The sequence below is a fragment of the Corynebacterium kozikiae genome (assembly GCF_024580965.1).
Classification (GTDB): Bacteria; Actinomycetota; Actinomycetes; order Mycobacteriales; family Mycobacteriaceae; genus Corynebacterium; species Corynebacterium kozikiae.
Genome location: NZ_JANIKJ010000001.1, coordinates 287,525 through 402,481, shown reverse-complemented (window position 1 = coordinate 402,481; position 114,957 = coordinate 287,525). Strand labels below are relative to the sequence as shown.

At 60.6% G+C, this 114,957-nt stretch carries 107 protein-coding genes, 7 tRNA genes and 1 pseudogene (1 of these 115 running past the window's edge); 50 read left to right on the top strand and 65 right to left on the bottom strand.

What is annotated here, in order from left to right:
- Positions 1–18: 18 nt before the first annotated feature.
- From ruvA to NQ018_RS01825, 4 genes are all read right to left on the bottom strand, one after another.
- On the bottom strand, positions 19–642 hold the full coding sequence (gene ruvA, locus NQ018_RS01840; RefSeq protein WP_257057858.1) for a Holliday junction branch migration protein RuvA: 624 nt from the start codon (positions 640–642) through the stop codon (positions 19–21).
- Positions 643–688: 46 nt separating this feature from the next.
- Entirely contained in the window at positions 689–1,312 is a 624-nt protein-coding gene (gene ruvC, locus NQ018_RS01835) for a crossover junction endodeoxyribonuclease RuvC (protein ID WP_257038923.1), read from the bottom strand.
- 152 nt (positions 1,313–1,464) lie between these two features.
- On the bottom strand, positions 1,465–2,217 hold the full coding sequence (locus NQ018_RS01830) for a YebC/PmpR family DNA-binding transcriptional regulator (protein ID WP_257038922.1): 753 nt from the start codon (positions 2,215–2,217) through the stop codon (positions 1,465–1,467).
- A 108-nt stretch (positions 2,218–2,325) separates the two neighbouring features.
- The gene (locus NQ018_RS01825) at positions 2,326–3,222 is read right to left on the bottom strand and encodes an acyl-CoA thioesterase (protein WP_257057856.1); all 897 of its coding nucleotides are present in this window, start codon (positions 3,220–3,222) and stop codon (positions 2,326–2,328) included.
- Between the two features lie 91 nt (positions 3,223–3,313).
- Between NQ018_RS01825 and NQ018_RS01820 the strand changes: the two genes are divergently transcribed.
- Entirely contained in the window at positions 3,314–4,585 is a 1,272-nt protein-coding gene (locus tag NQ018_RS01820) for a glycosyltransferase family protein (protein ID WP_257057854.1), read from the top strand.
- Here NQ018_RS01820 and NQ018_RS01815 read toward each other — a convergent pair.
- From NQ018_RS01815 to NQ018_RS01770, 10 genes are all read right to left on the bottom strand, one after another.
- Complete coding sequence (locus tag NQ018_RS01815; protein WP_257057852.1) at positions 4,572–5,057, bottom strand: hypothetical protein; 486 nt, start codon at positions 5,055–5,057, stop codon at positions 4,572–4,574. The genes NQ018_RS01820 and NQ018_RS01815 overlap by 14 nt on opposite strands.
- Positions 5,058–6,185: a glycosyltransferase family 4 protein gene (locus tag NQ018_RS01810; protein WP_257057850.1), complete on the bottom strand. Its 1,128-nt coding sequence runs from the start codon at positions 6,183–6,185 to the stop codon at positions 5,058–5,060.
- A gap of 53 nt (positions 6,186–6,238) precedes the next feature.
- Positions 6,239–7,198 carry a phosphatidylinositol mannoside acyltransferase gene (locus tag NQ018_RS01805; protein ID WP_257057847.1) on the bottom strand — a complete coding sequence of 320 codons (960 nt, stop codon included), beginning with the start codon at positions 7,196–7,198 and terminating at the stop codon, positions 6,239–6,241.
- Between the two features lie 5 nt (positions 7,199–7,203).
- Positions 7,204–7,863, bottom strand: a complete 660-nt coding sequence (pgsA, locus tag NQ018_RS01800) for a phosphatidylinositol phosphate synthase (RefSeq protein ID WP_257057845.1) — start codon at positions 7,861–7,863, stop codon at positions 7,204–7,206.
- Complete coding sequence (locus tag NQ018_RS01795) at positions 7,856–8,503, bottom strand: HIT family protein (protein WP_257057843.1); 648 nt, start codon at positions 8,501–8,503, stop codon at positions 7,856–7,858. Before NQ018_RS01795 ends, pgsA (NQ018_RS01800) begins: the two co-directional genes overlap by 8 nt.
- A gap of 60 nt (positions 8,504–8,563) precedes the next feature.
- Complete coding sequence (gene thrS / locus NQ018_RS01790) at positions 8,564–10,627, bottom strand: threonine--tRNA ligase (RefSeq protein WP_257057839.1); 2,064 nt, start codon at positions 10,625–10,627, stop codon at positions 8,564–8,566.
- A 318-nt stretch (positions 10,628–10,945) separates the two neighbouring features.
- Positions 10,946–12,217: a Dyp-type peroxidase gene (locus NQ018_RS01785; protein WP_257057837.1), complete on the bottom strand. Its 1,272-nt coding sequence runs from the start codon at positions 12,215–12,217 to the stop codon at positions 10,946–10,948.
- A 36-nt stretch (positions 12,218–12,253) separates the two neighbouring features.
- Positions 12,254–12,838 carry a copper chaperone PCu(A)C gene (locus tag NQ018_RS01780; protein ID WP_257057834.1) on the bottom strand — a complete coding sequence of 195 codons (585 nt, stop codon included), beginning with the start codon at positions 12,836–12,838 and terminating at the stop codon, positions 12,254–12,256.
- A 35-nt stretch (positions 12,839–12,873) separates the two neighbouring features.
- On the bottom strand, positions 12,874–13,452 hold the full coding sequence (locus NQ018_RS01775; protein WP_257057832.1) for a copper resistance CopC family protein: 579 nt from the start codon (positions 13,450–13,452) through the stop codon (positions 12,874–12,876).
- Positions 13,453–13,974: 522 nt separating this feature from the next.
- A tRNA-Val gene (locus NQ018_RS01770) sits at positions 13,975–14,049 on the bottom strand.
- A 297-nt stretch (positions 14,050–14,346) separates the two neighbouring features.
- On the opposite strand from NQ018_RS01770, the gene NQ018_RS01765 reads away from it, so the two are divergent.
- From NQ018_RS01765 to msrB, 8 genes are all read left to right on the top strand, one after another.
- Positions 14,347–14,422 (top strand) — tRNA-Gly (locus NQ018_RS01765).
- 57 nt (positions 14,423–14,479) lie between these two features.
- Positions 14,480–14,551 (top strand) — tRNA-Val (locus tag NQ018_RS01760).
- A gap of 39 nt (positions 14,552–14,590) precedes the next feature.
- Positions 14,591–14,663: transfer RNA gene (locus NQ018_RS01755), tRNA-Gly, on the top strand.
- 42 nt (positions 14,664–14,705) lie between these two features.
- Positions 14,706–14,776 (top strand) — tRNA-Cys (locus tag NQ018_RS01750).
- 7 nt (positions 14,777–14,783) lie between these two features.
- Positions 14,784–14,855, top strand: a tRNA-Val gene (locus NQ018_RS01745).
- Positions 14,856–14,894: 39 nt separating this feature from the next.
- Positions 14,895–14,970 (top strand) — tRNA-Gly (locus NQ018_RS01740).
- A gap of 89 nt (positions 14,971–15,059) precedes the next feature.
- Entirely contained in the window at positions 15,060–15,773 is a 714-nt protein-coding gene (locus tag NQ018_RS01735) for a dihydrofolate reductase family protein (protein ID WP_257057830.1), read from the top strand.
- Positions 15,774–15,783: 10 nt separating this feature from the next.
- Positions 15,784–16,197: a peptide-methionine (R)-S-oxide reductase MsrB gene (gene msrB / locus NQ018_RS01730; RefSeq protein ID WP_257038908.1), complete on the top strand. Its 414-nt coding sequence runs from the start codon at positions 15,784–15,786 to the stop codon at positions 16,195–16,197.
- A gap of 45 nt (positions 16,198–16,242) precedes the next feature.
- Here the strand turns inward: msrB and hemQ are convergent, their stop codons facing one another.
- A complete protein-coding gene (hemQ, locus tag NQ018_RS01725; protein ID WP_257057828.1) occupies positions 16,243–16,947 on the bottom strand; it encodes a hydrogen peroxide-dependent heme synthase in 705 nt (234 codons plus the stop codon).
- A 200-nt stretch (positions 16,948–17,147) separates the two neighbouring features.
- On the opposite strand from hemQ, the gene NQ018_RS01720 reads away from it, so the two are divergent.
- Positions 17,148–17,780, top strand: a complete 633-nt coding sequence (locus tag NQ018_RS01720; RefSeq protein WP_373566874.1) for a DUF3000 domain-containing protein — start codon at positions 17,148–17,150, stop codon at positions 17,778–17,780.
- A gap of 45 nt (positions 17,781–17,825) precedes the next feature.
- A complete protein-coding gene (locus tag NQ018_RS11570; protein ID WP_257057825.1) occupies positions 17,826–19,067 on the top strand; it encodes an HRDC domain-containing protein in 1,242 nt (413 codons plus the stop codon).
- A gap of 23 nt (positions 19,068–19,090) precedes the next feature.
- Here NQ018_RS11570 and dxs read toward each other — a convergent pair whose 3' ends face one another.
- The 4 genes from dxs to dut all read right to left on the bottom strand — a co-directional run bounded on the left by dxs (position 19,091) and on the right by dut (position 24,031).
- Positions 19,091–21,013, bottom strand: coding sequence for a 1-deoxy-D-xylulose-5-phosphate synthase (gene dxs / locus NQ018_RS01710; RefSeq protein WP_257057823.1), 1,923 nt, complete (start codon positions 21,011–21,013; stop codon positions 19,091–19,093).
- Between the two features lie 299 nt (positions 21,014–21,312).
- The gene (locus NQ018_RS01705; RefSeq protein WP_257057821.1) at positions 21,313–22,623 is read right to left on the bottom strand and encodes a class I SAM-dependent RNA methyltransferase; all 1,311 of its coding nucleotides are present in this window, start codon (positions 22,621–22,623) and stop codon (positions 21,313–21,315) included.
- 86 nt (positions 22,624–22,709) lie between these two features.
- A complete protein-coding gene (locus NQ018_RS01700) occupies positions 22,710–23,519 on the bottom strand; it encodes a DUF3710 domain-containing protein (RefSeq protein WP_257057819.1) in 810 nt (269 codons plus the stop codon).
- A 74-nt stretch (positions 23,520–23,593) separates the two neighbouring features.
- A complete protein-coding gene (gene dut / locus NQ018_RS01695) occupies positions 23,594–24,031 on the bottom strand; it encodes a dUTP diphosphatase (protein WP_257057928.1) in 438 nt (145 codons plus the stop codon).
- A gap of 215 nt (positions 24,032–24,246) precedes the next feature.
- Here dut and NQ018_RS01690 point away from each other — a divergent pair, with 215 nt between their 5' ends.
- A complete protein-coding gene (locus NQ018_RS01690) occupies positions 24,247–24,768 on the top strand; it encodes a DUF3093 domain-containing protein (protein WP_373566873.1) in 522 nt (173 codons plus the stop codon).
- Positions 24,769–24,820: 52 nt separating this feature from the next.
- Here the strand turns inward: NQ018_RS01690 and NQ018_RS01685 are convergent, their stop codons facing one another.
- On the bottom strand, positions 24,821–25,117 hold the full coding sequence (locus tag NQ018_RS01685; RefSeq protein ID WP_257038901.1) for a DUF4193 domain-containing protein: 297 nt from the start codon (positions 25,115–25,117) through the stop codon (positions 24,821–24,823).
- 343 nt (positions 25,118–25,460) lie between these two features.
- Positions 25,461–26,378: an inositol monophosphatase family protein gene (locus NQ018_RS01680; protein WP_257057817.1), complete on the bottom strand. Its 918-nt coding sequence runs from the start codon at positions 26,376–26,378 to the stop codon at positions 25,461–25,463.
- Positions 26,379–26,448: 70 nt separating this feature from the next.
- On the opposite strand from NQ018_RS01680, the gene ppgK reads away from it, so the two are divergent.
- Positions 26,449–27,201 carry a polyphosphate--glucose phosphotransferase gene (ppgK, locus tag NQ018_RS01675; RefSeq protein WP_257057815.1) on the top strand — a complete coding sequence of 251 codons (753 nt, stop codon included), beginning with the start codon at positions 26,449–26,451 and terminating at the stop codon, positions 27,199–27,201.
- Between the two features lie 320 nt (positions 27,202–27,521).
- Positions 27,522–29,168: an RNA polymerase sigma factor gene (locus NQ018_RS01670; protein ID WP_257057812.1), complete on the top strand. Its 1,647-nt coding sequence runs from the start codon at positions 27,522–27,524 to the stop codon at positions 29,166–29,168.
- A 72-nt stretch (positions 29,169–29,240) separates the two neighbouring features.
- Here the strand turns inward: NQ018_RS01670 and NQ018_RS01665 are convergent, their stop codons facing one another.
- Positions 29,241–29,378 (bottom strand): hypothetical protein, encoded by a 138-nt coding sequence (locus NQ018_RS01665; protein ID WP_257057810.1) that lies wholly within the window; start codon positions 29,376–29,378, stop codon positions 29,241–29,243.
- A gap of 502 nt (positions 29,379–29,880) precedes the next feature.
- On the opposite strand from NQ018_RS01665, the gene NQ018_RS01660 reads away from it, so the two are divergent.
- Both NQ018_RS01660 and NQ018_RS01655 read left to right on the top strand, forming a co-directional pair.
- Complete coding sequence (locus NQ018_RS01660; protein ID WP_257057808.1) at positions 29,881–31,185, top strand: AbiH family protein; 1,305 nt, start codon at positions 29,881–29,883, stop codon at positions 31,183–31,185.
- 172 nt (positions 31,186–31,357) lie between these two features.
- Positions 31,358–31,489: an FAD-binding domain-containing protein gene (locus NQ018_RS01655; RefSeq protein WP_257057915.1), complete on the top strand. Its 132-nt coding sequence runs from the start codon at positions 31,358–31,360 to the stop codon at positions 31,487–31,489.
- A gap of 367 nt (positions 31,490–31,856) precedes the next feature.
- Here the strand turns inward: NQ018_RS01655 and NQ018_RS01650 are convergent, their stop codons facing one another.
- Positions 31,857–33,590 (bottom strand): DEAD/DEAH box helicase, encoded by a 1,734-nt coding sequence (locus NQ018_RS01650; RefSeq protein WP_257057806.1) that lies wholly within the window; start codon positions 33,588–33,590, stop codon positions 31,857–31,859.
- Positions 33,587–33,826, bottom strand: coding sequence for a DUF3039 domain-containing protein (locus NQ018_RS01645; RefSeq protein ID WP_257038894.1), 240 nt, complete (start codon positions 33,824–33,826; stop codon positions 33,587–33,589). The genes NQ018_RS01650 and NQ018_RS01645 overlap by 4 nt, the downstream gene beginning before the upstream one ends.
- A 59-nt stretch (positions 33,827–33,885) precedes the next feature.
- On the opposite strand from NQ018_RS01645, the gene NQ018_RS01640 reads away from it, so the two are divergent.
- The 6 genes from NQ018_RS01640 to galE all read left to right on the top strand — a co-directional run bounded on the left by NQ018_RS01640 (position 33,886) and on the right by galE (position 39,595).
- Positions 33,886–34,401: a DUF3099 domain-containing protein gene (locus NQ018_RS01640; protein ID WP_257057803.1), complete on the top strand. Its 516-nt coding sequence runs from the start codon at positions 33,886–33,888 to the stop codon at positions 34,399–34,401.
- A 53-nt stretch (positions 34,402–34,454) separates the two neighbouring features.
- Positions 34,455–36,005: a DUF7782 domain-containing protein gene (locus tag NQ018_RS01635; protein ID WP_257057801.1), complete on the top strand. Its 1,551-nt coding sequence runs from the start codon at positions 34,455–34,457 to the stop codon at positions 36,003–36,005.
- A 13-nt stretch (positions 36,006–36,018) separates the two neighbouring features.
- Positions 36,019–36,453: a D-aminoacyl-tRNA deacylase gene (gene dtd / locus NQ018_RS01630; RefSeq protein WP_257057799.1), complete on the top strand. Its 435-nt coding sequence runs from the start codon at positions 36,019–36,021 to the stop codon at positions 36,451–36,453.
- 248 nt (positions 36,454–36,701) lie between these two features.
- On the top strand, positions 36,702–37,691 hold the full coding sequence (locus NQ018_RS01625; RefSeq protein WP_306428371.1) for a sigma-70 family RNA polymerase sigma factor: 990 nt from the start codon (positions 36,702–36,704) through the stop codon (positions 37,689–37,691).
- A gap of 236 nt (positions 37,692–37,927) precedes the next feature.
- Positions 37,928–38,605: a metal-dependent transcriptional regulator gene (locus NQ018_RS01620; protein ID WP_257037176.1), complete on the top strand. Its 678-nt coding sequence runs from the start codon at positions 37,928–37,930 to the stop codon at positions 38,603–38,605.
- Positions 38,606–38,608: 3 nt separating this feature from the next.
- Positions 38,609–39,595: a UDP-glucose 4-epimerase GalE gene (galE, locus tag NQ018_RS01615; protein ID WP_257057796.1), complete on the top strand. Its 987-nt coding sequence runs from the start codon at positions 38,609–38,611 to the stop codon at positions 39,593–39,595.
- A 71-nt stretch (positions 39,596–39,666) separates the two neighbouring features.
- Here the strand turns inward: galE and NQ018_RS01610 are convergent, their stop codons facing one another.
- Positions 39,667–40,824, bottom strand: a complete 1,158-nt coding sequence (locus NQ018_RS01610; protein WP_257057793.1) for a DUF4192 domain-containing protein — start codon at positions 40,822–40,824, stop codon at positions 39,667–39,669.
- 374 nt (positions 40,825–41,198) lie between these two features.
- Here NQ018_RS01610 and NQ018_RS01605 point away from each other — a divergent pair, with 374 nt between their 5' ends.
- The 3 genes from NQ018_RS01605 (at position 41,199) to NQ018_RS01595 (ending at position 45,782) form a co-directional block, all read left to right on the top strand.
- Positions 41,199–42,161 (top strand): PAC2 family protein, encoded by a 963-nt coding sequence (locus NQ018_RS01605; protein ID WP_257057790.1) that lies wholly within the window; start codon positions 41,199–41,201, stop codon positions 42,159–42,161.
- A 33-nt stretch (positions 42,162–42,194) separates the two neighbouring features.
- Positions 42,195–44,732 (top strand): DEAD/DEAH box helicase, encoded by a 2,538-nt coding sequence (locus NQ018_RS01600; RefSeq protein WP_257057787.1) that lies wholly within the window; start codon positions 42,195–42,197, stop codon positions 44,730–44,732.
- Between the two features lie 81 nt (positions 44,733–44,813).
- Positions 44,814–45,782 carry a LysR substrate-binding domain-containing protein gene (locus NQ018_RS01595; RefSeq protein ID WP_257057785.1) on the top strand — a complete coding sequence of 323 codons (969 nt, stop codon included), beginning with the start codon at positions 44,814–44,816 and terminating at the stop codon, positions 45,780–45,782.
- Positions 45,783–45,829: 47 nt separating this feature from the next.
- Here the strand turns inward: NQ018_RS01595 and NQ018_RS01590 are convergent, their stop codons facing one another.
- A complete protein-coding gene (locus tag NQ018_RS01590; protein ID WP_257057783.1) occupies positions 45,830–46,816 on the bottom strand; it encodes a hypothetical protein in 987 nt (328 codons plus the stop codon).
- Between the two features lie 188 nt (positions 46,817–47,004).
- Here NQ018_RS01590 and hrpA point away from each other — a divergent pair, with 188 nt between their 5' ends.
- Positions 47,005–51,072 carry an ATP-dependent RNA helicase HrpA gene (hrpA, locus tag NQ018_RS01585; RefSeq protein WP_257057781.1) on the top strand — a complete coding sequence of 1,356 codons (4,068 nt, stop codon included), beginning with the start codon at positions 47,005–47,007 and terminating at the stop codon, positions 51,070–51,072.
- Positions 51,073–51,104: 32 nt separating this feature from the next.
- On the opposite strand, the gene nrdR is transcribed toward hrpA, so the two are convergent.
- A complete protein-coding gene (nrdR, locus tag NQ018_RS01580) occupies positions 51,105–51,575 on the bottom strand; it encodes a transcriptional regulator NrdR (RefSeq protein WP_257037184.1) in 471 nt (156 codons plus the stop codon).
- Between the two features lie 1,105 nt (positions 51,576–52,680).
- Between nrdR and lexA the strand changes: the two genes are divergently transcribed.
- Positions 52,681–53,394, top strand: coding sequence for a transcriptional repressor LexA (gene lexA, locus NQ018_RS01575; protein ID WP_257057778.1), 714 nt, complete (start codon positions 52,681–52,683; stop codon positions 53,392–53,394).
- Between the two features lie 425 nt (positions 53,395–53,819).
- On the top strand, positions 53,820–54,599 hold the full coding sequence (gene sugR / locus NQ018_RS01570; RefSeq protein WP_257037187.1) for a transcriptional regulator SugR: 780 nt from the start codon (positions 53,820–53,822) through the stop codon (positions 54,597–54,599).
- 187 nt (positions 54,600–54,786) lie between these two features.
- Here the strand turns inward: sugR and ptsP are convergent, their stop codons facing one another.
- Positions 54,787–56,490 carry a phosphoenolpyruvate--protein phosphotransferase gene (gene ptsP / locus NQ018_RS01565; RefSeq protein WP_257057775.1) on the bottom strand — a complete coding sequence of 568 codons (1,704 nt, stop codon included), beginning with the start codon at positions 56,488–56,490 and terminating at the stop codon, positions 54,787–54,789.
- Positions 56,491–57,052: 562 nt separating this feature from the next.
- On the opposite strand from ptsP, the gene NQ018_RS01560 reads away from it, so the two are divergent.
- From NQ018_RS01560 to NQ018_RS01535, 6 genes are all read left to right on the top strand, one after another.
- Positions 57,053–57,859 (top strand): DeoR/GlpR family DNA-binding transcription regulator, encoded by an 807-nt coding sequence (locus NQ018_RS01560; protein WP_257057773.1) that lies wholly within the window; start codon positions 57,053–57,055, stop codon positions 57,857–57,859.
- Entirely contained in the window at positions 57,856–58,851 is a 996-nt protein-coding gene (locus NQ018_RS01555) for a 1-phosphofructokinase family hexose kinase (protein ID WP_257057771.1), read from the top strand. The genes NQ018_RS01560 and NQ018_RS01555 overlap by 4 nt, the downstream gene beginning before the upstream one ends.
- Before the next feature lie 52 nt (positions 58,852–58,903).
- A complete protein-coding gene (locus NQ018_RS01550; protein WP_257057768.1) occupies positions 58,904–60,976 on the top strand; it encodes a PTS fructose transporter subunit IIABC in 2,073 nt (690 codons plus the stop codon).
- Between the two features lie 328 nt (positions 60,977–61,304).
- A complete protein-coding gene (locus NQ018_RS01545; RefSeq protein ID WP_257037192.1) occupies positions 61,305–61,571 on the top strand; it encodes an HPr family phosphocarrier protein in 267 nt (88 codons plus the stop codon).
- A gap of 301 nt (positions 61,572–61,872) precedes the next feature.
- A complete protein-coding gene (locus NQ018_RS01540; RefSeq protein ID WP_257057766.1) occupies positions 61,873–63,012 on the top strand; it encodes a CE1758 family FMN-dependent luciferase-like monooxygenase in 1,140 nt (379 codons plus the stop codon).
- Positions 63,013–63,070: 58 nt separating this feature from the next.
- Positions 63,071–63,721: an FMN reductase gene (locus tag NQ018_RS01535; RefSeq protein WP_257057763.1), complete on the top strand. Its 651-nt coding sequence runs from the start codon at positions 63,071–63,073 to the stop codon at positions 63,719–63,721.
- Between the two features lie 49 nt (positions 63,722–63,770).
- On the opposite strand, the gene NQ018_RS01530 is transcribed toward NQ018_RS01535, so the two are convergent.
- The 4 genes from NQ018_RS01530 to hflX form a co-directional block, all read right to left on the bottom strand.
- On the bottom strand, positions 63,771–65,069 hold the full coding sequence (locus NQ018_RS01530) for a uracil-xanthine permease family protein (protein WP_257057761.1): 1,299 nt from the start codon (positions 65,067–65,069) through the stop codon (positions 63,771–63,773).
- A gap of 78 nt (positions 65,070–65,147) precedes the next feature.
- Positions 65,148–65,534, bottom strand: a complete 387-nt coding sequence (locus tag NQ018_RS01525) for a GNAT family N-acetyltransferase (protein WP_257057759.1) — start codon at positions 65,532–65,534, stop codon at positions 65,148–65,150.
- Positions 65,535–65,562: 28 nt separating this feature from the next.
- Positions 65,563–66,891, bottom strand: a complete 1,329-nt coding sequence (locus NQ018_RS01520) for a hypothetical protein (protein ID WP_257057757.1) — start codon at positions 66,889–66,891, stop codon at positions 65,563–65,565.
- 111 nt (positions 66,892–67,002) lie between these two features.
- On the bottom strand, positions 67,003–68,655 hold the full coding sequence (gene hflX / locus NQ018_RS01515) for a GTPase HflX (RefSeq protein ID WP_306428840.1): 1,653 nt from the start codon (positions 68,653–68,655) through the stop codon (positions 67,003–67,005).
- 131 nt (positions 68,656–68,786) lie between these two features.
- On the opposite strand from hflX, the gene NQ018_RS01510 reads away from it, so the two are divergent.
- Both NQ018_RS01510 and NQ018_RS01505 read left to right on the top strand, forming a co-directional pair.
- Positions 68,787–69,566 carry a hypothetical protein gene (locus NQ018_RS01510; protein WP_257057755.1) on the top strand — a complete coding sequence of 260 codons (780 nt, stop codon included), beginning with the start codon at positions 68,787–68,789 and terminating at the stop codon, positions 69,564–69,566.
- Positions 69,567–69,569: 3 nt separating this feature from the next.
- Positions 69,570–70,103, top strand: coding sequence for a hypothetical protein (locus tag NQ018_RS01505; RefSeq protein WP_257057753.1), 534 nt, complete (start codon positions 69,570–69,572; stop codon positions 70,101–70,103).
- On the opposite strand, the gene dapF is transcribed toward NQ018_RS01505, so the two are convergent.
- The 3 genes from dapF to NQ018_RS01490 are packed head-to-tail and all read right to left on the bottom strand — an operon-like array spanning position 70,100 to position 72,611.
- Positions 70,100–71,002, bottom strand: coding sequence for a diaminopimelate epimerase (gene dapF / locus NQ018_RS01500; RefSeq protein ID WP_257057751.1), 903 nt, complete (start codon positions 71,000–71,002; stop codon positions 70,100–70,102). The two genes, NQ018_RS01505 and dapF, sit on opposite strands and share 4 nt — an antisense overlap.
- The gene (miaA, locus tag NQ018_RS01495) at positions 70,999–71,895 is read right to left on the bottom strand and encodes a tRNA (adenosine(37)-N6)-dimethylallyltransferase MiaA (protein ID WP_257057910.1); all 897 of its coding nucleotides are present in this window, start codon (positions 71,893–71,895) and stop codon (positions 70,999–71,001) included. Before miaA ends, dapF begins: the two co-directional genes overlap by 4 nt.
- Positions 71,896–71,921: 26 nt before the next feature.
- Positions 71,922–72,611, bottom strand: coding sequence for a hypothetical protein (locus tag NQ018_RS01490; RefSeq protein ID WP_257057748.1), 690 nt, complete (start codon positions 72,609–72,611; stop codon positions 71,922–71,924).
- Between the two features lie 128 nt (positions 72,612–72,739).
- On the opposite strand from NQ018_RS01490, the gene NQ018_RS01485 reads away from it, so the two are divergent.
- A complete protein-coding gene (locus tag NQ018_RS01485) occupies positions 72,740–74,083 on the top strand; it encodes a DUF349 domain-containing protein (RefSeq protein ID WP_257057745.1) in 1,344 nt (447 codons plus the stop codon).
- A complete protein-coding gene (locus NQ018_RS01480; protein ID WP_257057743.1) occupies positions 74,083–75,102 on the top strand; it encodes a GNAT family N-acetyltransferase in 1,020 nt (339 codons plus the stop codon). The genes NQ018_RS01485 and NQ018_RS01480 overlap by 1 nt, the downstream gene beginning before the upstream one ends.
- Before the next feature lies 1 nt (position 75,103).
- On the opposite strand, the gene NQ018_RS01475 is transcribed toward NQ018_RS01480, so the two are convergent.
- Positions 75,104–75,748, bottom strand: a complete 645-nt coding sequence (locus tag NQ018_RS01475) for an Rv2732c family membrane protein (RefSeq protein ID WP_257057741.1) — start codon at positions 75,746–75,748, stop codon at positions 75,104–75,106.
- 20 nt (positions 75,749–75,768) lie between these two features.
- Positions 75,769–77,292 (bottom strand): tRNA (N6-isopentenyl adenosine(37)-C2)-methylthiotransferase MiaB, encoded by a 1,524-nt coding sequence (miaB, locus tag NQ018_RS01470; protein WP_257057740.1) that lies wholly within the window; start codon positions 77,290–77,292, stop codon positions 75,769–75,771.
- 225 nt (positions 77,293–77,517) lie between these two features.
- On the opposite strand from miaB, the gene gluA reads away from it, so the two are divergent.
- The 4 genes from gluA to NQ018_RS01450 are packed head-to-tail and all read left to right on the top strand — an operon-like array spanning position 77,518 to position 80,810.
- Positions 77,518–78,246: a glutamate ABC transporter ATP-binding protein GluA gene (gluA, locus tag NQ018_RS01465; protein ID WP_257037355.1), complete on the top strand. Its 729-nt coding sequence runs from the start codon at positions 77,518–77,520 to the stop codon at positions 78,244–78,246.
- A 52-nt stretch (positions 78,247–78,298) separates the two neighbouring features.
- Complete coding sequence (locus NQ018_RS01460) at positions 78,299–79,177, top strand: glutamate ABC transporter substrate-binding protein (RefSeq protein ID WP_257057738.1); 879 nt, start codon at positions 78,299–78,301, stop codon at positions 79,175–79,177.
- An 11-nt stretch (positions 79,178–79,188) separates the two neighbouring features.
- Entirely contained in the window at positions 79,189–79,875 is a 687-nt protein-coding gene (locus NQ018_RS01455) for an amino acid ABC transporter permease (protein ID WP_257057736.1), read from the top strand.
- Positions 79,872–80,810, top strand: coding sequence for an amino acid ABC transporter permease (locus NQ018_RS01450; RefSeq protein WP_257057735.1), 939 nt, complete (start codon positions 79,872–79,874; stop codon positions 80,808–80,810). Before NQ018_RS01455 ends, NQ018_RS01450 begins: the two co-directional genes overlap by 4 nt.
- Here NQ018_RS01450 and NQ018_RS01445 read toward each other — a convergent pair.
- The 3 genes from NQ018_RS01445 to NQ018_RS01435 all read right to left on the bottom strand — a co-directional run bounded on the left by NQ018_RS01445 (position 80,791) and on the right by NQ018_RS01435 (position 82,832).
- Complete coding sequence (locus NQ018_RS01445) at positions 80,791–81,354, bottom strand: regulatory protein RecX (protein WP_257057734.1); 564 nt, start codon at positions 81,352–81,354, stop codon at positions 80,791–80,793. The two genes, NQ018_RS01450 and NQ018_RS01445, sit on opposite strands and share 20 nt — an antisense overlap.
- The gene (gene recA / locus NQ018_RS01440) at positions 81,338–82,438 is read right to left on the bottom strand and encodes a recombinase RecA (RefSeq protein WP_257037213.1); all 1,101 of its coding nucleotides are present in this window, start codon (positions 82,436–82,438) and stop codon (positions 81,338–81,340) included. The genes NQ018_RS01445 and recA overlap by 17 nt, the downstream gene beginning before the upstream one ends.
- Before the next feature lie 181 nt (positions 82,439–82,619).
- Complete coding sequence (locus NQ018_RS01435; RefSeq protein ID WP_257057733.1) at positions 82,620–82,832, bottom strand: DUF3046 domain-containing protein; 213 nt, start codon at positions 82,830–82,832, stop codon at positions 82,620–82,622.
- A gap of 65 nt (positions 82,833–82,897) precedes the next feature.
- Between NQ018_RS01435 and NQ018_RS01430 the strand changes: the two genes are divergently transcribed.
- From NQ018_RS01430 to NQ018_RS01420, 3 genes are read left to right on the top strand one after another with little or no spacing between them, the layout of a single operon-like run.
- Complete coding sequence (locus NQ018_RS01430; protein ID WP_257037215.1) at positions 82,898–83,458, top strand: biotin transporter BioY; 561 nt, start codon at positions 82,898–82,900, stop codon at positions 83,456–83,458.
- Positions 83,459–84,142 (top strand): energy-coupling factor ABC transporter ATP-binding protein, encoded by a 684-nt coding sequence (locus tag NQ018_RS01425; RefSeq protein ID WP_257057732.1) that lies wholly within the window; start codon positions 83,459–83,461, stop codon positions 84,140–84,142.
- Positions 84,139–84,729 (top strand): energy-coupling factor transporter transmembrane component T family protein, encoded by a 591-nt coding sequence (locus NQ018_RS01420; protein WP_257057731.1) that lies wholly within the window; start codon positions 84,139–84,141, stop codon positions 84,727–84,729. The genes NQ018_RS01425 and NQ018_RS01420 overlap by 4 nt, the downstream gene beginning before the upstream one ends.
- Here NQ018_RS01420 and NQ018_RS01415 read toward each other — a convergent pair.
- The 4 genes from NQ018_RS01415 to pgsA (NQ018_RS01400) are packed head-to-tail and all read right to left on the bottom strand — an operon-like array spanning position 84,726 to position 86,871.
- Positions 84,726–85,541 carry a PspA/IM30 family protein gene (locus NQ018_RS01415; RefSeq protein ID WP_257057730.1) on the bottom strand — a complete coding sequence of 272 codons (816 nt, stop codon included), beginning with the start codon at positions 85,539–85,541 and terminating at the stop codon, positions 84,726–84,728. The genes NQ018_RS01420 and NQ018_RS01415 overlap by 4 nt on opposite strands.
- Positions 85,542–85,562: 21 nt before the next feature.
- On the bottom strand, positions 85,563–85,874 hold the full coding sequence (locus tag NQ018_RS01410; protein WP_257037220.1) for a helix-turn-helix domain-containing protein: 312 nt from the start codon (positions 85,872–85,874) through the stop codon (positions 85,563–85,565).
- An 8-nt stretch (positions 85,875–85,882) separates the two neighbouring features.
- Positions 85,883–86,341 (bottom strand): CinA family protein, encoded by a 459-nt coding sequence (locus NQ018_RS01405; RefSeq protein ID WP_257057729.1) that lies wholly within the window; start codon positions 86,339–86,341, stop codon positions 85,883–85,885.
- A complete protein-coding gene (gene pgsA / locus NQ018_RS01400; protein WP_257057728.1) occupies positions 86,338–86,871 on the bottom strand; it encodes a CDP-diacylglycerol--glycerol-3-phosphate 3-phosphatidyltransferase in 534 nt (177 codons plus the stop codon). The genes NQ018_RS01405 and pgsA (NQ018_RS01400) overlap by 4 nt, the downstream gene beginning before the upstream one ends.
- Before the next feature lie 44 nt (positions 86,872–86,915).
- On the opposite strand from pgsA (NQ018_RS01400), the gene NQ018_RS01395 reads away from it, so the two are divergent.
- A complete protein-coding gene (locus tag NQ018_RS01395) occupies positions 86,916–87,209 on the top strand; it encodes a YciI family protein (RefSeq protein ID WP_257057727.1) in 294 nt (97 codons plus the stop codon).
- Here NQ018_RS01395 and NQ018_RS01390 read toward each other — a convergent pair.
- Positions 87,206–88,258: a TerC family protein gene (locus NQ018_RS01390; RefSeq protein WP_257057725.1), complete on the bottom strand. Its 1,053-nt coding sequence runs from the start codon at positions 88,256–88,258 to the stop codon at positions 87,206–87,208. The genes NQ018_RS01395 and NQ018_RS01390 overlap by 4 nt on opposite strands.
- Positions 88,259–88,577: 319 nt before the next feature.
- Here NQ018_RS01390 and NQ018_RS01385 point away from each other — a divergent pair, with 319 nt between their 5' ends.
- On the top strand, positions 88,578–89,693 hold the full coding sequence (locus NQ018_RS01385; protein WP_257057724.1) for an HNH endonuclease: 1,116 nt from the start codon (positions 88,578–88,580) through the stop codon (positions 89,691–89,693).
- 108 nt (positions 89,694–89,801) lie between these two features.
- Here the strand turns inward: NQ018_RS01385 and NQ018_RS01380 are convergent.
- From NQ018_RS01380 to dapB, 6 genes and pseudogenes are all read right to left on the bottom strand, one after another.
- A pseudogene (locus tag NQ018_RS01380) lies at positions 89,802–92,327 on the bottom strand (FtsK/SpoIIIE family DNA translocase); the annotation flags it as partial.
- 56 nt (positions 92,328–92,383) lie between these two features.
- On the bottom strand, positions 92,384–93,001 hold the full coding sequence (locus NQ018_RS01375; RefSeq protein ID WP_257057723.1) for a TIGR03085 family metal-binding protein: 618 nt from the start codon (positions 92,999–93,001) through the stop codon (positions 92,384–92,386).
- Positions 93,002–93,018: 17 nt separating this feature from the next.
- Positions 93,019–94,959: a ribonuclease J gene (locus NQ018_RS01370; RefSeq protein WP_257037229.1), complete on the bottom strand. Its 1,941-nt coding sequence runs from the start codon at positions 94,957–94,959 to the stop codon at positions 93,019–93,021.
- A gap of 1 nt (position 94,960) precedes the next feature.
- Complete coding sequence (dapA, locus tag NQ018_RS01365; protein WP_257037230.1) at positions 94,961–95,869, bottom strand: 4-hydroxy-tetrahydrodipicolinate synthase; 909 nt, start codon at positions 95,867–95,869, stop codon at positions 94,961–94,963.
- 57 nt (positions 95,870–95,926) lie between these two features.
- Positions 95,927–96,679, bottom strand: coding sequence for an FAD-dependent thymidylate synthase (gene thyX / locus NQ018_RS01360; RefSeq protein WP_257057721.1), 753 nt, complete (start codon positions 96,677–96,679; stop codon positions 95,927–95,929).
- A 1-nt stretch (position 96,680) separates the two neighbouring features.
- On the bottom strand, positions 96,681–97,424 hold the full coding sequence (dapB, locus tag NQ018_RS01355; RefSeq protein WP_257057719.1) for a 4-hydroxy-tetrahydrodipicolinate reductase: 744 nt from the start codon (positions 97,422–97,424) through the stop codon (positions 96,681–96,683).
- 105 nt (positions 97,425–97,529) lie between these two features.
- Here dapB and NQ018_RS01350 point away from each other — a divergent pair, with 105 nt between their 5' ends.
- On the top strand, positions 97,530–98,717 hold the full coding sequence (locus tag NQ018_RS01350) for an amidohydrolase (RefSeq protein WP_257057717.1): 1,188 nt from the start codon (positions 97,530–97,532) through the stop codon (positions 98,715–98,717).
- A 10-nt stretch (positions 98,718–98,727) separates the two neighbouring features.
- Here NQ018_RS01350 and NQ018_RS01345 read toward each other — a convergent pair whose 3' ends face one another.
- The 5 genes from NQ018_RS01345 to NQ018_RS01325 all read right to left on the bottom strand — a co-directional run bounded on the left by NQ018_RS01345 (position 98,728) and on the right by NQ018_RS01325 (position 103,696).
- Complete coding sequence (locus NQ018_RS01345) at positions 98,728–101,052, bottom strand: polyribonucleotide nucleotidyltransferase (RefSeq protein WP_257057714.1); 2,325 nt, start codon at positions 101,050–101,052, stop codon at positions 98,728–98,730.
- The gene (locus NQ018_RS01340; protein WP_257057711.1) at positions 101,045–101,206 is read right to left on the bottom strand and encodes a hypothetical protein; all 162 of its coding nucleotides are present in this window, start codon (positions 101,204–101,206) and stop codon (positions 101,045–101,047) included. The genes NQ018_RS01345 and NQ018_RS01340 overlap by 8 nt, the downstream gene beginning before the upstream one ends.
- A gap of 110 nt (positions 101,207–101,316) precedes the next feature.
- On the bottom strand, positions 101,317–101,586 hold the full coding sequence (gene rpsO, locus NQ018_RS01335; protein ID WP_257037235.1) for a 30S ribosomal protein S15: 270 nt from the start codon (positions 101,584–101,586) through the stop codon (positions 101,317–101,319).
- Between the two features lie 118 nt (positions 101,587–101,704).
- On the bottom strand, positions 101,705–102,676 hold the full coding sequence (locus NQ018_RS01330; protein WP_257057709.1) for a nucleoside hydrolase: 972 nt from the start codon (positions 102,674–102,676) through the stop codon (positions 101,705–101,707).
- 12 nt (positions 102,677–102,688) lie between these two features.
- Positions 102,689–103,696, bottom strand: coding sequence for a bifunctional riboflavin kinase/FAD synthetase (locus tag NQ018_RS01325; RefSeq protein ID WP_257057707.1), 1,008 nt, complete (start codon positions 103,694–103,696; stop codon positions 102,689–102,691).
- Positions 103,697–103,719: 23 nt separating this feature from the next.
- On the opposite strand from NQ018_RS01325, the gene truB reads away from it, so the two are divergent.
- Positions 103,720–104,616, top strand: coding sequence for a tRNA pseudouridine(55) synthase TruB (truB, locus tag NQ018_RS01320; protein WP_257057705.1), 897 nt, complete (start codon positions 103,720–103,722; stop codon positions 104,614–104,616).
- A 33-nt stretch (positions 104,617–104,649) separates the two neighbouring features.
- Here truB and NQ018_RS01315 read toward each other — a convergent pair whose 3' ends face one another.
- The 9 genes from NQ018_RS01315 to rimP all read right to left on the bottom strand — a co-directional run bounded on the left by NQ018_RS01315 (position 104,650) and on the right by rimP (position 114,216).
- Positions 104,650–105,309: a 4'-phosphopantetheinyl transferase family protein gene (locus NQ018_RS01315; protein WP_257037239.1), complete on the bottom strand. Its 660-nt coding sequence runs from the start codon at positions 105,307–105,309 to the stop codon at positions 104,650–104,652.
- Positions 105,302–106,105, bottom strand: coding sequence for a metallophosphoesterase family protein (locus NQ018_RS01310; RefSeq protein WP_257057703.1), 804 nt, complete (start codon positions 106,103–106,105; stop codon positions 105,302–105,304). The genes NQ018_RS01315 and NQ018_RS01310 overlap by 8 nt, the downstream gene beginning before the upstream one ends.
- Before the next feature lie 47 nt (positions 106,106–106,152).
- Positions 106,153–107,493 carry an MATE family efflux transporter gene (locus NQ018_RS01305; protein WP_373566870.1) on the bottom strand — a complete coding sequence of 447 codons (1,341 nt, stop codon included), beginning with the start codon at positions 107,491–107,493 and terminating at the stop codon, positions 106,153–106,155.
- Positions 107,474–108,454 (bottom strand): DHH family phosphoesterase, encoded by a 981-nt coding sequence (locus NQ018_RS01300; protein WP_257057701.1) that lies wholly within the window; start codon positions 108,452–108,454, stop codon positions 107,474–107,476. Before NQ018_RS01300 ends, NQ018_RS01305 begins: the two co-directional genes overlap by 20 nt.
- The gene (gene rbfA / locus NQ018_RS01295; protein ID WP_257037243.1) at positions 108,451–108,897 is read right to left on the bottom strand and encodes a 30S ribosome-binding factor RbfA; all 447 of its coding nucleotides are present in this window, start codon (positions 108,895–108,897) and stop codon (positions 108,451–108,453) included. The genes NQ018_RS01300 and rbfA overlap by 4 nt, the downstream gene beginning before the upstream one ends.
- A 196-nt stretch (positions 108,898–109,093) precedes the next feature.
- Positions 109,094–111,925: a translation initiation factor IF-2 gene (gene infB / locus NQ018_RS01290; RefSeq protein ID WP_257057699.1), complete on the bottom strand. Its 2,832-nt coding sequence runs from the start codon at positions 111,923–111,925 to the stop codon at positions 109,094–109,096.
- A gap of 95 nt (positions 111,926–112,020) precedes the next feature.
- Entirely contained in the window at positions 112,021–112,383 is a 363-nt protein-coding gene (locus NQ018_RS01285; protein ID WP_373566869.1) for a YlxR family protein, read from the bottom strand.
- Between the two features lie 164 nt (positions 112,384–112,547).
- Positions 112,548–113,555: a transcription termination factor NusA gene (nusA, locus tag NQ018_RS01280; RefSeq protein ID WP_257037246.1), complete on the bottom strand. Its 1,008-nt coding sequence runs from the start codon at positions 113,553–113,555 to the stop codon at positions 112,548–112,550.
- 103 nt (positions 113,556–113,658) lie between these two features.
- On the bottom strand, positions 113,659–114,216 hold the full coding sequence (rimP, locus tag NQ018_RS01275; RefSeq protein ID WP_257057697.1) for a ribosome maturation factor RimP: 558 nt from the start codon (positions 114,214–114,216) through the stop codon (positions 113,659–113,661).
- 64 nt (positions 114,217–114,280) lie between these two features.
- Here rimP and NQ018_RS01270 point away from each other — a divergent pair, with 64 nt between their 5' ends.
- Positions 114,281–114,957 carry the 5' portion of a hypothetical protein gene (locus NQ018_RS01270; RefSeq protein WP_257057696.1) on the top strand. It continues 169 nt past the right edge of the window, so only the first 677 of its 846 coding nucleotides appear in the window; its start codon is at positions 114,281–114,283; the stop codon falls past the right edge of the window.

The following is a 114,957-nucleotide window of genomic DNA, read 5'->3' as shown; positions in this document are numbered from 1 at the left end:
GCGAACATGCACACCAGCTTACTTCCCGGAGCCCAGCACGCTGAGCGTTGCGCGCAGCGCGGCTGAAGTATTCAAATCTGGCTGCTCCGCCAACACTCCCTCAAGCGCCGGAACCGCCACCTTTTCAGCAAACCCGAGCCCAACCAGGGCCTCCAGCACCTGCGCGTGCACCAGCGGAGAACCGGGACCAGCCACCGCAGCGCCCCGGGGAGCGCTTTGGGGGGTGCTTGGCTCGGCCGCATACTGTGCAACCTTGTCTTTCAGATCAACAATCATGCGCTCAGCGGTACGCTTTCCCACACCCGGCACTCGCTGCAGCGCCTTCGCGTCACCAGCGGCGATCAAGGAGGCAATGTCTTCCGTGCTGTACACCGCCTGGGTGGCAAGGGCCAGGCGAGGGCCGAGCCCTGAAACGGTTTGCAGCAGACTGAACATTGACCGGGTAGCAGCATCCAGGAACCCAAACAAGGTTTGGGAATCTTCGCGGACCACCATGGTGGTGAGCACAAATGCCTCTTCGCCCCGCTGCAGCCGTGCAAGGGTATTTGGCGATGCCAGCACCTCGTACCCCACCCCATTACATTCAATGACTGTGTGGTCCAAGGCGATGTCCTGTACCGTTCCGCGCAGGGAGACGATCATGTCAATTCCATTTCTTCTCGGGTCAAATATCGGGTTCTAGCTCTGGCTACGAGCCGGTGTTCCACGTTTGGGAGTGGAGTTTGCGCTGTTCTTTCTCTGCGGCCAAGAGTTGCTGTTTGGCTTTGCCGAGCTTGCCCTGTTGGCGTTGCGCCTGATCGTGGGCAATCTTTTGGGTGTGGATGAGTGGGGCTCGCCAGCAGTGGCACACGGCGAGCGCGAGGGCGTCGGCAGCATCCGCCGGCTTCGGCGGGGAGCCAAGGCCCAAGATTCTGGTGATCATGGCGGTCATTTGCTTCTTGTCCGCCCGCCCGTTGCCGGAGATCGCCTTCTTCACTTCACTCGGCGTATACATGTGCACCGGGATTCCCCGCTGTGCGGCTGCGAGCACCAGCACGCCCACGCCGTGGGCGGTATGCATCACGGTGGAAACGTTGCCGCGCTCGAAAATACGCTCGATGGCCACCACGTCCGGGCGATATTCATCCATCCAATCATTCACCGCATTGGAAAGGTCCAACAGCCTGTCCGGCAGGTCACCGCCCACTTCGGTACGCACCACTCCCACCGCCACGGGGATCACTTGGCGGCCCCGTCCTGCCTGCACAACGGAAAGGCCGCAACGCGTGAGGCCTGGGTCTATCCCCATGACCCGCAGCCCTTGAATATTCATTGCGACCCTTTCTGCGTGTGCCTCAGTTGCGGCGCATCACCAACACAACTTAGCACAAATATGCGAATTTCTGGGCAAAGCGTAGGTGCCTACCCCAAGTTTCGCAACACGGGGCAGGCACCTAGGCTCAAACCAGAGCTCGGGCTAAGAAATTAGTCCTCAAGCTGCGCCAGCACGTCCTCACTAAGGTCCATGTTCGTGTAGACGTTTTGCACATCATCGGAATCTTCAAGGGCATCGATGAGGCGGAAAATCTTGCGGGCACCGTCAGCATCCAGCGGCACCAGCACGTCAGCACGGAAGTCGGACTCAGCCTCCTCAACCTCAATGCCGGCATCGGCCAGAGCTTCCTTGATCGCAGGCATGTCACCAGGCGCGGAGAGGATTTCAAAGACCTCTCCCACCTGGACTACTTCCTCAGCCCCGGCGTCGAGGACCGCAAGGAGGAGGTCATCTTCACTCAGATCCCCCTGCTGCACAGTTACCACGCCGCGGCGGTTAAACATGTAGCTCACGGCACCGGACTCGGCCATGTTGCCGCCATTTTTTGACATGGCGGTGCGTACTTCGGTGGCAGCTCGGTTGCGGTTGTCGGTGAGACATTCAATCAGCACTGCAACGCCGTTGGGGCCGTAGCCCTCGTACATAATGGTCTGCCAGTCAGCGCCGCCGGCTTCCTCGCCGGAGCCGCGCTTGCGGGCGCGCTCAATGTTGTCATTGGGCACGGAGGCCTTCTTGGCCTTGCGGATCATATCGTCCAAGGTTGGGTTAGCCGCTGGGTCACCACCGCCGGTCCGTGCCGCAACCTCGATGTTCTTGATCAGCTTGGCAAATTCCTTGCCACGCTTTGCATCGTTTGCGGCCTTCTTATGCTTGGTGGTTGCCCATTTAGAGTGGCCTGACATAGCGTTCCTTGTCTCCCTTATCCTTGATGCGCAGCGACGTGCAGCCGGACACTGCACGTTTCGCTACATTTCGCTGTGGCGATTATACGCGATCCACACCGAACCCCATTACTTGGGTTCATTGAAGAACCGTGTGAGCCCTTCTTGCGTGACCACCGCTACCAGCTCGCCGGCATGGTTGAATACTTGCCCCTGGGTCAGGGCACGCCCATGTGCGGCAGAGGGGGAAACCTGGTCATAGAGCAACCATTCGTCGGCGCGGAATGGGCGCAGGAACCAAATCGCGTGGTCCAATGAGGCCATCTGGACCTTTGCCTTGGGATGCCGCGCAATGGCGGAGTGGAGCAACGTCATGTCAGACATGTATGTGAGCGTGCACATGTGGAAGTTTTCATCGTCCGGCAGCGCGTTTTTTGCTTTGAACCACACGAGCTGCCGAGTTGGTGGCGTCGTTTCTGCTCCTTGGTCCTCAAGCTGCGCGACCCGCAGGTCAAAGTTTGTCCATTCCCCGAGCAGCGCGCGCTGGCCTGGGGTGAGTCCCTCCGCCGGTGGGAGTGAATCCGGGTCGGCCACGTTGGGCATTTGGTCGGAGTGGACAATGCCTTCATCACCGCGGATGTGGAAGCTCGCGTGCATGTTGAAGATGACCTTGCCGTCCTGAATGCCCGCGACTTGGCACACGCTGAAGCTGCGGCCTTCGCGCAACGTCTCTACTTCAAAAATGGTCGGCTGCTTGGGATTTCCTGGGCGTAGGAAGTAGGAGTGCAGCGAGTGCAGCTTGTAGGCGGGATCCGCGGACCGCGTGGCGGCTACCAATGCCTGGGCGGCCACCTGGCCACCGAACGTCCTGGTAAACAGGGAAGGCACCACGGGACCGCGGTAGAGGTTGCGGTCAATGGTTTCCAGGTCCAAAACCTTTTCAATCCCGTTCTCAAAGCCGCCCTCGGGCACCTTCGGCCGGGGTTCGGCAGTGCGCTTCTGTTCGCGGTCCTCGAGTTGCGCCATCACAGTCCACCTTCCTTCTCTCACCTGCGTGCGATGTTACAGAAACCGCGTGCCAACCGCCGGATTGAGTACACATCGCTATGATTTTTGCGTGCGCAACTCCTCATCCGCGGCCATCACCCCATCCGCGAGCAAACCCCGCCCCCCTCTGCTGGGTCGCACCTGGCTACAGTGGCTGGCCTGGGTGTTGGCCAGGGCTGTGTTGGGCTTTGTCACCACACTAAACCTCATGCCGCTCGGGGACGTGAAGTACTATTTCACCAACCTGAACAGCTCCGATCCCGCTGCCCTGCGCGAATATCCCCTCACCGGCCTACTTCCGGCGATGACAGCCAATGCGTTCGCCGGTCAGAATGAAGAACACTTCATCGCAGCGTTCATTGGGTTAGTGCTGCTTTTCGACGCCGTGTTTCTCCGCTCACTGCAGTACGGCAAGCGCGGCGGGGTTCCGACGTTGGCTGCCTGCTGGTTCTGGATAGTTTTCCCACCGCTGCTGGCACACCTGCACATTCTTCGCCTGGATAGTTTCACCGCGGTGGTGGTGGGTTGGGCTGCAATGGCGTTGTTCCGTTTTCCCGCGCTGGCGTCAACATTGCTCGCTTTTGCCACCACAATGAAACTTTGGCCCGGTGTGTTGGGTGTGGGGCTGGTGCGAGGCTGGCGGAACTCCACAACATGGGTGTCGGTAGGCACGTTCGCGGCAACGCTGCTTGCGCTGTGCGCGAGCATCTGGGTGTTCTTTGGCGCTGATCGGGTACTTTCCCCGCTGGATTACCAAGGTGACCGCGGCCTGCAAATTGAGTCCGTGGCCGCAAGCCCACTGATGGTGCTGCGCTACTTCCACCCCGAAACCTGGACGGTGAGCTACGCACCTTCCAAGAGCTTTGAGATTTTTGGCCCCCACGTAGATCTGGCGATCACCATCACGGACGCTGCCACGGTGGGCATGCTAGCCTTCGCCATCGGGTGGGCGCTGTGGAGCCTGTTCCGTGGGAATGTTTCCCCTCAAGCCACCCTGGCGCTGTGGATCGCTCTGATTTTCCTGCTGCTGTGCACCAACAAGGTATTTTCCACCCAGTATGTGCTGTGGCTGGGCCCCATCCTGGCAGTGGCGTTGCAAAAAATGCCTCGCAGCAAGGCGCTGAGCACGCTCGTATGGGGCACCATGGTAGTTGCAGTGATGTCTCTGATGGTCTACCCGTTTATGTACGACCAAATATTGAACCCAGAGCTGGGCGGTTCTCTGCTGCAACCGGCGGTGCTGGCAGCACGCAACCTCCTCATCTTCATCCTCACCGTGGTCGCTGTAGCATGGGCGATTCAGGAGGCCAGGCGCGGCACCCGGGTGCCTAAGAAGGACTAGAAGTACTGGATGGGCTAGCAGCGCTGAGCAGTTCAAAATACTCGGGCAAGCTGGCTGTTCCACCGAGGCGCATCACTCGGACCAGGGGCCTCGTCCGAAGCGCGCGGGTATCTGCCACCGCGTCGTTGTAAAAGCGCACCGCAAGGTGCAGGCGGGCTTCGGCGTCCGTGAGTGCCGCTGGCACCTTTTCACCAAGATCCTCGATGGCCTGAGAGATGGGCCACTCCTTCTCCCCGCGCTCAGCAAACGTGGCGTAGCGCAGTTGCACTGCCTGGGCTTTTGCCGCTTGTCCTGCACTGGAAGGAATCAGGGCCGCGCTCAAGGCGGCGCGGCGATCCAATGCGGCCTGGAGGGCCTGGAGGGCGGCGTCGGTACGGATGTGCAGCCTGTTCAGGCGCTGCGCCGTGTTCCAAGCCCAGCCCAAAAACGCCGTGATAAGCACAGCGAGGAGGACTAACAGTGCAGTGCTCATTTACGCTTCTACCTTCTCATCTGCCACAACAGTTTCATACACCCTGGTGATCAGGGTGGCTACTCGCTCCCAGTCGTAGAGCTGCGCGCGAAGCTCCCCCGCGCGTTGCAGATCCGCACGCTTCTGCGGGGAATCGATCAGACTGCGCAACACGCGAGCGAGGTCCTTGGGGTCGCCGTTGCGAAACAGCATGCCGGCGGGTTGCTCCCCTTGGGCGTCGCAGACCGCGGCGAAGGCTTCAAGGTCACTGGCAACCACCGCGCAACCCGCAGCCATCGCTTCCACGAGCACGATCCCAAAGCTTTCCCCGCCGGTGTTCGGCGCAACGTAGATGTCCGCTTGTGCCAGCAGCCTCGCCTTTTCCTCATCACTCACCCGGCCAGCAAAACGCACCTCCACCCCAGGTGAGACTTGGTTCGGCGCCAGCGGAGGTGGCGTACCGCCGCCCATCACCGTGATCGTGGCGGGACGCGCCAAATACCGCAGGGAGTCCAGGAGAATCTGCAGACCTTTTCGGGACTCACCAAGGCGGCCCAAGAAAGCGATCTCCACTGGGCGTTCCTGTGCCGGCGCCGCAGTTCCGACGTCTACCAATGCCTGGCGATACACCTGCGTATCCACGCCGTTGGGGATCAGCACCGGATCCCCGCCAAGTTGTTCCACCTGCCAGCGCCGCGCCATTTCCGATACGGCAATGCCGCCGCGGATCTTCTCCAGCGAGCCGCGAAGTAGAGGCAGAGCTACTTTCAGCAACTTCGATCCGCTACTCGACGCATGGTAGGTGGCAACAATCGGGCCCCGTGCCAGCCTCAAGGCAGCAAGCGAAAAGCTAGGCGAGTTCGGCTCATGGATATGCAGCACATCGAAATCGCCCTGCTGAATAAAGCTGCGCACCCGGCGAAACACCTGGGGCCCAAAGGCGAGTCTTGCGACGGAACCGTTGTACGGAATCGGAATACTTCGCCCGCCTTTTGTGACAAACTCCGGCACCTGGGTCTTGGCCGAACACGGACCAATGACCTGCACCTGATGGCCCCTACGGATCAGGATCTGTGCCAGATCGAGGATGTGGGCTTGTACTCCCCCGGGTTCGTCGAAAGAGTACGGGCACACAATACCGATGCGCATGCGGTCTTATTCCTCTTCTGGTGGTGCTGGCTGGTGACGCGTCACGAGGCTGGTCATTCAGCGTCACGCTTTAGGCCACGAGCGTAGCGGCGTGCGTCAAGATCGGCAATCCACAATGGTTGGAGCATGTGCCAATCCTCGGGGTGAGCTGCAATGTTGCTTTCCATGATGTGGGCCACTTGCCGCATCGCGGATTCCAGCCCATGCTCGCCTTCCGCGGTGGGGACCTGCTCAGAGATGCTAAAGCCCCACCCATCGGGTTCAAACCAGCAGTGCACCACATGCAGGGCCGCACCGGTTTCCTGCGCCAGCTTCACCGCACCAACCGGCATTCGCGCAGTTTCACCAAAAAACTCCACTTCGTGGCCCGAAGCCTTGAGGTCCCGCTCCCCTAGCAGACACACCACCTTGCCTTCACGCAGGCGCTGGCAAAGAACGTCGAATGGTCGCACTACTCCGCCAGTGTGCGGGAGGACTTCAAAGCCCAAGGATTCCCGGAAGTCCACGAATGCTTGGTACAGCCGCTCTGGTTGGAGACGTTCGGCAACGGTGCTAAACGTTCCAAGTTCATGGACCAAGTACACCCCGGCCATATCCCAGTTACCGGAATGAGGAAGCACCAGCACCACCCCTTTGCCCTGGGCAAAAGAATCGCGCAAATGTTGCTCCCCGTGCACCGCCTGGCTGAGCTTGGAAGTGACCCGCGCATACGCCTTGGGGCTGTGCACCATGGACGGCAGGCGGAACGCCTCCAGCCAATACCGTGCATAGGAGCGCATGGAGGCTTGCACCAATGCGTCATTCACTTGATCCGACCCCACCACCCTGGCAAGGTTTTTGCGCAACTGCGGGAGCTTGCGGCCATTGCCGCTTGCCAAGTCTGCACCGAATTGGAAGAGTTTTTCTGCCACAGGTAGCGGGAGGGCACGCACCAGCCGCCAACCCAAAAGGTATGCCTGGGCTGCGAGTTCCTGGCGCAAATGTACGGGCGCACCGAGTGGAAATCTTGCCATGCTCGCTACGCGCTTTCACCGGAGGTGGTTTCCGCGCCGGCGGGTGGTGCGGTTTTTTCTTTGGCCAGCGGAGAATCCGCCGCCATGTGCAGGCGCTGTACCACGGTGAATGCGCTGCCGGCGGCAAGGAGCCAGAGGGCAACGTCGATAGCGTAGGGAACGCCGAAGCCCTGCAGCCCCAGGCCACCGAGGCCCAAGATGAGCCGCTCTGGGCGCTCCACCAAGCCACCAATCATGGTGAATCCGGAGGCCTCGCCGCGGGCTTTTACGTAGGAGATCACTTGTGAGCACACCAGCACCACAAATGACGCGACCACCAAAGCCGGGTGTGCCTGGTAACTGTAGATCAGCCACCAGGTGATTGCGGCAAACAGGGCGCCGTCGGTAAGACGGTCACAGGTTGCGTCAAGCGTTGCACCAAATTTTGTGCCGCCGCCGCGCAGCCGCGCCATGGTGCCATCAATCATGTCAAAGGCGGCGAAGAGCCCGGAAAGAACCGCGGCGGCAACCAGATGGCCGGTGGGGATCAGTACCACTGCAATGGCGATGGTGATGACTGTTCCCACCAAGGTGATCGTGTTCGGCGTGAATCCCACCTTGAGCAGCGCTCGCGCAACCGGCTCCACAACCACTGCAGCGGGCTTTCGCCCGCGCACACTAAGCATGAGCTTCTCCGTTTTGGGCAGCATCGTTGGGGGCGGTCGGGGCCGCTGGAGCTGGGGGGAGGTTGACCCAGGCATCCGCCAGTAGCGCGCGGGTTTCTTTCAATGTCTGTGGGAGCACCTTGGTGCCGTCGATCACCGTCATGAAGTTTGCATCCCCGCTCCACCTGGGCACGATGTGCATGTGCAAGTGCTGCGCAACCGATCCTCCGGAGGCGCGCCCCAAGTTGAAGCCCGCATTGACCGCGTCGGGACGCGAAACCTCCTTGAGTGCCCTGATTGCCCTCTGTGCGAACGCAAGCAGCTCGTGGGACTCCGCTTCGGTGAGCAATTCGAGCTCCGACACCTCGCGGTATGGCACCACGAGCATGTGCCCAGGATTGTAGGGGTACAGGTTGAGCACGCAGTAGACGTGCTCGCCCCTAGCCACGATCAGCGACTCCTCATCGGAATGCTCGGGCAGGGACACAAAGGGATTGCGGCGGGACCCGCCTGGTGAATCCGCGGCGTCTTTGACGATGTACGCCATGCGGTAAGGTGCCCACAGCCGAGTGAGCAAATCGGGCGTACCTACGCCTTGGTCCACATAGGGGCCCGCTTCCGGTTCTCCATGCGAAGCCGTGTTCGGCGATTCCGCACCCATGATCCCAACCTTTCCCTTTAATGACACCTATTGTGGGCTGTATTGCCTTGAGACTTGCCTTTAGGCCAGGGCTTCCTGCACATTCTCTTCCGTTGGCTGCTCATTGTTGCGCTGCGCAACCCACGAGGCAATCAACTCCACAGCCTTGTCCGTAGGGACGCCATTGACCTGGGTGCCATCGAGGAAGCGGAAGCTCACGGCGCCAGCTTCAACGTCGCGCGCGCCGGCGAGCAGCATGAACGGCACCTTGCCGGTGGTGTGATTGCGGATCTTCTTCTGCATGCGGTCATCTGAGGTATCCACCGTTGCACGAATACCCTTTTCGCGCAGCGCCTTGGTGACTTCCTCCAAGTGCGGAATGAAAGCGTCCGCAACGGGAATACCGATCACCTGCTGGGGAGCGAGCCATGCAGGGAACGCACCGGCGTAGTGTTCCAGCAGCACGCCAAAGAAACGCTCGATAGAACCGAACAGGGCACGGTGGATCATGATCGGCTTCTTCTTGGTGCCGTCTGGGGCGGTGTACTCCAGATCAAAGCGCTCCGGCAGGTTGAAATCCAACTGAACCGTAGACATTTGCCAGGTGCGGCCGATGGCGTCACGCGCCTGCACGGAAATCTTCGGCCCATAAAATGCAGCACCCGCAGGATCTGGTACGAGCTCAAGGCCGGAATTGGTTGCAACTCGCTGGAGGATCTCCGTGGAGCGCTCCCAGATCTCATCCGAACCCACGAACTTGTTTGGGTCCTTGGTGGAAAGCTCTAGGTAGAAGTCATCGAGACCGTAGTCCTTGAGCAGGGAAATGATGAACTCCAAGACCGTGGTGAGCTCTGCTTCAAGCTGATCCTCGGTGCAGTAAATGTGCGCGTCATCCTGGGTGAAGCCACGGGCGCGGGTGAGGCCGTGGATCACACCTGACTTTTCGTAGCGGTACACGGTGCCGAACTCGAACAGGCGCAGCGGCAGCTCGCGGTAGGAACGCCCGCGGGACGCGAAGATCAAGTTGTGCATCGGGCAGTTCATTGGCTTGGCGTAATAGTCCTGCGCCGGCTTGGTCACGTTGCCATCTTCATCATGCTCGCCGTCAAGCTGCATTGGGGGGAACATGCCGTCCGCGTAGAAGTCCAGGTGGCCGGACTTTTCAAAGAGATCGCCCTTGGTGATGTGAGGGGTGTTCACAAAGGAGTACCCGGCAGCAATGTGGCGCCGCCTGGAGTGCTCCTCCATTTCAAGACGCACAATGCCGCCGTTGGGGTGGAACACGGGGAAACCAGAGCCGATCTCATCTGGGAAGCTGAACAGGTCCAGCTCCGAGCCGAGGCGTCGGTGATCGCGCTTCTCCGCCTCCGCCAGCATGTGTTGGTATTCATCCAGGGCTTCCTGGGATTCCCACGCGGTGCCGTAGATACGCTGCAGACCGGCCAGGGATTGATCACCCCGCCAGTATGCGGCGGAGGAACGGGTGAGGGCGAATGCTGGGATGTACTTGGTGGTTGGTACGTGGGGGCCGCGGCAGAGGTCGTACCACTCCACTTCACCGGTCCGCGGGTTGAGGTTGTAGTAGCCCGTGAGCTCGCCGGCACCGACCTCGGTGGCTTCGTCGGAGTTGGGATCAACGTTGCCCTTGTCCTGGATGAGCTCAAGCTTGTACGGCTCATTCTTGAGAGCCTCGGCGGCTTCCTCTTGGGAGGCGTAGACGCGGCGCTCAAACTTCTGCCCCTGCTTGATGATCTTCTTCATCCGCTTTTCCAACGTCTTCAGATCTTCTGGGGTGAAGGGTTCTGCTACGTCAAAGTCGTAGTAGAAGCCGTTTTCAATGGCTGGTCCGATACCCAGTTTTGCGCCTGGGAACTCCGCCTGCACAGCCTGCGCGAGAACGTGAGTGCAGGAGTGGCGGATCACAGCGCGGCCTTCCTCGGAGTTTGCTGGCACCGGCGTAACCACGGTATCAACCTCGGGGACAAAGGAAAGGTCCTTGAGGTTGCCCTGCTCGTCTTTAACGCAAACAATGGCCTCTGGGCCCTTGTTTGGCAGTTCTAGCTCACGCATAGCCGCACCGGCAGCGGTTCCTGCTGGGACGGTGAAGGCGGGCAATGGTTGTGCCGTGATGTGTTCTGAAACCATGGAAGGTCGCGCTCCTTTACTGCGCTCATGCGCACCCGTCATACCTGGACGAGTACGCTACGAAAAGTGTGTTTGCCCAGCACCCACCGCAGGATTTGGCGTCGCCGAAAAGCCACGGGGATCAATCCCCTTGCACGCAGCTTTTCGGCGCCAAAAGGCGTAGTGCATGTTCAACTTCCCCACTCTACTTTCCGCACGCCAAGGGCACAAAGCTATGCGCCGCAATCGCGAAGGGCTTGGTCGAGAGTGGCGAGCCAAAAATGCCGGGTCAAATGCGGCGCACCCCGACGCTTTTTCTTCCCACTGGGCCCCTTCCCGTTAGGCCCCTTCCAGTAGGCGCTGCCCCCAGAAGCCATCCTGCCCCTGCGCCTGGCCGACCCCGGGGAATATGGCGTACACGGCAGAGCCCACATGGGTGATCCACTCATTGAGCCGGTCCGATTGGTCCAACCTGCGCTGAATCGGAATAAAGGATGTCCGTGGGTCCTTTTGGAAGCAAGCAAAAAGCAGTCCGGCGTTGCTGAGCTGTTCACTGCCAGGCACGGGCGGCTGGAAATAGTTGTACGCGCGCCGGCGCATCCGCTGTTCCGGCTGGTCACCAGGCGGTGCGGCGAGCGCCATGTGACTGCGGGGATCAATCACCGGCAGGCCATGTTCGTCGCGCGCGTCGAAGTTTGCCTGATCAAACTCATCACTGCCACCAAGGGGCGCGCCGGTGTCCAATGTGCGGCCAACCGCGTTTTCGCGCGACGCACGATCCAGCATCTCCCAGGTGTCCAGGTTCATAGCAATGCGACGCAACACCATGGCGGTTCCGCCGCGTAGCCACTGCGGGCCTTCCTCGGCAATCCAGACCTGCTCGTCGAACTCTCTGTCGCTTCGCGGGTTCACCGTGCCGTCTTTTTGCCCAAACAGATTGCGTGGGGTCTGCCCTGGCTCAAGCACCCCATTGGCGTTCAGGAAGCCCTGCTGCACCCAGGCCACCTGTGCGTAGCTGACACCCGAGCGCACCATGTGCCGGCTGGCAAAAGCCACGTACAGAGGGTCATCACCACAGATTTGCAGCATGAGGTCCGTCTGCCCGTACTCTGCGCTGAGCTGATCCAAGGAAAACTCCGGCAGGTCCGCCAGCCATTCCGGACGTTCCTCCTGTTTCCCAATAATGCTGAAGAAGCGCTGCCCCACTCCGCAGGTGACGGTGAGGTTCGCCGGGGTGCTCACCATCTCCGGCTCCAGGGAGCCCACCGGGTTGCGCCCCTGAGTGAGCTCCCGTGCGTCCTCAGTCCACAGGCGCAGCAAGCGCGTGGCCGCCGCCCGATCCACTCCCGCCCGCAAATTGAGCCCCAGGATCTCGCAATGCGCCTGCGGCGGTGTTGCGATGCCGGCCTGGTGCACGTCGTCAAACGCAACCGTTGCGGTCCCGAGGATGCCCTGCGCACCGCTGCTTCCTGGAGTGCCTTCCGCTTCGGCGCCACTTGGCTGGGTGTCTGCCTGGCACGCCGCGGTTGCTGCGGTGGCAGTCACGGCGGTGGCGGCGAGGAAGGCTCGGCGGGTTACCAGGGCAGGTTGGGAGCTGGTCTGTTCAGGCATGACGCTGGGGTTTCGCGGTGGAGGGTGGTGAGTGGATTAGTGTGCGTATTCTTCGTCACCGGCAGCGACAGTCCGCACGGGCACGTCGGTGAAGCTCACAGAACCGAGTTCGCTCACCTCGAGGGTGATGTCCGCGGTGTCACCAGCGGCAACGGGGGTCACCACGCCCAGCACCATGAAGTGGTCCGAGCCTGGCTCCAGCACCACGGTCTCCCCCGCTGGAATCACCAAGCCGCCCTCTTTCTGCCGCATCTGCCCGTCCACAACCTCGTGGATCTCGTATGCCTGCGCGGGAATCGAGCCACTCAGACCGGTCACGGTGACGTCCTGCTCGGTGTTGTTGGTGAGCTCGCCGAAAATCGCGGTCATGTCTGCATCCGCTGCCATCTCACGGATGTACGCGCCGCTCAGGATCAGTGCGCTCTCGGCATCCTCGGCGGCGCCTAACTCGGCGGATGTTGCCGAGGAAGCGGCGGCGCTGTGCGGCACGGCCGCGGAGGTGGCGGTTTCCACCTTCATCTCGGAGTCGCGCTCGGAGGTTGTGCAGGCCGCCAGCCCCAACGAGGCCAGCGCAATCGCGCCCGAGGTGAGCAGGTACTTCTTAACGTTGTTGTTCAGCATGTCTCTTCCTTGACTTAAAGATGGAGGTTAAAGGCTTAGAGCTTGGGGCGGCGCAGCACTACCGCTGCCACACCCGCCGCCGCAAAAATGGCAACTGCGGCACCCAGGATCAAAGGCAGGTTGCTGCCGCTTTCCGACGTCACCGTGTCCTGATTACTCGCGGTTTCCTCACTAGCCGTTGGCGCGGGTGCGGGTGCGGGTTCAGTTTCGGCTTGTGCTTCGGTGGCGGTGGTTGCGCCGGCGTAGGAGAACTCGAAGCTTCCCCTGGTCGCATGGCCGTCAGACGAGGTGATCTGATAGCCGACGGTGTACTTCCCCGGGGCGAGTTGGAGATCTTCTGGCACCTCAATAGAGACATTCTGACCGTCGACCGCGGGCTCACCTTCAAACACCACGCTGCCTTGAGCCTGATCCGTAACGGCAATGGTGTTGAAGCCATCTTGCACTTCACCGGAGAACACAAAAGAAATAGTTTCGGGGAAGGCCTCAACGGTAGTGCCCGCCTCCGGCGAGGTACTCAGCACCGAGTCATGCGCTGCGGCGATTCCAGCACCGAACGAACCTGCCCACAGCACCGCAGTTGCGGCTACGGCACCGGTGAAACGCTTGCCCATATTTAAAAATCCAATCCTTGAGTTTTGGGGTGTATTTGGGGACTCAACCCACTCATAGCACCACCCCACGCAATTCATCACAACCCCGTAGAGTGCATCTCCTTAGTTGTCCGTAGAAGACCATGAGCAAGAAAACACCAGGTGCGGGGTCGGTACAGCAGTAGTCGAAGCGGAATTGCGATAAGTTCCCCGGTCCAGATGTGGGAAACATCTCACATCTTCGAACGTGACCGATGCGAGTGATGGGGGTTGGTACTGCGGAGTGTTCTGGGGAAACCACCGACTACCGGTGGTTCAACTCCGGTCTTTGGTGCCGCGGAACGCGTTGGTAGATAGCTAAAAGTCGATAGGGCGCCGCGTTGGTCGATAGGGCCGGGCGATTTCGGGGAAAATCGCGCCCTATCGACCTTTAGGTATCGACCAACGCCTACTATCGACCAACGCACAAAAGCCCCAGGAACACCCCACCCCCAACAGGAAACCCGCCGGGCGTTGTGCCACGGCGGGTTTCTACATTCAAATTGGTGGTCCTAGCTGGGATCGAACCAGCGACCTTTCCGGTGTGAACGGAACGCTCTTCCACTGAGCCATAGGACCGCAAGCACCACTTCTTCAGTGAAGCTCACTGTGCGTTGTTGCAAGACCTGCTCACAACAGGTTTTAAAGCTAGCACGGGTGCGGCATTCACGCCTAATCCGCACGTTATCCGCCACTTGCGCGCCACCCAGCGCGCACCAAACACCAAATCAACCAACCCCACCATCAACAGCGCACTCCACAGCGGACTCCATGCCGCAAACTCACCTCAACTACACCGCACACCCGCACCTTGCTGGGGATTTGTCTCAGGCGTGGAAGTCACGCTAATGTTGTTCATCGCAACGAAGGTTGCATGCGGATGTAGCGCAGTTGGTAGCGCATCACCTTGCCAAGGTGAGGGTCGCGAGTTCGAGTCTCGTCATCCGCTCCATTTCTTTTTATCCATCCGCCTTCACCATGGGGCGGCTCGGAGAATAAGGAATCCCGGGCGCGTTTAGCTCAGCGGGAGAGCGCTTCCCTGACACGGAAGAGGTCACTGGTTCAATCCCAGTATCGCGCACGGAGTCTTTTGATCCAGACTCCCCAAAATACGGATCATGCGGATGTAGCGCAGTTGGTAGCGCATCACCTTGCCAAGGTGAGGGTCGCGAGTTCGAGTCTCGTCATCCGCTCTGGTACTTCGTACTTCGCGGTACCTGAGGCGGTAACGCCGCGGTGGAATGGCCGAGTGGTGAGGCAACGGTCTGCAAAACCGTGCACACGGGTTCGATTCCCGTTTCCACCTCGTACCGGCGCGTTTAGCTCAGCGGGAGAGCGCTTCCCTGACACGGAAGAGGTCACTGGTTCAATCCCAGTATCGCGCACGGAGTCTTCTGATCCAGACTCCCCAAAATACGGATCATGCGGATGTAGCGCAGTTGGTAGCGCATCACCTTGCCAAGGTGAGGGTCGCGAGTTCGAGTCTCGTCATCCGCTCCACCACACCCCCAAGTGTGTCTCAACTTCGAGCGCTTGGGGGTGTTTCCATACCCAAACCCAAGCCAATCCGACCCCCATTGAGGCCTCACATGCACGATGCACATTCCGCGTTGCTTTCCCGCCTGCTCGGGCCCACCAAAGACGTGGGAATCTCCGACGTCCGCGCCGTAGCAATCCAATCACTCAACGGCGCAGCAACGGTGGGCGGCACCTCCGGGGGCCTGGGCAACGAGCTCGACCAGCAAGTGCTGCTCACCCTACGGAGCTGGGCCGACCTCATCCTAGTCACCGCCACCACGGCAGACGCGGAATCCTACGGCCCAGTGCAACTTTCCCCAGAGGCGCAACAAGAACGCACCAACCGCGGCCAAGCTCCATTGCCAACGTTGGTGCTGTGGGACCGCTCGCTCAATGCCATCAGGCAATCGGTGCACCTCCAGGAACTCGCACAACACCCAAACACCGTAGTGCTCACCCGAGGAAGCGTTCACACCACCAGCACTGAGCTCGCACTCCCCCACGCGATCACCTACAAGGGCGAAGGAGCCGAGGCAGTAGCAGCTCTTCGCGAGCACCTGCCCCATTCCGCACGGGTCAGCGTGGAGGGAGGGCCGCACGTGTACAGTGAGCTGCTGGGTGCTGGGCTCGTCGATACGCTTCACCTCAGCATCTCCCCTGTGATCAGCGAGCACATCGAGCATCCCTTGTTCGCCCCTGAACACGCAGTGCATTTGGAGCCGGAGTTTGTGCACGTGGAGGGTCTTATTTTCACGCGGCTGCGCGTGCGGCGCGGGGATGAGTAGTCTGGGCAGCATGACTGATTTCAAGCTCATTTCCGACGCAGAATGGCGCCAGCGGCTCAGCGCCGAGGAGTACCGCGTGCTGCGGCAGGCGGGCACCGAAGCACCTCATGTGGGTGAATACACAAATACCACTACAGAGGGCATCTATTCGTGCAAAGCCTGTGGCGCTGAGCTGTTTCGTTCCACCGAGAAGTTCGACTCTCACTGCGGCTGGCCCTCATTCTTCTCCCCTTTGGCCGGTGACCGCATCATTGAACGCGATGACTTTTCGCTCGGCATGCACCGCGTGGAGGTCCTGTGTGCCAACTGCGAATCACACCTTGGGCATGTGTTCGCCGGGGAGGGCTACAACACCCCCACCGACCTGCGCTACTGCATCAATTCCATTAGCTTGACCCTCAGCGAGCAGCCGGTAGAACAGTAAAGCGCCACCGAAACCGGTGGCGCTTAGCCCTTGAACCTGCGTTCGTTATGGCAGCACAGCAATGAGCTCTGCCACGTCCTCTACGCGGCGTCCGGTGAAGAATGGGATCTCTTCACGCACATGCAGGCGCGCATCGGTGTAGCGCATCTGGTGCATGAGGTCCACGATGCGGTGCAGCTCGGGTGCCTCGAATGCGAGCAACCACTCGTAGTCGCCCAGTGCGAATGCAGGAACTGTGTTGGCGCGGACATCTGCGTAGTCGCGTGCAGCTTGGCCGTGTTCGGAGAGGATGCGGCGGCGCTCCTGTGGGTCCATGATGTACCAGTCGTAGGAGCGCACGAATGGGTACACCACTACCCACGCGCCTGGGTCTTCGTGCATGATGAAGCTCGGCAGGTGGGACTTGTTGAACTCGCTTGGGCGGTGCAGGCCATTGCCGATCCAGAAGACCTCGCTGACCTGGCCCAGGACGGTCTCGCGGCGGAAGTCTGAGTAAGCCTTCTGCAGGGAGGTGAACTCTTCAGCGTGCCACCAGATGGCAAAGTCTGCTTCTGGGCGCCCGCCGGAGAGGTCGTAGATTCCGCGGACAGTGACCACACCTTCCGCCTCTAGTGCAGCGAAGAATTCCTGGGCTTGCGCAATGATTTCCGCGCGCTCGGTACCCAAAGCACCTGGCAGGGATCGGAATGCTACGAACTGGGTGTAGCGCTGGATAGCATTGAGTTCATCAAAGTTGAGCTTTTCAGCCACGGTGGCGTTTCCTTTCTCAGGGATCTGGCACGGCACCGAGGCACAAAAGAACTCCGGCGTCTTGCCCGCGACACTCGATTTCGTGCCGCTTCAACACACAACGATATCAATCATAAGTTGTACCCGCGGTTTCTGGCCAAACACACCCCCTCTCGGCGTGCCTTCCCCTAAGCCACTGCAGTTGCGGATAGGTTGACACTGTGAATGAGATCCATGCAACGCCAAAGATCGCGCCCTCACCAACCCAGGTTGGCAGCGATCAGACGCCGCGTGAATTTTCCCAGGCGGTTGAGTCGATGCACAGCGCTCGCCTGCGCCCCGAAATCAGCTTGGGCACCATCCGCCCGCCGCAACGCCTCGCCCCCTTCAGCCACGCTATCGGCCTCGAGATTCTCCATGAGGAGGAGCTTTCCGACGCCACCCGGTTGGACACTCACGGCGATGCGTTCGGTCGGCTCATTTTGCTGCACGATCCCGCCTCTGAGGAATCCTGGGAGGGCTCGATGCGCCTGGTGGCATACATCCAGGCAGACATGGACGATGCGGTAGCCAATGACCCCATGCTCCCTGACGTTGCCTGGGAGTGGCTCTCCGAAGGCCTCACCCAAGCACAAGCCGAGCACACCAACCTCGGGGGTACCGTCACCTCCACAGCTTCCGTCCGTTTTGGGGAAATCGGCGGGCCACCACGCGCCTACCAAATTGAGATGCGCGCGTCCTGGACCGCCCAAGGCACTGACCTCGCTGCACACGTTGAAGCCTTTTCCTATGTGCTTGCCAATGTTGCTGGCCTCCCGCCGGAGGGCGTAGTTGAGCTCGGGTCCCGGGCATAATTTCGGGCACGTCCAACAACCAGGCCCACCAACGCAGCAAGCACAGTGAACGCATCTTCAGCACAACCGCCGGCAGACCGCACCTTTGTGCTCGCGGATACCCCCGCAGCAATTGAAGCAGCCGCAACGCACCTTGCCTCCGGGAGGGGAAGGTACGCTGTGGACGTCGAAAGAGCTCCCTCACACCAGTACTCCCCCGATGCCTGCTTGGTGCAGATCGCGCGTGAGGGCGCTGGGACCTTTTTGTTTGATGCTCACCTGCAACCTCGGGCCGTTGCCGAGCACCTGGCAACGCTTCTGAACGGCCAAGACTGGCTGCTTCATTCAGGTGCAAATGACCTTCCCAACCTGCACACACTGGGGCTGACCCCGGGATCCGTGGTGGACACGGAGATCACCGCAAGGATTCTGGATTTGCCCAAGGTGAACTTGGCCACGCTCGCGGAACACTGTGTTGGGGTACACCTCGCTAAGGGTTTTGGTCAGGAGAATTGGGCCAGCCGCCCGCTCCCCACTTCCTGGCAGCACTACGCGGCAATGGATGTGTTCTACCTCAATGCCATCGATGAGGTGCTGCGCCAAGAAATCCACACCCAAGGTAAGCAGCGGATCTTCGAGGAGGAAATGGCCTGGCAAACACACCTCTACCAGCACTTTCAATCCCCCTCCCGCACATGGTTGGACATCAAGGGCGTGCATCGCTTGCGCACGAGGCAGCAGCTCGCAGCGGCACAGGCGTTGTGGCAGGTTCGAGAGCGCATCGCCCAGGAACATGATGTTCCGGTGGCGCAGGTGCTGAAAGACCCCCACCTGATCACCTTGGCATCCAAGCTTCCGCGGGGTTGGCGCGACGCCCAGCGGCTCCTTCCCCCACAAGCCACCCGACCAGCGTGGATGCATAGCTTTGTGGGGTGCATCCTGGACACCTTGCGCGCGCCGAAGCACAGCTATCCAGAACTCGCGCCCGGCTTCGGCTTCACCGCCGGCAGCGACCACATCAAGGTGCCACCGCGCAACCAATGGCAGGCGCTCGCCCCGGATGCGTACAAGTGCTACGGCCAAGTGGAGGCTGAGCTGCGGGAAATCGCCAGCTCACTTCACGTCCCGCTCGACATTCTGCTCACCCCCGCCGTGCTCAGGGAGGTTGTCTGGAGTGCGGTGGTGCTGGGGCAGCTTCACAATCGTTCGCAGATTCACGACGCGCTCAGGCAGGCAGGTGCGCGGCCGTGGCAGCGCGAGGCAGTGCTCGAAGTACTCGTGCACGCGCTCATCGACCAGCGTGCCTAAGCACGCGAGCCGAAACTTCTGCGCTAGTCCTCCGTGGTGGCGAGCTCACCGAAAAGCTCGCTGATCCACTGTGTGCTTTGCTCTGCAATGCCCTCTGCGTTCATGCCAAAAACATCCATGAGCTGCTCACGCGTGGCGTGCTCTGGGAATACTTCGGGGAAGGCGATATTGCGCATCGGGGTGTCAATGCTCGCTGCGTTGGCGGCGGAGGCGATCAGCGCCCCAATGCCACCGTGGACCACGCCGTCTTCCACCACGATCACAAGGTCGTGGTCGTCTGCGAGGGCGAGCACCGACGCCCGCACTGGTGCCACCCAGCGAGGGTCGATCACCGTCACGCCAACGCCTAATGCTTCGATTGTCGGGACTGCTGCCATGACCTCGGTTGCCATGGGGCCAACGGCCACGATGAGCACGTTCGGGGTGTCCTCCGTGGCGTCTGCCGCGTCGGTGTAATGCAGCACCTCTACGCCGTCTTCAAGCACGCTCAGTGGCTCGATGACCTCCGGAAGATTGCCTTTAGGGAAGCGCACCACGGTTGGCCCAGTGGTGATTTCCAGGGCCTCATTGAATTGCTCCACCAGGGCTTCGCCGTCACGGGGTGCGGCGATTTGAATCCCTGGAATGATGCTCGCCAGGGAGAAGTCCCACACGCCGTTGTGGCTGGCACCGTCGGAACCGGTGATCCCGGCGCGATCCAGCACGATGGTCACGGGCTGGTTGATGAGTGCCACGTCCATGAGTAATTGGTCGAATGCGCGGTTGAGGAAGGTGGAGTAAATCGCTACCACTGGGTGCAGGCCGCCCAGCGCCAACCCTGCCGCGGAAGTGACGGCGTGTTGTTCGGCGATGCCGACGTCGAAAAAGCGCTTGGGAAACTGCTCGCCGAATGCCGTGAGCCCGGTGGGGCCTGCCATGGCTGCGGTGATTGCGACGATATCATCGCGGCGTTTGCCCGCCTCCACGAGTGCCTTGCTGAACACTGAGGTCCAGCCGGGGCTTTTGGTGCCCACGGGTTCTCCGGTTTTGGGGTTGATGACCCCGGTGGAGTGCATCAATTCGGCTACGTCGTTTTCGGCGGGCGCATAGCCTCGGCCTTTTTCCGTGACCACATGGACGATGATTGGGCCTTCGTAGTCGCGGGCGTAGCGCAGGGCGTGTTCTACGGCTTTGAGGTTGTGCCCGTTCACGGGACCCACGTACTTCATCCCGAGCTCGGGGAACATTTCCGTGGGGAACACAGTGGAGCGCACCCCCTCTTTGAAGGCGTGCAGCGCTTCGAAGGTGCGTTCCCCCATCCAGCCCAGGGATTTGAGCGTGGATTTCCCCTGTTCCATCACCTTGTCGTAGAAGGGCTTCATTCTGAGGTCAGCGAGGTTTTCCGCAAAGCCACCGATGGTTGGTGAGTAACTGCGGCCGTTGTCATTGACCACGATCACCACGTTACGTTCCTTGGAGGTGGCGATGTTGTTCAGTGCCTCCCAGCACATTCCGCCGGTCAGGGCGCCGTCGCCCACCACGGCGATCACGTTGCGCTCTGGAGTGCCTTGAATCTCAAAGGCTTTGGCCAGGCCGTCGGCATAGGAAAGCGCCGCGGAGGCGTGAGAAGATTCCGTCCAGTCATGCTCGCTCTCTGCGCGGCAGGTGTAGCCGGAGAGACCACCTTGCTGGCGCAGGTTGTCAAAGCCCTCCATGCGCCCGGTGAGAATCTTGTGGACGTAGGACTGGTGCGAGGTATCAAAAATGATGGCATCAGCGGGCGAGGTAAATACCCGGTGCATCGCAATGCTGAGCTCCACCACACCCAAGTTGGGGCCCAAGTGCCCGCCAGTGGCGGAGACCTTTTCCACGAGAAAGTCGCGGATTTCTTTGGCGAGCTGTTCCAGCTCTTCACCGCTGAGCTTCTTGAGGTCTGCGGGCGAGGAAATGCGTTGAAGGATTCCCATGGGTGAAACGATCGCACCTTTCTCTACATACCGATGTCCTGCCCGATGCCGCGGTAAGCACCGCAGGTGGCGCTCCACTGAGGTGAGTTCGCCACAGGGTCAATGAGTTCGCCACAGGGACGCAACAACAGGATCTCCCACGCCGAAGTGCGGGGCTGGCCGCACTCCCCAGCAGCACGAATGCCACTTAGGCGTAGACGCCCGCGCAGTGCGGGCAAAAATCTACTTGCATTCTACAAGCTGGCTTCCAAAAACTGTGTTTCTGGCGGTTTGTGGCACTCGTTGTGGCACTCATTGTGTCACTCGTGGCTTGAGCGCGCGGGGCGCAACCTGCCGAGCGTTTCAAAATGGTGGGTCCCTGGAAAAGCATTGACCACCTGCACTTCTTCCAGTTCGTACCCGGCTTCACGCCACGCCAGGGCGTCTCGTGCAAACGTTGCCGGATCGCAGCCTATGTGCACCACAATGTTGGGTTTTGCCGCCGCAATCTGGGCGATCACCTCAGCGCCTGCCCCTACCCGCGGCGGATCCAGCACCACAGCGTGTGGCGCGCGCAGGCTCTTGAAGGACCGTTCCACCTTCTCACTGTGGAAACGTACCTCGAAGCCGTCCACCTGCGCATACGCCTGCTTACCGGCGGCCGCGGCCTGGGGTGCAAGCTCCACAGACTCCACGAGGACAGAGGGTGCGGCGGTGCTGGCAACTGGGCGTACCGACGCCAACCCATGGCCCAAAGCCGCCACAAAGGCTCCTGCGCCGCCGTACAAATCCCAACCGACGAGCCTTGCGGCCTGCTCTTGCTGAAGTTCCAGCCCAGCGGTGGCCCCAATCCACTTTCTTACCCACTGGAAAATCACGTCCGCATACAACTGAGCTGCCCCTTTGTGGGCTTGCCAGAAGGCGGTGGCTGGAAGCTCAAAGCGGACATCGCCCACCTGCTCCGTAACAATGCCAGAGCCAAGCACTACCCGTTCCGTGCGCTCGGCGCGCTTGCCGCGTGCGGGTGCGGTGACTTCCACAATGTGGACCTGGCCGAGGGCATCAAGCACACCCACAACTTCACTGCCGGGAGTGAATCGTTGTGCAAAAATCGCATCAGCTAACTCTTGGGGCATTTGTGCACACGGCACGCCTGCAAGCACCTCACGGGAATGGAGCTTGCGCACGCCTGCAACACCTGAGCTGTCCACCCCCAAACGCACTCGGGTGCGCCACGCCGTTGGTTCCCCAAACGCAGCTTGGCTAATCTTTGGCAACTCGGCAAACCTGCCCACTTTCTGAAGCTGCTCGCGTAGCACTTGGGTTTTCAACTCAAGTTCGCTGGCTGGGTTCAGGGCTCCGAAGTCGCAGCACCCACCGCCCTGTGCGGCCGCCTGGCAGCGTTGCTCACTACGGCTCGGAGAAGCCTCGAGGATCTCCACCGCTTGACCGCGAGCGAAACGCTTTTTTACCTGATCCACGCGCACCAACACTTTGTCCCCAGGGAATCCACCTTGGACGAACAACACTTGGCCGGCCACCCGGGCGATGCCTTCCCCACCATGGGCCATGGTGGTGATGAGGGCTTCGAGTTGTGCCCCCACTTGTAATGCGGGTTCGTGCTGGTCCATGATTGCCTGACTTTTCAAATGTGCTCGGGGGGAGAGTCCGGGGAGAGTCTCAGTGAATGGTTGGTGTGGGGCGCAGCGTGATTTGCCTACTCCTGATTTGGCTGCTGCTCCTGCTGAGCTTGCTGGTTCTGCTGAGCTTGCGCGTTCTGCTGCTGTGCCCGGCGCGTCATCTCTTGCTGCACCTGCTTGGCAAGCGGCTCGGGCAGGGTCACTGGCAGTGAGTTGCCCGCAAGGATTGGGTTGTTGCCGCGGACCACAAAGGTGCGTGCCACTACTTCACGGGCGAGTTCAGCCATGGCTTCGGCCTTGTCTGCGGGCGCTGCGGTGGTCATGCGCAGCATCCAGCGTGGGCCATCTACACCAATGATGCGGATGATGCCTGCACCTTCCTGCTCTGGCTTGCCCACAATTTCGCGCCCCCACGGGCCCTGTTCGATGGTGACGTGCAGGTTTTGGGCACGCATGTCCTCTGCTACCACCTTGGTGTGCTCGCGCCAATGCCCGTCCGTTTTGGAAGCTGCGAAGGCAACTGGGGTGAGCCTGCCATGCTCGGTGAGGATGTGCAGCATCTTTGGCCCCTGTGGACCCATCTCTACCTGCACTTCGCTGGGGCGAGGAAGCGCCACGATGAGCGAGCCGAGGTTCAAGACGCCGTCGGAGAAATCGGAGAAATCGAACTCCTGGGGGTTCACCAGGCCCGCGTCGTAAGGTCCCATTTCCCCGCTCACGGGGTCGTGCGCAACCTGCTCGTCTGCGTGAAAATCACCCACCTGGGTTGCTTCAACGGCTTCAGCCGCAGGGGTTTCTCCCTCAATTCCAGCGGCCGGGTGATCTGTGGTTGGTTGATCGGCGGTTGAGGTTTCGTCGGTACGCTTCTTGGAAAATGGCCACGCCATAATTAATTCTTCCTTTTACATTTCGGTTGGCTTCTCAGGGGTCTGGGCGCTGGGCCTCGCGCGAAGGCAGATGGCTAATTGACGCCCGTGGAACCGTAGCCTTGGGCGCCACGGGTGGTGGAATCGAGTTCTTCCACCTCAATGAACTCTGGAAGTTCCACGCGTTGAATCACAAGCTGCGCAATGCGCTCACCCCGGGTGATGGTGATCGGTTCAGAGGGGTCCAGGTTGATCAGGCACACTTTGATCTCACCGCGGTAGTCGGCATCAATTGTGCCCGGGGTGTTCACCACGCTCAAGCCCTCTTTCAGGGCGCGCCCACTGCGAGGATGAATCAGGCCGACGGTCCCCAGCGGCAGGGCTATGGCTACGCCCGTTCCGACGAGCACCCGGTGGCCAGGAGCGATCACAGCATCCGAAGCCGCGTAGAGGTCCACACCTGCGTCACCGCGGTGTGCACGCACCGGCATAGGGAGCCCTTTATCCAGGCGCTGCAGGGAGACCTTCTTCACCTCGAGGCAGATTTCAGGAGGCTGTACTTGTAGATCTGGTTGCGCTTGTTGCAAGTTGTCTTCCACCCAAACAACCCTACCTTCCCAAACCCAAACATCTCCCCTCTGCCGGATTCCGCCTACGGAGCCGGGAGCGAAAGCAAGCCGCGGGCTGGGCGCACATGCGTTGAGGGATTTACCGGGATTCCAACTTTAGTGGGATACACTTGCTGCTTGTGACGCAACAGCAAGACTCTTCCCAAATCAAGGTGCTCTACAGCGAACGGCAGTGGGTGCCGTGGTATTGGTGGCTCATCGCCGGTTTTTTGGTTGCTCTGCTCACCGCGCAATTTGCCATGAACCGCGCGGAAATCTGGCTGTATGTACCTGCGGTGCTGCTCAGCGCCGCAGCGGTGTGGATCCTGCTGTCTCTTTCCGGGACGCGGCTGCGCGTTGAGGAGGATTCCACCGGCGTGAGGTGGCTCGTGGCAGGCGAGGCCAACCTGCCACACACGGTGGTTTCCCGCGCGCTCGCGGTTCCTTCCAACGCGAAGCGCAGTGCAATGGGGCGTCAATTGGACCCCGCCGCCTACCTGGTGTCCCATGGCTGGGTGCCCGAAATGGCGATGCTCGTGCTCGACGACCCGGAAGACCCCACCCCCTATTGGCTGATCTCCACCAAAGACCCTGATGCCCTCTTGGAGGCGTTCGTTCCCGACGTCACGCACGCGCGCAGCGCGGAACAAGCTGGACAATAAACACGAAAAGGCGCCCCATCATCAACAGTGGTGGGGCGCGGGATTCGAAGCGCTATGCGCAGTCGCGGCAGATAACGGAGCCGTCATCCTCTACATGGTCAATGAAGCTGTTGCGCTGCACCAGGAAGCAGGATGAACAAGTGAACTCGTCGGCCCGGCGCGGCTCCACCTGCTTGACATCCAAGCCTTCACCGGAGACATCGATCGCGGGGAACTCATAGGAGTCAATGAGCTCGCCGTCGTCGTCAACGTCACTCTTATTTGCCTCCGCCGCCTTGAGCCCCTCCAGGGAATCGGTTTCAAGATCGTCTTCCATGCGGCGGCGCGGAGCGTCGTAGTCAGTCGCCATAATCGTTGTCCTTTTTGTTCAAGGCGGAGTAAGGAGCAGTGCCTTCGTTGCAGGCGAGTCTTATCCCTTCCCTTTCCTGCCCGGGTCCGTTCCTGCTGACCAAAAGCCTGGACTTGAGGTTGGAAGGGTTTGGAATTTTTGGGAATTTTGTTGAGCCGCCCACATGCGTGTGCAGCGCGCGTGTGCTACTTCCTACCACCACATGCGTTGGTTGTCGAGGCGCATATTAAAAGAACTTCCACTTTTTGTCACCTCAAGGCGCGAGGGGGCAAAGTTTACCCCTGCACAAACCACTGAAAAACACCCAGAAAAATATGCCGTGAAAAGCATTAACGCACATTTTCTACCCCAAGGGAAGATTGCCCCCGATCACCCGCTCCAAGGCACGGACGTTTTCCATTAGTCCACCAACAATCGCCGCACCATCGGCCCCTTGAGTATCCAGCTTGGGGCGGTGAATCGCCACCCCAGCCTCCGTTGCAATAAGCGCACCTGCAGCAAAATCCCAGGAGTGCAGCCCGTGCTCGAAATACAGGTCCACCTGCCCCGCTGCGAGCGCGCACAAGTCAAGTGCGGCGCTTCCCATCCGCCGAACGTCGCGCACACGCGGCAACAATTGCTTGAGCAGCTCGGCTTGGGCCGCCCGCCGTTGAGCGTCGTAGGAAAACCCGGTGGCGAGCAAGCTCTGCTGCAGCAGCGCGGGACGCGGACCTACCAACACTTCTACACCTCGCGCGCTCACCGCAATCGCGCCGGACCCTCCCACAGCAGCGTAGAGCGTGCCTGTGGCCACGTTCACCACCACACCAACTCGCAGCCGCTCCCCCTCCGCAGCAGCGATCGACACTGCATATTGGGCAATGCCGTACAAAAAGTTCACGGTGCCATCAATGGGGTCCACATACCAGGTGACTCCGCTTTCCGACGCAGCCTGGGCCCCCTCCTCCCCCACGAAACCATCGCGCGGACGGGCAGCAGACAAAGACCCCACGATGTGTGCTTCTGCTTGCTGATCCACCACCGTCACCGGGTCCACCTCAGAGCTCTTCGTACTGGTGTACGCGGTGAGGTCGCCCAGCTCCCCACGGATGCGTGTGATGAGTTCTGCTGCGCTTAATGCAGTGCGAACTGCGAGTTCAAGCAGCTCCAGATTCTCCCCCTCCACCCCTTGCTCCACCCCTTGCTCCGCCCTGCAGCCTTGGGTGAAGTGACGCTGGGCGGCGTCGGCAATTGCCTGGGAACCGGGTGTCATGAATGTCATGTTTTTCAAGGATATCCCTAGGGCGCGGGGTTGGCGCGGCGGCGGGAGAGTTCTGGCTACACTGTTGGGCATGACGAACATTGGTTTTGGCATTGACATTGGCGGCTCCGGCATCAAAGGCGCCAAGGTAGACCTCTCCACCGGTGAGTTCATCGGTGATCGCATCAAAATCCTCACTCCTAAGCCAGCTACCCCTGAGGCAGTGGCTGCAACAGTGGCCGAGATTGTGCAGCAGGCGGAATGGGAAGGCCCGGTTGGCATCACGATCCCCGCAGTGGTGCGTGGCGGCGTGGCGCTGACCGCGGCCAACATCGATCCTTCCTGGGTGGGCACGGACTGCAACGAGCTGTTCGCCGGGGTACTTGGGGATCGTGAAATCAGTGTGCTCAACGACGCCGACGCTGCAGGCCTCGCCGAGGTGAACTTTGGTGACCCACGCGCGAAGGAAGGCGCAGTCATCCTGCTTACTTTCGGCACGGGCATCGGCTCCGCCCTGCTTATCGACGGCGTGCTGTTCCCCAACTCCGAACTCGGGCACATGATGGTTGATGGCGCTGAGGCTGAAAGCTTTGCCTCTTCTGCTGCGAAGGACCGCGAGGAACTGAGCTATGGCAAGTGGGCCAAGCGCGTGAACACTGTTTTGGCTGAGTACGAGCGTCTGTTCTGGCCTTCGCTATTCATCGCCGGCGGTGGCATTTCCCGCAAGGCGGAAAAGTGGATTCCCAAGCTCGAGGTGGACACTCCCGTAGTCCCTGCTGAGCTGCGCAACCGCGCTGGCATCGTAGGCGCCGCAATGGCAGTTGCCGGGCACGTTCACCCGTAGGTGGGCGCAGCCCCAGCACCCACTGGTTGGGATTTGGGCGCTGAATCCGGCCGTTCAAAGCGCCGCTCAGCACAAAGATGTGCAACTTGTTTTATAATGGCGCTTTGTTCAATTCTTGTTCAATCCACTTTCTCAATAGTTTCGTGGGGGCTCACCTTCCCCCACTTGCCATTGAGTGCCGCACTCGGCGGAGGCGTTCCATACCGGCATCCCTCCCCGCGGGGCTCGCACCTTGACCGTTGACACTACTCACCCCGACGGTCAGTTGCATGCTCTGTAGTGCAAAAAGAAGTTTTCCAACTCCGAGCGAAAGGGCGTTCGTGGCAGCCACTGACTCTCCCGAGAATGCAACCGCTGAGGCAATCGCGGATCAAAGCACCGCGAAAAAGACCGTGAAAAAGGCAGCCAAGAAGTCTGCCCGGAAGGTTGCCCGCAAGGTAGCACCACGCGTTGAGGCAGCAGACGCCCAGCCATCAGCGGACTCCACCACGGCCGGCACCCAGACTGACGCCGCTACCGACGTCGGCGAGGAACGCGGCGCGGCCGAAAAGCCAGCCAAGAAGACGGCGAAAAAGGCTGCTGCGAAGAAGACCGCCAAGAAGGCTACGAAGGCGGCGGCAAAGAAGACCGCGAAGAAAGCCACCAAGGCCGCAAAGAAGACGGCGAAAAAGGCCACTTCTCGCGCGACCAAGGCCGAAGGTTCCCCGGAGGCGGAAGACAACGAGGAGTTAGCAGGGGCGCTCGGTGCTGATGGCGTTGTTGACGCTGACGTGGATTTGGACGCGGATGTAGACGCCGATGTAGACGCTGACCTCGACGGCGACCTGGGCGATGATCTTTCCGAAGACCTTGACGAGGACTTCTCCGATGACGAGGAAGACATCGAAGGCGGCATCAACGAGATCGATGAACTCGGTGGCGGCGACGATGAAGAAGACGAGGACGACGAAGAAGACGCCGGCGCAGCCGTCTGGGATGAGGACGAGAACGCGAACCTGCGCCAAGCCCGCAAGGACGCCGAGCTCACCGCATCTGCGGACTCCGTGCGCGCTTACCTCAAGCAGATCGGCAAGGTAGCTCTGCTCAACGCCGAACAAGAAGTGTCTCTGGCAAAGCGAATTGAAGCCGGCCTGTACGCCACCTACCGCATGGAGCAGATGGAGGAGGCATACGCCAACGGCGACAAGGACGCTAAACTCACCCCCGCGGTCAAGCGTGACCTCCGCGCAATTGCCCGTGATGGCCGCAAGGCAAAGAACCACCTCCTTGAGGCGAACCTACGCCTCGTGGTGTCTTTGGCCAAGCGCTACACCGGCCGTGGCATGGCGTTCTTGGACCTCATCCAGGAAGGCAACCTAGGCCTGATCCGTGCGGTGGAGAAATTCGACTACACCAAGGGTTACAAGTTCTCCACCTACGCGACCTGGTGGATCCGCCAGGCCATCACCCGTGCGATGGCTGACCAAGCCCGCACGATCCGCATCCCTGTGCACATGGTGGAAGTGATCAACAAGCTTGGTCGTATCCAGCGCGAGCTGCTGCAGGACCTCGGCCGCGAGCCAACGCCGCAAGAGCTGGCCAAGGAAATGGACATCACTGAGGAGAAGGTGCTGGAAATCCAGCAGTACGCCCGTGAGCCCATCTCCCTGGACCAGACCATCGGTGACGAGGGCGATTCCCAGCTCGGCGACTTCATTGAGGACTCCGAGGCCGTCATCGCCGTGGACGCCGTCTCCTTTACCCTCCTGCAGGACCAGCTCCAAGACGTGCTGCACACGCTCTCCGAGCGCGAGGCCGGCGTGGTGAAGCTGCGTTTTGGCCTCACCGACGGCATGCCACGCACTTTAGACGAAATCGGCCAGGTCTACGGTGTGACCCGTGAGCGTATCCGCCAGATCGAATCCAAGACCATGTCGAAGCTGCGCCACCCATCGCGTTCGCAGGTGCTGCGGGATTATCTGGACTAGCACAGCGCAAAAACGACGCCACCAGGTGTGTTGGTAGACCTGGTGGCGTCGTTTCGTGTTTCGGTGCTGCGGCTACGCCTGCTGCACTGCCGCGTCGATGGACCGTTCCATCTTCATCACCTTAAACAGCTGCTTCATGAACGCGCTCATATCTACCGCCACATCATCTTCGTCAGCGGCTAAAATGCTGCTCCAGTCGACGTATTGCATGACAGCAAGTGAATCCTTACTCATCAAGCCCCTCTCCACGCACCAGTGTGCTACTTTCTCGACGGTGTCGCCAGGAACACTGTGGCGCCATCCGATGACAGCGACATCAAGATTTTCCAGTGAGCGCGATTCGACCCCTTAAATAAGCTCGGCTGTGATTGTGGATTTGTCCGACCGTGGCATGATTCGAACTCCTTGAGGCTTGGGGATAGGGCCGATTCTTACCTTTTCACGGCGCGGGAACGCTACTGAGAAAAGCCCGACGTACGTTCGATACTATCTGTCTGGCCGCTGATCCCCTACTATAGCGATGCACCCCCTGTCGCCACTTGGGCCCCTCAATGGCAACCTACCCCCTCAAGCACCGATAGCAAGTGGTATGCCGCCGGGACTATCTCAATTAACTCTGGATTTGACCGCTCCAATTGCCATATTCTTGTCGTTGATAGGTTCGAGATTGACTATGGACCTCTTAAAAACGCCCGGAGCCAAAAGGAGAATCGTGATCAACCCAGCCCCTGTTCCCACCGAAGATCCAATTCGTCCCGGAATCAGAAAATTCGACCATACAGACTTCAAAAACCTTCTCCCTTCTAAAGGCCAAAAGCAGCACAACATTATGATGCTAGTCGGTAACGGATTTGACATTGCTGCTCTGACAAATTTAGAAGCTAAGTACCGCACTGACTATCAATCATTTTTCTTTTACTTAAAATCAATGAATTTCAATCCAGGCAATATAATTTTCAAGAAGATGGACGAACTTCGCCAGGAGCATGAGGAAAAGCTCAAACTCAAAAAAGACGGTTTCCCCAATTGGAGCGACTTCGAGGCCCGGTTGCAAGAATTTGTTTCTGGTGAAGCGTTTATCAACTATGACGATCTTCGACGAGATTTGGCGGAGATTCAGCGACACTTTTCCAGCTTTCTAGACCTTGTTGTTAGCCCGGAGCTACTTAATGATCTTGATAAGAGGGCTCAAAATCATCGCTGGGCTTATTGCACCTTTGGGCGCTTTCTGGCAGATATTGACTCCAGGGCCTACCGCATTTTGGACTTCCCTCAAAATGCTGACCACTACCACTTGTTTAATTTCAACATCATCAACTTTAACTACACTTTTTTGCTTGATAACTACCTATATCTCGACCAGGAACAGTTCAATCCCCACCCCAACAGGACCGTTGACACTAATTTTCTGTTCCACAGGAATCCTAGAGATTATTCATATCCGCATGAATACGGCAGCAGGGCTAATGCGGAAACAGGATGCTCCGCTTACCTCATGACGGAGATTCACCATCCTCACGGGGTTCAATCAATACCCCGTTCGTTGCTTTTCGGAATCGACGGTACGGATCAAGAAGCTTCTCGTGGCTCTTACCACAAATTTGAAAAGACCTTTTGGGCGCAAACTCCTCGTCGCTATAGGAAAATGATTGAAGAAACCGAACTTTTTATCATTTTCGGGAGTTCAACCGGAGAGACCGACCGTTGGTGGTGGCGGCACATCCTACATCGAGTTCATGAAGGTGGCGAACTAATTATCTACAAGTATTGCTCACCAAGATTACGTGATGTACGACAAGAAAACGCTTCAATCATTAAAAGTAGGTTTATCAACGACAATTACGACCCCGCGCTGTTTGGAGGCTATGAACTCGATGAGGATACATTCGAAGAACTCTGCTTCCGCGTGCATGTTGTGAAATACACGGATAGTGAAACCTTATCCGCCCTGGGTTTTAGCCCGTCAATCTACGATCCATCCAGTCGGAATCCCGGCGCCATCTCTCCACTCAAATAGAGCTAAAATTGGTCTCCCCGCTGCCCGTTACTTTGGGAGTATCCCCCCCCCGATAATGAGCTTAGTTGCTGGCCACGGCATGGCTCATTCGCCCTGCGGTTTCCATAATTCGACGGTTGTTGGACCCGGACCTTAGACGTTCGATGACAGCTAATAGAAACACGGACGGAAACTGTTTCCAGGTCTCACGGCTGTCGATACCGTCATGCGCGAGCATTGGGCAACCGGCAACTTGCACAATCGGGTGCATATGATTGTTGGTTCCTTTCTCACCGAAAACCACCTTTTATATTGGCGTCACTGAGAGCAGTGGTTGTGGGACTCGCTGTTAGCTGTTAGACGCCGATCCCGCCAGCTGAAGTGTTCATGGCTTGTGCCCCCTTCTGTGGGTGCGCTACGGTTACTTCCGTTCCTGTTTGCATTAGCAGGAACTAGTCGCTGGCTTCGGTATGGCTCATATGCGTCCCTGTCGTACACATGACCCGGGGGTGTTGCCACCGAAGGCAGTGACATACCCTTAACTGCTAATAGGAGCCTGTACCACAGGACCCTTAAGTGCTGGCGCGAGGACTCAAAGTAATGTGGATGCCAGTCAAGGTATGTCCGATGAAATCCCAGCGACGAAAGGGCCTGCCACCGGATCGCCACCGCCAGCCAACGCCTGACCCAGTTTACCACTGCCGCAGGTAGTCAATCCTCGCCTGAAGCTGCTCCGCGGAACACAGCGCGGTTGCCGGACCCCCGCATGCCTGGCGCACCTCGGTGTGGATTGCACCGTGGGGGCGCCCCGTGCGGCTAGCGGCGTGGGCTACCAGGTTGTTGAGTTCCTTGCGCAGCCGTGGGATGACCTGGCTGGCCACCTCCTCAGCACGTGCCTGCTCGTTCGGCGCTGCGGACGCGGCGGCACCCGATGCCGAATTAGGTTGTGCGCCAGGTTGCTGTGCAGCTGGTCTTTTCGCGCTCTGGCTTTCGATTTGCTCCGCCTGGCGTTTTTGCAGCAGCGCCCGCATCTGCTCCGCGTCCAAGAGCCCGGGTAGGCCTAGGTAGTCCGCTTCCTCCGCGGAACCGGCGATGGCGCCGGTTCCATAGGAGGAGCCGTCGTAGATCAGGGCATCCAGCTCCGCCACCGCACCGAGTGACTCAAACTTCTTCAATTCATCGGGCTCTGAGAGTTTCCTGTTCGCTTGGGCAAGCAGGTCATCATCAAAGCCTTCTTTTTCCCGGTGCGGCTTGCCCAGCACATGGTCACGCGATTGCTCAAGTTTGGCGGCCAATTCCAGCAACACCGGCACGGATGGTAGGAACACGGAGGCGGATTCGCCCTGGGCGCGCAGGCGCACAAATCGGCCGATCGCCTGAGCGAAAAACAGCGGGGTGGAAGAGCTGGTGGCATACACGCCCACGGCAAGACGGGGCACGTCCACGCCTTCGGACACCATACGCACCGCAACCATCCACTCATCCGCACTAGCGTTGAACTCTTCGATTCGTTCGGAGGCCCCGGCTTCATCAGAAAGCACCACCGCAACCGGGGTGCTGGACATGGTGGCCAGGATCTTTGCGTAGGCGCGCGCGGTTGTCTTGTCCGTGGCAATCACCAGGCCACCGGCATCAGGAATGTGTTGGCGCAGTTGCGTCAAGCGGGTGTGCGCCGCCTGCAATACGGCTGGGATCCACTCACCCTTGGGGTCAAGGGCCGTCTTCCACGCCTTGGCGGTTTGTTCCGCGTTCAGTGGCTCGCCGAGCCTCGCCTCAAATTCCTCCCCAGCGCTGGTGCGCCAGCGGGCTTCACCGGAGTAGGCCAAAAAAACCACGGGGCGCACAACGCCATCGGCAAGCGCATCGGAATAGCCATAGGTGTGGTCCGATTGGCTGACCAGGTGCCCCTCACCGTCTTCTTCGTAGCGGACAAAGGGGATGGCGGCATCGTCGGAGCGAAATGGTGTACCCGTCAGCGCGAGGCGGCGCTCGGCATCCGCGTAGGCCTCACGAATGCCGTCACCCCAGCTCTTGGCGTCGCCGCCGTGGTGGATCTCATCGAGGATCACCAGGGTGCGCCTGGCGGTGGCCACGGCGTAGTGCTTGTAGGGGTGCATGGCAACCTGGGCATACGTCACCACCACACCTTGGTACTGGGGATTGATCGCATCGGTGTTTTTGAACTTCGGGTCCAGTGCGATCCCCACCCGTGCCGCGGCAAGCGCCCACTGCACTTTTAGGTGCTCCGTAGGAACCACCACGATCACTCGGTCCACCGTGCGGTTTCCCAAAAGCTCCGTGGCAATGCGCAGCGCAAAGGTAGTTTTTCCAGCGCCAGGGGTTGCCACGGCCAGGAAGTCTTTTGGCTTTTCGGTGAGGTACTTCTCCAATGCTGCTTGCTGCCAAGCGCGAAGGTTGGAACTCACTTTTTCCGCAGACCTCGGTACACGCGTTCGCAGTCAGGGCACACGGGGCTGCCCGGCTTGGCTTGTTTGGTCACTGGGAACGTTTCCCCACACAACGCCACCACCATGCGGCCGGATACGGCAGATTCCACGATCTGATCCTTCTTCACATAGTGGAAAAACTTTGGGGTGTCATCATCCGTCCCGTGGTCTTCCCGGATTTCGGGACGCTCAATCGTTTTGGTGCTCGTACTCACCCCACCCATATTGCACCACTTGGAGCGTTCACGCACACTCAAGGGCTAGGCTATGAACCATGTCCGTTTCAGGCCCCGATGAGGTGTGGCACGATGACCCCGCGCAAGCCGAGCAGCACCGCACGGTCAGCCCTGCTCGTCGCCTCTGGCGCAGGCTTCGGGGTCACAGGGCGGCTTTGGTCACGGACGCCAGGCGCTCCGCCCAGGAAAACTTGCGTCACCGGGAACGGGCCTACGCTTGGCTGCAGGGCCTGCGTATTCCTTTTCTCCTCGCCGCCGGAGCCACGTATGTGTGGTTGGAAAATTGGTGGCTGTCCTCCCTGCTGTTTGTCATCTCGGTGCCCCTGCCGTGGATCGCCGTGGTGGTGGCCAATGGTGTGGGCGAGCCCCGCGATTCCCGCGCGCCCAAAGTGTATAAACCCGCGGTGGCACGCTTCGAGATCGAGCAACGCTCCACACCCGCGCTGCCCCAAAGCCCGTCCGATTCCCGCGATGCTGAGATCATGATTTATGACGACGCCAGCGCCACAGCCCCCACGCAGCAAGCGCGGCGCAGCACCCCTCCCTCAGCCTGAGTGCAGGACCTATTGCGACCAAAAATTTTTAAAAGGAAACGAGGAACACCCCTGTGACTGCACACCTTCACCTCGCGGCAGCACCGCTCGCTGAGTTCTTCCGCTCGGTGGGCTACACCCCCTCCGGGCTGGAATCCTTGTTGGGCGCCGCAGCCCTCGCGGCACTCCACCGCGGGGACCCTGCCTCGGTGAGCTTCGCCCTGCGTGAGAATCACACCCCGCAGGCGCAGGCAGTCCGCGTGTTTGCTTTACACCAGGGAGTCACTCCGGAGGAGCTTGTAGCGCTAGTGGGCGCAACGTTGGCAGCCACGCTCCAGGAGACGGGTGTACTCGCAGCAGCTACGAACGCGGGCGCTTCAGCGGAATTGCTCTACGCGCAGTTTGATATCCGCCCTCATAAGATTGCGGGTAAAGACCATTGGGTGTTTTCAGACCGCGACGCCTCCATCATTTACCAGCACGTTCCCAGTAGTGACCATGTGCTCGGCGTGGGCGCAGCAAGCCTTTCGTTGTTGTCCGTCACCCCCACTTCCCCGGTTTCGAGCGTGCTGGATCTAGGCACCGGCTCGGGCGTACAGGTGTTGGGCCAGCTCGGATGCGCCGAACAGATCGTGGCCACAGACGTCCACCCGCGCGCGCTCGATCTTGCCCGTGCCACCTTGGCCGCGTCGGCAAGCGGCACTGACATCACCTTGGCCGAGGGAAGCTGGTTTGAGCCTGTGGCGGGGCGGCGCTTCGGACGCATCATCGCGAACCCGCCGTTTGTGGTGGGCCTTGGGCAGGTGGATCATGTGTACCGTGATTCTGGGCTGGATTTGGACGGCGCCACAGCCCTGGTGACCAGCCAAAGCCCGGAGCACCTGGAGCTTGGTGCAACAGCATTTCTGCTGGGCAGTTGGGTGCACACCGCGAGCGAGCGGGCCCAGGCGCGCATCGCTTCCTGGCTGCCCTCCCACGGCGTGCGGGCCTGGGTGCTGCAGAGGGATATTGCTGACCCGGCACTGTATGTGCACACGTGGCTGCGCGATGAAAGCATCGACCCTCGCTCCCCCGAAGGCCAACTCCGCGCAACCGCCTGGCTGGAGCATTTTGCCCGGCGTGAGGTGGAGAGCATCGGTTTTGGGTTCATCTTCCTGCACAAAGTGGACGAGGACACCCCGAGCGAGCTGGTGTTTGAGGAGTTCAACCAGCAATTTTCAGGCAGCCTGGGCCAAGAGGTGGAGGAATACTTCACCCGAGCACAGTGGCTCAGCGAGCAAACCCCCGAGGATCTTTTGGCTGCGCGTTATCAGGTGCGCCCGGGCCTCGCGCTGGAGGAAGTGAGTGTGCCTGACGACGCAGCCGGCCAGGGCTTCCGCAATGTGGTGCGGCGCCTCACCCGCACCGAGGGGCCGCGGTGGACGCATGAGATTGATGAAGCCGTGCAGACTATTGTGCAGGGCCTGCACCCGCAGGGGCTAGGCTTGGAGGAAATTGGGGCGTTATATGCGCTGAGCCAGGGTCTCAACGAGGAAGAATCAGACGGGCTTGTGAGCGAGCTGCCGCGGCTGATTGCTGATTTGGTGCGGCATGGCCTGGTGATCCCTGCCGAGCTGTTGAAATAGGTGGTGATTCTCAATGAAAGCAGTGCTTACTCGGGTCAGTGAGGCCAGCGTTACCGTGGACGGTGAAGTGGTGGGAGCCATTTCCGCCCCAGAGACTGGTGGGGTGCTCGCGCTGGTTGGTGTGGGCAGCGAGGATGCGCCCGATGCTTGGGAAACCATGGTGCGCAAAATAGCGGAATTGCGAATCCTCGAAGGTGAGCGCAGCGTGGAAGATGCCGGTGCGCCCGTTTTGTTGGTCAGCCAATTCACGCTGATGGGGGCGACCAAGAAAGGCCGGCGCCCGTCTTGGTCCGCTGCGGCGAAGTCTGAGGTGGCTGAACCCGTGATGGACCGCATTGCGCAGGGATTGCGCGAACGCGGGATTCCGGTGGAGACGGGGCGATTTGGGGCGATGATGCGAGTCTCCAGCGTCAATGAAGGACCCTTTACTTTGTTGGTGGAGTGCTAGCGCCGCGAACGTGTGCGCCCCCATGTGGGGGCGGTGTGTGACGTCGGTAGGCAGCTCTTTTGCAGCAAATTTTGTGCCGGGCGGACGCCTCGGGAACTTATTTCAAGGCAAGTCCGTTGGGCTGTGTAGAACCGCGGTAAGGGCGCTGTGCACACCACGCATGGGCAGCCTGTTTTGCACTGTCATTCGGTGCGCTGCTGTGAACGCAGGAGGACAACCGCGCAACAACGGCTTTGAAGGAGGCGAGGATGACCAACCCATCCATGCAGGAGATTGAATCCGAAGAGGTTGACCGCGGAAGCCGCCGCGGCCATAGCAATGACAACCCCTCCGCAGACCTGGTCCGCGTGTACCTCAACGGTATTGGTAAGACCGCGTTGCTGACGGCCGAGGACGAAGTTGAGCTCGCCAAGACCATCGAGGTTGGCCTGTATGCAGAACACCTCCTGGAAAACTCAGATCAGCCGCTGACCCGCGCGATGAAGCGTGACCTCAAGGTGCTTGTCAAGGATGGCCGAAAGGCCCGCTCCCACCTCCTTGAGGCGAACCTGCGCCTGGTAGTTTCACTGGCGAAGCGCTACACAGGCCGCGGCATGCCCCTGTTGGACCTCATTCAGGAAGGCAACCTAGGGTTGATCCGCGCCATGGAGAAGTTCGACTACTCCAAGGGCTTCAAGTTCTCCACCTATGCAACCTGGTGGATCCGCCAAGCCATTACCCGCGGTATGGCAGACCAATCCCGCACCATCCGCCTCCCAGTGCATCTGGTGGAGCAGGTCAACAAACTTTCGCGCATCAAGCGCGAGATGTATCAGCAGCTCGGCCGCGAAGCTACCAATGAGGAACTCGCCGAGGAGTCGGGGATTGAGGAAGACAAGATTGACATGCTGCTGCGGCAGTCCCGTGACCCAGTGAGCTTGGACATGCCCGTGGGTGCCGATGAGGAAGCCCCACTGGGTGACTTCATCGAGGATTCCGAGGCAACCGACGCAGAATCCGCAGTAGTAGCCTCCCTGCGCCACTCCGACATCCGCGACGTCCTGGACACCCTTGAGCAGCGTGAACAAGATGTGATCCGTATGCGTTATGGTCTGGACGACGGCGTCCCTCGCACCCTGGACCAGATCGGCCGCGAGTTCGGGCTCTCCAGGGAACGGGTACGCCAAATTGAACGTGAAGTGATGAGCAAGCTGCGTGACGGCTCACGAGCAGACAAGCTGCGCGCCTACGCTGTGTAGGCCAAGTCGGTTCGGAACGAGGTGGCTGGCTCTTGCAGTCGGATCTTTCCTCCACCTCTACCTCCGCCCAAGCTCCCGCCCCCGCCCAAGCTCCTGCCCCCACAACTTACTCACCCTGGCGAAAAACCCGTTACACTGTGTGAAGCGTTACAACTCCGTGCCCTACTTTTAACTCTTAAGATAAGTGGCACATCGCGGCAAAAGCGTTCCTGTGGATGTAAAGGAAGAACTGCACAATGAAGGATTTGGTAGATACAACAGAAATGTATCTGCGCACCATTTATGAGCTTGAAGAAGAAGGTATCACTCCCCTTCGTGCTCGTATTGCGGAGCGCTTGGAGCAGTCTGGTCCAACCGTGAGCCAGACCGTTGCCCGTATGGAACGCGACGGACTCGTGGTGGTTGCCAATGACCGCAGCCTCCAGATGACTACTGAAGGCCGCGCTCTAGCCACCGCGGTGATGCGCAAGCACAGGCTCGCGGAACGCCTCCTCACCGATATCATCAAGCTGGACATCAACAAAGTCCACGAGGAAGCCTGCCGCTGGGAACATGTGATGAGCGAAGAGGTGGAGCGCCGTCTCGTAGAGGTGCTGGACACCATCGACCGCTCCCCCTTTGGCAACCCAATCCCAGGACTCGATGAACTCGGCGCCAATGTGGCTACCGCTGATGTGGGTGTACGCACCATTGACGCGGCATCATTGAGCCCCCGCAAAGTTCGCGTGGTGCAGTTCAACGAAATCCTCCAGGTGGATGAAGACCAGTTCACACGCCTACAAGACGCCGGGATCACCTTGGGCTCTGAAGTGGAACTTGAGCTGCGTGAAGGCCGCGTGATCCTGCGCAAGGGTGACGTGGAAGTAGAGCTTATCGACGACCTCGCTCATGCCGTGCGCGTGGAGGATGTATAACCCATGAATCTGCTGGTCACAGGCGGCGCGGGGTATGTAGGCAGTGTGTGCACCGCGGTGCTCATTGAGCGCGGGCATTCTGTCACTGTTGTAGACACCCTTGCCACCGGCAACCGTGAAGCCGTCCACCCAGACGCCACCTTCATCCAAGGTGACATCGCCGATGTTGCCCACAGCGTGCTTTCGGAACACCACTTTGACGGCGTGCTCCACTTTGCCGCCCGCTCGCTTGTGGGTGAATCTGTGGAAAACCCAGCCGAATATTGGCAGCACAATGTTGTGACCACGCTTCGCCTCCTCGAAGCGATGCGCCAGACCAACACCAACAACCTGGTGTTCTCTTCCACCGCTGCGACCTACGGCGAACCGGCGCAGGTGCCGATTACCGAGGACTTCCCTACCGCCCCAACGAATCCCTACGGCGCAACCAAGCTGGCCATCGACGCGATGATCACCTCCTACGCACACGCCTACGGTCTGGGTGCCACCAGCCTGCGCTACTTCAACGTGGCCGGTGCATACGGTGGCTTCGGGGAAAACCGAGAGGTGGAAACCCACCTCATCCCCATCGTGCTGCAAGTGGCCTTAGGGCACCGGGAGTCCATCAAGATTTTCGGCGACGACTGGCCCACCCCAGACGGCACCTGTATCCGCGACTACATCCACATTTTCGACCTCGCCCAGGCGCACCTCCTCGCGCTGGAGTCCAACACGGCAGGCGCCCATCGCATTTACAACCTTGGTTCGGGTGAAGGTTTCTCAGTCCGTGAGGTCATCGACGCCTGCAGGCAGATCACCGGCCACCCGATCCCAGCCGTGGTGGAAAGCCGCCGCGCCGGTGACCCAGCGGTACTCATCGCTTCCTCCCAAAAGGCAAAAGAGGAACTTGGCTGGCAACCCGAACGCACTGAGCTCAACCAAATCATGGCAGACGCCTGGGAGTTCACCTCCGCACTGGGGGATCGGGCGCACAGCGCACCCAAACACTAGGGCTCCCAAACACTAGTGTCCCCAAACAACTGAGCCCTGAGAAATAGGGTCTTGGAAATTAGGGCTGGAAATTAGGGCTGGAACCCCACCTGCTCATCGAATTCTTCCAGAGTGACGTGCGCCCCCTCGCTCATCGCATTCAGCAATTCAGCGATCACTCCATAGCGGTAGCCCTGGTGAATCAGATTGCACAGGTAGTGGCGTGGATCTTGCTCAAAGGCGGCTTGCAACGCCATATTGGTGTAAGCCGTTGCCCCTTGGGCGAGTGAACTCAGCGCGCACAATGCCAACGCGTTTGTTTTCACTTCCCCTCCAACAGAGCTCGCCACTGCCACCATGATGTTTTTCAAGGCCACAGCGTGATCCGGGATGAGCACACACAGGGCATCACGCAGCTTCACATTCGCGCACATCGAACCAAAGGCGATCAGCACTTCCGAGTGTTGTTGGAGCTGTTCAATGCTGTGATGGTTCACCTGCTCGCAATATTGCTCCAAGATGTCCAGGTGGCGGCGCACCGCACTCCTAGGAATCCTTCGTGCATTGATGAGCTGTGAACTCAGCGTGTGGATGGCGGCGTCGAGGTCATCTTCATCGGATTCTGTAATAAACGGGTTGGATTGGGTGAAGTACCTCCAGGCCTCCTCCCGATTCAATGCCGGCAGTTCCCCTCCTCGGAGCAAGCGCTTGGTGGCAGGAGCATTGGCTATATTTCCCACTTTGGGCGTGCGCCAGGAACGGTGCGGGGCGTCGTGGCTGAACAACAGGTGCATAGGTTGCCCGGTGAGCAATTCTGGGACGTGGTAGCAGGCGATGGCGTCGATCTGCCCCGCTTCGTGGGCATCGTGGAGTTGCTCCACAAGAATGCTCATGGCTACGTGATTGTGCTCGGTGATGAGGAAAGCCACCACCTTCGGATGAGACAGCGATTGGATAAATTCAAGGACTTCATCGATGTTGTTTCTCTGGTCAAAACCCAGGCGCAGTACAGGGCCGAGGCTCGTGCCCAAACAACGCTGCGGCCCCACCGCGTCCGCCGCGCTGCCAGGGTGTTCGGGCTGGTGTTGCAGCTCTGGGTCTGGATGTGGGTCCGGTTCCCGCTCCCGCTCCGGTAGTGGGTGTGTTTCCACGGTGACGAGCACCAAGGACTCCTTTGGGTAGTACCCCAGGATTCCTGGGACGTTTGCAATGAGATCTGCTGGATGAAAATTGATTGTGACTTGTTGCATGGGCTCACTTTCACAAACCCCGCACAACACCCGCTAGGGTCCGTGAGCGGAAAGGGCCTAATCTGTGGAAAACGTGGCCCAGGAGCCACCGCTTGTGGAAAACTCAACGGCCCTCGGGAACCAAAACCGTAAGATGTCCAACCACGTGAGCGTCGTTTCTGCCCCACCTCACGCGCAGTGCACCGGGCAGTGTGGAACAAATGTGTACCCACAGGCGTTGTGCCGGTAGTAACCCGCAATGAACTGAATCGTGCTGCCGTGTGTCCGCGAAGGTGGACCATTGTCGGCGAGGCATGGATTAGCATGGATTGCCAGAAACGTTATTGGTGCGCCCGACGGCGCGCTGATGGCTAGACACACCCCGGGAGGAAGTTATGCCAGAAGATTTTGGCCGGATGTATGAGCTACAGTTCCCCGCACCCGAGGTGAACAATGCCGATTCCCAAGGCCCAACGCTGATTGTGGCGCTACAGGGGTACGCAGACGCAGGCCATGCCGTTGAGCACAGTGCCGATCACCTGTTGGCCGCCTTGGATCACCGCCCGGTGGCCTCCTTCAACAGTGACGAGTTGATTGACTATCGCTCGCGGCGCCCGGCGGTCACCATTGATCACAACGCGGTTGTAGAAATTGAAGATCTGCATATCGGCATGGACGTGGTGCGCGATAGCACCGGGAAATCCTTCCTGCTGCTCAGCGGCCCCGAGCCCGACTTGCGCTGGGAGGGATTCACCCAGGCGGTAGCGAACTTGGTGGAGCGATTCGGCGTGAGCCAGACCATTTGCCTCTACGCCGCCCCCATGGCCGTTCCGCACACTCGCCCCATGGTGATTTCCGCGCATGGCAACTCCCCGGAGCTCGTGAGCAGCCAGTTCAACCTGGACACCCGCATCACCGTTCCCGGCGCTGCCGCCCTGCACCTGGAGCGCCTCCTGCACCAGCAGGGCCGCAAAGTCGCGGGCTTCACGGCGCATGTGCCGCACTACCTGGCCGCGTCGGTATACCCGCAGGCAGTCCTCGGGCTGCTTGAGGCCGCCGCCAGCGCTGCAGACCTTTCCTTGCCGCTGCGCACACTCGAGGAAGACGCCGCAAAGGTAGCGATGCAGATCGAGGAACAGGTGGACGGCACCCCCGAGATCGAGCAGGTGGTGCACATGTTGGAGCGCCAGTACGACGAAGAGTTGGAACGATACCGCGAACGCAAACCCCACGCGGTTATGCCTGGGGAAAGCGCAGTGCCGAGCGGCGAGGAACTCGGCGAGGAGTTCGAACGCTTCCTCGCGGGGCTTGACGACGAGCCCGGCACCGAAGGCACTGACGCTCCCCCGGCCCCTTAAGGCACACACCCCTTCTCCACTAAGGTAGAAGGGGTGAATTTGTCTCGGATGCTGCCAGATCTTGAAGAGGTCCCCGAAAACCTGCTTGATGAGTCCATCTTTGACTCCTTCCTCCGGTGGACCTCGGACCGCGGGATCAGCCTGTACCCCGCGCAAGAGGAAGCGGCGCTGGGCATCCTCGCTGGAGACAACGTCATTCTGGCCACCCCCACTGGCTCCGGAAAGTCCATGGTGGCAATCGCCGCCCACTTCATCGCTATGGCTCGCGGGCAGCGCAGCTTCTACACCGCGCCCATCAAGGCCCTGGTGAGTGAGAAGTTCTTTGCCCTCTGCGAGATCTTCGGGCCAGAAAACGTGGGTATGATGACCGGCGACGCCACCGTCAACGGCCAAGCCCCTATCATCTGCGCAACAGCCGAGATCGTTGCCAACATTGCTTTACGCGACGGCGCCCAGGCCAACATCGGCCAAGTGGTGATGGACGAGTTCCACTACTACTCCGAACCCCGCCGCGGCTGGGCGTGGCAAGTACCACTCCTGGAGCTACCGCACGCCCAATTCCTCCTCATGTCCGCCACCTTGGGCTCCACCGACTTCCTCAGCGAAGACCTCAGCAAGCGCACCGGCCGCACCACCAACCTCGTGGCCGGTGCGTCCCGCCCGGTGCCGCTGGAGTTTGAGTACGTGTACACCCCCGTCCACGAAACCATCGAGGAGCTGCTGAGCAAAGGCAAAGCCCCGGTGTACGTGGTGCACTTCACCCAGCGCCAAGCTGTGGAGCGCGCGCAGTCCCTGACCAGCATCAGCATCATCACACCGGAGGAGAAGGAGCAGATCGCGGCGGAAATCGGGGCGTTTCGCTTTACCACCACCTTCGGCCAAACCCTCTCCAAGCTGCTCAGGCGCGGCATCGGTATTCACCACGCAGGCATGCTGCCGAAGTACCGCCGCCTCGTGGAAAAACTCTCGCAGACCGGCCTGCTCAAGGTCATATGCGGCACCGATACCCTTGGAGTGGGCATCAACGTGCCCATCCGCACCGTGTTGTTCACCGGCCTGGCCAAATTCGACGGCACCAAACAGCGCATCCTCGCCTCCCGGGAGTTCCACCAGATTGCAGGACGCGCCGGGCGCGCTGGCTACGACACCGTAGGCTACGTGGTGGTGGAGGCCCCTGAGCACGAGATTGAGAACTGGCGCCTGCGCCAGCGAGCCGGCCAGGACCCCAAGAAGCTCAAGAAGATGCGGATGAAATCCGCTCGCGATGGTGAAGTCACCTGGGGCGAACGCACTTTTGAACGCCTCATGAATGCGCAGCCAGAGCAGCTCACCAGCCAGTTCATGGTGTCCAACTCCATGGTGCTCAATGTGATTGCCCGCCCCGGCGACGCCTACCAGCACCTGAAAAAACTCATCCGCGGTAACCACGACAACTGGGACAAACAAAACAGAGACATCCTCACCACGATTGAACTCGTGCGCGGCCTGGTCACCGCGGGGATTGTTGTCCGTTTGGATCAAATTGACGCCACGGGACGTCGATACGCTCTCACGGAAGAACTGGAGCGTGACTTCGCGCTGAACCAGCCGCTCTCCCCCTTTGCTCTGGCGAGCCTGGAGCTGCTGGACCGGGAGGCGGATGACTTTGAGCTCAACGTGATCAGCGCTTTCGAGGCCATTTTGGATGACCCCCGCCAGGTGTTGCTCGCGCAGCAGAAGGCCGCGCGTGACGAGCAGATCGCGGCGATGAAGGAAGAGGGCCTGGATTACACGGAGCGGATGCGGCTGCTTGACGACGTCACGTGGCCGCAACCCCAAGCCGAACTCCTTGAGCAAGCGTATGCTACATACGCCGCCGGGCACCCTTGGGCGCGGGAATTCCAGATCAGTCCGAAGTCCATCATCCGTGACATGGTGGAACAGGGCATGACTTTCAGTGATTTCATTGCCACCTACGGGCTCGCGCGCTCGGAGGGCGTGGTGCTGCACTACCTCACGGATGCATGGCGCACCCTCAAGAACTCGATTCCCGAGGAGTACCGAACCCAGCAGCTTGAGGACATCGTGGAATGGCTCGGTGAGCTGATTCGTCAGGTGGATTCCTCGCTGATTGATGAATGGGCGCAGATGGCGGACCCAGACGCCCCGATCTCGCAGGATGCCTTGGCCACGGAGCTGGCGTTCGGCGTGGAGGACCCCAACGCGCTGACCGCAAACAAGCGCGCCTTCCAAGTGATGGTGCGCAACCTCATGTTCCGACTGGTGAGCCTGTTCGCATTGGAAAAGGAAGACGAGCTTGCGGAAATGCTGGACTACCTGGAGGAAGTGCCAGACTTCGGTGCCGCCATGGACGCCTACTTTGAGGACTACGCGGACCTGGATACCTCCGCCGCTGCCCGCGGCCCGGAGTACTTCCGCGTGGAAAAAGGCCCCGAGAAGTGGCGGGTGCGTCAGGTCATCAAGGATCCCGAGGATGACCGGGCATTTGCGTTTGTGGCCGAGGTGGACCTTGCCGCCTCTGACGCTGCAGGTGAAGTGCGGCTCTCTCAGCTTGAGATCGACCAACACTAGTGCGGTGTTGTGCGGTGTTGTGCGGTGTGCACGATAGGCTCAATCAGTTGAACCTATTAACACTGCTCTATACTCATAGGCATGAGCAATAAAGAGTACCGCCCGACTCTCGCCCAGCTTCGCACGTTCGTCACCATCGCGGAAAACCGCCACTTTGGCACCGCCGCCACCAAGCTCAACATTTCCCAGCCCTCGCTTTCCCAAGCGTTGGTTTCCTTGGAAAACGGCCTGGGGGTGCAGCTCATTGAGCGCTCCACGCGGCGGGTGATCGTCACACCGATCGGCGAATCCCTCCTGCCCTTCGCCAAAGCCACCCTGGATGCAGCCGAGGCTTTTATCGCTCATGCCCAAGGCAACAGTGGCGTGTTGTCTGGCAACCTCGCGGTGGGAATCATCCCCACCATCGCGCCGTACATTCTGCCCGAGCTGTACAAGGAACTCGCTGCCAGTTACCCCGACCTCGAACTGCAAATCGTGGAAGATCAAACGCAGCACCTGCTCAGCCAGCTCAAAGACGGCCACATCGATTGCGCCCTCTTGGCCTTGCCGGTGGAAAGCACCGGGATTGTGGAAATCCCCCTCTACGCCGAACACTTCAAGATCGTCGTATCGGAGTCCAATGCGCTCGCCGGCAGGGAGGACGTAAAGCTCTCCTCGCTCGCGGACCTCAACCTGCTCCTCCTTGACGACGGCCACTGCCTGCGCGACCAAGTCGTGGACCTCTGCCGCAAGGCAGACGTCAACCCCTTGGCGCAGCGCAGCGCCGAAACCAAGGCCGCAAGTCTCACCACCGTGATGCAACTCGTCAGTGCGGGCATTGGCTCCACATTGATCCCCGAAAGCGCCGTGAGCATTGAAACCAACCGTGAGGGTGTGGCAACCGCAAGTTTTGCCCAAGACGTGACCGCCAGCCGCCAAGTGGGGCTGGTGTACCGTGCGTCCTCCACCAGGGAAGACACCTACCTGAAACTTGGTTCAGTAATCTCCGAGGCTTTCTACCGCACGATTGGCGTGGAAGGTACCGATGGCAGGGATGGCACCGAGAAATAGCACAAAAGCCCAGACCGTAGATGTCTGGGCTGTGTGTTGTCCGGAGTTTAGCGCAGGTCGCGCGGGAACTCACCGCCGGAGATTTGGCGGTAGAAGTGCGCGGTAGCGTTCAGGCTAACGCCAATTGCCACCACGATTCCCAAGCCACAAGTGGCCAGGACAAGCAGCATGACAACCAACGAGGTCATCACATAGAAACCTACGGTCTTCAGGTAATTGGCTTTCACCGCCTGGAAGGAAGCGGAAACAGAGGCTAGGGCGCCGCTGCGACCGTCGGCCGCGAAATATGGCGCAAAATTCACCAGGGGCACTACCAAAAGGCTCACCACCAATTGCGCCAGCATGCCAAGGGAATACATGCCCCAATTAATTTCGCCCGTGGAGGTATCGATCGCCAGCATGAGCGGCAATGCAGCCACCACGGTAACAACGCCGGCAATAAGAGAGCACAGTAAATAGCTCAAAAACGTGGCGCCATAATGCGGGCCGGGCACTGCCTCGCCCACTGCGAACTTCTTGCCGTCTGCCTGGAGCAACGTAAGCCGCATGATCATTGGGTAAATCAGCAAAGCCAGGATGATAAACACCCAGGTAGATGGGCTCGTATAAGGGTTCACCTCAAAGTTTTGTGGGTCTTCCACCGCCAGCGGCGCGTTGGCGATGTAGTACGCGAAGTAGCCACCGAGTGCCACCAGCGCAAGCAGACCGAGGCCAAGCCACAAAGGCCAACGCTTAAAGGTGATACGGAAACCGTATTTGATTGCCTCAAAGAGATCTACCGTTTGGCCGGGACCGGCCACCATGAGGTCGCCTAGATCTTCATGGCGGCGATCCCCGCCGTGGTACTCCCCAAACTGGCCAGCACCGTAACTGCCGGCGCCGTAGCCACCGGCATGTGCTGCACCAAATCCGGCGGTACCAAAATCTGGGCGGTCTTCTGGATGATTGGACGCTGGATATTGCGAATCACCGGAAAATTCACCGTCAAATGGGTCCTGGGAAGGCCCATTTTCATCATTGGGACTGTTGGTCATGAAAACTCCTTCGGGTTTGAGCACATTTTCGGCACTACGCGATCATGAAAACGTAAAGCCGAGAAAATCAACTCGAATTAGTGAAAAGGATGAATTGAGACAAAACCCAATACTAGTGAAGTTCACTGGCGAAGGCAGGCAAGCAAAAAGCAAGCAGCCCCAAACGCAAGATAGACTGGGCAATTGCTATGACCGATGCCAAAAAGGAACCCCACAGCGCTGAGCAACTCCCGCGCCGCCGCTCTCAGCGAACTCAGCACCCCCAACGCCGCCGTCGGAAGCCGCATGCAGCCGCTCAGGCGCCGGTAGGGACACGAGCCCAGGCACCGCTAGGGGGGGCGCTCAAGGCAACACAGAAGGAACTGCTATCCCACATTGAGCAAGACGCGCCGAACTTGCGCACGGTAGATGTTCGCGCGCTGCGCAGACGAGCCCGGAATGCGCGCAGCAACAAGGCATTCCAGGCGATCCACGCCGACTTGCAGCAGGCCGTATCGCACCACGCCGAGTTCGTAGCGAGTCTTCCCGAGGTGAGCTATCCGGAGTCATTGCCGGTCAGCGCACGTAAAGATGACATCGCCGAGGCAATCCGGGACCATCAAGTGGTCATCATTGCTGGTGAAACCGGTTCCGGTAAAACCACGCAGATTCCCAAGATCTGCCTTGAGCTCGGCCGCGGGCGCAAAGGCCTGATTGGGCATACGCAGCCGCGCCGTCTCGCTGCGCGCACAGTTGCAGAACGCATTGCATTTGAGCTGGAACAACCGATCGGCCAGACCGTTGGCTATGCGATCCGTTTTGATGACCAAGTGGGCCCCAACACGGCGATCAAGCTCATGACTGACGGCATCCTGCTGGCGGAGATGCAGCGCGACCGCTTCCTTAACGCCTACGACACCATCATCATCGATGAAGCCCACGAACGCTCCCTCAACATCGACTTCCTCTTGGGCTACCTCAAGCAGCTTCTGCCGAAACGCCCGGATCTCAAAGTGGTGATCACCTCCGCAACGATCGACCCTGAACGATTCGCAGAGCATTTCGCGCAGCCCGACGGCACCCCGGCCCCCATCATCGAAGTGTCCGGCCGAACCTATCCAGTGGAGGTACGCTACCGGCCGCTGGAGGTTGAAGTAGGCGAAAAGACGGTGGACATCGATCCACTCGACGGCCTGATTGGTGCTTTGGAAGAGCTCATGAGTGAGGGGCCGGGAGATATTCTGTGCTTTTTCGCAGGCGAAGCTGACATCCGCGACGCCATGGAAGTGATCCAGGCGCGGCGCTACAAGAATGTGGAGGTCACTCCCCTCTTTGGCCGGTTGTCCAACCAGGAACAGCACAAGGTGTTCAGCCCCCATTCGGGGCGCCGCATCGTGCTGGCCACCAACATCGCGGAAACTTCACTCACGGTTCCCGGAATCCACTATGTGGTGGACACCGGCACTGCCCGCATTTCCCGCTACTCCACGCGCACCAAAGTGCAGCGCCTTCCGGTTGAACCCATCTCCCAGGCCAGCGCCAATCAGCGTTCGGGCCGTTGCGGGCGCGTTGCCGACGGCATCGCCATCCGTTTGTACTCGGAGGAGGATTTCTCCTCCCGCCCAGAGTTCACGGACCCGGAGATCCTGCGCACCAACCTGGCGAGCGTCATCCTACAAATGGCCAGCCTGCGGCTGGGCGACATCGAGGCATTTCCATTTCTGCAGGCCCCGGACACTAAGGCCATTCGGGACGGCCTATTGCTGCTCCATGAGCTAGGCGCTTTGGACAGCACGGCTGGCAAAGACGGCGAACCACGGCTCACCAAAGTGGGCCGCGACATCGCGCGCGTTCCCCTTGATCCCCGGCTTGCACGCATGCTCCTGGAGGCCAACACCCATGGGGTGTTGGGTGCGGTGTATGTGATTGTTGCCGCGCTGAGCATCCAGGATGTGCGCGAACGCCCGCTCGAAATGCAGGCCCAAGCAGATCAGGCACATGCGCGTTTCAAAGACCCCAACAGTGACTTCTTGAGCCTGCTGAAGTTGTGGGAACACATCGTTGAAGAGCGCGGTGCCCTCAGCGGCAACGCCTTCAAACGCTCGGTGCAAAAACAATTCCTGCACTACATGCGCATCCGGGAGTGGTTCGACCTCGTGCGTCAGTTGCGCAATATCGGTGACCAGTTGGGGTGGGCTGACCCAATGCACGGCCTGTTTGAGTCGCTTGGTGACGTTGAATCGCAGGCGGACCTCATCCACCGCGCGCTACTTTCGGGTCTGCTTTCCCAAATTGGCATCCGTGACGCGCAAACAAAGGAGTTCCAGGGCACACGGAATACCCGTTTCATGATTTTCCCCGGCTCAGCGCTTGCCAAAAAGCCACCGCAGTTTCTGATGGCGGCCCAGTTGGTGGAAACCTCCAGATTGTGGGCCCGCGACGTGGCAAGTATTGATCCTCGCTGGGTAGAGCAACTGGGCAAAGACCTCCTCAAGCACCAATACTCAGAGCCCTTCTGGTCCACCAAACGCGGCAGCGCCATGGCTCACCAACGCTCAACACTGTACGGCGTACCGGTTGTTGCGGACCGGGTGGTTGGGTATCACACCATTGATCCTCAGGCAGCGCGTGACATGTTCCTCCGCGAGGCTCTCATTGACGGCAATTGGAACACTCACCACGAATTTTTCCATAACAACACCGCCAAATTGGAGCTCGCGGGTGAGCTTGAGGAGAAGGCCCGTAGGCGTGACATTGTGGTGGATGAGCAGGCACTGTTCGACTTCTACGATGCTCGCATCCCGCAAGAGGTTTTCAACGCCAACACCTTCCACTCTTGGTGGAAAAAGCAGCAGGGCATCACCCCGAATCTACTGGACTTTGACCCCGCGGAGCTGCTCACCGAGCACGCCGAGGACGTCCACGAAGATGCATTCCCAGATTCCTGGACGCAAAACGGTGTGGATTTTGAACTCACCTACAAGTTTGAACCGGGCACCGTGGACGACGGCGTCACAGTGCGCATTCCGGTTCCCCTGTTGGGGAGCGTTCGCCCCGAGGGTTTTGAGTGGAATGTCCCTGGCCTGCGCGAAGAGTTAGTGGCAGCGCTCATCAAGACATTGCCCAAGCACCTCCGCAGGCAGGTGGTGCCCGCACCCGACTACGCCAAAAAGGTTGCAGCCAATCTGCGTTTCGGCTCCGGCGACCTGCTGGTTCAGGTGGCCAACGAGCTGGTCCACTTGGGCGGCAGTGGTATCACTGAGGATGATTTCTCCTTGGCCCAGGTCCCAGACCACCTTAAGGTGAGTTTCGGCGCTGTGGATAAGCGCGGCGACGTCATTGACCGCGACAAAGACCTCCTCTCCCTCCAGCAGCGCTTCAAAGGGAAAATCTCCACGTCTATGGCGAAGGTTGGCCCGAAGCAGCAGCGCGCCACGGAGTGGACCTCGGAGACGCTCGGCACTATCGCTGAGGAGGTGATCACTAAGGTCGATGGGCAAAATGTGATTGCGTACCCTACACTCGCGGTGGGCAAGACTGGGGTGGCAGTGGAGGTAGTGTCCACGAAGGCACAGGCCGAGGCTCAGCTTTTTACCGCGACGATGACGTTGATGTTGCGGGAAGTAAAGCTCAACGCACAGAAAATGCTGAATGGCCTACCGCTGCAGCAGCGGGTTGCGCTGGAGCACTTTCCGAACGGAGGGGCGCAGGGTTTCATTGCCGACGCCACCGCCGCAGCCGTGCGCGACATCCTTCGCGATAACGGTGGCCCTTCCCGGGATCCCGCACGGTTTAGAGAGCTGTTGTCCCTGGTGAAAGAGCAGGCGCCTGGTGTGGTTCGTCGGACAACCGTGGATCTCGCGCCGTCAGTGTTGGCGTTTCACCAATTGAATGACGAGTTGCAGCTGTGGTCCGGTCCCGCAATTGATGATATGCGGGCCCAGGTTGCCGGCTGGCTCCCCCAGCACGCGATTACCAGGCTCGGCGTTGCGCGTTTGCGGCATATTCCTCGTTTTGCCCAGGCAATCCGCTTGAGGTTGGAGGATTTGCAGCGGCTTCCGGATCGAGACGCGCGCTATCAGCAGCAGATCCAGGTTTTGCAGCAGCGATTGGCCCAGAAGGTCCAGGCTTCCAAGCGTGGAGTGAACCAGAGCCAGGTGTTGGATATTCAGTGGATGATCGAAGAGCTGCGGGTGAGCTTGTTTGCACAACGTTTGGGTACCGCGCAAAAGGTTTCCGAGCGCAAAATTGAGAAAGCGATTGATCAGTTGAAGTAGCCGAGGCTACGCGTGTCTTTGTGGCTGCTTGCCTATTCGCCGAGGTTGTCAAAGCTTCGGCTTCTGCGCCGCATGAGCCGGATTTCAGACTCAAAGTCCTCGGCACGTTCAAATGATTTGTACACTGAGGCGAAGCGGAGGTATGCAACCTCGTCGAGCTCTCGGAGCGGATCAAGGATGGCTAGGCCTACGTCGTTGGCGTACACCTGCGATCCGTGTTGGCTGCGCACGGTTGCCTCCACTTCTTGGGCGAGGCGTTTCAGTGCATCTTCGCTGACGTCGCGGCCTTGGCATGCGCGGCGCACACCGGTGATGACCTTTTCTTTGCTAAAAGGCTCAGAAAGTCCGTTCTTCTTGATGACCAAGAGCACTGCTTTTTCCACTGTGGTGAAGCGGCCTTCACAATGAGTGCATTGGCGGCGCCTGCGAATGGCGGTGCCTTCCTCGAAAATCCTTGAGTCAATTACCTTGGAGTGTTCGTTATTGCAAAACGGGCAGTACATCTTCTTGTCTCATGCCTTTCGTGCGTCACCACCGAGCTTCCCAGCCGCTTCCCGGCCGTTTCCAAGCCAGGCCAGCGTTTCCACGTCGAGCGTCCCGGTCCCGCATCGTGGCCCTTTGAAGCTCTGCTCACAAGGCTGAAATTATACGCTGGCCGCTGGCATTATTAGTGCGCGCTTTGGGACACAGTGAAGTCTGGGGTCACACCGGCCGGGACCGGTGGCTGGGTGTCCTCAGGCTGACCAAAAAGCGCAATTCCAGCCGCAAGAACCAAACCTACCAAGGAGCCAGCAAACGCGTTTGCCCAACGTTCTGACCTCTTTGTGGTCCCCCCGGTGGATGCGGCAGTCAAAGGGGCGGTGTGCAGATCTTGCAGTACCGAGCTACTGCGGCGATGTGCCGTAAGGGTGGTCAACGCAGAATTGCGGTTTCGAACAACAGGCTTGCTACTGCCAATCCCACTCCCGCGATCATCATTCTCTATACGGGGCCGAAGTGTTCGAATAGCTGTTGCGGTATGTTCGATACCCAGGTTGCCACGGCTCACACGAGCTTGCCTACGGCTAGGTTCCCACACCTCCGCAGGGGGGACTACTCGCGCGCGAGCGTGCTCCTGCACAGCCCGGTAAGGGAAACGCGAGGCGGAGGTGGATTGAGGTGCTGCGATGGTCATGATCTTTTCCTTTTTGGTGAGTTGAAACAGAAGGGCTAACACTCCTGTAACGGAACACAACGCACTCTATATTCCCGCCCGGACACGAAGGCCCATTGAGGATCGAAGTCTCGTGCATATGTTCGACTATTTTCGATTTGTTCGAATTATGCGCCTTGTTCGAACACTTGTCAAGAATTCGAACGACACTCTCGAACAAATGTATGATTTGCTACGGACAATGCGCTAGAGTGGGGAACGAGCGCACTCCACCCAGCCCTCTCTGGCAGTCAGTTCTGGCAGTCAGCTTGGGCAATGGTTCGGTACCGCCGAGTCACCCTGCTTCCGCGTCTTCGCGGCTTCTGGGTGGGTCTGCGCGCCAGTGACTACCCCTCATAAACCGCTTACTCATCACGCGCCGCCACGCACTGCAACGATCTTCAGGAGAAAAGAAAATGCCACCTCGCAAAAACACGGACCCGAGCAAGCAAGAACCCCTTTCTGACCGGCAACGCAGAATCCTTCAAGTGATTTCCGATGCCGTAGTACTACGTGGCTACCCACCAAGCATTCGTGAGATCGGTGATGCGACTGGCCTGCAATCCACCTCATCCGTGGCCTACCAACTGCGCGAACTTGAGCGCAAGGGATACCTGCGCCGGGACGCCAATAAGCCACGAGCGGTAGACGTTCGCACGTTGCCGGATCAAAAGGCCACCAAACCTGGACCAAAGACCCGAAACAAGGAGCAGCCATCCGCACCGGCATTCAGTCCGGAGAATGCCGAGGCTTCCTCCACCACCTACATCCCCATCGTCGGCAGCATCGCGGCAGGCGCTCCGATCTTGGCTGAAGAGAACGTGGAACAGTACTTCCCGCTTCCCCAGGATGTGGTTGGCGACGGCGAGCTCTTCATGCTCCAGGTTGTTGGCGAGTCAATGAAAGACGCCGGCATCTTGGATGGCGACTGGGTGGTGATTCGCTCGCAGCCGGTGGTTGAGCAAGGCCAGTTTGCAGCCGCCCTCATCGACGGCGAAGCAACCGTCAAGGAATTCCACAAGGATTCCTCCGGCGTGTGGCTCCTTCCCCACAATGACGCCTTCTCCCCCATTCCCGCGGAGCACGCTGAAATTATGGGAAAGGTTGTGACCGTCCTGCGCAAGTACTAGCAACATTGCGGACTTATTCTCATTCTCAGAGCAGCCGCGGCTCCGAACACCCGTCAGACAACGTACTTGCCTGGCGGGTTTCAGCTATTTCCCCACCCCTATATTGGGGAGTTTGACAACAAATCTTCAACAAAACTCGCAGTTCATTCGGACACTAGCGGCGCTAAACAGACCGCCTAAGCAGGATTTTGTGGGATCAGATCCAGAATCGTGCCCGATATTACATATCCCCCTGCCCATTTTTCCCGATTTTTGTGGGTTGTCCGTGCAAAACTGTCTGTAATGCGTTGTTGTTGGTTTGTTGGCTTTTCGTTGTGCCCAGCCCATTCGGGCATTTCCAACAGCACTCCGTTCCCAACATTGGGAATTCCATGTTCAGCGCCGAACAAAAGTGCCACCAACCATTGGCATTTGAAAGGAAAGAGATGTACTCAGAGGAACGCCGCCGGCAAATTGCGTCACTCACCGCAGTTGAGGGAAGGGTCAATGTCACCGAACTTGCCGCGCGTTTTGAAGTCACCGCCGAAACAATTCGTCGCGACCTCGCGGTGCTGGACCGCGAGGGCGTAGTACACCGAGTACACGGCGGCGCGGTGGCTAACCAAACGTTCCAAACCGCTGAGTTCAGCCTGGACACCCGCGCCCGTTCGGCGTCGGGAGCAAAAAACTCCATTGCACACGCAGCACTGGCATTCCTCCCAGAAGCAAATGGTGGCATGTTCCTGGACGCCGGCACCACCATCGCGGCGCTCGCAGAACTCATTGCGGTACAGCCACTTGCCAGGCAGTGGTCCATCGTGACCAACAGCCTCTCTATCGCGCTGACATTGGCGAACGCCAACATGGACTCTATTCAGCTCCTCGGCGGCAGCGTTCGCGCCATCACCCAAGCGGTAGTCGGTGATACCGCCTTGCGCACCCTTGCCCTGATGCGGGCTGACGTCGCGTTCATTGGCACCAATGCGCTCACCCTCGATCACGGCCTTTCCACCGCGGACTCCCAGGAAGCCGCAATCAAGAGCGCCATGATCACCAATGCCCACAAGGTTGTGGTGCTGTGTGACTCCACCAAGATGGGCACGGACTATCTGGTGAGCTTCGGCAGCATTGAGGACATCGACGTGGTGGTCACAGACTCCAATGCCCCAGAATCCTTTGTCAAGGCGCTGCGTGACCGTGACGTTGAGGTGGTCATCGCGCAATAAAGCCCAAGAACTCTCAACCAGCGCCTGATTTCCACTACACATGGAAGCTCAGGCCCTTTAGCCATCCCCGACCTCACTACCACACAGGGCATGAAAACTCCCCACCAGCCAATACAAAACTGATGGGGAGCAATCTACCAAGCAGTGAATGAGCCGCTTGGGGGCGTCGGAACGCTGCCGGAAAGCGTCAGGCGTTGGCCTTCATGATGACTTCGCGCACTGCCGCGCGGGCCTCGGTGGCACCTTCTGCGTCCAGGGCTGCCTCAGCGGCGCGCTTGCATGTCTCAAAATCAACGGCAGAGAGTTGAGCACCCACACCCGCGATCGCAGTGGAAGCGGAGGAAAGGGAATTCACGCCCAGGCCTGCGAGGACGCAAGCGAGCAGTGGGTCGGCTGCTGCCTCGCCACACACACCGACGGCCGTGTTGGTGCGCTCGCCTTCCTTGCAGGTGTGCGCAATGAGACGCAGCACCGCTGGCTGCCAAGGGTCGGTGAGGTACGCGAGCTGCGGGCTCATGCGGTCTGCAGCCATGGTGTACTGGGTGAGGTCGTTGGTGCCGATGGACACGAAGTGCAGGTATGGCATGAGCTTGTCAGCCATCAAGGAAGCTGCCGGAACCTCGATCATCGCACCTGCGATCAAGCCGCGCTCTTCACACAGGCCTGCGAACCACTTTGCCTCGCGGGCGGTTGCCACCATTGGAGCCATCACCCAGGTTGGGGCATCCTCGCCGCGGCCGAGTTCCTTGGCGGCCAAGGCGATTGCGTCGAGCTGGCGGGTAAGCAGAGCCTCGTTGGCGCGAGCTACGCGCAAACCGCGAACACCCAGGGCAGGGTTCATTTCATCAGCCATGGAAGCAAAGGCCACAGGCTTGTCCGAGCCGGCATCGAGGGAGCGCACTACAACCTTGCTGTGCGGGAACTGCTCAAGCACCTTCTTGTACACGGCCGCTTGCTCTTCCACGCTTGGCTCCTCGGTAGCGGTGAGGAAACACATCTCGGTGCGGAACAGGCCGATGCCCTCTGCCTGGCTCTGTGTCGCAGCAATGCGGGCAGCGTTGCCGTCCTGGACATTGGCCAGAAGCTGCACGCGGTGGCCGTCCTTGGTCTCTGCAGGACCAGTCCACTGGGCAATGCGCTCTGCGAGCATCTTGGATTCTTGCTCCGCGGCAACGGCGGTCTCGGGGTCAGCGTCCAGCGTGACGGTGCCCAGGGCGCCGTCCACCAGAACCATATCCCCAACTTTGACGTTGTGGAGCTTCTCCCCCACGGCCACGATGCAGGGCACGTTGAGCTGGCGGGCGATGATGGCGGTGTGGGAGGTTGGGCCGCCGAGCTCGGTGACCAGACCCACGAACAGGTCAGTATCCAGTGCGGCGGTGTCTGCTGGGGAGAGGTCGTCTGCGAACAGGACCACCTGCTCATCAACGGTTGGTAGGCCTGGCTCCTGCTCGCCACGCAGCTCCGCGATCACGCGGTCACGGATGTCGCGCAAGTCCGTGGTGCGCTCTGCCATTACGCCGCCGGCAGCCTCAAACATGGTGACAAACTTGGTGGTTGCGGCAACCACGGCATAGTCGGCTGGATGGCCACCCTGGATGCCCTTCTTCACGGCCTTCAGCCAGCCACGGTCGCGCACCATGCCGGCGGTTGCCTTAAGTACCTCCGCCGCAGCACCTTCTGCGCTGGCAGAGCGCTTTTCCAGGCGGTCCGCCACAGCCTCAGCGGCGGTGGTGAAACGTTCCAGCTCGGCCTCACGCTGGGATTCATCGATCACTTCGCCTGCTTGAGGCAGCTCAGGGCGAGGAGAGATCCACACTGCCTTGGCGTAGCGAACGCCAGAAACAACTGCAGTACCCTTAATTGTTGTGTCGCTAGTCACATTATTCAACGAGATCCGCCTATCTTCACAAGCTCTTGATGGAATGCCTCCACATCACCACAAAAACAACATTTTCGCAACCGATCAAACAAATTTTTCTTGACAATCAAACACAAATGGGCATACGTTTAAGGCAGATTCCAACATTTTCTATAGGTTTGCCGGTTTCCGAACCATGCAGAATTGACCCCAGAAATCACTTTTTACAGGTCAATTCCAGCCCAGGAAATCTAACTACCGCCTGATGAGCTGGAAAAACAGGAATGGACCACCGAAGGAGCACACGCTCAAACAACGGCACCACCCCTTCGGCCCTTTCGGGCCGGCCTGTCCAGCCGCCTCCATCTGGCAGATGCAACCCCAAGTAAAATGTGGGAAATCACACAACAAAACAAAATCACGCAGTACCCAACCAACACTTTTCGGGGCTTTCACTGGTTCGCCTGCCCCGCAAAACGTACAACTAGACCTCATTAGCCCAAAGGGCGTTCAGGCTGCGCAGCCACAACGCCTCGAACAACCCGAATATCCAGTTCCAATATCCAGTTCCAATTTCCAGAGAGGTGGTGAAATGGCCACAGTAGAAGAGGTAGCCAACCGGCAATCCACGATCGTTGCCTTGACGCAAAAATACGGCCGAAGCAACGTCTCTGACCTCGCAGCGGAGTTTAACGTCACCCCTGAAACCATCCGCCGTGACCTCAAGGCACTCGAACAGCGCGGCCACATCCGTCGGGTGCATGGTGGTGCGGTGATTGACGCGCACGCGCACCGCACCGATCTCCTTGCCATTGACGAGGAGGATTCCGGCCTACCACTCCACCAGGTGCAGCGCCGCAAACAGGCGATCGCCGAGGCAGCGATGCACCTTATCCCTGGTCCGCAGGCTTCCATGTTTATTGATGCAGGCTCCACAACCGAGGCCTTTGCCAACGTGCTCGCCCGTTACTACGTGGGCCAGCAATGGGTGGTGGTGACGAATTCCCCAAACGTTGCGCGCACCCTGGTCTCAGCCGGAGTGCCCGAGGTAACCATCCTCGGCGGCGTGGTGAAAAGCCAGACCCAGGCTGTAGTGGGGCCGCGGGCAGTGAATGCCTTACAGCTCCTGCGCGCGGACGTCGCCTTCATGGGTACCTCCGGTCTCACCACCGACGACGGCCTCACCACCTCCGATCCCCGCGAAGCAGCCGTAAAAACCGCCATGATCGAACGCTGCCGCACCGCCATCGTGCTGTGCGACTCAACCAAGATCGGCAAGTCCTCCACGGTCACTTTCGCCCCACTCAGCAAGGTTCATGTGGCCGTGACTGACCGCTTTGCCCCAGCTGACTTCACCTCGAAGCTCAAACCATTCCATACAAAGGTAGTTATCTCGTGATTCTCACCTTCACACCCCATCCAAGCATCGACCTCACGTTGAGCCTGCCCGAACCCATCCGCCGCGGCGCCGTCCAACGCCTCGAAGGCAGCGAATCTGTAGCCGGTGGCAAGGGGATCAACGTGGCTCAGGCGTGCGTGAAAGCTGGCAAAGAAGCTCTCGCAATCTTTCCCGCGTGCAAAAAGGACCCGTTCCTGGGGCTCGTCGACGCTGCCGACGTCCCAGCACTCGCCGTGGAAATGCCTGGTAGGGTCCGCACCAACACCGCGGTGACGGAGCCCGACGGCACCACCACGAAATTCAACGGCCAGGGCCCCACGATGAACGATGCACAGCTCGAGCACGTGGCAGAAGTGCTCAAGCAAGAGGCAAAGCAGGCCAATTGGGTAGTGCTCGCCGGTTCCCTGCCACCTGGGGCGCCCAATGACTGGTATGCCAGTCTGATTAACGCGGTTCGCTCAGTGGCCCCCAAGGTCAAGATCGCCGTGGATACCTCCGACGCCGCGCTCGAGGCACTGGGCGAGCACTTTGGCACCGCCACCCCTGATCTGATCAAGCCCAACGGCGTGGAGTTGGGCCAGCTCGTGGGTATGGACGGCGAAGCCTTAGAAGACGCAGCTCAGGAAGGCAACTTCGCCCCGGTCATCGAGGCCGCCGCTCCACTTCTTGAACAAGGTATCCAGTATGTGCTGGTGACCTTGGGTGCGGCGGGCGCGGTGCTCGTGAGCAACGCCGGCGTGTGGCGCGCCACCCCACCGCCGACCGTGGCGGTGTCCACCGTGGGAGCGGGCGACTGCACCTTGAGCGGCTTCATCATGGGCCTCGAGGATAATCAACCCGAGCCTGAGGCCCTTGCGCTCGGCGTGGCCTACGGCTCCGCAGCGGCGTCTCTCCCAGGCACCACCATCCCCACCCCGGAGCATGTCAATGTTGCCGAGACCCATGTCATGCAGGTGCACAGCAACCAGCGACTCAACGTCGCACAAGCCTAAATAACTTCACTCACTACTCGTTTCTCCCTCCCTTCTCAGTAAAGGAACCATCATGACGCAGCACGTCATCAATAGTCAGCTCGTGCGGCTTGATGTTGACTTCGGCACCTCCACCACCGAGGTCATCAACAATCTCGCGCAGATTGTCGCGGATGCAGGGCGAGCTTCCGACGCCAACCAGCTTGCCGCAGATGCAATCGCCCGCGAATCCAAGTCCGGGACCGGCGTACCAGGCGGCATTGCAATCCCCCACTGCCGCTCCGAGGCAGTCAGCGTGCCTACCTTGGCCTTCGCCCGCCTGACCCAGCCAGTGGACTTCTCCGGCCCTGACGGCGACGCAAACCTCATCTTCCTCATCGCGGCCCCCGCAGGTGGCGGGAAGGAGCACCTGAAGATCCTCTCCAAGCTGGCCCGCGCACTGGTGCGCAAGGACTTCGTGGAGGCTCTGCGCACCGCAGAGAGTGAAGACGCCCTGGTAGAGCTCGTGCTCGGCGTGGTCAATGCCGAGCCTAAGAAGGCTTCTTCCTCCCCTGTAGCCGCAACACCCACTGCTGCTCCTGATGCTGCCGCCGTGGGAGCGTCGGCAGGCGAAATCACCCGGATCGTGGCGATCACCGCGTGTCCTACCGGCATTGCGCACACCTACATGGCTGCAGATGCGCTGACCCAAACTGCGGAGGCCACTGAAGGTGTGGAGCTGCAGGTGGAGACCCAGGGCTCCTCTTCGGTGACGCCTCTGCCCGCTGAAGTCATTGCCGCTGCTGACGCCGTGATCTTTGCCACCGACGTGGGAGTGAAAGACCGTGAGCGTTTTGCCGGGAAGCCTGTGATTGAGTCCGGAGTGAAGCGGGCGATCAACGAACCCGCGAAAATGATCCAGGAAGCCGTGGACGCCGCAAAGAACCCGAATGCTCGCCGCGTTGCAGGTGCTGGTGCCGCGCAAGCCGCAAGCCCCGAAGCTGCAGGCTCGGGTCTTTCTTGGGGCAAGCGGATTCAGCAAGCCGTGATGACCGGTGTGTCTTACATGGTGCCGTTTGTTGCCGCGGGCGGTTTGCTGCTCGCGCTGGGCTTCCTGTTCGGCGGCTACGACGTTGCTGGTGGCGCACAAGCGATCGCCTTGCAACACTCCTTGGGCAACCTGCCAGGCAATGAAGTGGTGATCGACGGCGTTGCCACCACCTTTGACCGCTCCGGCCTTGCGCTCTACCTGGGTGCCGTGCTCTTTGCTACCGGCCAGGCAGCCATGGGCTTTGTGGTTGCCGCGCTTTCCGGCTACATTTCCTACGCTCTCGCGGGCCGCCCTGGCATCGCCCCAGGTTTCGTGGGTGGCGCAATCTCCGTGGCCGTCGGCGCTGGCTTCATCGGTGGCCTGATCAGTGGTCTGCTGGCCGGCCTGGTTGCGGCGTGGATCGCCTCTTGGCGCGTACCTCGCGTGATTGGCTCCCTGATGCCAGTGGTGATTATTCCACTGCTCACCTCGTTGATCGTTGGTCTGTCCATGTTCCTGCTGCTCGGCCGCCCACTTGAGGGCATCATGTCCGGCCTGCAGAACTGGTTGAGCTCCATGAGCGGTAGCTCCGCCATTGTGCTGGGTATCATCCTTGGCCTGATGATGTGCTTCGACCTCGGCGGCCCCGTGAACAAGGCAGCATACCTCTTTGCCACGGCAGGTCTTTCCACCGGCGACGAAGCCTCGATGAAGATCATGGCTGCCGTGATGGCCGCCGGCATGGTGCCACCGATCGCGCTTTCCCTGGCTACCTTTGTGCGCAAGAACCTGTTTACGCCCGCCGAGCAGGAAAACGGCAAGTCCGCTTGGCTGCTGGGTCTCTCCTTCATCTCCGAAGGCGCGCTCCCATTCGCTGCCGCCGATCCACTGCGCGTGATTCCTTCGATGATGCTCGGTGGTGCCGTGACCGGTGCGCTCACCATGGCAACAGCAACCACCTCTCGTGCTCCGCACGGCGGCATCTTTGTCCTCTTCGCAATTTCCCCGGTGTGGGGCTTCCTCATTGCCATCGTGGCCGGCACCCTGGTTTCCGCGCTCGCCGTGATCGCAATGAAGCAGTTCTGGCCCAACACCGCCGTTGAGGCTGAGGCACGCAAGGCTGCTGTAGCGGCCTAGGCTCGCTTGGACATACAACGCACTGCTCCACGAGGCCACGCCCGAAAGCAAGGCCCCCGGTATTTGGGGGATGGCACTTGCTTGGCGGCGTGGCCTTTCGCTTTGAGGAATTGTCCGATTTGCGGGAAATCCCACATGTTTTGGGCAAAATCATTGTTTGTTTCGGTGGAGTTTTTTTGTTTCAGGTCGTAGAATAGCTAACAACCCTACGGTTTCCTGCGTGGCGTCACATTTCCCTTCTGGGAGGTACTCACGCAACAATCACAAAATCTTGCCCTGCCACCACGGTGTTTCGTTGTGGTGTTGGGCGTTATGAAAGGACCATCACATGGCTTCCAAGACCGTTGTTGTCGGCTCTTCCGTTGGCCTGCACGCTCGCCCTGCTTCCATCATCGCTGAGGCCGCTGGTGAGTACGACGAAGACATCTTCCTCGCCCTCGAAGGCGAAGAGGACGACGAGACCGACGCCGCCTCCTCCCTGATGATCATGGCTCTGGGCGCTGAGCACGGCGACAAGGTCACCGTCACCTCCGAGAACGCAGAGGCCGTAGAGAAGATCGCCGCTCTGATCGAGAAGGACCTCGACGCAGAGTAGGCCACTCTTACTCCCCCTCCACGGGTCACGCGATTCACATCGCGTGGCTCGTTTTTTCTTTTCCTAGCTACGGTTTTGCGCGTTCTCTTCGGGCGTTCGTGTTTTGTCGGTAGGAGGCGCCGCGGGCGCACCAATATAACTTCCGCAGCCCCCAATCTCCAGGTCCAGGCGGTCAGTGGCGCAATTTCCAGCACCCCTACAGAACAGACTCACTCCCACACTTGACTTTTGTTGATATATCACATAAGTTGGTTCCTGTTAGCGACCCTAGACAAAACTTCATGCACGTTAGGAACTGACCATGCAATTCGGCATTTTCACCATCGGCGACCTCACCCCAAACCCCCATACCGGCGTTACCCCCACGGAGCACGAACGCATTGAGGCAATGACCGCCATTGCCATCAAGGCCGAGGAAGTTGGCTTGGACGTCTTCGCCACCGGCGAGCACCACAACCCGCCATTTGTCCCCTCCTCCCCCACCACCCACTTGGGATATATCGCCGCGAAGACGAAAAACATTATCCTTTCCACCTCCACCACGCTGATCACCACCAATGACCCGGTGAAAATCGCCGAGGATTACGCCTTCCTGCAGCATCTAGCCAACGGGCGCACCGACCTCATGCTTGGCCGTGGCAACACCGGCCCCGTGTACCCCTGGTTTGGCAAAGACATCCGCAAGGGCATTGAGCTCGCCGTGGAGAATTACCACCTGTTGCGTCGGTTGTGGCGCGAGCCGGTGGTGAACTGGCAGGGCGAGTTCCGCACCCCGCTTCAGGGATACACCTCCACCCCTGCCCCGCTGGACGGCGTTGCACCCTTTGTGTGGCACGGCTCAATCCGCTCCCCACAGATTGCCGAGCAGGCGGCCTTCTACGGCGACGGCTTCTTCCACAACAACATCTTCTGGAACAAAGAACACACTGCCCAGATGGTGCACTCCTACCGCCGCCGCTTTGCAAAGTACGGCCACGGCACCGAAGAGCAGGCCATCGTGGGCCTTGGCGGGCACGTATTCATTGGTGAAACCGAACAGGCCGCCAAAGACGAGTTCCGCCCTTACTTCGACAACGCCCCTGTGTATGGCCACGGCCCTTCCCTTGAGGAGTTCTCGTCGCTCACCCCACTCACGGTGGGCACCGTGGAGCAGGTCATTGATCGCACCATGCAGTTTGCCGACTGGGTGGGTGACTACCAGCGCCAGCTCTTCCTGGTGGACCACGCCGGCTTGCCACTGGAGACCGTCCTCAAGCAGATCGAAATCCTGGGCACCCAGGTAGTGCCGGAGCTCCGCCGCCGGATGGAGGAACGCCGCCCAGAGGGTGTGCCATCGGACCCACCAACCCACGCGTGGCTCAACGAGCACAGGGATGCACCACACTTCCTCGTGATGCCCGGATCAAACGGCACGAACGGCACGAACGTCACCGAAGCCTAGGAGATAGAAGCCAAGCACCGGTACACAATCTGTTTTCCAGAAAGGTAGAACTGTAACTATGAGAAAACTCCTCGTTGTCAGTGCAGGTCTGTCCGTACCCTCCACCACTACCCAAATAGCCCAGCGCATCGGTAGTGCGGTCAAAGGTGCAGTTTCGGCTAGGGGCGAGTCTTTGGAAGTGGATACCATTGAGCTGCGCGAGCTAGCGCAGGATTTGGCGCAGTTCATGGTGAACGGCCAAATTTCCACGCCAAAGCTGGACCAGGCGCTGCAGGCAGTGGAGCAGGCGGATGCCCTGGTGGCGGTCAGCCCGATCTTCAAGGCGAGCTACAACGGCCTGTTCAAGATGTTCTTCGACGCCATCGATAAAGACGCGCTGATTGACACCCCAGTGATTATCGCGGCAACTGCCGGCACCGCGCGCCACAGCTTGGCCCTTGAGCACGCGCTGCGCCCCCTGTTCGCATACCTGCGCGCGGTGGTGATGCCCACCTCCCTCTTTGCCGCCACCGAGGACTTTGGCAACTCCGAGGGTGCGGTGTTTGAGAAGCGCATCCTCCGCGCCGCCGGGGAGTTGGCCGACCACATCGTTGCCACCGAAGGCCATGTGGGCGGCCTGGGCGGTTTCACCGCGGATCCTGCCCCCAAGGGCGATGCCGACGTCACCCCCTTTGCCCAAATGCTCAGCGGGCACGACGGCCGCGGCTAACCCAAAACCCACCCCACGGCAACGCCAAGTACACATTCCACTCGGGATCTCAGTACTTGGCGTTTTGCCCTTCACCGATGGTTTCGTAAGCCCACTTGAGCACCGGGTACAGCACGATGATGCCGATGGAGCCCCAGGCGATACCCTCCAGCTCCACGCCGAACACACTGAGCGTGAGGTTACCAATGCCCGCCACCAGCGCCACCGCGGCAGTGGTGAGGTTCACCGGGTTGTTGAAGTTCACCTTGTTGTCCTGCCAGATGCGCACACCGAGCATGCCGATCAGGCCATAGAGCACCACTGCCGCGCCGCCGAGTACGCCAGACGGAATTGTGAAGATCAGCGCACCAAACTTTGGCACGAACGCCAAGCCAATTGCGGTGAAAGCCGCTACCCAGTACGCCGCAGTGGAGTACACGCGGGTCGCGGCCATCACGCCGATGTTTTCAGCGTAGGTGGTGGTACCGGAGCCGCCGAAGCCACCGGCTAGGGTGGTTGCTAGGCCGTCGGCAATCAGGGCGTCGCCCGCAAGGTCGTCGAGGTTACGTCCGGTCATCTCACTCACTGCCTTCACATGGCCCACGTTTTCCGCAATGAGCACGATCACCACAGGAAGCGTCACCAGCACCGCAGACACTGTGAATTGCGGAGAATGGAACTGCGGCAGCCCCACCCAAGGAGCCTGCGCGATGGCCTCCGCGGCGCCTTCGCTGAGATTGTTGGTGAGCGCCGCAAACACCCAACCGATCACCACGCCAATCAGGATGCCCAGGCGCGCGAGCATTCCCCGACCAGCCACGGTAATACCCAGGATCGCGAGCATGGTGATGGTTGCCACCAAGGGTTGAGCAGCATAGTTTTGCGTTGCCGACGGCGCCAGGTTCAAACCAATCAAGGCCACAATCGCGCCTGTCACCGCAGGTGGCATCACGGCGTCAATAACCTTGCGCCCCATGGCTTTCACGATGAAACCCACAGCGATCAGCGCGAGGCCCGCCGCGAGCACGCCACCGAGCTGCGCCCCAATGCCCTGGGATTGGCTGGCCATCAGCGGCGCAATGAAGCCAAAGGAGCTGCCTAGATAGGAAGGCAGTCGGTTTTTGGTGATGAGGAGGAAGATGATGGTTCCCACACCAGAAAACAGCAAGGTGGTGTTCACAGGGAACCCGGTGATGGTGGGTACCAGCAGGGTTGCGCCGAACATGGCAATCACGTGCTGCATGCCGATGCCGATGGTTCGTGACCAACTAAGGCGCTCTTCAGGGGCAACTACTGCGCCTGGTTTGACTGTGTGGCCGTCACCGTGGAGTTTCCATCCGATGAGGGACCCAGAAGAAGAATTGTTCACGAAACGCCATTATCCCACCAACTCACCTTGAGCAACAAAGCATGTTGGTGGGATTGGCTGCCTGAAGGCGCGAACGCATTAGCCCAGTACCCGCTGTAGCACCTGCATGTGAGCAGAGGTCGGCTTGTGCACCTCGCCCCCACTGCGTTCATATTCGGCCCCATGCTTGTCCAGGTAACCCTTCACCATGGGGCACACAGGCACCACGGCGAACCCTGTGGCGCGCACGTGCGCGAGGGCTTGCTCGATCAGCATGGTGCCTAGACCTCGGCCACCAAACTGCTCGTTGACCTCCGTGTGGTAGAAGATGAGTTCCTGTTCATGCGGCACCACCATGGTCCTCCCAACGGTGGTGAACACTCCCGCGGGACCGTTCACGGAGATGGTGTATCCGGAGATCGCCGGGTCAAAGGCCACCACCACAGCCTCACCGGTGCGGTCCTCCATCAGCTCAATGCTTGGCATGTTTCCTCCTTCAAAATTCTTTACATCCCTACTCTTCAACCAGCACATGGTCGCGCCCACTCAACGTGTGGGTGGAAATCGCCGCAAGGTCCTGCTCGCTCACTGTGTCGGCTGCGGTGTGCAGAGCGTCGGCGTCGTTACCCGTGGTGCGCACGCCGCCGTCGACCCGCAGCTTCGACACCGGACCGAAGGACTCGAAAGCCCAGACGCCGTCGCCGCCCGTGGAAATTTGACCACCAATCTCAAGGCGCTGCACACTCCCGCCAGGTTTGACAGACACGCCGATGGCACGAAGTTCTGTCTGCACACCCTTCACCAAGGACATACCGGTGCCGCCGGCTGTGGTGACGTCGCGCGCCACCGTGATGGACTCCACCGGCTGGGAGATTTGGATGCCGATGCTGCCGGCACCAGTGGTGGCGATGGACTGGAAGGAGGCGCTGCGCAGGTGGCCGTCGTAGACGTTGAAGCCGCGGGCACCAACACCCGTGGTCACAATTGGAGCCTTGACTTCCAGGGTGTCGAGCTCGCCAAACTGCACGAACCCGATCCCCGAGGGGCCATGCGAGCTCACCTCAGCCTCTGCCTCGGCAACCCAGGTCTGCACCTCACCCCAGTTGTCCAGAACCATGTCATTGGCGCCAAAGGTGGTCACGGGGCCAAGGTTGCGCACGGTGCCTACCTTGGCGCCCGTGATCACAAACACGCCGCCGGAGATGAGGTCGGGCGTCGATGGAGTGATACCGCCGTCGATAGCCACTTCTGCCGTGGTGAGTTCCTCTGCCTTGATGTGCCCACCGATGAACACCCCGCTTCCGCGAACCGGGGCCTGTTTGCTGCCCACGGAGATGTTGCGGAAGGTTCCCTCCAGCCACACGGAAGGGTCCTCGGCGAGGTTCCACACCGTGAAGCCGCCCTGCTGGGCATCCACGCCGAATGCATGGGGGCGAAGGACCCTACCACGGACGTCGGCACGCTCTACCTGAACCGTGTCTACATCAAAGGAACCTGTTTGCACTTTTGCCCCCGTGCCCAGGAACACTTGGCCGCGGGTGCTCAGGTTTTTCAGGCTTATGGCGCCCAGGTCAGTTGCCTCTTGTGCGATACCGAGTGCCACTTCGGTTTCTGCGGTTTCAATTCTGAGGTTTGCCACCGCATTGTCGCCGCTGAGGAACACACCTCTGGCGCCGAAGCGCAACGTAGCGCCCGAATCGGCGCCAACGAGGGCGACGCCTTCGGGCAACACCACCGAGGGCTGGCCGCTGATCAGCCCATGGACTTCAATACGGTCCCCGCTTTGTGCTTGCGCAATCGCGTTGTTGAGCGCTGCTGCATTGTGCACGCTGATGTTCGCCATGATGGATCACTTCTTTCTGAACCAATTTTGTTGATACATCAATTAAAAACCTTGCGTGCGGAAAACGCAAGCACTTCCTACGGGATTCCTCTTCCTTCCTCCTACTTCCCCTTACTGAGAAACCTGGAACTCCCGCAACTCACCGGCAAGCTGCGTTGGAAGACGCACCACCATGTGCGTGCCCTCTTCCACGTATTCCTCCTCCAGCACCGTGGCCTGCTGGTGCAGGCGGGAAACGACGTCGCCGCGAGTAAACGGCACCAGAAGCTCCACGTGCGCGTCCAGGGAGTTGAGGAACAGCTCCACGCGGGCTTCCAACTCCTTGATGCCCTCGCCGGTCTTGGCGGAGACAAACACCACGTCGTCGAGCACATGTCGCAGCTCGGCGAGCACCAACGGATCGGCTTGGTCGATCTTGTTGGCCACGATGATCTCCGGTGGCGCCTGTACTCCGGCCTCGCGCACAATCTCGGAGATCACTTGGTTTACGGCCTCGATCTGCTTCAGTGGGAACGGATCGGAGCCGTCCACCACGTGCAGCACCAAATCAGCCTCAATCACTTCCTCCAGCGTGGAGCGGAAGGCCTCCACCAATTGGGTGGGCAGGTGCCGCACGAAGCCTACGGTGTCCGTGAACACCACGCTGCGGCCGTCGGCGAGCTCTGCCTTCCTAGTGGTGGGATCCAGCGTTGCAAACAGCGCATCCTCTACCAGCACACCGGCGCCAGTCATGGCGTTAATCAGCGAGGACTTGCCCGCGTTGGTGTAACCCGCGATCGCGATTTGCGGAATGGTGGATTCCCGGCGGCGCTGGCGCTTGATTTCGCGTGCCGTCTTCATGCCGGAGATCTCTTTGCGCAGCTTGGCCATGTCGGCACGCAAACGCCTGCGGTCGGCTTCGATCTTGGTCTCACCGGGACCGCGCAGACCCACGCCGCCATTCGACCCGGCGCGGCCACCCGCCTGACGCGAGAGCGCACCACCCCAACCACGCACACGCGTAATCAGGTATTCCATCTGGGCGAGCGAGACCTGCGCCTTACCCTCCTTGGACTTTGCGTGTTGGGCGAAGATGTCCAAGATGAGCATCGTGCGGTCAATGACCTTCACGTCCAGTGCCTTTTCCAGCGCAATCATCTGGCCGGGGCTGAGCTCACCGTCACAAACCACGGTGTCCACGCCTGTGTCCATCACGATGTCCTTGAGCTCGGCAACCTTGCCCGATCCGATGTAGGTGCCTGGGTCCGGCTTGTCGCGCTTCTGGTAGAGCACCTCCACCACTTCCGATCCGGCCGTCTCCGCCAGGGCTTGCAGCTCCTGCATGTTGGCCTCGATCTCAGCTGTGGTGCCATGGGTCCATACGCCGACCAGAATCACGCGCTCCAGGCGCAGCTTGCGGTATTCAACGTCGTAGCCGTCATCCTGGTCCGTGGCGCGGATCTCGCCGCCGCGGGTAAGCCTGCGCAGACTGGAACGCGCCTCCAGGTCCAGTTCACCAACGGTTGGCTGCTCTTCTGCCTCCAACAGCCCACTCAAATCTTTACCCTCTGCGGCTTTCGGAGGGATCGGGCGGTGGTCCCGGAAGGCTTCGGCGAGCAGGTCATCGTGGGCGCCTGCCTGCTCCCGGAAATCCACGGCTCGCTCGGCTTTGTAGGCTTGCCGACGCTGCCCAAAGTCCTGCTCGGGTTGCGCATCCTTGGCGCCGAACGGCAGATCGGGGGAAGAATTACCTGTATGTTCTGTATGTTTTGTGTGTTTAGTCATCGTTGGCAACCATTGTTGCACCATTTTGGCCTGCACACCACAAACACCGTGGCGACAATTGGGCAGGAAATGCCGCCGGAAATGTGTTGGGAAATGTGCCAGGTTGGTGCGAAAGGATAGAATGTCAGCTTATGAGCGCACAAAGCACACGCACCACTGATCTGTTGAGCATCGGTATGTCCTTTGAGAAATGGCAGGACGCCGTTGAAGCGGCGATCGCCTCCGGCACCCTGTCCGTCACCGGCGAGGTCCGCGGCGGGCAGCTCGTACAGTTCGCCGACCCTTCGGGTGCCCAACTCAACATCTTGGCAGTGGAGCCTTTTGCCACCTTTGCGGGCTTTGAGTCTGAAACCCAGACTTTTGCCCACATCAACATGGTGAATGATGTTCTGGCGCTGTGCGAGTTGGTGGACTACAACGGTCAGCCGATCGCCACGGTTACCGCCAACCTGGCCCAGGGCCCTCTGTTGGTTGACGAGCCCGAGCAGCGCTGGCAGCAGCTCGGCCTCACGGCGTTGGTGACCTCGGCCAAGGCTTACGAGAACGCCGAGAACTTCCATGAGAACTTTGGCCCGGACATCGTAATCGGTGAGGTCACCAGCCCCGGTGCGGAAATTGTTGCTTCCGGCGACGGCTCCGCCACCCCAGATGCGGAGATTCACTTCACCGCGCGCGTGCTGGAAGCTGAATACCGCACCAACACGCTGACCGGCACCCGCTTCATCCACGCCACCGTGGACGCGGCCTTCCCATTTGACCTGTGCATTCCGGACTCCCCCGACCTGCCACAGCGTGATCAGGTCCTCGCAGGTACCGCGGTGCTGGCTGGTACGGTGAGCGCACTGGCTGGAGGCGGCTGCGGCAGCGGATCGGGTGGCTGCGGGGGTTCGTGCGGTTGCGGCGGGCACTAAATCATGCCCGAGTTTGAAGGCATCGGCGAACATAGGGGGGCCAGTTACTGGCCCCACCTCACTATTGCCGTCGGCTGTTTACTACTCATCATGTGGCTCAAGGTCACCGGAGTGCTGCTTTCGGTGTGCATCTTGGCACTGGTGTTCTTTATTTTGCGCTTCCGCCCAGACTCCAACGAGGTCACAACGTTGAAGTCCTCGGTGCGTCTTTCCCTGGAGGACATCGAGGACGTGGTGCGTGCCTTCCAAAAATTTGAGGTAGGCCAAGACGCCGAGTCCCTTGCGGACCGCACCCTCCACCGCCCGGCCCTGCTGGACCTGGACACGGATTCGGAGGAAATTGCCAAGTTCCACTTCCTGCTGGGCAACTCCAAACGCTTCAGCCGCCGAGTGGAGGGCAAGCTGCGCCAAAACCTTTCGGTAAGTCAGCTCGAGCGGCTGTTGACGGTCACGGACACCCGCGCCAGCGAGCTGCAGCAGGCCTGGTTGGAGGCCCGCAAGGCGGCGTACCGCCTGGGCCCCTCCAACAACTCCTAGAGCGCAGCGAGGTTGAGCACGCCGGTGGCCACAATCTTGCTTGGCCCCTTCAGCACCGACCCTTCATCAAGGATGCTCACCTGCACTGCGCCGCCGGGCACATGAACAGTGACTTCCCCGGTGCCCTGGCCGGCGTCGGCAAGCGCAGACCTGGCCGCGGCCACCGTTCCCGTGCCGCAGCTCCTGGTCTCCCCCACGCCGCGCTCGAAGACTCGCATGTGGATCTCGCCGTTGCGCAGCTCAGTGGCAATTTCTACATTCACGCCTTCGGGGAAAAACTCCTTGTCAAAAACGGGAGTCACCAGGTCAAGGGCAGCGAGGTCCTGCACAGACAGCCCCGGGACCACGCAGGCGAGGTGGGGGTTGCCCATGTCCACCCCGAGGCCCGCGTAGGTATGCTCGCCGATCTTCGTGGTGGATACACCAGTGACTACCGCAGGGCCCATGTCCACGCTCACGGTGGCTTCTTGGGCTGTGCAGGCGTGGACCGTCACGGGCTTCGCCCCGGCGCGGGTTCCCACCGTGAATTGATCCTGATCCACATGGCCCCGGGAACGCACCCAGTGCGCGAACACCCTGGTGCCGTTGCCGCACATTTGAGCGATCGAGCCGTCGGCGTTGTAGTAGTCCATGAAGTAGTCGGTGTCCTCGATGCCTTCAAGGTCTTCGCCGTGGAGCACGCCGCGTTCGCGCAGGGCTTTGGTGGTGGCCACGCGCAGGACGCCGTCGGCACCGATGCCCGCGCGGCGATCACAGAGGGTGGCGACGAGCTCGGGAGTGAGATTGAGCTCAGCGCGTGGGTCCTCAAGGATGATGAAGTCGTTTTGTGTGCCGTGGCCTTTGGCAAAAGGAATGCTTGCTGGCCGGTGCGGTGCAGTCTGCTGCTCTTGGGTATTCACTCCACCAATGCTAGCGCCTGCGTCAAGGTGTCCTGCTCCGCGTCGAGCCAGTGGATTCTGGGATCGCGGCGGAACCAACTGCGCTGGCGGCGCACATATCGCCTGGTCCCGGTGATGGTGCGTTCCACCGCCTCCTCCCAGGTGAGTTCCCCTGCCATCGCCTGGAATACCTGGGCGTAACCGATGGCGCGCCCAGCCGTGGAATCCGGCACCAGGCCCTGGGTTTGCAGATACTCCACCTCTTCTACCAGGCCTTGGGCAAACATTTGCTGGGTGCGCAGCTCGATGCGGGGGTTGAGCCACTCAGCGGTGGTGTGCAGGCCCAGGATGAGGGCGTTCCAGCGCGGTGGCGCATCCTTGGGGGGCTGGCTGGCCTGGAAGGGCTTCCCCGTGAGCTCGATGACCTCTAATGCGCGCACGGTGCGGCGCGGGTCTTGGTCCTCGATGATTCGGGCTGCTTCAGGGTCTTTTTCCGCGAGCAATTGGTGCAGTGCCTCGATGCCTATTGAGTCCAGCAGCGCCTCAAAGTGCGCGCGCACCTCCGGATCGGTGGGCGGGAACGCCCAATTGTCCAGCAGCGACTGCGCGTACAGCATGGAGCCACCCACCAGGATGGGCACGTTACCGCGGGCCATAATGGCCTCGACATCCGCGATAGCATCCTGCTGGTAGCGCGCCACCGAGGCAGTGTCCGTGACCTCCCAGACGTCCAACTGGTGGTGCGGGATACCCTCGCGCTCTGCCACGCTCAGCTTGGCGGTGCCGATGTCCATGCCCTTGTAAAGCTGCATGGAATCCACGTTCACCACCTCTCCACCGAGCTTGTGGGCAAGGCGAATCCCCAGCGCCGATTTCCCTGAGGCCGTTGGCCCCACCACGGCAATCGGGCGAATCACGCGACTCACTTGATCTACGCGGTTCACGCAGGCACCTCCACCGGCTCGCTGAACTGCCACAGCGCCACGAAGCGCCCTACGCCTAAGGTGGCGTCGGCAAGCAGCAGGTGCGAGTGTTCCCGCACGGCCGTGGGCAACGCCGCAACTTCCAGCCAGAAATCCAGGTTTGCATTTTCGGGCACCCCTGCGGCGCGCAGCGTTTCCGCGGTCCACTGCGGCGGACTCGTGCCGTTGAGCAGCGAAATCATGTCTCGGTGCACATCATGGGCCCCCGGCACGAGCGCCAGCGGAGCGCGGGGTGTCAGGCCCAGGCTGCCATCTACGGGAAGCACGAGCAGGTCAACGTCGGAACTTCCGACGCCACCCGCAGGCCCCTGCACGATCTCGGCACCCCAGCCCACGTGCTGCACTAGGTAGCGCGCAACCAACTCTGGGAGGTGATTGCCAGCGCCAACATCCGTGTGCGGATCCCCCCAAGCCCGAAACCTGCCGGTGTGACGAGTGTAGGTGTGTGCCTCCTCGCGTACCCACAACGCCACCGTGGACACCTCCCCCACAAGCTCACGGGCTTGCCGCACCGCCGCGCGCAACAACTCCCCAGCAGGGTCCTTTGGCGCGAGTTGCGCAACCACCGCTGGGGAGGCTGGAACAAACAAGATGGCGCGAGTCCGGACTGGGGCTTGGAATGTCATGCCGTCCAGCTTAAAACCCAAGTGCACCACCTTGAGGCATTTGCACGCTAATGTTTATTGGAGGCACTCGCTTTCGGGCGAGGAAGAACCCTTTTTGGCAGCCGCGCCGCGCGGCACGACCCCAGGAAACACAGGAAGCAGGACCCACCATGAGCTCACCTACTCCGAAACCAGGCCCCCGTCCCGGTACCGGTGCCCGTCCCCGTCCCGGTGCCGGTACCGGCCCCCGTCCATCCGCCGCAGCATCTGCTACTAAGGCACACCCGCCGGTGGCCAGCGATCCTTCGAAGTTTGGCCGCGTGGACGCCGAGGGCAACGTGTTTCTCACCGTTGACGGCCAGGAGCGCCAAATTGCGCAGTGGCAGGCCGGCACTCCGGAGGAGGGGCTGCGTCACTTCGGCGCGCGTTTTGATGACCTCGCCACCGAGGTCAGCCTCATGGAGACTCGCCTGAATACCAGCCCGGAGGACGCAAAGCACCTCAAGGCAAAGGCGGAGGAGCTCATCAAGCAACTGCCCGAAGCAGCGGTGATTGGCGACATCAAGGCCCTACAAGCCCGACTGGAAACGGTAGTGAGCTCTGCAGACGCCGCCGGAGAGCAAGCCGAGGCCGCGAAACAGGCGCGCCGCGCGGAGGCAATCGCCCGCAAGGAGGCCCTGCTCACGGAGGCAGAGCAGCTCGCCGAGGAATCCACTGACTGGAAGCAGGCCGGTGACCGCATCCGTGACATCCTCCAGGAGTGGAAGACCATCAAGGGCATTGACCGAAAGACGGACGACGCCCTCTGGAAGCGCTACTCCCGGGCCAGGGATGCCTTCAACCGCCGCCGCGGCTCGCACTTCGCGGACCTTGACCGTAGCCGCGCCGCCGCCCGGAAGGTGAAGGAGGAGCTCGTTGCACAGGCTGAGGCACTGCGCGAATCCACCGATTGGAACGAGACTGCCGCAAAGTTCCGCGAGCTCATGGGCTCCTGGAAGAAGGCAGGCCGTGCACAGCGCGAGGTGGATGACAAGCTCTGGGGCTTGTTCAAGGCAGCCCAGGACGCCTTCTTTGAGGCCCGCAACGCCGCCACCAATGAGCGCGACCGCGAGTTCCAGGCCAACGCAGACGCCAAGAATGCCCTCCTGGAGCAGTACGACTCCCTCATTGATCCCACCAAGGACCTGGAGGGCGCACGCGCCAAACTGCGCGAGCTGCAGGAAAAGTGGGAAGAAATCGGCTTTGTGCCACGCAACCAGGTCCGCGAGTTTGAGGACAAAATCGCCGCCCTGGAAGCCCGCGTAGAGCAAGCCGCCGACGCTCAATGGCGCCGCACCGACCCAGAAGCCCAGGCCCGCGCGCGGCAGTTCCTGGACAAGGTTGAGGAATTCAAGGCGCAGGCCGACGCCGCCAAAGCCAAAGGTAATGAGAAGAAGGCTGCGGAGTTGCTGGCCCAAGCCCAGCAGTGGCAGGAGTGGGCGGACGCCGCAGTTAATGCGGTGGAAAACCGTTAATGGCCGCACTCAAGCGCATTGCTGCCGATGATGAGGACCTCATTCGGCAGCTTGTGTTTTCCGCCAACCTGGCAAGCCAGGACGCGGCAGGTGACCTCACCCATTCCATGAGCACCGAGGACGTGCTCCGGGGCCTGAAGGGAACGCCGCAGGCCCGAAGCGAGTTCTACGCCCTCTTGGACACGGAGACCGATGCGGATTTTGCCCTCGGCTTCATCCAGGCCAACATCCCGCTGGTAGACAATCGCCATGCGGTCGACGTGGATGTGTTCTTTGACGCCGAGCTCGCCCCCATCCCAGGGGAGCAGCCCGAACGTCCGGAAGTCTACGAAGAGCTCGTGGAGCAAGCCTGCCGGCTCACGGCCGATTTGGGACGCACACACCTGCGCTTGTGGAAAGAGCTGCCCACCCAGGGACCGTTCGCACCCTACGACACTCCGCCTGCCGGGTTCCACCGAGTCATGGAGGAAGTATTGGGGTTTCTTCCCCTACCAGTGCCCGTTCGCGAGCCCGCCGCCGCTGCCCCACAAACATTCAGCGTGGAGATTGTGGAAGACATGGCATACTCCCCCGGCCAGCTCGCGGCAGTGCTCAAGCTCTATGAGCAATTTGACCAAGACTGCCCCACCGGCACACTCAGCAACCGCACCACCTCATGGACGCCAGAACAAATTGAGATCCTGCGCCTAGACGGCTTGAAGCACAAAGACCAGCACCTCAGCATCTTTCTGCGCGAACCAGGCGGGGAGATTGTGGGCATGAGCGTGGTGATGCACAAGCACACTCATGAGCGCAGCGTTGCAGCAGCGGGCTCCACGATCATCGAGCGTTCGTGGCGCGGCAAGGGTTTAGCCAGCTTCCTCAAGGCACAGGCGCTTACTGCCGCCAGCCGCCGCTGGCCCGCCGTCAGCCGCGTGGCCACCGGGTTTGAGGTAAGCAACCAGCCCATTGCGCATGCAAATGCGGCCTTGGGTTTTGTTCCCCAAAGCCGCACCGTTGTATTTGAAAAGGCCGTCTGAGCTAGGCAGTGCCATCCTGATGACGCAGCTTGGCGCGGGCCCTGCGATCGTCGATCAGCAAAGGATTTTCCTCTTGCATCGCGATCGCCTCGCTGGACGCCTCCTGCTGCGCCAAGCCCACAGTGTCGAGTTTCCGGGCAGCCTCGAGGCGGATGCGCTGGGCGTTGAGCTGCTCCGGGGAACGCGCGAACACCACCAGTGAAAGGCAGACGAGCTGCGCGATCACCATTGCCACCTGGACGTAAAGCGCCGCGCCGATCCCCGGGGTGCCTTGTACTTCCGCGGATTGCAGGCGCATCCACAGCCCAAGCAGGGAACTAAACAGCGCCATGCCAGTGAGCAGAAACGCCACGTTGGCCAGGACCGTTCGCTGCGTAAGCGCAACGAGGCCGCCGAACACGCCCACCGCCGCGGTGGCGAGCAGCAAAAACACGATCTCGGGGATTTTAATGAGCACTTCTTGGGCGGCCGGTTGGAAGCCCAGCACCTGCCAGGAGGCCACGCTTCCGGAGTGCGGCAGCAGCAAACTAAGCACGAAGACCAGCCAAATCACCGCCAGGGCGATCCGTACCCCGCCGAGGGCGAGGGTGGCGCCGGCGCGCTGTTCTGCGCGGCGCAAGGCGTCTGAGCTATCCATGTTGTCCATCTCTTGCCTCCTCTGAGCGATTAGCAGCCGCAGGCGTCTGCGCCTGCTTGTGGAGTCTTTGCTGCAGGCTTCCCAACCGCCGGCAAGCCCAGCCCAACCCCCACTGGTGCGGTGGTGGGTACCTTGCCGGCGGCAGACATGTCGCCCGCCTTGGTGCGGCGGTGCGTGAGCACGCCAGAGTCAGCGATGAGGAAGTGCGGCTTGGCCTCGGTGACGGAAGCGGTCACGACGTCACCTGGTCGGACCTGCTCCTCAATGTTGCCTTCAGGCATGAAGTGGACAAGGCGCCCGTCCCTGGCGCGGCCAGTCATCCGCTTGGTGGCGTCGTTTTTGCGCCCGCCCGTGGCCTGCACCAGCAGCTCCACCTCAGTGCCAACGAGCTTCTGGTTTTCTTCCCAACTGATGCGCTCTTGCAGTGCAATCAGGCGTTCGTAGCGCTCCTGCACCACTTCCTTGGGCACCTGCTCTGCGTATTCCGCCGCCGGGGTGCCTGGGCGTGGGCTGTATTGGAAGGTGTAGGCGCTGCTGAACCGCGCCTTTTCCACCACGTCGAGGGTGTCTTGGAAGTCCTGTTCGGTTTCACCGGGGAACCCCACGATGATGTCCGTGGTGATACAGGCGTTCGGTAGCTTCTCGCGAACCTCGTCCAAGATGGCCAGGAAGCGGGCGGAGCGGTAGCTGCGGCGCATGTTCTTGAGCACTGTGTCTGAACCGGACTGCAGCGGCATGTGGAGCTGCGGGCAGACGTTGGGTGTTTCCGCCATGGCATCAATCACGTCAGAGGTGAACTCCGCCGGGTGTGGGCTGGTGAAGCGCACGCGCTCCAGGCCCTCGATTTCTCCGCAGGCACGCAGGAGCTTGGAAAAAGCGGAGCGGTCGCGCTCCAGGGTGGGGTCGGCAAAGTTCACGCCGTATGCGTTCACATTTTGGCCCAGCAGGGTCACCTCGCTCACGCCTTGCTCCACCAGTGCCTTCACCTCAGCAAGGATTTCACCAGGGCGGCGGTCCACCTCCTTGCCCCGCAGTGAGGGCACGATGCAGAAGGTGCAGGTGTTGTTGCAGCCCACGGACACGCTCACCCAGCCGGCGTAGGCCGACTCACGCTTGGCGGGAAGCACCGATGGGAACTGCTCCAAGGCGTCCACGATTTCCACCTGGGCCTGCTTGTTGTGGCGCGCTCGCTCCAACAGCACCGGCAGCGAGCCGATGTTGTGGGTACCAAAGACCACATCCACCCACGGGGCCTTCTGCACCACGGTTTCCTTGTCCTTTTGCGCCAAACAGCCGCCCACCGCGATCTGCAGGTTGGGGTTGTTCTCCTTGTTGGAGCGCAATTGGCCCAGGGTGCCGTAGAGGCGCAAGTCTGCGTTTTCGCGCACCGCGCAGGTGTTGAACACAATGAGGTCCGCTTGTTGGTCCGCGGGCGCAGGGGTGTAGCCTGCGTCCTCCAGCAGGCCGGAGAGGCGCTCGGAATCGTGGACGTTCATCTGGCAGCCGAAAGTGCGCACCTCGTAGGTGCGGGAATCTGAGCTTGGTTGTTGCACGGGTTGCAAGTCTAGTTCTTGTGGCCTATTTCCCCAACCTGCGGTGTTTGCTCACTTGGGATGTAGTTGAGCAGGCCGTTGGACTTTTGCGGAAATGTGGGCTTAGATGGCACACAGGATCAATTTCTATTGGCCGATAGGTAATGAAAATCTTTAGCAAACTTTGCAAAATGTGATCCAGATTGCACTAAGGTGAGACCCATGACACAGCATACAAGCACGCCGATGATCCAAATCACTGGGGTGGATAAGTATTTTGAGAGCTTCCACGCGCTCAAAGACATCAACCTCGAGGTACCCAAAGGCCAGGTTGTAGTGGTGTTGGGGCCATCCGGCTCCGGCAAATCAACTCTGTGCCGCACCATCAACCGCCTGGAAACCATCAACAACGGCGAAATCCGCATTGACGGCAAACTTCTCCCCGAAGAAGGCAAAGCCCTTGCAAGCTTGCGTGCTGATGTCGGCATGGTGTTCCAGCAATTCAACCTCTTCCCCCACTTGAGCATCCGAGACAACGTAACCCTCGGCCCAATCAAGGTGCGGAAGATGAAAAAGCAGGAGGCCAACGAGCTGGCCATGGAGCTTCTGGAGCGAGTGGGCATTGCCAATCAGGCAGACAAGTACCCCGCCCAGCTCTCCGGTGGTCAGCAGCAGCGCGTGGCAATCGCCCGTGCACTCGCCATGCGTCCCAAGGTCATGCTTTTCGACGAACCCACCTCGGCCCTGGACCCTGAAATGGTCAACGAGGTCTTGGATGTCATGGCAGACCTCGCCAAGGAAGGCATGACCATGCTCTGCGTCACACACGAGATGGGTTTTGCCCGCAAGGCCGCAGACCGCGTGCTCTTTATGGCGGACGGCGCAATCGTAGAGGATTCCACCCCAGAGGAATTCTTTGCCAACCCCAAAACCGAGCGCGCTAAAGACTTCCTCGGCAAGATCCTCGCCCACTAGACCACTAGCCCACTAGCCCACAGCGCTTTCGCGCAACAAGTAAGGAGCAACCATGTCCCTAAACCGTACCTTCGCCACCATCTCTACCGCCCTGATTGCTGCTACCGCCCTCGTCGCTTGCGGCTCCGACTCCTCCGCCGGTGGAGACGCTGGCCTCCTAGCCAACATTGAATCCGGCAACGTCACCCTGGGCACCAAGTACGACCAGCCAGGTTTGGGCCTGCGCAACGCTGACGGCTCCATGAGTGGCCTCGACGTAGACGTAGCCACCTACATCGTGAACCACATCGCCGAGGAAAACGGCTGGGCCGCCCCCACCATCACCTGGCGTGAAACCCCTTCCGCACAGCGCGAAACCCTCATCCAAAACGGCGAGGTAGACCTGATCGCCGCCACGTACTCCATCAACAAGTCCCGCTCCGAGTCCGTGAACTTCGGCGGCCCATACCTGCTCACCCACCAGGCCCTCCTGGTCCGCGCCGACGACTCCTCCATCAACACCGTCGAGGACCTCGACAACGGACGCATCCTCTGCTCCGTCTCCGGCTCCACCCCAGCCCAAAAGGTCAAGGATGCCCTGCCAGGCGTACAACTCCAGGAGTACGACACCTACTCTTCCTGCGTTGAAGCTCTCCTGCAGGGCAACGTGGACGCGCTCACCACCGACGCCACCATCTTGAACGGCTACGCCCAGCAAAATGCCGGCAACTTCCGCCTGGTAGAAATGTTCCAGCCGGATGGCTCCGCCTACACCAACGAGTACTACGGCGTTGGCGTGAAGAAGGACGACACCGCCGCAACCGACGCCGTAAACAAAGCCCTGGAAGCGATGATCGCCTCCGGTGAATTGGAGTCCGCCATTAACAGCAACTTGGGCTCCACAGACGGCATCACCGTGGGCACCCCAGGTGACCTCTCCTTCATCGAATAACAGGAGGCCTCATGGAAGCGATGTGGGCACAACTTGGCCCAGCGATCTTGCCGGCGTTTTGGGTGACCATCAAACTGACCGTGCTCTCCGCACTCGGCTCGATGGTGTTTGGCACCATCCTCACCGCCATGCGGGTTTCCCCCGTGCGCATTCTGCGAAGCATTGCCACCTTTTACATCAATGCGGTCCGCAATACGCCGCTGACCTTGGTGGTGCTGTTCTGCTCCTTCGGCCTCTACCAAACGCTAGGGCTGCAGATGGCTGATAGAGAATCCGCCACGTTCCTGGCGGATAACAACTTCCGCCTGGCGGTGCTGGGCTTCATCCTCTACACCTCCGCGTTCGTGGCTGAATGCTTGCGTTCCGGCATCAACACCGTGGACTTTGGGCAGGCCGAGGCGGCGCGCTCACTGGGTTTGAGTTTTGGCCAAACCTTCCAAACCATTGTGTTCCCCCAAGCCATCCGCGGCGCGGTGGTGCCCTTGGGGAACACCTTGATTGCACTCACCAAGAACACCACCATCGCTTCCGTGATCGGTGTTGCTGAGGCGTCCTTGCTGATGAAGGAAGTCATTGAAAATCACGCAAGCCAGCTCTTCATTATCTTCGGCGCCTTTGCGATTGGCTTCATGCTGCTCACCCTGCCCACGGGCCTGGCGATCGGCGCGCTGGCAAACAAGATGGCGGTGAAACGATGAGCGTACGCGCAACAGTCCTCTACGACGCACCAGGGCCCAAAGCCCGCATGCGTAATCGCATCTACTCTGCCCTCGTGGTGGCCCTTTCCCTCCTGCTGCTGTGGTGGGTTGTGAGCACCCTTGGGGAGAAAGGCCAACTCGAGGCCGCTAAATGGACCCCCTTCCTAGAGGCCAATACCTGGCGCACCTACCTGCTCCCAGGTTTGGTTGGCACCTTGAAGGCGGCGTTCGCCTCCATTTTGCTCGCCATCGTGGTGGGCGCCCTGTTGGGGCTAGGGAGGCTCTCACCGAATGTCTTCATCCGGGGCGTATGCGCGGTGATCGTGGAGTTTTTCCGCGCCATTCCCGTGCTCCTGCTGATCATCTTCTCCTACCAAGTGCTGGCCGTGTATGGCCTGGTACCCCCACGCCAGCTCGCGTTTACCGCAGTGGTGTTCGCCTTGACCATGTATAACGGCTCAGTGATCGCGGAGATCCTCCGTTCCGGCATCAAGAGTTTGCCGAAGGGCCAAAAGGAAGCCGCGGCAGCGTTGGGGTTGAGCCACAACCAAACCATGTGGAAGGTCCTCCTCCCCCAGGCGGTTGCCGCGATGCTCCCGGCGCTTATCGCCCAGGCCGTGATTGCCTTGAAGGACTCGGCACTGGGTTACCAGATTGGTTATGTGGAGATCGTGCGCCAGGGCATCCAATCCAGCGCGGTGAACCGCAACTATTTGGCATCCCTCATCGTGGTGGCGGTCGTGATGATCATCATTAATTACGCGCTCACTTTGCTCGCGGAGCGCATCGAACGCCAACTGCGCGCCGGCCGCGCACGCCGCAACATTTTTGCCAAGGTGCCACAAATGCCTACTCAGGGTTTGGACACCAAGGACAATGTGAACGTGGACTGGCACGCAGCCGAGCACGTTGAGATCAAGAATCCAGCCCAATAGCCTCTCTGGCCACCTCCATTGCGAGGTACTCGGGGAAGCCGCGGCGGGCAAGGTAGCCCACCACCTTCTGCAGTTGCTTCTGCTGCTCTTGCCAGGTGGTGGGTGTTTCTTTGAACGTACGCGCCTTCTTTTGCGCAAAGGTTCTGGCGAGCTCGCGTTCGTCTGCGTCGCTCACTGCCGCGAGAGCCTCCTCAGCGGTGTTGGAGTGCACACCTTTTTGGCGCAGCTCTTGGCGCAGGGCACGTTTGAATTTTCCGCGGCGTTCCCTGCGCTGCGTGACCCACGCATGGGCAAATGCGGCGTCATTGATGAGCCCCACGCGCTCTAGGTCATCCAGGACTTCCGCGATCTGCGACTCTGGGAACTCGAGTGTGCCCAGGCGTTGTTCAAGCTCTTTGCGGGACCTGGCGCGTTGATCAAGGAGGAGCAGGGCCCTGTTGCGGATCTTCGTTTTTTGCTGCTCTGCTTCAACATCAATCTGCGCTGGGGTGTAGGACTCCAGCGCAGCTCGAAGTTGTTCGATTTTGTTATTCTTCGGCGTCATCGAAATCGACGTTTGGCACCATGTCTACAGGCTCGTCGCTCAGTTCATCGCCTTTGCCGGCGAACTCACCGATGCCAAGCTTTTCAAAGATCTTCTTCTCGATCTCATCAGAAAGCTCAGGGGAATCCTTGAGAAAGAGGCGCACTTTTTCTTTGCCCTGGCCGAGTTGCTCACCGTCATAGGTAAACCAGGAGCCGGACTTTTTGATGATGCCGTTATCCACGCCGAGGTCGATAATGGAGGATTCGCGGGAGATGCCCTCGCCGTAGATGATGTCAAACTCCGCGATCTTGAACGGTGGGGACACCTTGTTCTTCACGACCTTCAACTTAGTGCGGTTACCAATTGCATCTTGGCCGTCTTTGAGGGTTTGGATGCGGCGGACATCGCAGCGCACAGAGGCGTAGAACTTCAGTGCCTTACCACCGGTGGTGGTCTCCGGGGAACCGAACATCACGCCAATCTTTTCACGCAACTGGTTGATGAAGATCGCGGTGGTACCAGAGTTGTAGAGGGCGCCCGTCATCTTGCGCAGCGCTTGGGACATCAGGCGGGCTTGGAGGCCAACGTGGGAATCGCCCATTTCGCCTTCAATTTCCGCCTTTGGGGTAAGGGCTGCAACGGAGTCAATCACGATGATGTCAATAGCACCGGAGCGCACCAACATGTCTGCAATTTCGAGGGCCTGCTCGCCGGTGTCTGGTTGGGAGACGAGAAGCGCATCGGTGTCCACGCCGAGCTTGCGGGCATAGTCTGGGTCAAGCGCGTGTTCGGCGTCGATGAACGCCGCGATGCCGCCAGCTCGCTGAGCCTGCGCGATGGCGTGCAGGGCCACGGTGGTCTTACCCGAGGATTCAGGGCCGTAAATCTCCACGATGCGCCCACGGGGGAAACCACCGATGCCCAATGCGACGTCAATCGCAGTGTTGCCGGAAGAGATCACCTGGATTGGCGGGCGATTATCATCACCCAAGCGCATCACTGCGCCCTTGCCAAAGTCCTTTTCAATCATTGCCAATGCGGCGTCCAACGCCTTTTGGCGGTTGTCTCCGGCGTTTGCGGCGGCGGTCTTCTTCGGTGCCATGTTTGTTGATGTTCCTTCTGTGGTTTGTGAAAGCGAGGTAGTCATACCTTCTTAGACGGCCCCAAGGGGACTATTTGGTTCCCTTACGGTAGCGGTTGAGCCAAACATTACCCCCGAGTATAACGCACAGTTGTTCGAAGCTCGAGTTTTCGAACGCTACGGCGTGTGAGCTGGATACACGCTATTTATCCGTGTCCTGACCCAGGCGGCGTTCTGCGGGAATTCGAAAATCATCGCACAGTGTCTCCCACACCTGTTTGAGGTCCTCCCCATCCTCAACGAGCTCGTTTGCGGTTTTCCCATGCGCAGCAAGCACATGGGAGTGCAAGATCCACTCCCCTTGCGCTTGGCCAAACTCATCGTGGACCAGCTTCGCAAACAGGGTATAACGCATAGCCCACAGTGTACGGATTACCTTGGAATTCCTAGATTTTAGCCGCTAGGACTATAATTTGAACAGTGACCAATAAATCTTCAGCGCGCGACCTCGCCTACATCGCAGTGTTCGCAGCCCTCATCATTGTTCTTGCTTTCGTTGCTATCCCAGTTGGTGCCGCAGGTGTGCCAATCGTTCTCCAGAACGCAGCCGTCATCCTGGCCGGCCTCGTCTTGGGCGGCAAGCGCGGCTTCCTCACCGCGGCGCTCTTCCTCGGCCTCGGCCTGCTGGGTCTGCCAGTCCTCGCAGGTGGCCGTTCCACCCTCGCCGCACTTTCCGGCGTTTCTGTCGGCTACCTGGTGGGCTACCTCGTCTCCGCAACTGTCGCCGGCGCCATCGCCTACCAGGGCCTGCGTCTGCGCGGCGCTGGACGCGTCGGAATGTTCATCCTTGCCGGCGCCGTGGCACTGCTCATGCAGTACACCTGCGGCGCAATCGGCTTCATGCTGCGCGCTGACATGGACCTCGCGGCAGCAGTGGCAGCCCAAGGCCCCTTCGTACTCTTTGACTCCATCAAGGTCGCCGTAGCAATCATCATCGCGCTCGCCGTGCATAAGGCATTCCCAAACAACCTCAAGGCATAAATGGCTCGCATTATATTCAACGACGTCAGCGTGACATACGGTGACGTCGGCGTGCTTTCCCACATCACCACCGAAATCACCGAGCAACGCGTCGCAGTGATCGGTGCGAACGGAGGCGGCAAGTCCACCCTTGTCCGCCTCATCAACGGCCTGAGCGAGGCAACTTCGGGGGAAGTGCTTGTCGACGGGCGCAACGTGGCACGTGAAGCGAAAGCAGTGCGCAAAAAGGTGGGCTTTGTGTTCTCCGATGCCGAAAACCAAATCGTCATGCCCACCGTGCGCGAAGACATCGCCTTTTCCCTGCGCCGCTTCAAGCTGAGCAAGGAAGAAAAACAGCACAAGGTGGAGCAAACGATGGAGCGCTTTGGACTCAGCAAGCTCGCTGACAACTCCCCGCACACGCTCTCCGGCGGCCAAAAGCAGCTCCTCGCCCTCGCCTCCGTGCTCGTGATCGATCCAGACGTAGTGATCGCCGACGAACCCACCACCTTGCTGGACTTCCGCAACCGCGAACTCATCCGCGAGGTGTTCGCCAGCCTGAGCCAACAGCTCATCGTGGTGACCCATGACCTCGACTTCATCACCGACTTCGACCGCGCCCTCTGCGTGGATAATCACCGCATCGCGGCTGACGGCGCTCCAACAGACGTCATCCGCTACTACATGGAGGAAACCCGGCCATGATCCGCCAGGTCCCAATGGGCGTGTATGTTCCCGGCAACAGCCTGATCCACCGCACCCCACCGATGCTCAAGATAGGGCTGCTTATCGCTTTCATTATCTTCGCGCGCGGAATCTACACACCCTTGGTGCCTATCGTCCTCATGGCGATCGCGAGAATCCCCCTAAAAACCGCATGGAGCCAAGTCTGGCCTGTTCTCCCCGTGCTGGCTGTTCTGTTCGCCTACCAGTGGTGGCAAATCAGCCTCATGCGCGCCGCTGAAATCACCGCCGGCATCCTCGCCGCCCTCATGCTGGCCACGTTGATTACCCTCACCACCAAGCTCGAGGCGATGATGGAGGCATTAGAGCGCTTCCTCGCACCAACAAAGAAAATCGGCGTGCCGGTGGACACCATTGTGCTGGCGTTTTCCCTTACTCTGCGGCTGCTGCCACTAATGCTCGCGACCGTTGGTGAGGTGCTAGACGCAAGAAAGGCGCGTGGAGCGAACACTTCCCTGTTGGCTTTTGGTACGCCAGTGGTGATCCGCTCCATGCGCCGTGCCCAGGCAATCGGCGATGCCCTGGTTGCCCGTGGCTTAGATGACTAGCTTTCGCCGCGCAGCTCACGCAGCTTCTGCGCCACGGCATCATCGCCTTGTGCCTGCTGCTGCGGGGCTTCGATAGCCTGAGCCTCCGCCTTTGGCGCGTTCAGCTCCGCGCGGATTTGCTCCAAGCGGGAGTGGCCGGCGAGCTGCACACCAGCCTGCTCGATTTCCGCCATGCGACCCTGCACGGAGTTCTGTGCCAACTCCGCCGTGCCGAGAGCGTTCGCGTAGCGGCGTTCAATCTTCTCGCGCACTGCCTCAAGACTTGGGGTGTCACGGTTAGTGATTGAGTTCATGGACTGGATGGACTCCGCCACCTTCTCCTGCATTTTTGCCTGCTCAAGCTGGGACAGCAGCTTGGTGCGCTCGGCAACCTTCTGCTGCAGAGCCATGGAGTTGCGCTCCACGGCCTGCTTCGCGGCCTCGGCCTGTTGGAGGGCTTGGTCGTGCAGCTTCTTGGTGTCTTCCACGCCCTGCTCTGCAGTCACGAGCTGCGCCGCGAAGGCCTCCGCAGCATTTTCATACTCGGTGGCCTTTTGGGTGTTGCCCTCAGCGCGGGCCTTATCCGCTAGCTGCAGCGCCTGGCGGGTGTTCGCGTGCAGCTTCTCAATGTCCGCCAGGCGGCGGTTGAGCTGCATCTCCAGTTGGCGCTGGTTACCAATCACTGCCGCAGCCTGCTGCGAAAGCTCCTGGTGCTGGCGCTGCGCATCCTCAATGGCCTGCTGGATCTGCACCTTGGGGTCAGCGTGCTCCTCGATCTTGGAGTCGAACAAAGCCATGAAGTATTTCCAAGCCTTGGAAAATGGGTTCGCCATGAAAAGGTGCCTTTCTCAACGTTAATTGTTTATCTCGCGGAACAGTCTAGCTTCTGCACGGCTCATTGCCATGGTGCTCGCCGCTTCAATGAGTACATCTGCCACAGAAGTCCCAAGGGCATGGCACACAGACGCCAACAGCTCCGAAGACACTTCCTTACGTCCGCGCTCCAACTCCGAAAGATACCCCGGAGACACCCGCGAGGCCTCAGCCAACTCACGCAAGGTAATGCCCTTATCCGCGCGGAAAGCACGCAAGGCGGAACCGAGCGCCTCGCGCAGCAGCATCTCCGGCGCAATCGGCTTTTCCAAAACAGCAGTGTAATTCATCATCAGCTTCTTCAACGCCCACTAGCCGCAATTAGTTCCCCCACCCACAAAAGCGCAGCTTCCGCTGCCTGCCCGCGAATTTCTTGCCGCCCACCCGCGAAGCGAAACTCCCTACACCAACTGTCCCCCTCAGGCCCGACAACACCCACAAACACCTGCCCCACCAGATCCCCTTCCGGCCCCGCGTAGCCTGTCAAAGACACGCCCCACGACGCCCCCAAGGCCCGTGCCGCTGCCGCCGCCATGGCACGGGCGGTCTGGGCAGAGACGACGCCGTGAGCGTCGATAATTTCTTGATCTACCCCAGCCAGTGAGACCTTGACCTCGGTTGCGTACGTAATCAAACCCCCGCGCAGCACTTCTGAAGCTCCTGGGGTGTCGGCGATGCGCGCCGCGCACAGGCCAGCCGTGAGCGACTCGCAGGTAGCAATCGTTTCCCCACGTGCCGCCAGATCCTGCACCAATGTCATTTCGCGTTGAGCTTCCGCGCCTCAACCACGTATTGCACGCCCGTCACCACCGTAATCGCCACTGCCGCCAACATCACCGGCAACGCCACAAGCTTCGCCCCCGGAATCAGGTACAACGCAACTGCAACAGCCTGCAGCACCGTCTTCAACTTGCCGCCCCGGCTCGCCGGCACTACATTGCCCTTGCGCAGCTCAAACATGCGCCAAATCGTGATTCCAAGTTCACGGAACACAATCACCACGGTGATCCACCACGGCATCAACCCCACCAGATTCAGGCACACCAACGCGGTAATCATCAGCGCCTTATCCGCAATTGGGTCCGCGATCTTACCGAAATCCGTGACCAACCCACGCGAGCGCGCAATATCGCCGTCGAGCTTGTCCGTGATCATCAACACCACGAACACACCCAACGCCCACCACATGCGCTCCGAAAGCACCAACCAGGCAAACGGTGGAATGGCAATAATGCGCAAACTCGTGAGCACATTTGGCAGATTCCAGTTCGTGGGCTTTTGATCATTCACAACCACCAACACTACCTGCTTTCCCACGCAGTAGCATGGAAGTCATGACAACATTTGCTATCGAGTACCAATACAATCCCACCAGCGAAAAGATCCTCGAACACCGGCCCAAGCACCGCGAATTCTTGGCAAACCTCCTCAAAGAGGGCAAACTGCTCGCCTCCGGCCCCATCACCGAACCCGCAGGCAGCTCACTCATCATCATCCGCCTCGCCGAAGGCGCCACCATCGCCGACGCCGAAGCCGAAATGGAAAAGGACCCCTTCCACCAAGAAGGCGCCCTTGACGCGCGTACCTTCCAGGTGTGGGATCCCGTACTGAACGTGTTCCAGGACTAAGCTGGCCAGTCCTCACCAGTCTTCTTGGCGGGGTTCCAATGTGCCTGCACGCCACCTTGGGCCTCGTCACGCTTGGACTTCCACACCGAAGCCAACACCGTCACCGTCAAGATGCCAACAATCACAATCAACGACCAGTGCGTTGGAATCTCAAACACGTGCAGCGGCTCACCACCGTTAATCCACGGCAAGTTGTTCTCATGCAGCGCGTGCAGCAGCAGCTTCACACCGATGAAGCCCAGGATCAAGCCCAAACCGTACGGCAGGTACACCAGACGATCCAACAGGCCATCCAACAGGAAGTACATCTGACGCAGACCTAACAGCGCAAAAGCGTTCGTAGTGAACACAATGTACGGCTCGGAAGTAATGCCATAGATCGCCGGAATGGAGTCGAATGCGAACATCAAGTCGATCATGCCTACGGCCATCAACGCCACCAGCATCGGCGTCACCGCACGCTTGCCGTTCACCCGGCCAAACAAACGGTCACCGTTATAGGTCGGCGTCACATGCATCACCTTGCGCAGCAACTTGATGACAGCCATATCATTCGGATCAGTCTCCGGCTTCTCCGAAAACTCATCCCAAATCAACTTCACCGCGGTGTAAATCAAGAACAAACCGAAAATGTAGAACACCGCAGACCAGCGCTCAATCGCCGCGGCACCCAACAAAATGAACACCAAACGGAACACAAGCGCCAACGCAATACCAATCAGCAGCACCTTCTGCTGATACTTCCGCGGAATCTTAAACGCGCCCATAATCAGCGCAAACACAAACAGATTATCGACGCTCAGCGCCTTCTCAGTGATATAGCCCGTAAAGAACTCAATACCATGCTGATGCGGATTCCCCGGCTCACCCCACGTGAACCACAAGAACACACCGAATACGGCCGCCAACGCCACATAAAACAGCGACCAAAACGCAGACTCCTTCAACGAAGGCTCATGCGGCGTCCGCACATGCGAATAGAAGTCGAACACAAAAAAACCAGCGATCACCGCAATCGTGATCAGCCACGTCACAAGATTCACTTCCATAAAAAAGACACCTCCGGTCTCATACAACAACTGACATGAGCCGGAGGTCTCCCCCACTCCACCCAAAAAGCGAAGCCGGCACGACCGGGAACGAACACGCTCCGTGTTGACGATCAATACCGCGGGCGGGGTACTCCCCTCCATGCATGCCCGCAACTCTACCCATGGGGCGGGCGTATGTCATATTCGCCGCTCCGTCAAGCCTCCACCAACCGAAATTCCACAGGCACGACCCCCTCCAACACGAATTCCACAGAAATCGCCCCTCCAACACATTCACCCTTCCGCCCCCTTGCAGACGCGCCCTACAGTCAGCGCCATGGACTTCATCCGGTCATACCACCAAGACGGGCTACAAGTACTCGACGCCATCGCCCGCGCCCTTCGCGAAAACTCACGCGAAGACGTTGCCGCCGACCTACGCATCTCCACCCAAACCGTCCACCGCATGCTTTGGGTCCGCAAGTACTACTTGGACGCCAAGGTCCGCAAGGCCGCAGTCAACGTCCCTCTTGACGCCCTGGACGGCGTCGCTAGGCATATCAAGCAGCTTCGCAGGGAACATCGCAACCCTGTGCTGCTGGAGTGTCTTGCAGGAACCGAGACGTTGAGCGTGGACGCTATCATCGCGCGCGCCAAGCACCTGGTTGAGGAGTTCAAGAAGCGGCACGAATACGAACCGAAGCGCACCGAAACCGTCAATGTGCAGGAGGAACCCGACTCCAACGGACAACGACGAATCGTTGGTGTATTCAACGACCACACTCTCACCGCCATGCTCAAAAAACTTCAAGGGCGCGTCAGCACCTTCACCAAAGCCGGCATGGCAAAAAATGAGGCCCTCGCGCACGCGTTCAGCGAAGCCATCCTCGGGGACACTTCCGACGGCACCCCGTTGCGCTACCAGCCAGGCCTGCTCCTACCGCTGCGGCCCAGCGAAGGCTACTTCAAGGACGGCAAGGTTTACACCTTCGACGGAGCCGGGGTACCACTTTCCGAACTCGATGGCCTGCAGATCGCAGACACCGGATTCTTGATAGCCACGGCCCTCGACGCCGATGGCAAACTCGGGGCAGAGGCCATACCAATCCGACGCTTCGCCACCGACCTCCAACGAATCCTCCTTGCCACCGAACTACTGGTGTGCCCCTACCCGCACTGCCAAGTGCCTGCCGGCGACTGCCAATACCACCACATCGAGGCATTCTCCCAAGGCGGCGCCACAACAACCGACAACCTGGTTATCCTCTGCCGAACACACAATGCCAAGAACGACGACAACCCCCGCAGACACAAAAACGGCCGCGTAGAACGCGACTCCAACACAGGCGACCCCCACTACAAAGCCAGCCCAGACGCCGAACCCGCCACCAACCCTCATCCCGCTCGGCGCAAAGGTTGGAGGGAGGAATCCAAAGCCTTCCTGGGGCTTTAGGGTCTAGCCTCCAGGGCACCTGAAACGCGACAGCCGTAGAACCGAAAGGGTTCTACGGCTACCAGTGCTGCTCCAACACTAAAACGGAGCATTCGTTGGGTTATACACCTCTTCCTTTGGGGCATCCGCTGGGTTGGCGCCCTTGATCATCCAGATGGTGGTGTCCAACTCTTCTGGTTTCACCAACACTTCGCGTGGCTTCGAGCCCTCAGATGGACCAACCACGCCCCTGGTTTCCATGAGGTCCATGAGGCGGCCAGCCTTTGCGAAACCAATGCGCAGCTTTCGTTGGAGCATAGAGGTGGAGCCGAGTTGGCTGTTCACCACCAACTCCACGGCCTGGAGGAGATCCTCCATGTCTGATCCAATGTCGTCATCGATTTCGCGCTTGGACTCGGAGGCCTTCTCCTCCGTCACGCCCTCGGTGTAGTCGGGCTCTCCTTGGAGCTTGGCGGCCTCCACCACCGCTTGCACTTCTTCATCCGTTACAAACGCACCTTGGATGCGCTGCGGGCGGCCGCCCTGCGGAATGAACAAGCCATCACCCATACCAATGAGCTTTTCTGCGCCGGCTTGGTCGAGGATGACGCGAGAGTCAGTGAGCGAAGAAGTGGCAAACGCGAGGCGTGATGGAACGTTGGTTTTGATCAAACCGGTGACCACGTCCACGGATGGGCGCTGGGTAGCGAGCACTAGGTGGATGCCTGCGGCGCGGGCCTTTTGCGTGATGCGGACGATCGAATCCTCAATCTCCTTGGGGGCTGTCATCATCAGGTCGGCGAGCTCGTCCACAACGCACACGATGTACGGGTAGCGTCGGTACTCCCTTTGCGACCCTGCTGGCGCCTGGATTTCTCCAGCGGACACTTTCCGGTTGAAGTCCTTGATGTGGCGCACCCTGGCTTGCTGCATGTCCATGTAGCGCTGCTCCATCTCCTCAACGAGCCATTGGAGCGCGGCCGCGGCCTTCTTTGGTTGGGTAATGATCGGCGTGATGAGGTGCGGGATTCCCTCGTAGGGGGTGAGCTCCACCATCTTGGGGTCCACCAGGATCAGTCGCACGTCTTCGGGGGTCGCGCGCGTGAGCAAAGAAACCAGCAGCGAGTTGACGAACGCAGACTTACCGGAACCGGTTGAACCAGCCACCAACAGGTGTGGCATTTTCTGGATGGAGTGACTGACGTAGTCGCCCTCAATGTCCTTCCCAAGGCCAATAAGCATGGGGTCCTGGTCAGCCAGGGTCTCAGGAGCGTTGAGGACATCACCCAGGCGCACCATTTCGCGATCCGCGTTGGGTACCTCGATACCAACAGCCGACTTGCCCGGAATCGGCGTGAGTAGGCGCACGTTATCCGTCGCTACAGCGTAGGCAAGGTTGGACTGCAAGTTCGTAATCTTTGAAACCTTCACACCCGGACCAAGCTCGACCTCGTAGCGAGTCACCGTTGGTCCACGGGAAAAGCCCGTCACCTGGGCATCGACCTTGAACTCCTCAAACACCGCGGTGATGGCCTCGATCATCCGATCATTAGCCGCGGAGTGCTTCTTGGACTCCTGGCCGGGGATCAGCAGGTTGGTGCTCGGGACTTCATAATCCCCCGACTCCAACAGCTTATCCTCCACCGCGGGTGGCTGTTGAGTTGGTTGGGGCGCAGGCGCTGGTTTGCGCTCTTCCACCGCAGCCTGGAGGCTTTGGGTGGCTGCAACCACTGCGTCCTTTGTTGGTGGAGGGGTTGTGATTGCCGGGAATTCGTTGGTGTCTTCCACCAACGGTTTAGCCTTCTTCGTTGGAGCGGGTTCTGGTTCCTGGAACAGCGTGGTTGGTAGGTCTTCTTCCTCCAGCAACGGCGGCGCAACCTTTCGAGGCGCGCGTGGCGTTGGCACTGGCCGGCGCTCGAACGCGCGGGAGCGCTCCCGTGGCTTTTCCGCCTCCGCGAACTCGACCGCTGCCGCGTTTTCTGCCTCTGCCTGGTCCTCTTCCTCCAGCTCCCTCTCTGGCCGCAGCGCTTTCACGGCGTCCACAAACTCGCGCGCCGTCACTCCAGTCACCTTTTGCGCTCCAAGAATGATGAGCAGCACCAGCAGGGGCACCGCAATGTACGCGCTGAAACCCTTGGCAAGCAATCCACCAAGAACACTGCCGACGATCCCACCCGCGGTCATTCGTTCCGGCCAGGCGGTAGGGTTCCCGGCGAAGACGTCGAGGAGGCCGAGCATGGACACGATAATGAGGAACGTGCCGCCGAAGACGCGGATGCGAGCGTCGACGGCGGGGACGTGGCCGAGCATGAGGGCAACGGCAATAGCAACCAACGCAATGGGTGCGATGAGGGCTCCCGCGCCGATAGCCATGTGTGTAAGATCGGAGATGAACGCGCCGACGGGGCCGGCGATGTTAAACCAAACCGACGCTCCAAGAACTACGGCGAGCGCGACGAGGCTCAGCGCGAGGGTGTCGCTGTGTTCCTTGGGTTCTTCCTGATCTTGATCTTGGCCGCCAGCCTTCCGGGTCAGGGATCCCAGGCCCTTTGCGGTTGCGCCAAAAATGCTCGCCAAACCGCCTCCAACAGCTTTGTAGGCGCTGCCGGTGCGTTCGACTGTTTCGGTCTTGCGTCTGGTGGTGGGGGAAGCCATGTGAAAGAGTTTAACCACTCAAATCACATTCATCACATTCGCAACACCGATCAAGTCTAGATACTTGAACGAACCACAAACCCTTGTGGATCCTCCACCTCAACCTGCACAGCATCACGCCCAAACACCCACAACAGCAACTCGCCAGGTGCCCCGGTCACGGTAGCCACCTCAGCACCCTTCGCCGCTACACGCGGGGTGGAGTGGGCGGTGAAACGCTGCCCACCACCGATTGGTTGAAGCACCACCGGGCCGGTGGAACGCCGCAACTGCATCGGCGCCGTCTGCCGCAAAATCTGCAACAGGTCAGACGTCCTCTTGGTGGAGAACGTTCGCGGCGCAATGACTCCCCTCCCCCGCCGGACGTCCTCATGATGAACAAAGTTTTCCGCCCCATTGATCAAAGCGTCTGCAACCCTGCGGCCTTTGAAGTTTGCCCACGAGTCAATGAGTTGGTGGTATTCGCGTTTTCGTGTGTTGATTTGGGTGCGTTGGAGGTAGTGCTGCAGTGGCGGTAGCACTAAGCCCGCGGCAGCGAGGGGCCGCTGCTCGCGGACTACGAGGTGTGCGATGAGGTCGTGGGTTGTCCAGCCTTCGCACAGGGTTGGGTATTCGGGGCCGACGTCACGCAGGAGCTTGGCAAGCTCCTTGCGTTCGTAACTTGCAAATGACATGCCCCGAGTCTATTCCCTTAGAGGCTCGGCCGGTGTGCGTTGACTTCGGAGTCGTCGGCGGCTACGGCGTTGGAGGTGACGGGGAATACGGTTGGCATGATCATTGGCTTGCGGCGCCAGGTTTGTTCGACGTAGCGGGAAACTTTCCTGCGCAGTTGTTGGACCATGCGGTAGGGGTCGTTTTCGCCTTCGGCTGCGAGGTCGTTCATGGTGTTTTCCACGAGTTCGGCAACCTCGGGCATCATGGCTACGGCGTCTTCGGAGAAGCCCTTGGCTTCTACGCGAGGGCGCTCCACCAGGCGGCCGGTGCGGTTGTCGATCACTGCAGTGATGGCGATCAGGCCACCTTCGCCGAGGGAGGTGCGTTCTTCGAGGACCTCGGTGTCGATGTCGCCCATGGTGACGCCGTCCACGTAGAGGTTACCCACTGGGATTTGGCCAACTACGCGGGCGCGGCCGTCCACGAGGTCCACTACCACGCCGTTTTGGGCAAGCACCACGCGGTCTGGGTCCACGCCGGTGGAGATGGCGAGTTCCTTGTTCGCGCGCAGGTGACGCCATTCGCCGTGCACGGGCATGGCGTTCACTGGGCGGGCGGCGTTGTAGAGGAACAGCAGCTCGCCGGAGTAGCCGTGGCCGGAGGTGTGCACCTTGGCGTCGCGGCCAGTGATGACTGTGGCGCCGATCTGGGAGAGCATGTTGATGACGCCGAACACCGCTTCCTCGTTGCCTGGGACCAGGGAGGAGGAAAGGATGATGACGTCGCCAGCACGGACGGTGATTTGGCGGTGCTCACGACGCGCCATGCGGGAAAGCGCTGCCATGGGTTCGCCCTGGGTGCCGGTGGTGATGAGCAGGACCTTGTGTGGTGCGAGCTTGGCGGCGTCGTCCATGCTGATGATCGTGCCGCGCGGCGCCTTCAAGTAGCCCATTTTCTCCGCGATCTCCATGTTTCGGATCATGGAGCGGCCGTTGAAGGCAACCTTGCGGCCGGCGGCAACGGCGGCATCGACGGCAGCCTGTACGCGGTACACGTTGGAGGCGAAGGAGGCCAGGATGACGCGTTGTTTCGCTTCGGCCACGATCCGCTTGAGTGTTGGAGCGATTTCAGCTTCCGAACCAGAAACGCCGGGGGTGGTGGCGTTGGTGGAGTCGCAGAGCAACAGGTCCACGCCTTCGTCACCGAAGCGGGACAGTGCGGGCAGGTCGGTTGGGCGGCCGTCGGTTGGCGTTTGGTCCAGCTTGATGTCGCCCGTGTGCACAACCAGGCCGGCGCCGGTCTTGATGGCCACGCCGAGGCAATCTGGGATGGAGTGGTTCACGGCCCAGAAGCGGATGTTGAACGGACCGCGATTTTCGTTGGACTTCTCGTTAACCTCGATCAGCTTGGGGCGCTGACGGTGCTCACGACACTTGGCAGCAATGAGCGCCAGGGTGAACTTGGAGGCCAGGATGGGCAGGTCGGGGCGCAGTTTGAGCAGCCATGGGATGGCGCCGATGTGGTCCTCGTGGCCGTGGGTGACCACCAGCGCTTCAACTTGGTTGATGCGGTCTTCGATTGGGCCGAAGTCCGGCAGGATCAGGTCCACGCCGGGTTCGCCGGATGAGGGGAAGAGCACGCCGCAGTCCACGATGAGCAGGCGGTTGTTGTACTCGAACACGGTCATGTTGCGGCCGATTTCGGAAATGCCGCCGAGTGCCGTGATGCGCAGTCCGTTCTTCGGTGCCTTCGGTGGCAGTGGAAGGCGCTCGGTGAGGTCTGCACCTTGCATGGACTTCACCACGTTGCGTCGGGCGCCGTTGTTGGAGTTGTTTCGGCGGCCGCGGCCACGGTTGCGGTTGTTGCGTCCGCCGTTTTCCTGCTTCTGCTCAGGCGCCTGGAAGGTTGGGCTCTCTGCGGTTTCTGGGGAGCCTGACTTACGGGTTGCCCTGCGGGATCGGCTTCGGGATTCGGTCATATTATGTTAAAACTCCAGCGTTCTTCATATCTTGTTCTAGCTGGGCGAGCTCGGTGTCATTTGGGCCGAACACGGGCAGGCGGGGTGCGCCAACCTCGATGCCTTGCAGACGGAGCCCGGCCTTGGCCAGAACTACTGCGCCGAGGCGCGCTTGGGCGCGCACGAGTGGGGCGAGTTGTGCATTAATTTCTTGAGCGCGGCTTAGGTTGCCGCTATCAAAGCTTTCGTACATCTCCCGCAACTGCCGAGGCGCAAGGTGGCCGATCACTGAGATGAAGCCGGTTGCGCCCACGGCGAGCCATGGGATGTTGAGAGGGTCATCGCCGGAGTACCAACCAAGGCCTGTTTCTTGGATGAGGCAGGTTGCTGCGGCGATATCTCCTTTAGCATCCTTGACCGCGTGCACATTCGCAAGTGCAGCGATCCGACGCAGGGTGGGTTCCTCAATGGGAATCCCGGAGCGCCCAGGGATGTCGTAAGCACAGATTGGGATGTTTACTGCGGCATCGATTGCCTCGAAATGCCGGAACACGCCCTCTTGGCTTGGCTTGGAGTAGTACGGCGTGACAACCAGAAGGCCGTCCGCGCCGGCTTGCTCGGATTGGGTGGCAAGCGCCACGGAGGCGACGGTGTTGTTGGAGCCGGCGCCAGCGATGATTTTGGCACGCTCCCCCACTGCTTCCTTGACTACCTTGATGAGCTCCAGTTTCTCCTCAACCGTGGTGGTTGGGGATTCGCCGGTGGTTCCGGAGACGATCAGGCTGTCGATCCCATTGTCCACGAGGTGGGTGGCGAGCCGTTGGGCTGCCTTGGGGTCGAAGTTGCCGGAGGCGTCAAACGGGGTAACCATTGCCACGGCAACGGAACCGAAGAGTTCCTTGCCTACAGTTGATGCCAAACCTGTGCTCATGCCACACCACGTTACCCAATCAAACGGCAAACGTAGTTATCGGGGCTAGATGTTGGGCTAGTTTCCTGCAACATAAGGAGAAGTTGCCATGGTGGTGCCATCGCCGAGCGTCGACACTTCAAAGTCGGCAAAGGCCACCGGGGCGTGCTGCGCGAGGAGCTCAAGGCAGCGCACGGCAAGGGCGCGGATTTCCACGTCGGCGTGCTCGGAGGCACGCATGCCAATGAAGTGACGCCAGGTGCGGAAGTTGCCGGTGACCACGATCCGGGATTCCGTTGCGTTCGGCAGGATTGCGCGCGCCGCCTGCCGGGCCTGCTTTTTGCGCAACAGGGCGTTGGGCTCGTCGGCAAGCTTTTCCTCGAGCGCCTCGAGCAGCTCGTTGTAGGCAAAGCGGGCGTCGTCGGCGGCTTGGAGGAACAGGCGGGTGAGCTCGGGGTCTTGGGCGATCAGCGCCGGCACCACCACTTGCGACTCCACCTCCGGCACGTAGCGCTGGGAGAGTTGGGAGAAGGAAAAGTGGCGGTGGCGGATGAGTTCGTGGGTGGCGGACCTGGACAGGCCGCGGATATAGAGGGATGCTGTGGCGTGCTCAAACAGGGCAACGTGGCCGACCTCGAGGATGTGGCGCAGGTAGGCGGCGTTGGTGGCGGTCCTGGGGTTGGGTTTGTCAAAGGTTTCGTAGCAGGCGCGGCCGGCGAACTCGATGAGTTGTTCGGTGGGTTGGCCGTCGGTTGTCCAGCCCAAATCCTGCGGTGGGTGGAATTGGCTGATCGCAATGAGCTGGACGTCGAGCTGCGCTTGCGTTGCCATCTTAGATATCCAGGAAGTGCTCGAGGCCCACGGTGAGGCCCTTGTGAGCTGCGATTTCGCGGACGCCGAGGAGGACGCCAGGGACGAAGGAGGTGCGGTCGTAGGAGTCTTGGCGGATGGTGAGCGACTGCCCCTGGGCACCGAAAATCACTTCCTCATGGGCAACCATGCCGGTCATGCGCACTGCATGCACCCGCACGCCATCCACGTCCGCTCCCCGCGCGCCCTCAAGGGACTGCTCGGTGGCGTCGGGAACCTGCCCCAAGCCCGCTTGCCGACGCGCCGCGGCGATCCCTTCCGCGGTGTGCACGGCGGTTCCGGAAGGTGCGTCCAGCTTGTTGGGGTGGTGGTACTCCACTACCTCAGCGGAATCGAAGAAACGCGCCGCGAGCTTGGCAAAGTGCATGGTGAGCACCGCGGAGATGGCAAAGTTCGGGGCGATGAGCACGTTGGCGTTGCCCTGAGTAGCCCACTGTTTGACCTGCTCGAGGCGCTCCTGGGTGAAGCCGGTGGTGCCAACAACGGCGTGGATGCCGTGGGAGAGCACGAACTCAAGGTTGTCCATCACGGCGTTCGGGGTGGTGAAGTCCACCACCACTTCCACACCGGCCTCGGTGAGCTTCTCCAGGGACTCCCCTTCAGACACACCCGCTACGAACTCCAGGTCCTCAGCCGCCTTGACGGCAGCCACGATCTCAGTTCCCACCTTGCCTGAAGCGCCGAGCACGCCAACCTTGATAGCCAATTTGCTGTCACCTTCCTGTGAACTTGATTGCAACACCCCTAACCTACACGTATTGGGTGCATGATCGAATGCGTACCTAGAAATTCACCACAGGAGGAATCAACAATGATCTTTGCGGAAACACTGCGTGAGCTCAGCGACTGGCAGCACGAACTCTATAAGGACCTGCACCGCCACCCCGAGCTGTCCATGCAAGAACAGCGAACACTGGGGAAAATCCGGCAGGAAATAGAGGCCATGGGCCTTGAAGCAACCATGATCGGCAGTGTTGGAGTGGCGGCCGTCCTGGAAAACGGCGAAGGCCGCACCATGCTCGCCCGGGCAGACTTTGATGCTCTGCCGGTCACCGAAGACACGGGGCTGGAATACTCCTCCCTGACCGAGGGCGTAATGCACGCCTGCGGCCATGACATGCACACCACCGCCCTGCTCGGCGCCCTGCGCGCCCTCAACGAACACCGCGACGCCTGGCACGGCACATACATTGCCTTGTTCCAGCCGGGTGAAGAGACTGCGCAAGGTGCGCAGGCGCTCGTCGACGCCGGTCTGGAAGGCGTGATCCCGACGCCCGATGCGGCGTTTGCGCTGCACATTGGGCCGGGCCCGGCTGACACCGTGGCAATAAAGAAGGGCCCGACGATGTCTGCCGCGGACTCGATCCGCATTAAGGTGTTCGGCTCAGGCTCGCACGCTTCCACCCCGCAACTGGCGGTGGACCCGGTGGTGTTGGCGGCGTCGATCGTGATGCGCCTGCAAACCATTGTCTCGCGCACCGTGGCCCCACAGGACTTTTCCGTGGTTACTGTTGGAGCGTTGAACGCCGGCACCAAGTCCAACGTCATCCCGGATCACGCCGAGCTGTTGGTAAACCTGCGCCACTATGACAACGCCGTTCGCGAAAAAGTGATGGAGGCGGTGCAGAGCGTGGTGCGCCACGAATGCGAGATTTCTCAGAGCCCGAAGCCCCCAACCTTTGAGTTTTACGACCAATTCCCCCTCACCAGCAACAATGCAGAGCTGGTGGATGCGATCAGCCCGCACTTTGAAAAAGAGTTTGGGCAGCACTTTATTGAGGCGCCGGCGGGGCAAGCAAGCGAGGACTTCTCCATTATCCCGGATGCCTTAGGTGCGCCGTATGTGTACGCGTTCGTGGGGTCAGTTGACCCCGAGGAATTCGCTCAAGGCGGGCCGTTTCCAGGTAATCACTCACCCAAATACGCGCCCGCCATTGAACCAACATGCCTCACCGCAACCAGGGCGCAAATCACTGCAGCCCTGGCGGTGCTAGCCTAAGCAGTCTCTCTTACTCCTCCACGGGAGCAAGAGAGATCTTGCCGCGGTTGTCGATGTCCTGGATTTCCACCTCAACCTTGTCGCCAACGTTGATCACATCTTCAACCTTCTCCACGCGCTTGCCGCCGCCGAGCTTGGAGATGTGAATCAGGCCGTCGCGGCCTGGCACCAGGGAGACGAAGGCGCCAAAGGCGGTGGTCTTCACCACGGTGCCCAGGAAGCGCTCGCCTACCTTAGGAAGCTGCGGGTTCGCGATTGCGTTGATCTTCTCAATCGCGGCCTCGGCTGCGCTGCCGCCCATGGCGGAGACGTAGACGGTGCCGTCTTCCTCAATGGAGATGTCCGCGCCGGTTTCCTCGGTGATCTGGTTGATGGTCTTGCCCTTGGGGCCAATGACCTCGCCGATCTTGGAAACAGGAACGGTGATCGAGGTGATGCGCGGTGCGTGATCGCTCATCTCGTCAGGGCCGTCAATCACGTCCGCCATCGTGTCCAGGATGTACAGGCGGGCGTCACGCGCCTGCTCCAACGCCTGGGCGAGCACCTCGGAGGGAATGCCGTCCAGCTTGGTGTCCAACTGCAAAGCGGTGATGAAGTCCGCGGTGCCGGCGACCTTAAAGTCCATGTCGCCGAAGGCATCCTCGGCGCCCAAGATGTCGGTGAGTGCTACGTAGCGGGTTTCGCCATCAACATCGTCAGAGACCAAGCCCATGGCGATGCCAGCCACCGGCGCCTTCAGAGGCACGCCGGCGTTGTAGAGCGAAAGCGTGGAGGCGCACACGGAACCCATGGAGGTGGAACCATTGGAGCCCAGGGCCTCGCTCACCTGGCGGATGGTGTACGGGAACTCCTCGCGCGGGGGGATCACCGGGATCAGGGCGCGCTCAGCGAGGGCGCCGTGGCCGATTTCGCGGCGCTTCGGGGAACCCACTCGACCGGTCTCACCAGTGGAGTACGGAGGGAAGTTGTAGTGGTGGATGTAGCGCTTGGAGGTCGCAGGGGTGAGCGAGTCAATCTGCTGCTCCATCTTCAGCATGTCCAGTGTGGTCACGCCAAGGATTTGAGTCTCGCCGCGCTCGAACAGCGATGAGCCGTGCGCACGTGGGATAAGCTCCACCTCTACCGAGAGGTCGCGGACTGCGGTGGTGGTGCGACCATCAATACGGAATCCCTCGGTGAGGATCATGTGGCGCACGAGCTTTTTCATCACCGCGTTGTATGCGGCACGGATTTCCTTGGCGGCTGTGGCCTCGTCGTCGTGGCCCACCTTTTCCAGGAGATCGGCTTCCACTTGTTCCATGTAGGAGTTGGTGGCGTCGTCACGCTCCTGTTTGGCGGGGATGGTGAGCAGCTCGCCGAGCTTCTTGGAGGCCTTCTTTTCCACGGCTGCGTACACCTTGTCGGTGTATGGCGGGAACAGGGGGAACTCCTGGGTTTCCTTTGCCGCGAGCTTGGCCAGCTCGAGCTGGGCGCGGCAGAGCACCTCGATGTATGGCTTCGCAGCTTCGAGGCCTGCGGCGACCACGGACTCGGTTGGTGCGGGCGCGCCGGAAGCGATGCGCTCCACTACGGACTCGGTTGCGCCGGCTTCAACCATCATGATGGCAACGTCTTCCACGGTTTTGTTGCCAACCTGCTTGCTCACGATCCGCCCGGCAACAACCAGCTCGAACAGGGCTTGCTCATGCTGTTCGTGGGTGGGGAATGCAACCCACTGGCCTTCTGGGTGGGCGTCATCGGCGATGAGGGCAACGCGCACGCCGCCGACGGGGCCGGACACGGGCAAACCAGAAAGCTGGGTCGCTGCCGACGCACCGTTGATGGCAACAACGTCGTACATATCCTTTGGGTCCATGGACAGTACGGTCACTACCACCTGCACCTCGTTGCGCAGGCCCTTCACAAAGGTAGGGCGCAGCGGGCGGTCGATGAGGCGGCAGGCCAGGATGGCCTCGGTGGAGGGGCGGCCCTCACGGCGGAAGAAAGAGCCTGGGATACGGCCCGCTGCGTACATGCGTTCTTCCACGTCCACGGTCAGCGGGAAGAAGTCAAAGCCCTCGCGTGGTTGGTTGGAGGCGGTGGTGGTGGCCAGCAGCATGGTGTCATCATCCAGGTAGGTGGTCACGCTACCGCCGGCTTGGCGGGCCAACTGGCCGGTTTCAAAACGAATGGTGCGGGTACCAAAGTCACCGTTGTCAATGGTTGCGGTGGCCTCGGTGATCCCAAATTCTTCATCCACGAAAGCCTCAAAGGAGTTCTTTGGGCGGAATCCTGCTGGCGTGTTCTTCTTCGCAGATCGGCTACTCCGGCTGGACCTGCGGTGTTCATTACTCAAGGCTGGTGTTCTCCTCTAATTCCTCTTGCCCCAGCGTCTCCCACCTTGGGAGCAAACAGCTCACAAAAACTACTCCTGCAGCCTTGAGAAACGTGAGCTTGCTGTACGGGGCGGCGATCAAGCAATCATCGGTGTTGCTTTTGCGTTCGCTCATGTGCAAAATCGGCGCCATTTGGCTCCAAGGGGTGATCCTAGCATGAAAAAACCTCCCGTAGCTGAGAAAACAAAGCTTTGGGAGGTTGTTTTGACGCGGATCTGCGGCGATTAGCGGCGCAGACCAAGGCGTGCAATGAGGTCACGGTAGCGATCCACATTGTTATCCGCCAGGTACTTCAGCAGGCCACGACGGCGACCAACCAGCAGCAGCAGACCACGACGAGAGTGGTGATCGTGCTTGTGGAACTTCAGGTGCTCGGTGAGGCTGTTGATGCGGTTCGTGAGAAGCGCAACCTGTGCCTCTGGGGAGCCGGTGTCCGTCTCGTGCAGGCCGTACTCAGCGAGGATGGCCTTCTTCTGCTCGGCGTTCAATGCCATTGGGGATTCTCCCTTATAGTATTTCAGTCCGCATGGTATTTTGGGGCCGGCGTGAGCCAGCGGTTTCACACTGCTGCGAACCACAGTGAACAAGAAACCTCAAGAACCCTAGCACGCCTTATGCTTGCGCATCAAACCCACGGGCCACTCGGCCCACGCGATCCATAAACTCTGTAAGGAAGCGCTGCGTATCCACTGCCACCGCCACGCGGGCGTTGGGGTTGGGCGCGCCGATCTTTTCCTCGTTACCAATGGTGCGCCCGCGAGTTGCGCCCTCGGTGTCCACCTTGAGGTGCATCGGCAGCAGGCTCACCAGGGTGGGGTCCACTGCCACGCCGACGGCCAGTGGATCATGCAAACCGCATCCGCCGAGGTGCGGCGCGGTGGTCTCATATGCGCGAATGTAGTAGTCGGTGGCATCCGCAAGAAATTCGCCCGCTTTGGTTCCCAAGGCGCGCCACTGTTGGGTCTCCGCGGTGGTGAGCAGTGTTTGCAGGGTGACGTCGAGGCCAATCATGGTGACGTCGGCTCCGTTTCGCACCATGAAGTCCGCGGCCTCGGGGTCTTGGTTGATGTTCGCCTCTGCCCAAGGGGACACGTTGCCGGGGACAGTGAGCGCGCCGCCCATGAACACGATCCGCGCATGTTGCGCGAACTCCGGGCTGCGCTGCATGGCGGCGGCGATGTTGGTCATAGCGCCGGTGGGCACGATGATCAGTTCGTCGCCGTAAGTGCGCACAGATTCGATGAGGAAATCCACCGCGGATTGCGCTTCCACCGCGCGCTGCGCGTCTGGTACCTCGACCTCCCCGATGCCATTGCGGCCGTGGATGAACTCGGAGATTTCCAGCACCTCAAAGTTGTCCTTTGCCAGCGCATGGGGTTCGCCGGCGAACACGGGGACTTCGCTGGCACCGAAGAGCTCCAAGAGGGCGAGGTCATTGCGCACTCCGGTGTCCACGAGCACGTTGCCGTAGGTGGCGGTCACACCGATGAGTTCCAGCTCTGGGGAGCCCAGGGCGTAGGCGAGGGCGAGGGCGTCGTCGATGCCTGTGTCCAGGTCGAGGATGATTTTGGTGGTGGCTTGCACGGTGTGTTGCTCCTATTGGTGGTGGGCGGCGCCGCCGCGGTGTGCTGGGCTGACGCCGAGGACTTCGCAGGTGACGTCGATGTCTTTGCTGATTGCCTGCAAAAGCTCGTCCAGGGAGTCGAATTTCTCCATCCCGCGCACGCGGTGGACAAACTCCACCTCCACAGTGTGCCCGTAGAGGTCTGCGTGCTGGCCGATGACGTAGCTTTCCACGCTGCGGCGTTCATCACCGAAGGTTGGGTTGTGCCCAACCGAAATGGCGGCGGGATAGTTCTGCCCGTGGAGCATGTCGCCGTCGATCGGGGCCTGGGAAATCACCCGGAACCACCCCGCGTACACGCCGTCCTCTGGCAGCGCCTGGGTATCAGGGAAATACAGGTTTGCGGTTGGGTAGCCCAGCTCACGGCCGCCGCGGCCGGCGCCGCGCACCACCTGGCCGCAGATGGAGAAGTTGCGCCCGAGCGCCCAGTTGGCGCGCTCCACGTTGCCTTCCTGCAGGGCCGCGCGGATCATCGAGGAGCTCAGCACGGTGCCATCTTCCGCGAGTAGCTCCAACACCTGCACCTCCACGCCATAGCGTTGGCCGAGTTCCTGCAGGGTCTCGGTGGTGCCGGCGGCCTTGTGTCCAAAGGTGAAGTTCTCCCCCACCACCACGGTTTGGGCGTGCAGGGTGTCCATGAGCACCGTGGTGAAAAACTCCTCGGGGCTCAGCCGCGCAAGGTCCGCGGTGAAGTTCAGGGCGAGCATGTGGTCAATGCCCAGGCCTACGGCGAAATCTGCGCGCTGGCCCACCGTGCCGAGCATCGGCGGCATGTGTTGTGGGCGCAGCACCGCCAGTGGGTGCGGGTTGAAGGTGAGCAGCACGCTTGGCACCCCAAGTTCCTTTGCCCTGGTTGTGGCTGCGTGAATGAGTGTGCGGTGCCCGCGGTGTACGCCGTCAAACACTCCAATGGTGACTACCGAGGCGCTCAGGTCCTCCGTAATTTCATCAATACCATGCCAAATGTCCACGTCCACCACCCTACGACATACACTATCTACTTATGAACTCCTCCCCGCTTTCACGCCCTGGCCTCGTTATTGTGGACAAACCCGCCGGGCTGACCAGCCACGACGTAGTAGGCAAACTGCGCCGCATCTTTGGCACCAAAAAAGTGGGGCACGCGGGCACGCTCGATCCCATGGCTACCGGGGTGCTGGTGCTGGGCATCGAGCGCGGCACCAAATTCCTGGCGCACCTGGTGACCACGGAGAAGTCCTACGCCGCGACCATCCGGCTCGGGGCCGCAACGAGCACTGACGACGCCGAAGGCGAGCTTCTTTCCACGGCGGATGCCTCCGGACTCACCGATGCAGCAATAGCGGGAGCCGTAGCCCAGCTCACCGGCGACATCATGCAGGTCCCAGCGAGTGTTTCCGCGATCAAACTGGGCGGCAAACGCGCCCACGAGCTGGTCCGGGAGGGCAAGGAAGTGGCGATTCCCGCGCGCCCCGTAACCGTGCACCGCTTTGACATCCTGGCGCGGCGCACCGCGCAGCCGTGGGTGGATCTGGACGTGGAGGTGGACTGCTCCTCTGGAACTTACATTCGCTCGCTTGCCAGGGACTTGGGTGCAATGTTGGGCACTGGCGGACACCTCACCGCGCTGCGCCGCACCAGCGTGGGCGCATTTGGGCTGGACCGCGCCAAGACGCTCGAAGAGCTGCAGGAGGCCCCTGAGCTTTCCATGACCCTCGATGAAGCCCTCGCCGCGAGCTTCCCCGTGTTGAAGGTAACGCAAGCCGAGGCGGAGGCGCTGGCCATGGGCAAATGGATGGAGCCCAGGGGGCTGCGCGGGGTGCACGCCGCGGTCACCGAGGAAGGCCTGGCAGTGGCGCTGGTAAAGGAGAAGGGCAAGCGTTTGTCCACCACTTTCGTGGCCCGGCCCAGCACGCTCTAGCGCCCAAGTTCCGAGTTAGAGCACCGCTCCGAGTTAGAGCACTGCGGTGGTGGCCACGATGTAGCCATCGGCCACTTTCCACTTTCCCTCGATGAACGGCACCGGGGTGGGCCTCACGAGGAGGTAGGACACAAAGGTGCCGTCGTCACGCAGGTCGATTTCCGCCTGCTCGAAGCCAAGCCAGCGGTGTGTGAGCGGGAACCACGCCTTGTATGTGGCTTCCTTGGCACAAAACAGCAGGCGATCCGCGCAGGTAATCCCTTTGTTTTCACGCAGGCGCTCCAACTGGGCCAACTCGGAGACGCGCGCAATCGAGCCCACTACCCCTTCCGGGAGCGGTTCAGCGCGTTCGGCATCGAGTCCCATGGAGCGCACGAGCAGACTCGGGGCGCAGACGGCGGCGCGGAAGCCGTCGGTATGGGTGAGTGATCCACTCACTGCGGCGGGCCACAGGGGCATGCCGCGCTCACCGCGCAGGATCGGGCCACCGGCGTCTCGCCCAAGTTTTGCAAGAGCTTGGTGAGCGCACCAGCGGGCGTCGCCGAATTCGGCCTTGCGTGCGTCGACGGCATGGGAGACGAGCGCTCGCTCCAGTGGATGCAGCCTGGCGAAGTTCTCCAAGTTGTGTTCGGCGGGCGGCACTTCGAGCTGCGCGAACTGTGCTGCCGGCGGGAACAGTGAGGCGTCAAGCATTGCCCACCTCCAGGATGGGCACCGGCCACTCGCGCCCTGGGAGGTTGTTGCGCCACTCCCGCGGGTAGCCCAGGGACACTTCATGATGAGCCACACCGTCAACCACGGTGGTGCCAGGGATGTGGAGGTGGCCAAAAATCACCTGCTGCGCGTTGTAGCGCTGCGGCCAGGTGCGGGTGTGCCTGGTGCCGCACCACAGCGCGATCTCCGGGTAGTACATCTGCTGAGTTGGTTCCACCACCAACGGCCAGTGGTTCACCAAAATGGTAGGGCCGCTCACGCGGCTGAGGCGATTCACGGAGTAGGCCAAGCGGTCCCAGCACCACGCGCGGATGTCCACGAACGGGGCGATGCTGAACTCATCGGTGAGCACGACGCCGCGTTCGTGCGCCGCGCTGATGGCCTGTTCAACGGTGGATCCCGGCGGGCGGAAGGAGTAGTCGTACAACGTGAACAGGGGTACCACGGTGACGTCACCGAAAACCGGGTATGGGTCTTCCGGGGTGAGGACGTCTATTCTGCGGCAGCCGTCCACGAGCAATTCGTACTTCTCGCGGCCCTTGTGGGGCTCATCCGAGCTAGCAAAAAGTTCATGGTTGCCGGGCACCCAGATCACTTTGGCGAAGCGTTTCCGCAGACGGTTGAGCACCTTGAGGATGACGTCGGTACGCTCCGCAACGTCACCTGCAACGATGAGCCAGTCGGAGGGGTCGTTCGGGGTGATTTCGTCGACCACTGCGAGGTTGCGCTTGACGGCGGCGTGGAGGTCGGACACTGCCCAAAGGGTTTGCCCCATGGTCTCGCCTCCTTCTTCGCACAGCCAAACAGCTCTGTATAGCTTACCTAATCCCCAACGCGAGCCCAGCGCATCGATTGAAAACGCCACACCACGGCCGCCAGGCGCAGCAGAAGGAAGGCGACGATTCCCCACCACACTCCTGCCAGGCCGGTGCCGAGGAAGTACGCGAGCCAGACGCCCGGTACGATGCCGCACACCGCGCTGAGCATGGTTGCGTTACGGAGGAACACCGCGTCGCCCGCGCCGAGCAGCACACCGTCCAGTGCGAACACCACGCCGCCGATCACGATGAGCCCCACGAGCAGCCACCAGGTCTCCCCGATCGCGCCAAGCACCTGCGGGTCCGAGGTAAACCACCGCGGCACGACCTGCGCCCCGGCGGCCAGCGCACCAGCGAGTACCAGTGAAAACACCACGGAATAGCGCGTCACTTTCACACCGAGTGCGCGTGCCAAGGCCACGCTGCCCGAGCCCAGCGCGGCACCCACCAGCGTTTGGGCGGCAATCGCCAAAGAATCCAGCACGAGCGCCAAGAAGTTCCACAGTTGCATGAGCACTTGGTGCCCACCGAGCGCCTCCGGACCGATCCGGCCGGCGACGGCTGCGGCGGAAAGGAAGGAAACCTGAAAACTCAGCGAACGTAGCACCAGGTCACGCCCAAGGATCAACTGCTGTTTCCACACCTTTGGCTGCGGGCGCCAGCTCCCCTTGTGAAAGCGCGCCAGCGCCGCCGCAAACAGGCCGCCGGTGATAACCTCCCCGAGCAGCGTGGCCCACGCAGACCCGATGAGCCCGTAGCGGTTCACCAGCAGCACCACTGCCACTGCACCCGGTAACACGCCGGCGAGCGTAAATACCAGCGGCAGGGTGGTCTCCTGGATTCCGCGCAGCCAACCATTGCCCGCCATCGCCGCCAGCACAAACGGAATACCGAAGGCCACCACGCGCAGCCAGCTTGTGGCCTGTGCAGCAACCTCAGAGGCCCCCGCTCCCGCAAGGAGTCCGGCAAACCAAGGCGCACCCACCCACAGCAGCAGAGTCAGTGCACTGCCGACGAGCCCAGCGAGCCAGGTTGCCTGGAGTCCCTCGGCCACAGCGGCCTCCGGTTTCCCGGCGCCAAAAAGCCTTGAGGCGCGAGCCGTGGTGCCGTAGGAAAGGAACGTGAGTTGCGTGGTCACCTGAGCGTAAATCACGCTGCCGGCGCCGAGCGCGGCGAGCGCTCCTCCGCCTACCCTGCCCACCATGGCGGTGTCCAGCAGCAGAAACAGCGGCGTTGCCGCCAGCACGCCGAGGGTGGGCAGGCTTAAAGCGAGAATGGTCCACGCAGAAACCTTGCTGGCTGATTCGGGCTGGTTGTTCGGGTGGCTAACCTTTGGTTGCCGCAATGGCTTCAAACACCTCTCGAGTAATTTCCGCTGGGTTGCCGTGGGTGGTGTATCCGGCGGCGCGCACATGGCCTCCGCCGCCAAGGCTCTTGGCTACCTGCGCCACGTTGAGGCTGGATGAGCGCAGGGATACCGTCCAGAAGCCTCGGTGCAACTCCTTGAATACCACTGCTACCTCGGCGGAGGAGGTGCCCCGGATGGCGTCGACAATCTTTTCCACTGCGGCGTAGGAGGAGTCCTTGATGATCTCGTAGTGCGCGGTTGCCACCGCAACCGGGATCCCCGCTGCGTGGCCGAGCTCGAGCTGGGAGACGACGTGGCCGATCATGCGGATCTCATCCACGGTGGAGCCGTCGAACAGTGCTGCGCTGATGGCGGCAATGTCCAGGTCAAACTCTAGGAGGCGCTGAGCGAGCTGGTGCATCTCGGGCCTGCCCCAGCGAAACCCCGCGGTGTCACTGGCCAAGCCGGCGTAGAGCGCATAAGCGATGTCATGGTCGAGGCGCACCCCGAGGTACTCAAACCACTGTGCCAGCACGGCGGTGGTGGACTCCGCGGCGGTGTCCACCAAGTTGATTGAGCCGAACAGGGGGTTTGTGGAGTGGTGATCCACCACGATCACCTCGCCTTGGAAGGCTTCGATTGCCTGCTGCAGGCCACCGGTGCGAGAGGGCGAGCCGCAATCCACCACGATCACCAGATCTGCCTTGGGCAGCGCGGTGGTGCACAGGATCTCCTGGGAACCGGGGATGTGCAGCAGGGATTCTGAAAAGGGTTCCGGCTGCCCCACCAGGCCGATTGCCTGGTGCCCGATCTGCCGCAAGGCCGCGACGGTGGCTGCTACGGAGCCGATGGCGTCGGCGTCGGGATTGAAATGCCCCACCACCGCAACGCTGCCTGCCGCCTGCACCGCGGCGCTGGCAGCACCCCAGTCGAGGTGGGAGGCACTAACTTTGGTCATTCATCACTGCCTTCTGCGCTGCTCTTGTACGGGTTCGCCTCGCCCGCTGGGGTTGCGTGCTTCTTGAGTTCGGCGAGCTCTGCATCGCGGGCGCGGGCGCGGGCGAGCAAGTCCTCCATCGCGGCGGAGGCCTCGGGCACAGTGTCCAGCTCAAACCGCAGGGTTGGGGTGAAGCGGACGCTCAATTGGTCACCGACGATCTTTCGCAGTTGGCCTTTCGCCCGGTTCAGTGCCTCCTCGGCGGCTTGGAGGTCCGGCTCGGCGTCAATGCTCTTGCCGCGGACGGTGTAGAACACGGTGGCGTCGTGAAGATCCCCGGTCACGCGGGTGTCCGTGATCGTCACAAGTTCCAGGCGACGGTCCTTGACTTCCCGCTCGATGGCCGAGGCGACGATTGTTTGGATGCGTTTTGCCATTCGTGCAGCGCGTGCATGATCAGCCATGAGTTGCTCCTTTGGAGGTGTTGGGAAGATTTCACGGACCACGGCCTAGGCCGCCGCCTCAACAGCACACAATTGTACTGTTTGTGTTCTGCGTTCGGTGTTCAGCAGTCTGCAGGACCCTTGGGGGCACAAACAAACCCTCCCACCAGGTGCGGAACTGCGAACCGTTGCGGGAGGGCATGTGTGCGAGCGTTGGTTAGTCGCGTGGGACCTCCACCTGCTCGAATACCTCGATGATGTCGCCTACCTGAATATCTGGGTAGCTGAGCACCATACCGCACTCGTAGCCTGCGGAAACCTCGGTGACGTCGTCCTTTTCACGGCGCAGGGATTCGATCTTTGCGCTGTCGGTGACCACGTTGCCGTCGCGCAACAAACGGATCGTTGCGTTGCGGCGCACCTTGCCGGACTCCACCATACAACCTGCAATGAGACCCACTGCGGATGCCTTGAAGATCGCGCGGATTTCTGCGCGGCCGATCTCCCGCTCCTCGTAGATTGGCTTGAGCATGCCCTTGAGTGCCTGCTCCACCTCTTCCAGTGCGCGGTAGATAACCGTGTAGTAGCGGATGTCCACACCCTCGGCATTTGCTTCCTCGGTGGCCTTGCCCTCTGCGCGAACATTGAAGGCAATGATCACGGCGTCGGAAGCGGCGGCCAGGGTCACGTTGGTCTGCGTGACGGCACCAACACCGCGGTCGATGATGTTGAGCTGTACCTCGTCGTCCACCTCGATCTTGAGCAGCGCCTCTTCCAGTGCTTCCACGGAACCGGCGTTGTCGCCCTTGAGAATGAGGTTGAGGGTGGAGGTTTCCTTGAGCACGGAATCCAGATCCTCCAGGGACACACGCTTGCGTGCCTTGGCGGCCAGGGCGTTGCGCTTGCGGGCGTTGCGCTGGTTTGCGATCTGACGTGCCACGCGGTCGTCTTCCACCACGAGCAGGTTGTCACCTGCTCCCGGTACACCGTTGAGGCCCTGCATCTGCACTGGGCGAGATGGGCCGGCCTCGGCAACGTCGTTACCGTGTTCGTCCACCATGCGGCGCACGCGGCCGAAGGCGTCACCGGCAACCACGGAGTCACCCACGCGGAGGGTACCGCGCTGGACGATAACAGTTGCCACTGGGCCGCGGCCACGGTCCAGGTGTGCTTCGATTGCCACACCCTGGGCATCCATGTCTGGGTTCGCGCGCAGATCTAGCTCGGCGTCGGCGGTGAGCAGCACCGCTTCCAGCAGGCCATCAATGTTGATGTTCTGCTTTGCGGAGATGTCAACGAACATTGTGTCGCCGCCGTACTCTTCAGGAACCAGGCCGTACTCGGTGAGCTGGCCACGGATCTTTTCTGGGGAGGCGCCTGGCTTATCGATCTTGTTCACAGCAACCACGATTGGCACTTCCGCTGCCTTCGCGTGATTAATCGCTTCCACGGTCTGTGGCATCACGCCGTCGTCGGCAGCGACCACCAGCACGGCGATGTCCGTGGACTTTGCGCCGCGGGCACGCATGGCGGTGAAGGCCTCGTGACCTGGGGTATCCAAGAAGGTGATCTTGCGTTGATTGCCCTCAACATCCACAGACACCTGGTACGCACCGATGCCCTGGGTGATGCCGCCGGCCTCGCCGGAGCCGACGTTGGCCTTACGGATGGTATCCAGAAGGCGGGTCTTACCGTGGTCAACGTGACCCATCACGGTGACCACTGGTGGGCGCTGTGCCAGGTCTTCCTCGGTACCTTCGTCCTCGCCGAACTGCAGATCGAAGGACTCCAGGAGTTCACGGTCCTCGTCCTCTGGGGAGACAACCTGAACCTCGTAGTTCATTTCTTCACCGAGCAGCATGAGCGTTTCTTCGCTCACGGAGGCGGTTGCGGTGACCATTTCGCCGAGGTTGAACAGTGCCTGCACGAGTGCTGCTGGCTCTGCGCCGATCTTCTCGGCGAAGTCGCTGAGCGATGCGCCGCGCGCCAAACGCACGGTTGCGCCGCCGCCGTCAGGCAAACGCACGCCACCGATGACGTTTGGTGCCTGCATTGCCTCGTACTCGTTGCGCTTCTGACGCTTGGACTTGCGGCCCTTGCGTGGAGCACCACCTGGGCGGCCGAATGCACCCGCGGTGCCGCCACGACGTCCGCCGCGACCACCTGCACCGCCACCACCGCGGCCACCGAAGCCACCTGGGCCGGACTGGCCACCTGGACCACCCTGACCGCCACGGCCACGGTTGCCACCGCTGGCGCGGGTGGGCATCTGGCCTGGGTTCGGGTGGGTTGGCATCATCGCTGGAGATGGGCGACGCCCACCGCCCTGGCGCTCCGCGGAGCCACCGGCGCCGGCTGCAGCACCCTGCTGGCGGTTGCCGCCTGGGCGACCATTGCCGCCCGGACGTGGGCCGCGCTCACCAGCATTGCCACCACCGGGGCGAGGTTGCCCACCGGCGCGCCCACCTGGGCGTGGCGCTGGGCGCTCGGAGCTACCCGTAGAGAATGGGTTGTTTGCCACACGCGGCGCGCGGGCACCAGGCTTGGGGCCTGGCTTCGCCTGCGGGCGTGGCATTGCCGCAGCACCGCCACTGGAATTGGAATTGGCAGTGGCATTAGCAGATGGCGCGTTGCTGAAACCGGGCTTTGGTGCCGCTGGCTTTGGTGAAGCAGGGGTTGCCTGTGGCGCAGCGGTCTGAGCGGTCTGAGCGGGATCAGACGGCTGGGCTTTCTCCCCTGCCGCAGGCTTGGGCGCCGCCGGCTTTGGCGCAACGGGCTTAGGCGCGGCTGGCTTTGGTGCGGCTGGCGCTGAATCCTGTGCAGCAGGGGCCTTTTCGGCTGCCTTTGCTGGCTGAGCCGCTGCTGGCTTTGCCTCTGCGGCAGCTTCATTTGCGCCGTAGAATTCTTTCATCTTCTTCACCACTGGCGGTTCAATGGTGGAAGAAGCGGTTTTCACAAACTCGCCTTGTTCTTTCAGTGTGGCGAGCAGTTCCTTGCTGGTAACGCCGAGCTGTTTTGCGAGCTCGTGTACGCGTAGCTTTCCGGGCACTATTCTCCTTGTGTTGTGGAGGAAATCGAGTGACCCGGAGGGGCTAACAGTGCTCGATTTCCTACCTGATTGCCATGACGTTCATCGCTGATGCTTCATGTTGTGCTCATCAGTGTTCGGTCTTCCTTACAGGGGTAGGTTGCGCTTTCGCTCAAGTACTTTCGTACAGGACCTGCGTCTACCGTGGTAGACACCTTGAACGCGCGTTGAAACGCGCGGCGTTGCAAGGCCATTTCGAGTGCTTCTACCGATGGGGTGAGCCAGGCTCCGCGGCCAGGCGCGCGCCTGCGTGGATCAGGAACAGCAACGCATTGTCCGTCCTTTAGTTCCAGCGTGACGCGAAGCAACTGGTGATCAGGTGCTTTTGCGCGGGTGGCTATGCAGGTGCGGGTAGGTGCTGTGTGGGTAGAGGCAAGTTCACTAGCGCGCTGGCTAGCGTTCTCAGCCCTTCGTCTCACCCAGTTCTCCTCACAAACCGCACAAACAATAAGCGCCCATCTTCGGCTGGTACTCAGCCAGCACTCGGGGCCGCCCACTAGTGTACGGCAAATGCCCCGGAATGTGGGAATTGCCGCGCCCTAGCAGCCCTAGCAGCCCTAGTAGCCTTGGCAGCCCTGCCCCGCTAGTCCGTCGGGGCGGCGTCGGAACGGATGTCGATCTTCCAGCCTGTCAAGCGTGCAGCGAGGCGCACATTTTGCCCCTCCTTGCCGATCGCGAGCGAAAGTTGGTATTCCGGCACTACAACGCGAGCAGTTTGTTCCTCCAGGTTCAACACTTCCACGCTGATGACCTTAGAGGGGGCCAGTGAGTTGCCAACGTAAGTCGCTGGGTCCTCGGAGAAGTCAATGATGTCAATCTTTTCCCCGCCAAGCTCCTTCATGATGTTGCTCACGCGCTGGCCACGCGGGCCAATGCAGGCGCCCTTGGCGTTGAGGCCTTTCACGGTTGCGCGCACGGCAACTTTGGAACGGTGGCCAGCTTCGCGGGCAATGGAGACGATTTCCACGGAGCCGTCTGCAACTTCTGGCACCTCCAACTCAAACAGCCCGCGGACCAGCTCGGGGTGAGTGCGCGAAAGGTTGATCTGCAAATTTGCGCCGTTTCGGTTCACGCTCACCACGTAAGACTTCACACGGTCACCGTGGCGCAGCTTTTCGCCCGGCAACTGCTCTGCAGGAAGAAGCAGGCCGTCCTGACCATCGGCCTCGGTGCCAAGGTGCACCACCACAATGCCCTTCTTCGCGGCAAAATCATCCGCCTGCACCAGGCCGGAGATCACGCGACCTTCGTACTCCGAGTAGGCGCCGTAGGCGATTTCCGACTCCGCCTCGCGCAAGCGGCGCACAATGGCGTCACGCACCGCAGAGGCAGACTGGCGGGCAAAATTGACGGGGAGGTCGTCGTATTCGCTTTGCAGCACGCCCTCTTCGTCGTACTCAGAAACGATCACACTCACCTGGCCGCTCGCGCGGTCGATCTCCACGCGTGCCTTGCGGGTTGGCGTTGCCTCGGTTTCCTTGTACTCGTAGTAGGCGTGCAGGAGGGCTGCGGCGATGGTGCGCAGCATTTCATCCACGGCGATGCCGCGCTCGCGCTCAATGTCATACAGGGCGCCGGTATCAATATTCACTTGTGTTCCTTACTCGTGTGCATGCATGCTTTCACGTTGCAATAGCGGTCTAGCGCTCAAGCGCTGTAGCTTGTTGTTCAATTATTTCAGCTCACCGCCGGGTTCAAGCAGTAGCCGTAGTAGCCACCGCTGCCGCCTCAGCAAAGCCCATCTGCGCCACCTCAACTTCTTCAGCCGCTGGCGCAGCAAACTCAATTTCTACCACTGCCCCGGTGTGCTGCGCTACTTCCGCAACGTCTACCACCACGCGCTTCTTGTCCCGCGAAATCAGGATCACCTGGGTTTCGTCTTCAGACAACGCGCCGATGCGGGCGGTGCGCTTCTTGCCGTCCTGGTTGAGCGCCACGAGTCGGCCGCGGTTGCGCCGCCAATGCCGCGGAAGGGTCAGCGGGTTGCCCACACCGAAGGTAGTGAGCTCCAGGGTGTAGCCCGCACCGAAGTTCAGCGTGCCGGCCTCCTCCAGGGAGTCGAACAGCGCGGAGGCCTCGTTGGAGATGACCTCCAGCAGGTCCAGATCTGGTGGGGTGTCTGCGTCCACGGCCACCGAAACTAGGGACTTCTTGCCTGCCTTATTGGTTTTCACCCTTTCAATGTCTACGTTGTGGCGCAGCGCGAGGGGTTCAAGGTGGGCTAAGAGCTGTTCATTGGTTGGGAAGGCCATGCGTTCCACCCTATCGCAACGCAGACACGTTCACGTCGGTACGCTTACCCAGCGTGTATGGTGAATGGCTGTGCATCCCCGTTCCCCCATCGCCGCGGTCAGCCTGATCCTCCTGCCTCTCGGCCTCGCCGGTTGCAGCGTGCTTGACCCTCAGCCGCTGCCCGATGCCCACCTCGCGGCACTCGCAGCCACCGCGCAAGCAGACCGCCCCGATGATGCGGCGGCGTTGCGCGCTGAGATGATCCGGGTGTGCGGGCACCGCGAAGACGGCAGCGTCCCCGAAAGTTGCAGCGAGCAGGCTATCGACGCCACCATCTCCTCCTCCCAGGCAGTAGAGCCAGCCGAGGCTGCAGGTCAGGTGGAAGACCTCTTCTTTGCGCTCCCCGAGCAGTCCAGGCTCCTGGTAGCGCAGATGTACACCACCTTGCCTGCGTCTTCGGACGGTGAGGTAACGCAGGAGCCACCGGCATTGGAGGGCTCCGACCAGCCACCACAGGACAAGGCTCAAGAACCAGAACAGGAATCGGAATCGGACTGGGCCACTGCCCTACGCACCGGCCTGGAGGAGGAATACAAGCTGCTCTATGGCCTGGATGTGGCTCGGGCATTCGCGGACCCAGCAACAACCGCACGCATCGACCGGGCGCACCAAGTACACACCGAGCGTGTGGCGCACCTCCAAGCACTATTGGCCCCAACCGGCGATGTTCCCGCAGCCCTCCCGGCGTATGCTTTTGCCCC

Bases quoted from the DNA above. Each gene is read 5' to 3' on its own strand.
- ruvA (WP_257057858.1), bottom strand. From the start codon at position 642: ATGATCGTCTCCCTGCGCGGAACGGTACAGGACATCGCCTTGGACCAC.
- ruvC (WP_257038923.1), bottom strand. From the start codon at position 1,312: ATGAATATTCAAGGGCTGCGGGTCATGGGGATAGACCCAGGCCTCACG.
- NQ018_RS01830 (WP_257038922.1), bottom strand. From the start codon at position 2,217: ATGTCAGGCCACTCTAAATGGGCAACCACCAAGCATAAGAAGGCCGCA.
- NQ018_RS01825 (WP_257057856.1), bottom strand. From the start codon at position 3,222: ATGGCGCAACTCGAGGACCGCGAACAGAAGCGCACTGCCGAACCCCGG.
- NQ018_RS01815 (WP_257057852.1), bottom strand. From the start codon at position 5,057: ATGAGCACTGCACTGTTAGTCCTCCTCGCTGTGCTTATCACGGCGTTT.
- NQ018_RS01810 (WP_257057850.1), bottom strand. From the start codon at position 6,185: ATGCGCATCGGTATTGTGTGCCCGTACTCTTTCGACGAACCCGGGGGA.
- NQ018_RS01805 (WP_257057847.1), bottom strand. From the start codon at position 7,198: ATGGCAAGATTTCCACTCGGTGCGCCCGTACATTTGCGCCAGGAACTC.
- pgsA (WP_257057845.1), bottom strand. From the start codon at position 7,863: ATGCTTAGTGTGCGCGGGCGAAAGCCCGCTGCAGTGGTTGTGGAGCCG.
- NQ018_RS01795 (WP_257057843.1), bottom strand. From the start codon at position 8,503: ATGGGTGCGGAATCGCCGAACACGGCTTCGCATGGAGAACCGGAAGCG.
- thrS (WP_257057839.1), bottom strand. From the start codon at position 10,627: ATGGTTTCAGAACACATCACGGCACAACCATTGCCCGCCTTCACCGTC.
- NQ018_RS01785 (WP_257057837.1), bottom strand. From the start codon at position 12,217: ATGCCTGAACAGACCAGCTCCCAACCTGCCCTGGTAACCCGCCGAGCC.
- NQ018_RS01780 (WP_257057834.1), bottom strand. From the start codon at position 12,838: ATGCTGAACAACAACGTTAAGAAGTACCTGCTCACCTCGGGCGCGATT.
- NQ018_RS01775 (WP_257057832.1), bottom strand. From the start codon at position 13,452: ATGGGCAAGCGTTTCACCGGTGCCGTAGCCGCAACTGCGGTGCTGTGG.
- NQ018_RS01735 (WP_257057830.1), top strand. From the start codon at position 15,060: ATGCACGATGCACATTCCGCGTTGCTTTCCCGCCTGCTCGGGCCCACC.
- msrB (WP_257038908.1), top strand. From the start codon at position 15,784: ATGACTGATTTCAAGCTCATTTCCGACGCAGAATGGCGCCAGCGGCTC.
- dxs (WP_257057823.1), bottom strand. From the start codon at position 21,013: ATGGGAATCCTTCAACGCATTTCCTCGCCCGCAGACCTCAAGAAGCTC.
- NQ018_RS01705 (WP_257057821.1), bottom strand. From the start codon at position 22,623: ATGGACCAGCACGAACCCGCATTACAAGTGGGGGCACAACTCGAAGCC.
- NQ018_RS01700 (WP_257057819.1), bottom strand. From the start codon at position 23,519: ATGGCGTGGCCATTTTCCAAGAAGCGTACCGACGAAACCTCAACCGCC.
- NQ018_RS01685 (WP_257038901.1), bottom strand. From the start codon at position 25,117: ATGGCGACTGACTACGACGCTCCGCGCCGCCGCATGGAAGACGATCTT.
- NQ018_RS01680 (WP_257057817.1), bottom strand. From the start codon at position 26,378: ATGACATTCATGACACCCGGTTCCCAGGCAATTGCCGACGCCGCCCAG.
- ppgK (WP_257057815.1), top strand. From the start codon at position 26,449: ATGACGAACATTGGTTTTGGCATTGACATTGGCGGCTCCGGCATCAAA.
- NQ018_RS01665 (WP_257057810.1), bottom strand. From the start codon at position 29,378: ATGCAATACGTCGACTGGAGCAGCATTTTAGCCGCTGACGAAGATGAT.
- NQ018_RS01640 (WP_257057803.1), top strand. From the start codon at position 33,886: ATGTCCGTTTCAGGCCCCGATGAGGTGTGGCACGATGACCCCGCGCAA.
- dtd (WP_257057799.1), top strand. From the start codon at position 36,019: ATGAAAGCAGTGCTTACTCGGGTCAGTGAGGCCAGCGTTACCGTGGAC.
- NQ018_RS01625 (WP_306428371.1), top strand. From the start codon at position 36,702: ATGACCAACCCATCCATGCAGGAGATTGAATCCGAAGAGGTTGACCGC.
- NQ018_RS01620 (WP_257037176.1), top strand. From the start codon at position 37,928: ATGAAGGATTTGGTAGATACAACAGAAATGTATCTGCGCACCATTTAT.
- galE (WP_257057796.1), top strand. From the start codon at position 38,609: ATGAATCTGCTGGTCACAGGCGGCGCGGGGTATGTAGGCAGTGTGTGC.
- NQ018_RS01610 (WP_257057793.1), bottom strand. From the start codon at position 40,824: ATGCAACAAGTCACAATCAATTTTCATCCAGCAGATCTCATTGCAAAC.
- NQ018_RS01605 (WP_257057790.1), top strand. From the start codon at position 41,199: ATGCCAGAAGATTTTGGCCGGATGTATGAGCTACAGTTCCCCGCACCC.
- NQ018_RS01595 (WP_257057785.1), top strand. From the start codon at position 44,814: ATGAGCAATAAAGAGTACCGCCCGACTCTCGCCCAGCTTCGCACGTTC.
- NQ018_RS01590 (WP_257057783.1), bottom strand. From the start codon at position 46,816: ATGACCAACAGTCCCAATGATGAAAATGGGCCTTCCCAGGACCCATTT.
- hrpA (WP_257057781.1), top strand. From the start codon at position 47,005: ATGACCGATGCCAAAAAGGAACCCCACAGCGCTGAGCAACTCCCGCGC.
- nrdR (WP_257037184.1), bottom strand. From the start codon at position 51,575: ATGTACTGCCCGTTTTGCAATAACGAACACTCCAAGGTAATTGACTCA.
- lexA (WP_257057778.1), top strand. From the start codon at position 52,681: ATGCCACCTCGCAAAAACACGGACCCGAGCAAGCAAGAACCCCTTTCT.
- sugR (WP_257037187.1), top strand. From the start codon at position 53,820: ATGTACTCAGAGGAACGCCGCCGGCAAATTGCGTCACTCACCGCAGTT.
- NQ018_RS01560 (WP_257057773.1), top strand. From the start codon at position 57,053: ATGGCCACAGTAGAAGAGGTAGCCAACCGGCAATCCACGATCGTTGCC.
- NQ018_RS01550 (WP_257057768.1), top strand. From the start codon at position 58,904: ATGACGCAGCACGTCATCAATAGTCAGCTCGTGCGGCTTGATGTTGAC.
- NQ018_RS01545 (WP_257037192.1), top strand. From the start codon at position 61,305: ATGGCTTCCAAGACCGTTGTTGTCGGCTCTTCCGTTGGCCTGCACGCT.
- NQ018_RS01540 (WP_257057766.1), top strand. From the start codon at position 61,873: ATGCAATTCGGCATTTTCACCATCGGCGACCTCACCCCAAACCCCCAT.
- NQ018_RS01535 (WP_257057763.1), top strand. From the start codon at position 63,071: ATGAGAAAACTCCTCGTTGTCAGTGCAGGTCTGTCCGTACCCTCCACC.
- NQ018_RS01525 (WP_257057759.1), bottom strand. From the start codon at position 65,534: ATGCCAAGCATTGAGCTGATGGAGGACCGCACCGGTGAGGCTGTGGTG.
- NQ018_RS01520 (WP_257057757.1), bottom strand. From the start codon at position 66,891: ATGGCGAACATCAGCGTGCACAATGCAGCAGCGCTCAACAACGCGATT.
- hflX (WP_306428840.1), bottom strand. From the start codon at position 68,655: ATGACTAAACACACAAAACATACAGAACATACAGGTAATTCTTCCCCC.
- NQ018_RS01510 (WP_257057755.1), top strand. From the start codon at position 68,787: ATGAGCGCACAAAGCACACGCACCACTGATCTGTTGAGCATCGGTATG.
- NQ018_RS01505 (WP_257057753.1), top strand. From the start codon at position 69,570: ATGCCCGAGTTTGAAGGCATCGGCGAACATAGGGGGGCCAGTTACTGG.
- NQ018_RS01485 (WP_257057745.1), top strand. From the start codon at position 72,740: ATGAGCTCACCTACTCCGAAACCAGGCCCCCGTCCCGGTACCGGTGCC.
- NQ018_RS01480 (WP_257057743.1), top strand. From the start codon at position 74,083: ATGGCCGCACTCAAGCGCATTGCTGCCGATGATGAGGACCTCATTCGG.
- NQ018_RS01475 (WP_257057741.1), bottom strand. From the start codon at position 75,748: ATGGACAACATGGATAGCTCAGACGCCTTGCGCCGCGCAGAACAGCGC.
- gluA (WP_257037355.1), top strand. From the start codon at position 77,518: ATGATCCAAATCACTGGGGTGGATAAGTATTTTGAGAGCTTCCACGCG.
- NQ018_RS01460 (WP_257057738.1), top strand. From the start codon at position 78,299: ATGTCCCTAAACCGTACCTTCGCCACCATCTCTACCGCCCTGATTGCT.
- NQ018_RS01455 (WP_257057736.1), top strand. From the start codon at position 79,189: ATGGAAGCGATGTGGGCACAACTTGGCCCAGCGATCTTGCCGGCGTTT.
- NQ018_RS01450 (WP_257057735.1), top strand. From the start codon at position 79,872: ATGAGCGTACGCGCAACAGTCCTCTACGACGCACCAGGGCCCAAAGCC.
- NQ018_RS01445 (WP_257057734.1), bottom strand. From the start codon at position 81,354: ATGACGCCGAAGAATAACAAAATCGAACAACTTCGAGCTGCGCTGGAG.
- recA (WP_257037213.1), bottom strand. From the start codon at position 82,438: ATGGCACCGAAGAAGACCGCCGCCGCAAACGCCGGAGACAACCGCCAA.
- NQ018_RS01435 (WP_257057733.1), bottom strand. From the start codon at position 82,832: ATGCGTTATACCCTGTTTGCGAAGCTGGTCCACGATGAGTTTGGCCAA.
- NQ018_RS01425 (WP_257057732.1), top strand. From the start codon at position 83,459: ATGGCTCGCATTATATTCAACGACGTCAGCGTGACATACGGTGACGTC.
- NQ018_RS01420 (WP_257057731.1), top strand. From the start codon at position 84,139: ATGATCCGCCAGGTCCCAATGGGCGTGTATGTTCCCGGCAACAGCCTG.
- NQ018_RS01415 (WP_257057730.1), bottom strand. From the start codon at position 85,541: ATGGCGAACCCATTTTCCAAGGCTTGGAAATACTTCATGGCTTTGTTC.
- NQ018_RS01410 (WP_257037220.1), bottom strand. From the start codon at position 85,874: ATGATGAATTACACTGCTGTTTTGGAAAAGCCGATTGCGCCGGAGATG.
- NQ018_RS01405 (WP_257057729.1), bottom strand. From the start codon at position 86,341: ATGACATTGGTGCAGGATCTGGCGGCACGTGGGGAAACGATTGCTACC.
- NQ018_RS01395 (WP_257057727.1), top strand. From the start codon at position 86,916: ATGACAACATTTGCTATCGAGTACCAATACAATCCCACCAGCGAAAAG.
- NQ018_RS01390 (WP_257057725.1), bottom strand. From the start codon at position 88,258: ATGGAAGTGAATCTTGTGACGTGGCTGATCACGATTGCGGTGATCGCT.
- NQ018_RS01385 (WP_257057724.1), top strand. From the start codon at position 88,578: ATGGACTTCATCCGGTCATACCACCAAGACGGGCTACAAGTACTCGAC.
- NQ018_RS01375 (WP_257057723.1), bottom strand. From the start codon at position 93,001: ATGTCATTTGCAAGTTACGAACGCAAGGAGCTTGCCAAGCTCCTGCGT.
- NQ018_RS01370 (WP_257037229.1), bottom strand. From the start codon at position 94,959: ATGACCGAATCCCGAAGCCGATCCCGCAGGGCAACCCGTAAGTCAGGC.
- dapA (WP_257037230.1), bottom strand. From the start codon at position 95,869: ATGAGCACAGGTTTGGCATCAACTGTAGGCAAGGAACTCTTCGGTTCC.
- thyX (WP_257057721.1), bottom strand. From the start codon at position 96,679: ATGGCAACGCAAGCGCAGCTCGACGTCCAGCTCATTGCGATCAGCCAA.
- NQ018_RS01350 (WP_257057717.1), top strand. From the start codon at position 97,530: ATGATCTTTGCGGAAACACTGCGTGAGCTCAGCGACTGGCAGCACGAA.
- NQ018_RS01340 (WP_257057711.1), bottom strand. From the start codon at position 101,206: ATGAGCGAACGCAAAAGCAACACCGATGATTGCTTGATCGCCGCCCCG.
- rpsO (WP_257037235.1), bottom strand. From the start codon at position 101,586: ATGGCATTGAACGCCGAGCAGAAGAAGGCCATCCTCGCTGAGTACGGC.
- truB (WP_257057705.1), top strand. From the start codon at position 103,720: ATGAACTCCTCCCCGCTTTCACGCCCTGGCCTCGTTATTGTGGACAAA.
- NQ018_RS01315 (WP_257037239.1), bottom strand. From the start codon at position 105,309: ATGCTTGACGCCTCACTGTTCCCGCCGGCAGCACAGTTCGCGCAGCTC.
- NQ018_RS01310 (WP_257057703.1), bottom strand. From the start codon at position 106,105: ATGGGGCAAACCCTTTGGGCAGTGTCCGACCTCCACGCCGCCGTCAAG.
- NQ018_RS01300 (WP_257057701.1), bottom strand. From the start codon at position 108,454: ATGACCAAAGTTAGTGCCTCCCACCTCGACTGGGGTGCTGCCAGCGCC.
- rbfA (WP_257037243.1), bottom strand. From the start codon at position 108,897: ATGGCTGATCATGCACGCGCTGCACGAATGGCAAAACGCATCCAAACA.
- rimP (WP_257057697.1), bottom strand. From the start codon at position 114,216: ATGGCCTTCCCAACCAATGAACAGCTCTTAGCCCACCTTGAACCCCTC.